Annotated in this window: 106 protein-coding genes, 1 pseudogene and 1 riboswitch (2 of these 108 only partly in view); of the genes and pseudogenes, 26 read left to right on the top strand and 81 right to left on the bottom strand. The window is 47.2% G+C overall.

The genetic code is table 11. The features are described from left to right. The 3 genes from RJP21_RS17970 to RJP21_RS17980 form a co-directional block, all read right to left on the bottom strand. A protein-coding gene (locus RJP21_RS17970; protein ID WP_310860496.1) for a response regulator crosses the window boundary here: on the bottom strand, positions 1-773 show its start. It extends 826 nt beyond the left edge of the window; only the first 773 of its 1,599 coding nucleotides appear in the window; its start codon is at positions 771-773; the stop codon falls past the left edge of the window. Next, positions 770-2,599: a sensor histidine kinase gene (locus tag RJP21_RS17975; protein WP_310860497.1), complete on the bottom strand. Its 1,830-nt coding sequence runs from the start codon at positions 2,597-2,599 to the stop codon at positions 770-772. The genes RJP21_RS17970 and RJP21_RS17975 overlap by 4 nt, the downstream gene beginning before the upstream one ends. An 845-nt stretch (positions 2,600-3,444) precedes the next feature. After that, positions 3,445-3,777, bottom strand: coding sequence for an iron-sulfur cluster biosynthesis family protein (locus RJP21_RS17980; protein WP_310860498.1), 333 nt, complete (start codon positions 3,775-3,777; stop codon positions 3,445-3,447). A gap of 336 nt (positions 3,778-4,113) precedes the next feature. Between RJP21_RS17980 and RJP21_RS17985 the strand changes: the two genes are divergently transcribed. Together RJP21_RS17985 and map are read left to right on the top strand one after the other, a co-directional pair. After that, a complete protein-coding gene (locus RJP21_RS17985; protein WP_160041747.1) occupies positions 4,114-4,716 on the top strand; it encodes a TetR/AcrR family transcriptional regulator in 603 nt (200 codons plus the stop codon). 4 nt (positions 4,717-4,720) lie between these two features. Beyond that, positions 4,721-5,467 (top strand): type I methionyl aminopeptidase, encoded by a 747-nt coding sequence (gene map / locus RJP21_RS17990; RefSeq protein WP_310860499.1) that lies wholly within the window; start codon positions 4,721-4,723, stop codon positions 5,465-5,467. A gap of 273 nt (positions 5,468-5,740) precedes the next feature. Here the strand turns inward: map and RJP21_RS17995 are convergent, their stop codons facing one another. From RJP21_RS17995 to RJP21_RS18020, 6 genes are all read right to left on the bottom strand, one after another. After that, entirely contained in the window at positions 5,741-6,244 is a 504-nt protein-coding gene (locus RJP21_RS17995; RefSeq protein WP_310860500.1) for a DUF3600 domain-containing protein, read from the bottom strand. Next, the gene (locus RJP21_RS18000) at positions 6,234-6,797 is read right to left on the bottom strand and encodes a sigma-70 family RNA polymerase sigma factor (protein ID WP_310860501.1); all 564 of its coding nucleotides are present in this window, start codon (positions 6,795-6,797) and stop codon (positions 6,234-6,236) included. The genes RJP21_RS17995 and RJP21_RS18000 overlap by 11 nt, the downstream gene beginning before the upstream one ends. Before the next feature lie 352 nt (positions 6,798-7,149). After that, a complete protein-coding gene (locus tag RJP21_RS18005; protein WP_310860502.1) occupies positions 7,150-7,785 on the bottom strand; it encodes a TVP38/TMEM64 family protein in 636 nt (211 codons plus the stop codon). 280 nt (positions 7,786-8,065) lie between these two features. Beyond that, positions 8,066-9,943 carry a M56 family metallopeptidase gene (locus RJP21_RS18010; protein WP_310860503.1) on the bottom strand — a complete coding sequence of 626 codons (1,878 nt, stop codon included), beginning with the start codon at positions 9,941-9,943 and terminating at the stop codon, positions 8,066-8,068. A gap of 3 nt (positions 9,944-9,946) precedes the next feature. Next, positions 9,947-10,354 (bottom strand): BlaI/MecI/CopY family transcriptional regulator, encoded by a 408-nt coding sequence (locus RJP21_RS18015; RefSeq protein WP_310860504.1) that lies wholly within the window; start codon positions 10,352-10,354, stop codon positions 9,947-9,949. 147 nt (positions 10,355-10,501) lie between these two features. Continuing rightward, a complete protein-coding gene (locus RJP21_RS18020) occupies positions 10,502-11,239 on the bottom strand; it encodes a hypothetical protein (RefSeq protein WP_310860505.1) in 738 nt (245 codons plus the stop codon). Between the two features lie 575 nt (positions 11,240-11,814). Here RJP21_RS18020 and RJP21_RS18025 point away from each other — a divergent pair. Next, on the top strand, positions 11,815-12,627 hold the full coding sequence (locus RJP21_RS18025; RefSeq protein WP_310860506.1) for a class I SAM-dependent methyltransferase: 813 nt from the start codon (positions 11,815-11,817) through the stop codon (positions 12,625-12,627). Between the two features lie 227 nt (positions 12,628-12,854). Here RJP21_RS18025 and RJP21_RS18030 read toward each other — a convergent pair whose 3' ends face one another. The 21 genes from RJP21_RS18030 to RJP21_RS18125 form a co-directional block, all read right to left on the bottom strand. Further along, on the bottom strand, positions 12,855-13,826 hold the full coding sequence (locus tag RJP21_RS18030; RefSeq protein WP_310860507.1) for an alpha/beta hydrolase fold domain-containing protein: 972 nt from the start codon (positions 13,824-13,826) through the stop codon (positions 12,855-12,857). A 333-nt stretch (positions 13,827-14,159) separates the two neighbouring features. Next, complete coding sequence (locus RJP21_RS18035; RefSeq protein ID WP_310860508.1) at positions 14,160-14,444, bottom strand: CD3324 family protein; 285 nt, start codon at positions 14,442-14,444, stop codon at positions 14,160-14,162. A 62-nt stretch (positions 14,445-14,506) separates the two neighbouring features. Beyond that, complete coding sequence (locus RJP21_RS18040) at positions 14,507-14,959, bottom strand: hypothetical protein (protein WP_310860509.1); 453 nt, start codon at positions 14,957-14,959, stop codon at positions 14,507-14,509. A gap of 115 nt (positions 14,960-15,074) precedes the next feature. Continuing rightward, positions 15,075-15,161 carry a hypothetical protein gene (locus RJP21_RS31300; RefSeq protein ID WP_397386241.1) on the bottom strand — a complete coding sequence of 29 codons (87 nt, stop codon included), beginning with the start codon at positions 15,159-15,161 and terminating at the stop codon, positions 15,075-15,077. 253 nt (positions 15,162-15,414) lie between these two features. Beyond that, entirely contained in the window at positions 15,415-16,200 is a 786-nt protein-coding gene (locus RJP21_RS18045; RefSeq protein WP_310860510.1) for a nucleotidyltransferase domain-containing protein, read from the bottom strand. A gap of 344 nt (positions 16,201-16,544) precedes the next feature. Next, positions 16,545-17,813, bottom strand: a complete 1,269-nt coding sequence (locus tag RJP21_RS18050) for a cytosine deaminase (RefSeq protein WP_310860511.1) — start codon at positions 17,811-17,813, stop codon at positions 16,545-16,547. Continuing rightward, a complete protein-coding gene (gene codB, locus RJP21_RS18055) occupies positions 17,782-19,062 on the bottom strand; it encodes a cytosine permease (protein ID WP_310860512.1) in 1,281 nt (426 codons plus the stop codon). Before codB ends, RJP21_RS18050 begins: the two co-directional genes overlap by 32 nt. A gap of 512 nt (positions 19,063-19,574) precedes the next feature. Beyond that, the gene (locus RJP21_RS18060; RefSeq protein ID WP_160041719.1) at positions 19,575-19,961 is read right to left on the bottom strand and encodes a cupredoxin domain-containing protein; all 387 of its coding nucleotides are present in this window, start codon (positions 19,959-19,961) and stop codon (positions 19,575-19,577) included. 58 nt (positions 19,962-20,019) lie between these two features. After that, positions 20,020-20,214 carry a twin-arginine translocase TatA/TatE family subunit gene (locus RJP21_RS18065; protein ID WP_310860513.1) on the bottom strand — a complete coding sequence of 65 codons (195 nt, stop codon included), beginning with the start codon at positions 20,212-20,214 and terminating at the stop codon, positions 20,020-20,022. Positions 20,215-20,276: 62 nt separating this feature from the next. Next, on the bottom strand, positions 20,277-21,956 hold the full coding sequence (locus RJP21_RS18070; protein ID WP_310860621.1) for a GMC family oxidoreductase: 1,680 nt from the start codon (positions 21,954-21,956) through the stop codon (positions 20,277-20,279). A gap of 67 nt (positions 21,957-22,023) precedes the next feature. Continuing rightward, positions 22,024-22,809, bottom strand: a complete 786-nt coding sequence (locus tag RJP21_RS18075) for a gluconate 2-dehydrogenase subunit 3 family protein (RefSeq protein ID WP_310860514.1) — start codon at positions 22,807-22,809, stop codon at positions 22,024-22,026. Positions 22,810-23,294: 485 nt separating this feature from the next. After that, the gene (locus RJP21_RS18080) at positions 23,295-24,338 is read right to left on the bottom strand and encodes a hypothetical protein (RefSeq protein WP_310860515.1); all 1,044 of its coding nucleotides are present in this window, start codon (positions 24,336-24,338) and stop codon (positions 23,295-23,297) included. Next, a complete protein-coding gene (locus tag RJP21_RS18085) occupies positions 24,298-25,953 on the bottom strand; it encodes a glycoside hydrolase family 3 protein (RefSeq protein ID WP_310860516.1) in 1,656 nt (551 codons plus the stop codon). Before RJP21_RS18085 ends, RJP21_RS18080 begins: the two co-directional genes overlap by 41 nt. A gap of 20 nt (positions 25,954-25,973) precedes the next feature. Beyond that, positions 25,974-26,999 (bottom strand): zinc-dependent alcohol dehydrogenase, encoded by a 1,026-nt coding sequence (locus RJP21_RS18090; RefSeq protein ID WP_310860517.1) that lies wholly within the window; start codon positions 26,997-26,999, stop codon positions 25,974-25,976. 141 nt (positions 27,000-27,140) lie between these two features. After that, positions 27,141-27,944 carry an ABC transporter permease gene (locus RJP21_RS18095; protein ID WP_310860518.1) on the bottom strand — a complete coding sequence of 268 codons (804 nt, stop codon included), beginning with the start codon at positions 27,942-27,944 and terminating at the stop codon, positions 27,141-27,143. Positions 27,945-27,956: 12 nt separating this feature from the next. Further along, positions 27,957-28,766 carry an ABC transporter permease gene (locus tag RJP21_RS18100; protein ID WP_310860519.1) on the bottom strand — a complete coding sequence of 270 codons (810 nt, stop codon included), beginning with the start codon at positions 28,764-28,766 and terminating at the stop codon, positions 27,957-27,959. Next, on the bottom strand, positions 28,763-29,746 hold the full coding sequence (locus RJP21_RS18105; protein WP_310860520.1) for an ABC transporter ATP-binding protein: 984 nt from the start codon (positions 29,744-29,746) through the stop codon (positions 28,763-28,765). Before RJP21_RS18105 ends, RJP21_RS18100 begins: the two co-directional genes overlap by 4 nt. Before the next feature lie 60 nt (positions 29,747-29,806). Continuing rightward, on the bottom strand, positions 29,807-30,982 hold the full coding sequence (locus tag RJP21_RS18110; protein ID WP_310860521.1) for a radical SAM protein: 1,176 nt from the start codon (positions 30,980-30,982) through the stop codon (positions 29,807-29,809). Beyond that, positions 30,954-32,060: a hypothetical protein gene (locus RJP21_RS18115; RefSeq protein ID WP_310860522.1), complete on the bottom strand. Its 1,107-nt coding sequence runs from the start codon at positions 32,058-32,060 to the stop codon at positions 30,954-30,956. Before RJP21_RS18115 ends, RJP21_RS18110 begins: the two co-directional genes overlap by 29 nt. A gap of 24 nt (positions 32,061-32,084) precedes the next feature. Beyond that, a complete protein-coding gene (locus RJP21_RS18120) occupies positions 32,085-33,494 on the bottom strand; it encodes a hypothetical protein (RefSeq protein WP_310860523.1) in 1,410 nt (469 codons plus the stop codon). Continuing rightward, entirely contained in the window at positions 33,481-33,756 is a 276-nt protein-coding gene (locus RJP21_RS18125; protein WP_310860524.1) for an acyl carrier protein, read from the bottom strand. The genes RJP21_RS18120 and RJP21_RS18125 overlap by 14 nt, the downstream gene beginning before the upstream one ends. A gap of 348 nt (positions 33,757-34,104) precedes the next feature. Between RJP21_RS18125 and RJP21_RS18130 the strand changes: the two genes are divergently transcribed. Continuing rightward, positions 34,105-35,724 (top strand): GMC family oxidoreductase, encoded by a 1,620-nt coding sequence (locus tag RJP21_RS18130; RefSeq protein ID WP_310860525.1) that lies wholly within the window; start codon positions 34,105-34,107, stop codon positions 35,722-35,724. An 87-nt stretch (positions 35,725-35,811) separates the two neighbouring features. Here the strand turns inward: RJP21_RS18130 and RJP21_RS18135 are convergent, their stop codons facing one another. Beyond that, positions 35,812-36,732 carry a cation diffusion facilitator family transporter gene (locus RJP21_RS18135; RefSeq protein ID WP_310860526.1) on the bottom strand — a complete coding sequence of 307 codons (921 nt, stop codon included), beginning with the start codon at positions 36,730-36,732 and terminating at the stop codon, positions 35,812-35,814. A 306-nt stretch (positions 36,733-37,038) separates the two neighbouring features. On the opposite strand from RJP21_RS18135, the gene RJP21_RS18140 reads away from it, so the two are divergent. After that, positions 37,039-37,164, top strand: a complete 126-nt coding sequence (locus RJP21_RS18140; protein WP_310860527.1) for a YjcZ family sporulation protein — start codon at positions 37,039-37,041, stop codon at positions 37,162-37,164. Positions 37,165-37,499: 335 nt separating this feature from the next. After that, positions 37,500-37,976 carry a DinB family protein gene (locus RJP21_RS18145; RefSeq protein WP_310860528.1) on the top strand — a complete coding sequence of 159 codons (477 nt, stop codon included), beginning with the start codon at positions 37,500-37,502 and terminating at the stop codon, positions 37,974-37,976. 125 nt (positions 37,977-38,101) lie between these two features. Here the strand turns inward: RJP21_RS18145 and RJP21_RS18150 are convergent, their stop codons facing one another. From RJP21_RS18150 to RJP21_RS18160, 3 genes are all read right to left on the bottom strand, one after another. Next, positions 38,102-38,557, bottom strand: coding sequence for a GNAT family N-acetyltransferase (locus RJP21_RS18150; protein ID WP_310860529.1), 456 nt, complete (start codon positions 38,555-38,557; stop codon positions 38,102-38,104). 234 nt (positions 38,558-38,791) lie between these two features. Beyond that, positions 38,792-39,196, bottom strand: coding sequence for a hypothetical protein (locus tag RJP21_RS18155; protein WP_310860530.1), 405 nt, complete (start codon positions 39,194-39,196; stop codon positions 38,792-38,794). A gap of 512 nt (positions 39,197-39,708) precedes the next feature. Beyond that, a complete protein-coding gene (locus tag RJP21_RS18160) occupies positions 39,709-40,122 on the bottom strand; it encodes a nuclear transport factor 2-like protein (RefSeq protein ID WP_310860531.1) in 414 nt (137 codons plus the stop codon). A gap of 377 nt (positions 40,123-40,499) precedes the next feature. Between RJP21_RS18160 and RJP21_RS18165 the strand changes: the two genes are divergently transcribed. Together RJP21_RS18165 and RJP21_RS18170 are read left to right on the top strand one after the other, a co-directional pair. Then, on the top strand, positions 40,500-41,291 hold the full coding sequence (locus RJP21_RS18165) for a hypothetical protein (protein WP_310860532.1): 792 nt from the start codon (positions 40,500-40,502) through the stop codon (positions 41,289-41,291). Between the two features lie 4 nt (positions 41,292-41,295). After that, positions 41,296-41,751 (top strand): hypothetical protein, encoded by a 456-nt coding sequence (locus RJP21_RS18170; protein WP_310860533.1) that lies wholly within the window; start codon positions 41,296-41,298, stop codon positions 41,749-41,751. Positions 41,752-41,809: 58 nt separating this feature from the next. Here the strand turns inward: RJP21_RS18170 and RJP21_RS18175 are convergent, their stop codons facing one another. Both RJP21_RS18175 and RJP21_RS18180 read right to left on the bottom strand, forming a co-directional pair. Then, positions 41,810-42,433 carry a GDSL-type esterase/lipase family protein gene (locus RJP21_RS18175; RefSeq protein ID WP_310860534.1) on the bottom strand — a complete coding sequence of 208 codons (624 nt, stop codon included), beginning with the start codon at positions 42,431-42,433 and terminating at the stop codon, positions 41,810-41,812. 128 nt (positions 42,434-42,561) lie between these two features. Continuing rightward, positions 42,562-43,416, bottom strand: a complete 855-nt coding sequence (locus tag RJP21_RS18180) for a helix-turn-helix transcriptional regulator (protein ID WP_310860535.1) — start codon at positions 43,414-43,416, stop codon at positions 42,562-42,564. Positions 43,417-43,942: 526 nt separating this feature from the next. Between RJP21_RS18180 and RJP21_RS18185 the strand changes: the two genes are divergently transcribed. Beyond that, positions 43,943-46,102: a catalase gene (locus RJP21_RS18185; RefSeq protein WP_310860536.1), complete on the top strand. Its 2,160-nt coding sequence runs from the start codon at positions 43,943-43,945 to the stop codon at positions 46,100-46,102. Positions 46,103-46,139: 37 nt separating this feature from the next. On the opposite strand, the gene RJP21_RS18190 is transcribed toward RJP21_RS18185, so the two are convergent. From RJP21_RS18190 to RJP21_RS18200, 3 genes are all read right to left on the bottom strand, one after another. Next, entirely contained in the window at positions 46,140-47,375 is a 1,236-nt protein-coding gene (locus tag RJP21_RS18190) for an RNA polymerase sigma factor (protein ID WP_310860537.1), read from the bottom strand. 290 nt (positions 47,376-47,665) lie between these two features. Beyond that, entirely contained in the window at positions 47,666-48,133 is a 468-nt protein-coding gene (locus tag RJP21_RS18195) for a GyrI-like domain-containing protein (protein ID WP_310860538.1), read from the bottom strand. 275 nt (positions 48,134-48,408) lie between these two features. Further along, positions 48,409-48,912, bottom strand: coding sequence for a DinB family protein (locus RJP21_RS18200; RefSeq protein WP_310860539.1), 504 nt, complete (start codon positions 48,910-48,912; stop codon positions 48,409-48,411). A 581-nt stretch (positions 48,913-49,493) separates the two neighbouring features. Between RJP21_RS18200 and RJP21_RS18205 the strand changes: the two genes are divergently transcribed. After that, positions 49,494-51,023 carry an alkaline phosphatase family protein gene (locus RJP21_RS18205; RefSeq protein ID WP_310860540.1) on the top strand — a complete coding sequence of 510 codons (1,530 nt, stop codon included), beginning with the start codon at positions 49,494-49,496 and terminating at the stop codon, positions 51,021-51,023. Positions 51,024-51,153: 130 nt separating this feature from the next. On the opposite strand, the gene RJP21_RS18210 is transcribed toward RJP21_RS18205, so the two are convergent. Beyond that, a complete protein-coding gene (locus tag RJP21_RS18210) occupies positions 51,154-52,008 on the bottom strand; it encodes a stalk domain-containing protein (protein ID WP_310860541.1) in 855 nt (284 codons plus the stop codon). A gap of 482 nt (positions 52,009-52,490) precedes the next feature. On the opposite strand from RJP21_RS18210, the gene RJP21_RS18215 reads away from it, so the two are divergent. Further along, on the top strand, positions 52,491-53,285 hold the full coding sequence (locus RJP21_RS18215) for an SDR family NAD(P)-dependent oxidoreductase (protein ID WP_310860542.1): 795 nt from the start codon (positions 52,491-52,493) through the stop codon (positions 53,283-53,285). A gap of 270 nt (positions 53,286-53,555) precedes the next feature. Here RJP21_RS18215 and RJP21_RS18220 read toward each other — a convergent pair whose 3' ends face one another. From RJP21_RS18220 to RJP21_RS18275, 12 genes are all read right to left on the bottom strand, one after another. After that, complete coding sequence (locus RJP21_RS18220; RefSeq protein ID WP_310860543.1) at positions 53,556-54,152, bottom strand: TetR/AcrR family transcriptional regulator; 597 nt, start codon at positions 54,150-54,152, stop codon at positions 53,556-53,558. A 435-nt stretch (positions 54,153-54,587) separates the two neighbouring features. Then, on the bottom strand, positions 54,588-55,556 hold the full coding sequence (locus RJP21_RS18225; RefSeq protein ID WP_310860544.1) for a glycoside hydrolase family 43 protein: 969 nt from the start codon (positions 55,554-55,556) through the stop codon (positions 54,588-54,590). A gap of 10 nt (positions 55,557-55,566) precedes the next feature. Continuing rightward, positions 55,567-57,330: a glycoside hydrolase family 2 protein gene (locus RJP21_RS18230; RefSeq protein WP_310860545.1), complete on the bottom strand. Its 1,764-nt coding sequence runs from the start codon at positions 57,328-57,330 to the stop codon at positions 55,567-55,569. 62 nt (positions 57,331-57,392) lie between these two features. Next, positions 57,393-59,834 (bottom strand): family 43 glycosylhydrolase, encoded by a 2,442-nt coding sequence (locus RJP21_RS18235; RefSeq protein ID WP_310860546.1) that lies wholly within the window; start codon positions 59,832-59,834, stop codon positions 57,393-57,395. Between the two features lie 3 nt (positions 59,835-59,837). Continuing rightward, the gene (locus RJP21_RS18240; protein WP_310860547.1) at positions 59,838-60,677 is read right to left on the bottom strand and encodes a carbohydrate ABC transporter permease; all 840 of its coding nucleotides are present in this window, start codon (positions 60,675-60,677) and stop codon (positions 59,838-59,840) included. 30 nt (positions 60,678-60,707) lie between these two features. Continuing rightward, complete coding sequence (locus RJP21_RS18245) at positions 60,708-61,601, bottom strand: carbohydrate ABC transporter permease (RefSeq protein ID WP_160041656.1); 894 nt, start codon at positions 61,599-61,601, stop codon at positions 60,708-60,710. A 97-nt stretch (positions 61,602-61,698) separates the two neighbouring features. Then, entirely contained in the window at positions 61,699-63,084 is a 1,386-nt protein-coding gene (locus RJP21_RS18250) for an ABC transporter substrate-binding protein (RefSeq protein WP_310860548.1), read from the bottom strand. A 324-nt stretch (positions 63,085-63,408) separates the two neighbouring features. Continuing rightward, positions 63,409-64,332, bottom strand: a complete 924-nt coding sequence (locus RJP21_RS18255; RefSeq protein ID WP_310860549.1) for an ArsR/SmtB family transcription factor — start codon at positions 64,330-64,332, stop codon at positions 63,409-63,411. A gap of 233 nt (positions 64,333-64,565) precedes the next feature. Continuing rightward, entirely contained in the window at positions 64,566-66,083 is a 1,518-nt protein-coding gene (locus RJP21_RS18260; RefSeq protein ID WP_310860550.1) for an S-layer homology domain-containing protein, read from the bottom strand. Positions 66,084-66,171: 88 nt separating this feature from the next. After that, a riboswitch (cyclic di-GMP riboswitch) is annotated at positions 66,172-66,262 on the bottom strand. A gap of 486 nt (positions 66,263-66,748) precedes the next feature. Beyond that, complete coding sequence (locus RJP21_RS18265; protein ID WP_310860551.1) at positions 66,749-67,846, bottom strand: GerAB/ArcD/ProY family transporter; 1,098 nt, start codon at positions 67,844-67,846, stop codon at positions 66,749-66,751. A 235-nt stretch (positions 67,847-68,081) separates the two neighbouring features. Then, entirely contained in the window at positions 68,082-69,296 is a 1,215-nt protein-coding gene (locus tag RJP21_RS18270) for a Ger(x)C family spore germination protein (RefSeq protein WP_310860552.1), read from the bottom strand. Positions 69,297-69,302: 6 nt separating this feature from the next. After that, a complete protein-coding gene (locus RJP21_RS18275) occupies positions 69,303-70,844 on the bottom strand; it encodes a spore germination protein (protein ID WP_310860553.1) in 1,542 nt (513 codons plus the stop codon). Between the two features lie 216 nt (positions 70,845-71,060). On the opposite strand from RJP21_RS18275, the gene RJP21_RS18280 reads away from it, so the two are divergent. Continuing rightward, positions 71,061-71,318, top strand: coding sequence for an MDR/zinc-dependent alcohol dehydrogenase-like family protein (locus tag RJP21_RS18280; protein WP_310860554.1), 258 nt, complete (start codon positions 71,061-71,063; stop codon positions 71,316-71,318). Between the two features lie 494 nt (positions 71,319-71,812). Beyond that, a complete protein-coding gene (locus tag RJP21_RS18285) occupies positions 71,813-72,106 on the top strand; it encodes a MarR family winged helix-turn-helix transcriptional regulator (RefSeq protein WP_310860555.1) in 294 nt (97 codons plus the stop codon). A gap of 210 nt (positions 72,107-72,316) precedes the next feature. On the opposite strand, the gene RJP21_RS18290 is transcribed toward RJP21_RS18285, so the two are convergent. After that, positions 72,317-73,039, bottom strand: coding sequence for a DUF4386 domain-containing protein (locus RJP21_RS18290; protein WP_310860556.1), 723 nt, complete (start codon positions 73,037-73,039; stop codon positions 72,317-72,319). Positions 73,040-73,136: 97 nt separating this feature from the next. Between RJP21_RS18290 and RJP21_RS18295 the strand changes: the two genes are divergently transcribed. After that, positions 73,137-74,006, top strand: coding sequence for a helix-turn-helix transcriptional regulator (locus RJP21_RS18295; RefSeq protein ID WP_310860557.1), 870 nt, complete (start codon positions 73,137-73,139; stop codon positions 74,004-74,006). 211 nt (positions 74,007-74,217) lie between these two features. Here RJP21_RS18295 and RJP21_RS18300 read toward each other — a convergent pair whose 3' ends face one another. Continuing rightward, on the bottom strand, positions 74,218-74,853 hold the full coding sequence (locus RJP21_RS18300; RefSeq protein WP_310860558.1) for a Vat family streptogramin A O-acetyltransferase: 636 nt from the start codon (positions 74,851-74,853) through the stop codon (positions 74,218-74,220). Between the two features lie 1,058 nt (positions 74,854-75,911). Between RJP21_RS18300 and RJP21_RS18305 the strand changes: the two genes are divergently transcribed. Both RJP21_RS18305 and RJP21_RS18310 read left to right on the top strand, forming a co-directional pair. After that, positions 75,912-77,258 (top strand): glycoside hydrolase family 64 protein, encoded by a 1,347-nt coding sequence (locus RJP21_RS18305; RefSeq protein ID WP_310860559.1) that lies wholly within the window; start codon positions 75,912-75,914, stop codon positions 77,256-77,258. 279 nt (positions 77,259-77,537) lie between these two features. Then, a complete protein-coding gene (locus tag RJP21_RS18310; RefSeq protein WP_310860560.1) occupies positions 77,538-78,425 on the top strand; it encodes a diguanylate cyclase domain-containing protein in 888 nt (295 codons plus the stop codon). A 78-nt stretch (positions 78,426-78,503) separates the two neighbouring features. Here the strand turns inward: RJP21_RS18310 and ppsA are convergent. Together ppsA and RJP21_RS31305 are read right to left on the bottom strand one after the other, a co-directional pair. Then, positions 78,504-81,076, bottom strand: a pseudogene (gene ppsA, locus RJP21_RS18315) (phosphoenolpyruvate synthase). Between the two features lie 132 nt (positions 81,077-81,208). Continuing rightward, positions 81,209-81,655: a DinB family protein gene (locus RJP21_RS31305; RefSeq protein WP_397386238.1), complete on the bottom strand. Its 447-nt coding sequence runs from the start codon at positions 81,653-81,655 to the stop codon at positions 81,209-81,211. Between RJP21_RS31305 and RJP21_RS18325 the strand changes: the two genes are divergently transcribed. Then, positions 81,542-82,288 (top strand): EcsC family protein, encoded by a 747-nt coding sequence (locus RJP21_RS18325; RefSeq protein ID WP_310860561.1) that lies wholly within the window; start codon positions 81,542-81,544, stop codon positions 82,286-82,288. The genes RJP21_RS31305 and RJP21_RS18325 overlap by 114 nt on opposite strands. A 243-nt stretch (positions 82,289-82,531) precedes the next feature. On the opposite strand, the gene RJP21_RS18330 is transcribed toward RJP21_RS18325, so the two are convergent. Then, on the bottom strand, positions 82,532-83,398 hold the full coding sequence (locus RJP21_RS18330) for a helix-turn-helix transcriptional regulator (RefSeq protein ID WP_310860562.1): 867 nt from the start codon (positions 83,396-83,398) through the stop codon (positions 82,532-82,534). A gap of 187 nt (positions 83,399-83,585) precedes the next feature. On the opposite strand from RJP21_RS18330, the gene RJP21_RS18335 reads away from it, so the two are divergent. Next, entirely contained in the window at positions 83,586-84,617 is a 1,032-nt protein-coding gene (locus tag RJP21_RS18335; protein WP_310860563.1) for an NADH:flavin oxidoreductase/NADH oxidase, read from the top strand. A 430-nt stretch (positions 84,618-85,047) separates the two neighbouring features. Here RJP21_RS18335 and RJP21_RS18340 read toward each other — a convergent pair whose 3' ends face one another. After that, a complete protein-coding gene (locus RJP21_RS18340) occupies positions 85,048-85,938 on the bottom strand; it encodes a TetR/AcrR family transcriptional regulator (protein ID WP_310860564.1) in 891 nt (296 codons plus the stop codon). A gap of 147 nt (positions 85,939-86,085) precedes the next feature. On the opposite strand from RJP21_RS18340, the gene RJP21_RS18345 reads away from it, so the two are divergent. Beyond that, positions 86,086-86,676 carry an isochorismatase family protein gene (locus RJP21_RS18345; RefSeq protein WP_310860565.1) on the top strand — a complete coding sequence of 197 codons (591 nt, stop codon included), beginning with the start codon at positions 86,086-86,088 and terminating at the stop codon, positions 86,674-86,676. A 172-nt stretch (positions 86,677-86,848) separates the two neighbouring features. Here the strand turns inward: RJP21_RS18345 and RJP21_RS18350 are convergent, their stop codons facing one another. The 5 genes from RJP21_RS18350 to RJP21_RS18370 all read right to left on the bottom strand — a co-directional run bounded on the left by RJP21_RS18350 (position 86,849) and on the right by RJP21_RS18370 (position 91,161). Continuing rightward, positions 86,849-87,610: a glucosaminidase domain-containing protein gene (locus tag RJP21_RS18350; protein WP_310860566.1), complete on the bottom strand. Its 762-nt coding sequence runs from the start codon at positions 87,608-87,610 to the stop codon at positions 86,849-86,851. A 654-nt stretch (positions 87,611-88,264) separates the two neighbouring features. Then, complete coding sequence (locus RJP21_RS18355; protein ID WP_310860567.1) at positions 88,265-88,747, bottom strand: DinB family protein; 483 nt, start codon at positions 88,745-88,747, stop codon at positions 88,265-88,267. Between the two features lie 44 nt (positions 88,748-88,791). Further along, positions 88,792-89,361 carry a YdeI/OmpD-associated family protein gene (locus RJP21_RS18360; RefSeq protein ID WP_310860622.1) on the bottom strand — a complete coding sequence of 190 codons (570 nt, stop codon included), beginning with the start codon at positions 89,359-89,361 and terminating at the stop codon, positions 88,792-88,794. A gap of 77 nt (positions 89,362-89,438) precedes the next feature. Next, on the bottom strand, positions 89,439-90,620 hold the full coding sequence (locus RJP21_RS18365; RefSeq protein ID WP_310860568.1) for an MFS transporter: 1,182 nt from the start codon (positions 90,618-90,620) through the stop codon (positions 89,439-89,441). Positions 90,621-90,696: 76 nt separating this feature from the next. Further along, positions 90,697-91,161: a VOC family protein gene (locus RJP21_RS18370; RefSeq protein WP_310860569.1), complete on the bottom strand. Its 465-nt coding sequence runs from the start codon at positions 91,159-91,161 to the stop codon at positions 90,697-90,699. Between the two features lie 100 nt (positions 91,162-91,261). On the opposite strand from RJP21_RS18370, the gene RJP21_RS18375 reads away from it, so the two are divergent. After that, positions 91,262-92,173, top strand: coding sequence for a helix-turn-helix transcriptional regulator (locus tag RJP21_RS18375; protein WP_310860570.1), 912 nt, complete (start codon positions 91,262-91,264; stop codon positions 92,171-92,173). A 155-nt stretch (positions 92,174-92,328) separates the two neighbouring features. On the opposite strand, the gene RJP21_RS18380 is transcribed toward RJP21_RS18375, so the two are convergent. From RJP21_RS18380 to RJP21_RS18395, 4 genes are all read right to left on the bottom strand, one after another. Continuing rightward, positions 92,329-92,751 carry a DUF1259 domain-containing protein gene (locus tag RJP21_RS18380; protein WP_310860571.1) on the bottom strand — a complete coding sequence of 141 codons (423 nt, stop codon included), beginning with the start codon at positions 92,749-92,751 and terminating at the stop codon, positions 92,329-92,331. 51 nt (positions 92,752-92,802) lie between these two features. Continuing rightward, positions 92,803-93,222 carry a DUF1259 domain-containing protein gene (locus tag RJP21_RS18385; RefSeq protein WP_160043919.1) on the bottom strand — a complete coding sequence of 140 codons (420 nt, stop codon included), beginning with the start codon at positions 93,220-93,222 and terminating at the stop codon, positions 92,803-92,805. Between the two features lie 261 nt (positions 93,223-93,483). Further along, positions 93,484-94,869 (bottom strand): amino acid permease, encoded by a 1,386-nt coding sequence (locus RJP21_RS18390; protein ID WP_310860572.1) that lies wholly within the window; start codon positions 94,867-94,869, stop codon positions 93,484-93,486. A gap of 186 nt (positions 94,870-95,055) precedes the next feature. Further along, positions 95,056-96,018 carry a helix-turn-helix transcriptional regulator gene (locus RJP21_RS18395; RefSeq protein ID WP_310860573.1) on the bottom strand — a complete coding sequence of 321 codons (963 nt, stop codon included), beginning with the start codon at positions 96,016-96,018 and terminating at the stop codon, positions 95,056-95,058. Between the two features lie 112 nt (positions 96,019-96,130). Here RJP21_RS18395 and RJP21_RS18400 point away from each other — a divergent pair, with 112 nt between their 5' ends. Beyond that, entirely contained in the window at positions 96,131-96,610 is a 480-nt protein-coding gene (locus RJP21_RS18400; RefSeq protein ID WP_310860574.1) for a GyrI-like domain-containing protein, read from the top strand. Positions 96,611-96,724: 114 nt separating this feature from the next. On the opposite strand, the gene yeiL is transcribed toward RJP21_RS18400, so the two are convergent. Further along, positions 96,725-97,396: a transcriptional regulator YeiL gene (gene yeiL / locus RJP21_RS18405; RefSeq protein ID WP_310860575.1), complete on the bottom strand. Its 672-nt coding sequence runs from the start codon at positions 97,394-97,396 to the stop codon at positions 96,725-96,727. 80 nt (positions 97,397-97,476) lie between these two features. Here yeiL and RJP21_RS18410 point away from each other — a divergent pair, with 80 nt between their 5' ends. Beyond that, complete coding sequence (locus RJP21_RS18410) at positions 97,477-98,655, top strand: MFS transporter (protein WP_310860576.1); 1,179 nt, start codon at positions 97,477-97,479, stop codon at positions 98,653-98,655. Positions 98,656-98,820: 165 nt separating this feature from the next. Here RJP21_RS18410 and RJP21_RS18415 read toward each other — a convergent pair whose 3' ends face one another. From RJP21_RS18415 to RJP21_RS18430, 4 genes are all read right to left on the bottom strand, one after another. Next, a complete protein-coding gene (locus RJP21_RS18415) occupies positions 98,821-99,465 on the bottom strand; it encodes a flavin reductase family protein (protein WP_310860577.1) in 645 nt (214 codons plus the stop codon). Between the two features lie 359 nt (positions 99,466-99,824). Continuing rightward, complete coding sequence (locus tag RJP21_RS18420; RefSeq protein ID WP_310860578.1) at positions 99,825-99,965, bottom strand: hypothetical protein; 141 nt, start codon at positions 99,963-99,965, stop codon at positions 99,825-99,827. A 250-nt stretch (positions 99,966-100,215) separates the two neighbouring features. Beyond that, positions 100,216-100,977, bottom strand: coding sequence for an SDR family oxidoreductase (locus RJP21_RS18425; protein WP_310860579.1), 762 nt, complete (start codon positions 100,975-100,977; stop codon positions 100,216-100,218). A 1-nt stretch (position 100,978) separates the two neighbouring features. Next, positions 100,979-101,389 carry a MerR family transcriptional regulator gene (locus tag RJP21_RS18430; protein WP_310860580.1) on the bottom strand — a complete coding sequence of 137 codons (411 nt, stop codon included), beginning with the start codon at positions 101,387-101,389 and terminating at the stop codon, positions 100,979-100,981. A gap of 183 nt (positions 101,390-101,572) precedes the next feature. Between RJP21_RS18430 and RJP21_RS18435 the strand changes: the two genes are divergently transcribed. Continuing rightward, complete coding sequence (locus RJP21_RS18435) at positions 101,573-102,067, top strand: DinB family protein (RefSeq protein WP_310860581.1); 495 nt, start codon at positions 101,573-101,575, stop codon at positions 102,065-102,067. Between the two features lie 143 nt (positions 102,068-102,210). On the opposite strand, the gene RJP21_RS18440 is transcribed toward RJP21_RS18435, so the two are convergent. The 8 genes from RJP21_RS18440 to RJP21_RS18475 all read right to left on the bottom strand — a co-directional run bounded on the left by RJP21_RS18440 (position 102,211) and on the right by RJP21_RS18475 (position 112,543). Then, positions 102,211-104,721 carry a hypothetical protein gene (locus RJP21_RS18440; RefSeq protein ID WP_310860582.1) on the bottom strand — a complete coding sequence of 837 codons (2,511 nt, stop codon included), beginning with the start codon at positions 104,719-104,721 and terminating at the stop codon, positions 102,211-102,213. Between the two features lie 178 nt (positions 104,722-104,899). Further along, entirely contained in the window at positions 104,900-106,261 is a 1,362-nt protein-coding gene (locus RJP21_RS18445; RefSeq protein ID WP_310860583.1) for an ABC transporter substrate-binding protein, read from the bottom strand. Between the two features lie 7 nt (positions 106,262-106,268). Continuing rightward, positions 106,269-107,387 carry an efflux RND transporter periplasmic adaptor subunit gene (locus tag RJP21_RS18450; RefSeq protein WP_310860584.1) on the bottom strand — a complete coding sequence of 373 codons (1,119 nt, stop codon included), beginning with the start codon at positions 107,385-107,387 and terminating at the stop codon, positions 106,269-106,271. 185 nt (positions 107,388-107,572) lie between these two features. Beyond that, the gene (locus RJP21_RS18455; protein WP_397386242.1) at positions 107,573-108,409 is read right to left on the bottom strand and encodes a carbohydrate ABC transporter permease; all 837 of its coding nucleotides are present in this window, start codon (positions 108,407-108,409) and stop codon (positions 107,573-107,575) included. A gap of 60 nt (positions 108,410-108,469) precedes the next feature. Continuing rightward, a complete protein-coding gene (locus tag RJP21_RS18460) occupies positions 108,470-109,336 on the bottom strand; it encodes a carbohydrate ABC transporter permease (protein ID WP_310860586.1) in 867 nt (288 codons plus the stop codon). Positions 109,337-109,633: 297 nt separating this feature from the next. Continuing rightward, complete coding sequence (locus tag RJP21_RS18465; RefSeq protein ID WP_310860587.1) at positions 109,634-110,419, bottom strand: hypothetical protein; 786 nt, start codon at positions 110,417-110,419, stop codon at positions 109,634-109,636. Beyond that, the gene (locus RJP21_RS18470) at positions 110,416-111,852 is read right to left on the bottom strand and encodes a sensor histidine kinase (RefSeq protein ID WP_310860588.1); all 1,437 of its coding nucleotides are present in this window, start codon (positions 111,850-111,852) and stop codon (positions 110,416-110,418) included. The genes RJP21_RS18465 and RJP21_RS18470 overlap by 4 nt, the downstream gene beginning before the upstream one ends. A 4-nt stretch (positions 111,853-111,856) precedes the next feature. Then, on the bottom strand, positions 111,857-112,543 hold the full coding sequence (locus RJP21_RS18475) for a response regulator transcription factor (RefSeq protein WP_310860589.1): 687 nt from the start codon (positions 112,541-112,543) through the stop codon (positions 111,857-111,859). A gap of 453 nt (positions 112,544-112,996) precedes the next feature. On the opposite strand from RJP21_RS18475, the gene RJP21_RS18480 reads away from it, so the two are divergent. Together RJP21_RS18480 and RJP21_RS18485 are read left to right on the top strand one after the other, a co-directional pair. Then, positions 112,997-113,608 carry a TetR/AcrR family transcriptional regulator gene (locus RJP21_RS18480; RefSeq protein ID WP_310860590.1) on the top strand — a complete coding sequence of 204 codons (612 nt, stop codon included), beginning with the start codon at positions 112,997-112,999 and terminating at the stop codon, positions 113,606-113,608. Beyond that, positions 113,605-114,885 carry an MFS transporter gene (locus tag RJP21_RS18485; RefSeq protein WP_310860591.1) on the top strand — a complete coding sequence of 427 codons (1,281 nt, stop codon included), beginning with the start codon at positions 113,605-113,607 and terminating at the stop codon, positions 114,883-114,885. Before RJP21_RS18480 ends, RJP21_RS18485 begins: the two co-directional genes overlap by 4 nt. Before the next feature lie 9 nt (positions 114,886-114,894). On the opposite strand, the gene RJP21_RS18490 is transcribed toward RJP21_RS18485, so the two are convergent. Further along, positions 114,895-115,113 carry a hypothetical protein gene (locus tag RJP21_RS18490; RefSeq protein WP_310860592.1) on the bottom strand — a complete coding sequence of 73 codons (219 nt, stop codon included), beginning with the start codon at positions 115,111-115,113 and terminating at the stop codon, positions 114,895-114,897. A 55-nt stretch (positions 115,114-115,168) separates the two neighbouring features. On the opposite strand from RJP21_RS18490, the gene RJP21_RS18495 reads away from it, so the two are divergent. Next, a protein-coding gene (locus RJP21_RS18495) for a serine hydrolase domain-containing protein (RefSeq protein ID WP_310860593.1) crosses the window boundary here: on the top strand, positions 115,169-115,343 show its 5' portion. 1,001 nt of this gene lie beyond the right edge of the window; 175 of the gene's 1,176 nt are visible here — the first part of the coding sequence; it begins with the start codon at positions 115,169-115,171; its stop codon lies beyond the right edge, outside the window.

Genomic DNA, 115,343 nt, shown 5'->3' on the forward strand with positions numbered 1-115,343 from the left:
CGATCGACAATCGTGTTGACCGTGAGCAGTTCCCGGTTCTCGTCTTCTCCGGCTGGTGCATGGAAGAGGATGACTGTGCGTTCATTTGTGTCCATGGCAATCCACGCTGAAACGGAACTTAAAAGTTCTGTTGCGAGTCTGTTCAGAGAGAACATCAGCCTTCTCCGATCCCGATCACCGGGGCCGGCTTCCCTTGCCGTCGGATCATCCATGTCCAGAACGACAACGGTGTACTTCCAGTCATGACCCAGTTCGATCCCCAGATCCCGACCGATCTCCAGCACTTGCTGCGGGTCGTATTTGCCGCTTATCCAATGCTGTATAAACATCTCTTTCATATATGGCAAATGCTGCTCCCACCGCTCCTCCAGCCTTATCTGATGGTTGAGCCGCTCCAGCTCCAACCGCAGCTGGTCCGAGGCTTCCAGCACCGCCTTTACAATCTCGTCCTCGCCCGCAGGCTTGAGCAAATATTTCACGACACCATGTTCCAGCGCAATCTGCGCATATTCGAAATTGTCATGACCGCTCAAAATAATAAGCTTGACCATGGCATCCCTGCGCTGGATTTCACGGATCAAGGCAATACCGTCCATCTCGGGCATTTGAATGTCCATCAGCACGATGTCCGGCTTCCGGTGTTCGAACAACTCAAGGGCGAGCAACCCGTTCTCAGCCAGCCCCACCACCTCGATTCCATGCTCTTCCCAAACAATATTGTAAGCAAGGCTGTTCCGCAGCCGGTCCTCGTCTTCCGCGATCAATAAGTTCAATTGGTCTTCACCCCTTGTTGTACTGTAGTCATCGTCGTATTCGGCTTATATTCGTCCTGACACCGATCCAGCGGCAGTATGAGGGCAGCTGTAGTACCGGAGCCTTGTCTGCTCTCAATCGTCATTTCTGCGCCGGATCCATACCAGATGCGGATACGTGAATGCACATTCCGCAATCCATAGAGGTCCTTCGCTCCGTGCTCCAAATAAGAGAAAGGACCGGATTCAGATGCGGATAGCCGTTCCAGTTCGTCGCGGATATAATGAAGCCGTTCCTCCGGGATCCCTTTGCCGTTGTCGCGAACCTCAAGGACGAGATTATCGCCTTGGAGGTAGCTTGCAACGATAAGCTCCCCTTCGCGGCAACCTTCCAGTCCATGTACAATCGCATTCTCCACCAGCGGCTGGAGCACCAGCTTCAGCAGCGGGATTTGCCGCGTCTCCTCCTGAAGCTCATAGCGGACCGTGAACGAATCCATAAATCGAAGCTGCTGGACCCGGATATAGTAATGAAGATGGGTAACGGTCTCTTCGACGGTGAACGTTTCCTTTCCCTTACCTAGACTTAGCCGAAAGAAGCTGGAGAGATTGAGGACCATTTCCGTGATTTCTTCGGCATCGTAATTTTTGGCTGTCCAATAGATCGAATCCAGCGTGTTATAGAGGAAATGGGGATTGATCTGCGACTGCAGAAATTTCAGCTCTGTATGAGCGAATCTAAGCTTCTGCTCATAATAGTTTTTGATCAAATCCTGCTGCTCCTCGACCATTCGGTTGAAGGAATGCGTCAAATATCCGAGTTCGTCATCTCGATCCTCCTTCAGCCGTATGCTGAAATTGCCGCTTCCGACCGACTTCATCCCTCTCATCAGCCGCTGGATCGGCGAGGCTATTCCGCTGTAAACACCCCATGAAATAAGAACCGCCAGCAGCACGCTCACACCGATAATGATGTACGTAAAAAATCTCGTCACGTTCGTTTCCTTATAAAGCTCCGCCTTCGGCTGAACGAGCACGAGCGACCATTTGGAGTAACGGGAAGTGACCCGAACCATGAACTCTCCGGGCTCGGCAGCGGATACGCTCGTTAGCTCCTTGGCTTGATCCCCCGTGCTGGTCACCAGTTTGCCTTCATCGGTGTACAGATCGATCCGGGCGCTGGACGAAGGAAGCAGCGATCGGATTAAATCAAGCAGACGGGTCTTGTTCAAGCTGATCAGAAGGAGATTGGGCTCACGATCCGGATTGTTCAGGTCCATGGTACGCACGAGCGAGACGCTGCCTGTTCCTGTTACGGAACCGAGGGTCTGTCCTTCGGGAAAGGGATAATCCGGCGTCATGTAGACGATACCGGTCCCTTTGGTCTCGGCTATTTCGTTCAGTTCCCGACGCTGCTGCGCGTCCTCGATCCGCTTTCCTCCCTGGGTTGTCGACAGCAGCATATGCGAAGGGGCATGGAATAGAGAAACATGGGATATCAAATGGTTGACCGAGGTCAGCCCGGACAACTGTTTCAACAGATCGGCAAAATTGACATACGACTGCGCATTAAGTGTCGGTCCAACGTCATTGATCAGCCTTAGCATCCGGTCGTCAGTGGACACGATGGTGGATAGCTCCTCCACGCTTTGCAGCGATAGATCAATATAGTCCATCGATGAGGTTAGCGCCCCTCTTGTCCGTTCCTCCGCCTGCTTGAGGAGAATAGCCTGGGACCGGAAATTGACATAAAGACTTACGATGACGAGCGGCAGTAATAGAAGCAGGAAATAAATCGTCAGCCGCATTTGAATCTTTCGCGTATATTGACGATACAGCCAAGCCAATTACCATTCACCTCCCTTTCATCTTTGTACTGCTGAACCCATCCTCTGACTACAGGTGCAATATGATCCCCCCTTCTTGCCCGGCGGACCGGTCCTCGGCAATACCATTAGTCACCATCTGCGCTAAAATGGGATGCCGCTCTCATCGTATCCGCTATTCACGCTGTCTTTCTGGACAGGAGCCGCCTAACATCTTCGTTTTCATACAAACGATCTCCTCCATGTCAGCGTTCTTTCGACGGCGTCCTGCGGTTGACTCATGCATTTCTTTGTTCTCTCCGCCATTTCGTGCTTATTCACTCGAAATACATATGCAAAAAATCGCCCCTTGTAAATTGGAAACGACCAATCTACCATTTAAAGGAGCGATTTCCTTTGTACATGCCTATACCATGGACCAAGTCTATCTGCCCACGGATTTGGAAGACGATTTTCCATACAATTTCTCATTCGATTCGTGAATGCGCATTATATCGACTAGATAATGTCTTGATCTGAAAATCCTTATATCATTCCCGGCGTAATCGGTTCAAAACCGCCGCATATTTACAGAGTATGTAGCAACATTTCTGGCAAGTTGTTCTATTCTTGGGTCTTTCATGATATCCCTCCAGGAGTTGAATAATATATTTTATTAGACACATCAGACGGTTAAAAAGCCACATGAAGTTAGGGAAATAGATTCAAAAAGGAGCTCCCCTAAGAGGGAGCCCCGATAAAATCATTACCCTCAGGGGCTTGATCCGGATGTGTAATTGATCACACATGTCAACATCGGTTAACCATATATGTTCTTGTCATTTTCGGCTAACGATACATATGTTCTTGTCCTCCCCTTTATTGCGCTACGTATTAGCGATGTCCCTGACGTCTTTGATTCTGACATTGGTACTGTACAATGCCGAATCGCTGGTTACCTTGAACGAAGGGTATGCCCGGTCCGCCTCCAGCTTCAACACTTTGTCGAACAAGCTTTCCTGCTGCTTGTCGACCAGAAAAGTAAATGTTTTTACGGTAATCTTAATGTCGGTTTCAAGGGGGTGCTCAATGATCTCAATGGCCAATACCCCGTTGCACCCGCAATTTTCGGTATCATAAAAAAGCTTAAAAAAACCGGGACGTCCCGCCAAACTTTTTGCTAGTCTTTCTTCCGTGTAAGGATCAATTAATATGATCATATTCCGGCCTCCCACTTGCGTCGTCTTCTTTTGATACAGCAGTTACAACGCTGTTTTTGCAAACAATAATATTATTATACTTTATGCTCATGCTGTAGTTGCTTCAACCCCTTTTCACTTCTGCAATCTTCCCGACTCTTTACCTTTGCTGGATAAAATGAACTATGGGCCGAATTGGCGTTATAACATGAAGTTTCAATGCAAAGCTTTAGTTCAATCCATATGATTAATGCTGTATCCGAAAAAATAGGCGGATCGATGTGCTTGATCCTTACTCCCCAATGATGTATAGTGTTTTACATCGACATTACCGCAGGTCAAAAAAAAGGAGGAGCCATGTCACCACGTACCAAAGAACAGAATGACGCGATCCGGGAGTTGCGGATGAACCAAATTATGAAAGCGGCGGCGGAAGTATATTTGGAGAAGGGCATTCATTTGGAAATACGCGATGTTGCGGTCAAGGCAGAGCTCGGCTACGGAACCGTGTACCATTATTACAAAAATAAGCACATGCTTCTGGAAGATTTATTGTGGGATGCCCTGGATCGAGCGGAATCGGCAGTCCTGCCCGTTCTAACGGGAGACGGCAGCAGTTTGCAAAAAGCCGAGTCGTTCTCCAGACTGCTTCTGCAGAAGTGCATCCAGGATCCTTCCGTATTTATTTTGCTTAAAGCGGTTGCGGATAATTTTCATCACTTCCCGGGAAACCGGTTTATCAAGCTGTCTGACCATTTTCAGGAACGGATCTATTTACCGTTTGTGGAAATGATTCGTGAAGGAATCCGATCCAAATCACCAGAGAAAACAGCTAACCTGATATTTGGCTCGCTTGTTGGCTGCACTGCATTGAACATTCACCACAATATGCAAAGCGATATGGATGTGGAAGGCATCGTCGATATGATCTTTTCAGGCATACAGGCAAAGGAGAGATAATGGAATGATTACATTGAAATCAAAAGCCGAAATTGAGGAAATGAGAAAAGCCGGCCGAATTGTCGCTGCTTTTCACCAAGCCATCGCAGGCATGATTCGGCCGGGTATCACGACGTTCGATATCGAGTCGTTTGCGGTGCGGTTCCTGAAGGAGAATGGCGCCAAGGCGTATACGATCGGCTACAACGGATATCCGTATGCGACATGTGCGTCCGTCAACGACGTTATCGCGCATGGTTTTCCGAACCGGGAGCCGCTTAAGGAAGGCGACATCGTCACGATCGATATCGTCGCGGAGGCGGATGGCTGGGTCGGCGATTCAGCTTGGAGTTATGCGGTCGGCGAGGTGTCGGAAGAAGCCCGTAAGTTGATGCGGGTAGCGAAGGAATGTTTGGATCTTGGTATCGAAAAAGCTGTCGTCGGAAACCGGATCGGCGATGTGATGCACGCGGTTCAAACCCATGCCGAGCGAAACGGATTTTCGGTGGTGCGCGATCTGCTTGGTCATGGCGTCGGAAGGGAGATGCACGAGGAACCTAATTATCCTCACGTCGGGACTCCGGGCAAAGGGTTCCGCTTGAAGGAAGGGATGGTTCTTACGATCGAGCCGATGATCAATGCCGGAAAAGCGTCCATGACGGTTGATGCCGACGGATGGACCGCCAGAACCGCCGACGGCTCGCTTTCCGCACAGTACGAGCATACGATCGCGATTACTGCGGATGGCCCGATTATATTGACCGCACAATAGAATTCAATCCGTTTATTGGTTCAAATTTCATTTCGAGCGGTGATTTCCTCTTCCGGATTTCAGGCAAAAGAATCGGCCGCTGTTCGCGGTTTTAAATACAATAAGGCTGCCGATTGATTATTGCTGACGGCAGCCTTGCGTATTTTACGTGCAGCGGACTTTGTTTAATGATTTGTTGGCTCTTCATAATACCATGTTGAAATCACGTTTGTGTATCCAAGCCTTTCGCTGCATGAAAATGATTTACATCGAGCGGGTCCCTGCTTCATTTTCTTACGGCTTGCCGGTTCCGTTAATCTTATCGAAGAATGGGGCCAGCTTAGAGACGAGCTGCTCAAACCGCTGCTGTTCTTCTTTGGTCAGCTTTTCCTCATGTTTGATTCCTTTTTCATCGGTCATCTTCAGCTTTAATTGCGCCATCTGCTTGAACAGCTCCATAAACTCCTTGAATTCGTTTTCCGTAAGCTTGCCTTTTGCTGTTTGAAGCATTCCCTCGATTTCTTGATAACTTTCCTGTGAACCGTCGTGCTGTTCAATGGTTTTAACGGAACCGAATATTTCATCGGCTAGATAGGAAGCAGCAAATGCGGCGGACGGAATCAGGATTGCTGCTGCGGCAATACCTGCAAGCAATCGTTTTTTCATTGGGGATCTACCTCTCTTTTCGTTCGCATAGTGTTGATAGGACTGCCTTACACGTCCATACAAATCGGGCGGGCAGCGCATCGAATCTGCCACCTGGCGAAGCTCTTCACGCAATTCCTTGTCAATGGACATACGCGTCTCCTCCCGTTATTTCGATTCGCTTCCGGAGTTCTTTCAGTGCCAGATGATGCCTGGATTTCACTGTGCCAACGGGGATCTGCAGAATGTCTGCGATTTCTTCCAGAGTATAGTCGTGAAAATAGCGCAGGATGACGACCACACGTAGTTTGTACGACAACTGGCGGACAAGGCTGAACAGCTCATGCTGCATTTCGGACTGCAGGACGGCTTGGTCCGTCCAGTCGGACTGTTCGCATGTCATTTGGCGGTTTCGTTCAAAGAGACGAATTCGCCGCCAGGCCTTTCTTTTCCAATCCTGGACAAGGCGGACCGTGATCCCGTGCAACCAAAACCGGAACGGCCGGTTCGGGTCGTACTTGTGAAACGACCGCCACATGCGCATGTAAACTTCATTCACGATATCCTCAATGTCCTGTTTGTTGTAGACGAGAAAAGCAACCGTCCGATAGACGTCTTGGTGAGTCGCCTGATACACTAGCTGAAAGGCCGACTCGTCGCCGAGCGTCGCTTTTTCAAGCCACGGAAGTAACTCTTTATCATTCATGGGGGCCCCTCCTGAACGTGTTACAACCTTTAATTCGCTCCCGTGGGGAAAAAGGTTCAGTAAAAGAATAAACTATTTGAAGATATTCGCCGTTTAAGGCATTTTCTTTAGGTATATCACCAAAATCATGCCCCGGAAGCATGCCGGACCTGAAATTCCCCGTTGCTTGCAAAAGACTTCGTCTTATTATTTATAAAGCGAAATCAGGCACCCGATTTGGGTGCCCTCATTTGAATTTCATAATTAAAAACATATATCCATTACGGTTAAGCGCTATAGAACAAATCCCCGGCCGAACGGCCAGGGGACGCAACGTTCCATAATTTATTATCTAACCCGTTCTATCCCCGCCTTATTTCATGGTGTCCGCGGGCTCGGGTGTCACAGCCGCCATGGACGTAAAATATGCCTGCAACCTCCGGTTCAACCATAGGGAAGCCGCAATAAACAACGCCACTCCGATAAACTTGACGGGCTGGTGGATAAAATCGGACAGATGCGTTCCGATATAGGAAACGCAGAATACCATGACTCCTTTGCCTAGAGCTACGGCTGCCGCAAAGGAAGCCGTCGGCATTCGCGTTAATCCCGCGGCCATGTTAATGACGACGAACGGTCCGATCGGGAGCATGCTGAGGAGAAAAACGTAGCTGAACCCGTTCCTCTGCGCCCACGACATGGCCTTCCGGACTTTGGGCTTGGCAGCCCAGCGCCGAATAAAGCGTGTATCCGACGCTTTGCGAATCAGCCAAAACGTAAGCAAACTGCCCGTTACGAGGCCGATCCACGAATATAAAAAACCCAGCCACAATCCATAGATGGCGGCATTAGCGCCAACGATCACGATGGTAGGAAGCGGCGGAACGAAGGATTTCAAAAAAGTTAACATTATGCCGGGCAGCGGTCCCAGCGAGCGGAAACGCTCCAAAAAGAGTTCGATGTTTTGCTCCGTAAAATACTCCGTGATGCTGATCTCAGCGCCAAACATAGAATGTGATTCCCCCTATAACTTCAAGTGATTTCATTATACTACAAGATCACTTGTTTCCGGGCATGTCTGTACAAGTAGGCCAATGACGTTGCCTGCTTGATCACGAACCTGAGCCGTTATTTTCATTCACCTGAATATCGGACGTGTTGTAGTATCTCCCCAAGCATTTTTTGTTCCATTTCGTGGCATTTTAGGTGCCGGCAACAACAAAGAACCCATGCCATCCTGTGTAAACAGGACGACATGGGTCGATGCATAAAACGGATCGCTTGACGCGTTATTTTTTTACCGCAGCTTTCAGAATTTCAATTTTCTTATTACGAGGGATATCCGAAGTGGCAGAGACCCCGTATTCGTAATTGCCGCCGTCATACCAGAATACGGATTTTGGATAGATATGCTCAGGGAGCGTATCGTTAAAGAAACCTTCCTTTTTGCTTCCCTCCCGATCTTTTGTATACTTTGAGAAAGTCAGCGTGTCTTTTCCGTTCGTATACTTGAGACGGATATCCGCCGCTTCCTTCCACTCTATTTTCTTCGCATAGATAGGTTTGCCGCTTTTTTTGCCTTCAGCCTTTACTTCATCAACGAATTTCCCTTTTGTTGGACCTTCGATGGTCGCTGACAAGAATTTATACCCCTCCGGCAAGTTGGCAGGCTGCTTCAGGATCGAACCCTCCAATGTGGAAGCTCTTTTCAAGTAGTCCTCGTAACTAGAGAATTCTTCTATCCCTCCCCAATAACTGAGATCGAGTCCGCTATTAAGATCCTTATATTTATGATACAGAACGTACATATCACCTGTCTCTTTGCTCAGTTCCTTCACTCGATTCGTCTCATCTTCGATATACTTCTTTTCCTCTGGAGTTAAAGCCTTGGCTGCCGCTTCAACTTTTTTTTGAATTTTTTCCAGTTCGTTCTTATAGAGCTCGCGGTCTATGTTTCCCTCGGGATAAATAATATCATTCTCTTTGTCCACGGCAACTTTTGAATTCTGCTGCAATTGCATAGAAGCCTTTTGCGGTGCGCTTTCTTCGCCGCTTTCCTTCGCGTTGACCAATGTCACGCTGCCAAGCGCGAGAATCATCCCCATACCCAGAATGGACAAGCGGTAGGATTTTTTATTAAAATGTTGGATCATCATAAGTCTCCTTTTCATTTCTTTATGTGTGGCGGACAAGCCGGCAAGACCCGGTTGGTAATGACTGACCGACAAATGCTCCAACACATGAATAATCGTTTGCCCGTATGCATTTTTTTGCTGCGGCCTCATCCGGTCCAAGGCGCATGCATCGCAGGCAATCTCCTGATCCTGCCTTGCTCTATGTATAGCGAACCATAGGAGTGGATTAAACCAGTGGAGAATCAAGATCATGTGCATCATCCAGTTCATTGCCACATCCCGCCGCCGAATATGCGCAAATTCATGCGCCAAAATCAATTGAAGCTGATCCTTTTGCAACGTAACGAGCAGGCTTGGCGAAATCACGACAGCAGGTTTAAGAAAACCGACTACGGCTGGTCCGGGAATCCGTTCCGATGCGACAAACCGCACTTTGCGCTTTATGCCAAATAGATGCTTCGTTTCTTGAAAGATTGCCGATAAAAAAGGAGTATCGATGGTTCGCCCTGCGCGCAAGGCTTGTTTCAATCGGTTCTGGTCAAATACCGTTTTCGCCGAAAGGAATAACACGCCCGCAAGCCATACCGCAAACAGCATATGGATGAAGCTCATATTTTTGATCTCACTCCACCAAAAACCGCTTTTCTGCACGCTCCCCGGTTCATTGGATGAGGCAGGCACGGCGGCTCCATTTGATTCCGGGCTTAAGGTCCGATTCCTTTGAACCGCCGCCTCCCCTGCGATCCCCGCATTCATAAATGCCGTGGGATCCTGGGCCTTCTGATGAAATCCGGGCGATATGGCCTCCAAAGACAAAACATTGTATAAGCTAAGCGAAGATTCCGGCGCCCAAGGAAGCAGCAGACGGATCGCTACAGGTAACCAAATCAAATATTTCCATCTTGCTTCAAGCTTGTTTTTGAATAGAAATTGCACGATCAGGACAAGTAGAACCAAAATGCCGGCCATAAATGATCCGCGAATCACCCAGCCAAAAACGGACAATAAATTCGCTTGCAATGTTGGACTCATCAGTTATCTCTCTTTTCCCGGTTCGCCGTCGCTACGGTTTTCGTCAAATAAAGCCTTCAGATCCTCGACTTCCTGTGCATTCAGCTTTCTATCCTTTAATAAGTTGGCCAGCATCGGTTTTAATGCCCCGCCATACAGCTTTTTCATAAAGGATGTGGTTTCGGACAACAAAAATTCCTGCTCGCTGATGATGGGATAATACAGCAGGGTGCGCTTTGAACCCTCTTCCAGCTTTGCCCCCGCTGCTTCCTTCTGCACTAATCGGTTCAAGAGCGTCCGCGTCGTATTCGGGCTCCAGCCCATTTTGTCTGTTAGTTGCTTTACAACTTCACTGGAAGGGCAATCAGGATTTGCCCATAACACCCGCATAATTTCCAGTTCTGCATCCGTAACCGATGGTATTTGTTTCATGCATGTAACCTCCAAAGTTCATTCGCCTTGACTACATACGTAGTATAGTTCATACTACATTTGTAGTTTGGTGATGTCAACATTTATATAGAGATAAGATTCCCTATTTTTGTTACATGCACAAATCCGCGCCGCTTCCCAAACATATTATTTTTTTACCGCAGCCTTCAGCATCGCGATTTTCTTTTCTCTAGGGATATCCGAAGTGGCAGAGACCCCGTATTCGTATTTGCCGCCATCATACCAGAAAACGGATTTTGGATAGATGTTCGCAGGAAGCGTATCGTTAAAGAACCCTTGCTTTTTGCTTCCCTCCGGATCTTTTGTATACTTTGAGAAAGTTAACGTGCTCTTTCCGTTCGTATACTTGAGACGGATATCCGCCGCTTCCTTCCACTCTATTTTCTTTGCATAGATGGGTTTGCCGCTTTTTTTGCCTTCGGCCTTTACTTCATCAACGAATTTCCCTTTTGTTGGACCTTCGATGGTCGCTGACAAGAACTTGTATCCGGCTGGCAGGTTTGCAGGCTGCTTCAGGATCGAACCCTCCAATGTGGAAGCTCTTTTCAAGTAGGCTTCGTAAGAAGAGAACTCTTCCACCAGTCCCCAATAGCTAAGTGAAAGTCCGCTATTTAATTGAGGATATTTATGATATAGGACATACGATTCGCCTGGCTTTTTGGATAGCTCCTTTATTCTGTTGATCTCCTCTTCGATAAACTTTTTGTCCTTTTCAGGTATAGATTTGGTCGCCTCGGCTGTTTTTTTAGCAGCTTCTTTCTGAGCTTCCTTATAAGATTTCGCTTCCGCCGCAAAGCTCGCTGAGGAACCCAGCAGTAATACACTGCTTAATGTTACGATTGCTGCTTTTGTTGCTACATTCATTATGTAATGCTCCTTTCCTGGGATTGTTTAGTAAACTACAATTGTAGTTGACATTAATTTATACTACAGTTGTAGTTGAAAGGTGTCAACCCTTTTTTTATAAAATACATCTTGCTATACCGACAGTTTGTTTTTCAGTGGATGATTAAACCTCTAACAACCGCGGGTTTAAGCGTTCATGTTGGAGATTTTCACTTATTTCATAGCCGTTTCATTCATTTCGTACCGATGAGCTGCAGCAACTCAAAAAAGGCTTTTCTTGCTATTTAAGATTCCCCTTTCGGTTCTAAAGCCTTAAAGAAAATGTCAACAGCCACTAATCAGTTCGGTTGCATACAGTTTGATATCAAAGTGTTAGAGTATATATCAAGTGCGGGTACCATTGCCACACGAAAGGTTGTTCATGCTTGCGAGAAATAGACATCTTTTGGATAATTTTGGGTGGAATTGTTCATAAACAAATGGTACATTATTTGGGGATCATTAGTTCGTGTTCAATATGTGTTATTGGGATAACGCGCAGGTCCGGATATACGTTTAGGCTCATATTTTTTAAATTTGGGGAGGGCATCGGCATGGACAAAAATTCGGTTTATAGAACAAACATTATAGGTGCCGGCGAGGTTGGCAGCGCCATCTCGGTCGACATGGATACAAATTCAATACATAAAACAAACAGCATCTTTTGGGACACGAAAGGAAATGAAATCTTGGGAGCAACCTCGCTTCCTAACTATGGAGCATTTGTCTCAGAAGAAAAATGCCGACTTTTTGGCGATGTCTCAGGGAAAAAGATGTTGGAGATCGGCTGTGGAACCGGTCATTCCTTGCAATATCAGGGGGAACGCAATGCATCTGAATTATGGGCTCTGGATATATCCGAAAAACAGATCGAAAAAGCAAAGCAACATTTGACGGCATGCGGCCTTTCGGCAACCTTTATCTGCTCTCCCATGGAAGAAGAATGCGGCATACCGATGGATTATTTCGATTTTGTTTATTCGGTTTATGCCATAGGCTGGACCACCGACCTTGAGGGTACGTTTTGCCGAATCGCTTCCTACCTGAAAAAAGACGGCGTATTTATTTTCAGTTGGTCTCACCCTATACACAAATGTGTTGCTGCAGAAAATAATATGCTTGTTTTTAAAAAATGTTATTTCGATGAATCCTGGTATTCGGTTTCTCTTGATGAAGGTACGCTAACATTATCGGACCGTAAACTATCAACTTATATAAATGCCTTGGCAAAAGCGGGATTTGTCATTGAACAGCTGATTGAGGAATCGGATGATGAAATGATGCAATCGCGGTACGATAACAGCGATTTTGCTAAAAAAGCAAAGATGCTGCCTGTCACTTTTGTAATCAAGGCAAGAAAACTATAGTATCCGATGGTTCCTCTTTATGCGTTCAGATCTTGCACCCTCAAATATGCGGCGTTCCTGATTGAAAATCCTGTCCGTAGCAGTGGCGCCAATTCGAGAACACGGATATACGTACTTATGGTCCCGTCAGAATGAAGGTATTATTATCGCCCTGCTGAGCGTTTGCTGGGAATGCTTCTCCTACTCCCTACCTGAACGCTCAGCCGCCGGGCAAGATTTAAAGTGAATCACAGTAACTCTAGGGCTTTCAGTAAGGCGTACTCACTTGATTTGGCGCCTTCTAGAGAAAAATGCGCATTCGGAAACATGGGAGCCAAATGGTGGTAGCCAGGGAATACATGCAATTCAACCAAGACACCGTCAAAAGCCAGTTGTTTTGCAAACATTAAAGCTTCATCTATGAACAAATCAATGCTGCCTATGCTTATATAAGTGGGAGGTAAACCGGCTAGCGATTTTGCACGTGCAGGCACGTAATACTCGCTTGTCCCCTCTTGACCGGGCTCATGCCCTAATACCGATTTCCAGCCGAAATAATTGCTTCCCTTTGTCCAAACAAACTCGCCGGCATACGGATGTTCTGGCGAAATACTCGTCCGGTCATCGAGCATAGGGCTGCGCAGTCGCAGATGGTGGATGTTGAATTCCTTCTGATCGCGAATGTATAGGGCTAGACCGGCTGCTAATCCGGCGCCTGCGCTGCTGCCTGCAACGGCAACTTTTTGTGTATCGATCGCCAATTCCCCGGCATGTTCAATGCACCATTTCAGGCCCGAATAACAATCCTGCAATTGACTTGGCTGAATATGTTCCGGTGCCAGGCGATAGTACACAGATACGCAGCAAAAACCATGTTGCGCAGCCAGTGCCGCATTTCCTTGACGATCACCGACCGGACTGCCCATAACCATTCCCCCACCGTGAATGGAATAATACAAAGGCATTTGATCATATTTGGGCTCACGGGGTTTAATGATTTCTATGCGGATATCGGGACCGCCAAAATAACTTGGCACCGCCCTTTCTTCAAACGTGACGGGAAACAGCTGCGTGATATCGGTTTGCGGTAACATTTTTGCTGAGTTTTCCCGGGATTCCATTAGCGTGCTTTCGGTAAGATCGCTTGTCGGAAATAAATCAATCGCACGGATAATCTCCTGGTCGACCAAATGTCTGCTCCTGCTTTGTTGTTCGTTCATCGTTAGTGATTCCTCGCTTTCTTGTTCATTCCATCTATTGCTGCTCTCTCCGAATTCGAATGAGGATGGGTTCAGCATTCCCTTCTGGGATCGAATTTAAAAGGTGCATCTTTCTCCCGCGTCACCGGTTCCTCTGTCGTCCTAGATATATTCTAAAGAGCACATGAAGCGATTGAAATGTAAACAATAACTTAGAATTGTATTCGACATAAAAAACATCTATCGACGTCATTCAAGGAAGACAGACCGCGTTTAGGGGGAGTTTATCTTACGAGATTAAGGAGGATTTGCCGCAGAAGTTTATACTAAAAAACACCGATGAAGAAACCTTCATCAGTGCCGTTCGCTACTTTTATTTTCCGAATAAACAATTTTCTTAATGGTTTCAATGGAGAGAAAATAGTCTTTAGCAAGCTGCTCAATACTGTTATTACTCTTAAAATCGTGTCTAATAGCGGCATTTCGGCGATCTAACCACTGTCTTCCGCCACTTAAACTTCCCCAATGTTTATATTCCTTCTTCTGTTTAGGAATGTAAATGGTCTCTCCCTGGACATACTTTTGGATTTCTCTAATAAGCTTTTCGGGTAATATTTTTTTTGCATTCGTATATTTCAATTCGCTTCACTCCTTATTTTGGAAATAAGGTGCAAAGCCAAATATTGAAAAAATGTTAAGCGTTAGTAATCATTTCGCCCCATGCAAAGTAACGCTTCTCCAATATTGGCTTCGCATGAGTGAAAGAAGTCACAGACAATCTCAAGAGATTCTCCATCAGTAAAGCACCCCCTTATTTTCTTTCTTTGCCAGTATACCATATTCAATGAATTCGGCCTGTAACCACTGACTGATTTACTAAAGAGTAATTCAGTCCTTTGGAGCAATGCGAATCCATTGCTGCCACAATTCCTGCCCAATAGCTTAAGGAGCAGCTGCCACGGTGGCAAACTGCTCCTGGTTGACTTTGAACTAATGTTTTCTGTCAGAACAATGATTTTTAAGAAGCTTGACATTACATTCTGACATTGCGCAGTGACGTACCCCTTATAATTCACTGAGCCGTTAAAGTTCAAATTAGCTTCATAACGCATTCGGATTGCGGGTAAGGCAATCAAATCCAGAACATGTTCCATTGGAACCCTCCTGCATTCGCTTGTCTCATCAGAAATAGTAACGCTCCATCCACATCATTACAAACAAAATCGAAGCATGGCCCTCGTAGGCACATCCGTTTCACCGTCATACCGCTTATGGAATATTCGAAACAACACTAATTAATTGGCTGACCGTGGTGTCTATTCCGCTTTCCTCTTTAATTTCACGGATCACGCCCATCAACAGGTTTTCTTCAACTTCTGTTGTCCCACCGGGATATTCCCAACCATCGTCGTGGGCTTATGCCGCCTGCCGATACAATATGCGTCGGGAACGCCATTTCACGACTTCCTAATCTGACTTTTATATATTTATTCACTTGCTTCGCGACTTTTCCGCTTTAATGAAAAGGATGACATGTTCTACTGGTTCAGGCTTTGTCTTCGGTTTTTGACAATAACATACATCGTTAAAAAAAACCGCAGCTGCGCGGTTATTTAGAAGAGTAAACAGACTCCAAGTAATCCATTGAAACTTGCTCCGCTTCACTTTTAAATTCGAGATTCCCTGAATGCTGACGAAGTCGTTGATAAAGATGAATGGTCTTTTTTAAAGCGTGGTAACAACTTTCTGTACTGTATTCTGGGATCGTTTCTTTAAGTTCATCAAGTTCTTCGCCCTCATATTCTTCGAGTTTTCGTACCCCTCTTGGAAGTTCGCCGTTCTTCATATGCAGCAATGGCCCAAGTACCGTGTTACGCATAAAGGTAAGGTGATCGATCAACTCGAACAATTCTCCCCTTCCAAGTTTTAACGCACCATAGTGAATCCATATCCAAAATCGATCCTCGATCCACTGTGGATCAGGGGAAGGAAAGTTCGGAGCTGTTTTTTGAAATAAATGACTAACTTCCTCTCCCCTTTCCCAAAGGATTATAGGATTCTCTACCCGTTGTTCAAGTTCCTGAATGGTAACAAATTTTATATCAACGTGTAGCAGCGGTTGTCCATACAAGCATATCAGAAGCCTCGGTTCTCCTACATGTTCGCCTGTAAAGGCAGATAATAAATGTCCTAATTTTTCTGCAAATTGCATACGGTTTTCCATGATCTCTTCTTTGTAGCAAGCATCGTAAACGACAATAAAATCTAAGTCACTGTATTCATCCATACTACCTGTTATCAGGGATCCTCCTGCAAGAAGTCCAAGTAAACGATCGTCTTGACTAAGTTTTTCTTTTGCTTGGATAATAAAATCTTCATGCATTTGTAAAAGCATTGACAACACTCCTCAAATGATATCCCATAAAAGGGTATTACGCCATCATATCATGATCCCATCTAATATTCAAAAGTAGAATAAATACGACATCCGGCGGTTCCCTAAAAGAGCGTTTGCCTTGAGCTCGCGGTCACTAAGAAGTTGGAATACAAAAAAGCCGCAACAATGCGGCTTTTAAGCGTTTATGTCCTTGTCGTTTCAGGAAAAAGATTCTCCAAAATCCCCTCATTTTGTGTACAGAAAGATTTTCTTTCCATAACGAGCTCTTGTTGCCCTGTTCTCCATGAGTGGATTTTGGCTAATGTGCGGGATCTGCTTGTTGCATCGAATGCTTCATTCGATTATTTATTGAAATTGACCTTCTCCGGACCGCCCTCAAGAATGATCGATGTGTCGCGCGGTTTCGTTTCCGCGATTTTGCGGCCGCCTCTGAACGAATAAAGCACGGCAGCCTGTTTGCGTATTGCTTCATATTCGTTCTCTGCTTCAAGAATGATGAAGTTGGCGGGCTTGCCTTCTTCAATCCCGTACACATCCTCGATATGCAACGTTCTTGCGCTATTTTTCGTAATGAGATCGATCGAATTCACGATTTGATCGTAACCGAGCAGCTGCGAAGCATGGATGCCCATCTGCAGCACCTGAAGCATGTTGCCCGTGCCTAGCGGATACCATGGATCAAAGATGTCATCGTGACCGAAGCACACATTAAGACCGGCTTCCTGCAGTTCTTTGACGCGAGTCAGCCCTCTTCTTTTCGGATACGTGTCGAAGCGTCCTTGCAGATGGATGTTAACCAGAGGATTGGAGACAAAATTGAGGTCAGCCATCTTCAGCAATCTAAACAATTTGTACGTATAAGCATCATTGTACGACCCCATCGCCGTCGTGTGGCTTGCCGTCGTACGGGAGCCGAGCCCGCGTTCATAGGCTTCTTTGGCGACGACTTCCACGAAACGGGATTGCTCGTCATCGATTTCGTCGCAATGAATGTCGATGAGACGGTCGTATTTTTCGGCGAGATCAAACGCAACCTTCATCGAATCGACGCCGTATTCCCTCGTGAATTCGAAGTGCGGTATGCCGCCGACCACGTCAACGCCCATTTTCAGCGACTCTTCCAGCAATTCCGCGCCGTTCGGGTAGGAATGAATGCCTTCCTGCGGAAAAGCGACAAGCTGGATGTCGATGTATGGTGCCATTTCTTCTTTCACTTCAAGCATCGCTTTAACTGCCGTCAAGCTTGGATCCGTGACGTCCACATGCGTCCGTACATGCTGGATGCCTTGCGCGATCTGCCACTTGAGTGCCGTTTTGGAGCGCGTTTTGACGTCTTCGTGCGTCAGGAATGCCTTGCGTTCCGACCAACGCTGGATGCCTTCGAAGAGCGTTCCGCTCAAATTCCATTCCGGCTCTCCCGCCGTTAACGTCGTGTCCAGATGAATATGAGGTTCAATGAACGGCGGCAGTACAAGCGAACCGTTGACGTCAAGGACTTCCTCGTTTGCATCCGCTACCTGTGACTGCGTGATTAGACCAAACTTCCCGTCTTTTACGACAATATTCCATAAACCTTCTTTACCCCGCAATTTTGCGTTCTGAATAATCATTATTTGTTTTCCCCTTTTCTTTGGATTCTTTGGCAGGAATGATGAGCATGAATACGATGTAAGCCACCGCCGTACCGATCAGTGCGTTTAATGGCGTTACTCCCGGAGCCAACTGGGCGAAAGCCACGCCGATGGCCCAAGCCGCCATCGCTACCCAGTTTACCTTCTTAAAAGTCATCTCGGCAAACGGTTTATAGTTTCTACGCTTCACAAAGAAGTAGTCCGCGATGAGGATGGCCCCGATCGACGGTATCGCCGCGCCCAGCACGTTCAGGAAACCGACGAAATTGTTGTACATCCACATGGCGAATACGGTACCCACGATACCATTCACTATGACGAAAAACTTTTTCGAAACTTTAGTGATATTGGCGAAGCCCAACCCGGAAGCATAAAGGGCATTATCGTTGGTCGTCCAGATATTCAGCCCCAGAACGATGATCGCGGGAATGATCAGACCTTGCAGGAACATGACCTCCGAGATATCCGCCAGGTTATAAGCCATTGCGCCGACCGCACCGAACAGGAACATGAGCGAGTTACCCAGGAAAAACGATATGACCGTTGCGGTAACCGCCTGCCGGGACGTCTGGGAAAACCGGGCGAAATCGGGCGTTAGCGTTCCGCCGCTAATGAATGATCCAATACAGATGGTCAACGCTGCCGCAACGGTTAACGACTGTGACGGCGTGTAATCGAGCAATCCTTGCAGACCGCCCAAAGAACTTGTTCCTTCAAACATGGAATATCCGCCGAGAATGGCAATGGCCGGAACCGCTACATAGCCCAGAATGACGAGCGACTTCATGCCGAAAATGGCTGATGCCGTCATGGCGAGACCAAACAAGAAGATCAGCAGGTACACGTTCCAATCCATCGCTCTCGCGACCGGAACCGCGAACATGGCCACGCCGACGCCAAACCATCCGACCTGCGTGAAGCCGAGCAGGAACGAAGGTAAGTACGAGCCTTTCTCACCAAACGCATATTTTGCCAGCAAATGCGTTGAAAGGCCTGTTTTGGCAGCGATATGTGCCAGCGCCCCCGTATAGATGCCGAGTACTAAATTGCCCGCAAGCACAATACCAATGAACTCCATGAACGTCAAGCTGACTCCCAGCGTCCCTCCTGCCAGCATGCTTGCCGAGAAGAACGTGAACGCCAACATGACGGAGAACGTCTTCATAAAACTGTTTCTCTGCGTTTTTGGCACCTCTTGCCACGAAAACTCTTGATCTTGTTTGCTCATCAGAATACCTCCAGGTTAAAGTGTCCTGGCACCAAAAAAAAGCAGAAAAAAGAGGCTACTCGTCAAGTCTCAAACTGACAAGTAGCCTCTTTTCACATCATAACCCGCGCGAAGACGCAGAGCATCCCCTTACGAAATGCACTGATTCCCGCGTGATTACAAACATCCGCTGCCCTTGCCAGCCTCTCTGGACTGATTTAAAGGTACCAGTATTCAATTACATACTATTATTTTGGAAAAGCCTATCGTTGTCAATGTAATTATTATCCAATGGTTATAATCCTATTTAAGAGATTCATGAAAAATAGATAATCTGTTGCAATTGCTTTTCCAGATATATTGAAACCTTGCCGTCTTCACAAAGTTGGCTCGAAATTTATCAATTTTATATATGCAAAAAACGCGCCGCCTGCGCGAACCTTTACGGTCCGGCTGGTCGGCGCTTTCTTTAAAAATTGCCTCCCGCTGTCAACCAGGCGACAATCCCCCCCGGTTTCAACCGCTATACTTACTTATTCAACAATCAAGGTTCCCTTCATATCGCTGTGGCCCGCTCCGCACATGACGGAGCAGTGGAATTCATGCTTACCGGCCTGATCGGCGGTAAATTCGGCCGAGCCCGGCTGCTGCAAATCCACGTTAAAATCGGGAATCGCCAAGCCGTGGTTTCCATCTTTGTTCTCCAGCGTAATTTTGACTTTTTCGCCTTTTTTGACTTTGATCTCGGAAGGCTCGAACTTAAAGTTTGACGCCGTCACCTTGATTTCCTTTACGCCGTCCGATCCGCCCGAAGACGAGGACTCGTCCGACGAGCTGCTGCCGCTTCCGCCTTTGCTTCCGCAGGCGCTCAGCACCAAAACCAGCAGCAGTGTAAGTCCCATCATCATCCATTTTTTCATGTCAAATCCCTCCAGTTGAAATAGTTAAGTCGCCGTCGTCGACGTTAAACCAACCATTCTAGTAATTTTCCCGGCGTTGCTCCGCATCTTGCTTCTCTTCGTCCTCTTCCGTCAGCTGATGAGCGGAGCTGCGGAATTCGCGAAGCGTCGTTCCCACCGCCCTGCCGAGCTGCGGCAGCTTGGACGGCCCGAACAGCAGCAGGGCGAGCAGCACGAGCAGCAGCAGCCCCGGTATTCCGATTGTTGAAAGCATGGCCGATCCCTCCTTTTCTGAAGTTGTAAGATCATCGGATAGGTCCGGAAGCGCTGGCCCGTTCAGACAAGCATGCCTCCCTGTTTCAAATATTTCTGGATCCCTTCCGCCGCCCTGTAGGCCAGCGCGCCGACGGTGTCGGTCGGATTGTATCCGCTGTTGTGCGGGAACGCCGAAGCACCCACCACAAACACGTTTTCCGCTTCCCACATCTGGAGGTAGCTGTTCACAGCCGACGTTTCCGGGTCCGAGCCCATAATGACGCCGCCGGTATTGTGGGTGGATTGGTAAGGAACGATATTATACGAGTCCAGCTTGTCTTTGATCTCTACATGGGAAGGACCCATTTCCTTCATGACCTCGCCCGCCTTGCCGGCCAGAAACTTCGTCAGCTCGCGGTCTTGGTCCTCGAAATCAAACGTAATCCGCAGCAGCGGCTTACCGTAAATGTCTTTATAGGTCGGATCGAGATCCAGGTAATGGTGCCTCCAGGGCAGGCTGGCACCCTGCGTCGCTACGGTCAGCACCCGATTCGCATACTTCAGCGTGGTCTCCTTCCACTTCTTGCCCCAGGTCGGGGTGCCCTGAGGCGCCGGATTATTTTCGATCGGTCGCAGGCCGTTCTGGCTGATGCGGATGCCCGCCCCGTGCAGAAATTTCAAATCTGTATGGTCGAAATTGTCCCCGTTGAAGTCGTCGAACTCCATGCCGAGCGCCCCGGCACCCATGAACGTGCTGAATTCTTCATCATCGTAAAAGCCGACCGCGTGCCCGGAATTGACCTGGTACGCATAATTCCGCCCGATGGTTCCCCGGCCGGTTTTCCGGTCATAAGGCGTCCCGAGCTTGGAGTTCAGCAGCAGACGCACATTATTCAGCACAAAGCTGCCGAGTATGACCACGTCCGCCGGCTGGGTCACCTCTTCCCCGGTTACCGTGTTGATGTACACCACGCCGGTCGCTTTTTTGCCGTCATGCAGAATTTCCGTCACGTTCGAAAAGGTGCGCACCTCAAGTTTGCCGGTGGCCATCGCCGTCGGGATGACGGTCACGACAGGATCCGCCTTGGCGCCGTACTCGCAGCCGAACCGCTCGCAATAACCGCAGTACTGGCAGGCTGCCCGGGAGACGCCGTCCGGATTTTTGTAGTTCTCGCTCAGATTCGCCGAAGGGATCATGTACGGATGGTATCCGAGCTTCTTCGACGCCTCTTCGAACCTTTGCAGGATCGGCGTTTTCTTCATCGGCGGCGTCGGAAACGGATTGGAGCGTTTGCCAAGCATCGGGTTCGCTTCCGAGTCCCCCGAAATGCCGGCCATCTGCTCAAACTTGTCGTAGTACGGTTCAATTTCGTCATACGTGATTCCCCAGTCCTGCAGCTGCATGCCCTCGGGAATTTTGCCTTTTCCATACCGCTCCACCGTCTTGCTGTAAATCTCAAAGTCATACGGCAGGAAACGGTGCGTCTGTCCGTTCCAGTGCGTTCCGGCACCGCCGAGTCCGTCTCCCAGCAAAAAGGAGCCGTAGCTGCGCATGGGCAGCGCCCTGATGGACTCCGTATTCCGGAACGTAATCGTTTCCTTGGATAGATCCTGCATCAGTTCAAAACGCCGCGCGTACCGCAGCTCGTCATGATCCATAAAATAATCTGCCGTGCTCCGGCTTTTTCCGCGTTCCAGTCCGACGACCTGGATGCCCGCTTTGGTCAGCTCGGCCGCAATAATGCCGCCGACCCAGCCCATTCCAACAATAACCACTGGTACTTTAGGTAATTTGGCCACGTCTGATGTCCCCTTATATCTGTGAAATTTATTCGCTCATGTGAGCCTGCAGGCTTTTCGGCTGGATTTTGACCAGCCCTTCCTTCGTAATCTGCTGGGCATAGCTCATCTGGTTCCCCGGAAATTTCCGCATCTTCCACCCGTCCATATTCCGGTTGCCGCCATAAAGCGGATCCGCGTAGACTCCCTCGATCGTCAAATTTCTCAGCATATTGAAGAAACTGCTGCTCGTTACCCCGCGCATCGGGAATTTGTCGCCTTTTTCCATGGCGGTCAGCACTTCATCCTGCTGCTGGGCCTCAAGCTCCGCAAACGCCTTTTGATACTTTTGCTGGCAGTAGCTCTTCAGCCCTTCCAGGCCCAGCGTGAACATCTCGTTGCGTTTCAGGCGGGACTGTTCTCCCTGCGTTGCCTGGGCCTGGACGAAAGGACCCATCATATAGTCCCGCGCGTTATACCCCCATGGGCCTGCGAGCTGATGATCAATAAAGAAGGCCACGCCCAGCGCCTTGGCTCCGGGACCGTTCTCATCTTCGGGATAAATCCGTTCGACCGCCGCTTCGGTCATTTTAAACTGCTCCTGATTAAAGAACATCAGCGCATCCTGCAGCGAAGCCTCCGGCTTGCTGCTGGCCGGCGCCGGCGCGGGTGCATGTTTTTTTTCCAGACTGTCCGTCAGGACCCCACCGAACACGCTGCCGACGACCAGACCGCCCAGCGTCATGCCTGATGCTTTCAAAAATTTCCGCCGGGATTCATCCGGTTCTTTTGACCGGGCCGGCTTTCTGCTATTCCCCAATTTTAGTCCTGGCAAGATGATCCCTCCGATTATGAATATTGTGGATACAATAATAAACACCACTGCGAATGAGTTACCCAGAATTACTCTGTTTCAAACGGCAGCATCTGACATCAGGCTTCATATTGAACCATCTCACTAGCAGGACCGCCGGCGCTTTCGGAAGCCGCGCCCAGCTCTCCGTTAAGGACCGATGCCCGCCCTATATACATCAAAAATTTTGAATAAAGCGCGTTGCCACTTGCTTTTTTTGAACAACAAAAATGAGAGCCCGAGGTTTCTTATTGGAGGGCAGTGTTCCTGGTACTGACAGCAACATATATCGTTAAAATACAAAAAGCCGCAATGATGCGGCTTTTAAGCGTGTACGTTCATGTTGTCTCTTAAATTGGAATAGTATTACATCCTAGCAACAAATCTCAAACTGTGAGCCCTCGTAGCAAACCCGACCTTCCGATATGTAGCCCATCCGGTGTCGAAGGTCCTCCCCGTGTCTTTATTCAGCCTTCGAGCAGTTTAATCAGTTTTTGCAGTAGAACAGGCTCTTCATCGCGGAATTCGTCGAACCGAAGCCTCAGCCGTTCGAACACATCTTTATCTTCGCGGATTTCATGACGAATGTACTGGTCCCTCAGCTTCATCGCCCTTTTGGTTATATCCTTGTAGCCATCTACAAGCTCTTCGTCGTACGGGATGATGCCCTGATCCACCAAATATCCGATCCGCTCGCTCATCATTTTTTTATGCTCCCAGAGCACATGAAGGTGCCTCACATCGTTGCGGCTACCCAGTCGGGAATCGTTGTTCTCTACGGCATCATAGTACATTTGCAAATAATCGTATACCTTGATTCCGAAAGCTTCCTCGTTGTCGGGATTGTAATTGATCCGGTTTAAATGGGTTTCCCCGTTAATGTAATCGCGCAGCTGGTCGATCGCGGCCGTTTTGTCGAAAGGATAAGGGGAATGCGGTTCGTATTTGTAAAAATACGTATGATGATCGGCTGTGAGATTCTCTCTCAGAAGCTGCCTCATGGACTGGACGGCATCCTGGAACTCCTCGAACGGAATATGCAAATTGCGGTATACTCCCGTACGGTCGAACATGGAAGCATAGAAGACCCTTTCGTTCCAGTCGAAGCCATATAGAAAAAGGTGATGAGGGAATGGCCCTTTCTGATAGGCGGCCGCCGGCGATAGCTTGGACTCATCCAAAAACACGACGCAATAGTAGCCGCTGCGGATTTGATCCGCGAAAAATTTTGGCCAGGCGCCCAATGCCAAATTCTCCATAATCGCATAATTGACGGAGCAGGTGAGGAGAAACGGGTTGTTGAAATTCAGTTCGTTGGGTTTGCCCCGGAAAAAATCGAGAAAGCATTGCCTGCCGTCCTCCAGAAACTTTTTGGTGCAGGATAACTGAATAAAATTGCTGTAGTACCAAGGAATGGTTTCTTCATGGGCGCTGGTGATCGAAAGCGTGTAGGCCCACCGCAAAAATCCTTTAAGTGGCGGATTCAACACCGGAAGCTGGATGGCGTTCACTAGAATACCTCCCTTCCGTCGAGTGATCGGGAATCGTGACCGGCAGTATTCCGGCAGGCGCTGCCATGCCCATTAGGACACGGGATAGGGCCTGCAGAGTCTGGGGATGATGTTCGTAACAGGCCAGAAAGCCCTGAGCCTTCGGGAATGCCGCCAGATCGACGGGATTCCGCAAGGAGACCGGTATGATTTTGCCCCCTAACGCCAATAGTTTGTGAACCAAAGCTGGCTGCCCGGGATTAGAAGCTGCGTGAAAAACGCCTACGATGATCTGCCCATACTCTTTCGCTTCGGAAACCAAGGTGGTAATCTCATCCGGATTCGGACTGGTCCCGTACACATGCTCGGTTAATTTTGCCGTGATAAAAGGACGCAGACGGTTGCCGAGGGTGTCATCATATAACGGCTCGTCCTCGGATTTGCAGGCGGCTGTCATTTGCGGCCAGAGCACGAGCGTGTCGACTTCGGGAGACAACCGGCAAAAATCTGGTACACGATTGACGGCGGTGATGCTTTTTTCGCGAAGCCGCTCAATCGTCCGAAGCGTCTGCGGATTTTCCAGCAAGGCCCGCGCCTCTTCCCAATTACGCTTCTGCAGCTTGATACGACGCTCCTTGAGGCGAAGGATACGCTCCACGGAAGCATCGATCCGCTCTTCCGAAAGGCGCCCGTTTGCCACAGCATGTTCCAGGGCAGCCACCGCCTCCAGCTGGCTTTCGTACGTATGGCTGACGAGAAGAAGGTCAGCCCCGGCCAGAACGGCCCGGACGACCGCTTCCCCCACGCCGATTCCCTGCGTGACGGCGTTCATCTCCATGCAGTCTGTTACGATCATCCCATCGAAACCCAGCTCTTCCCGCAGCAGACTCGTCAGAATTTCCCGGGAGAGCGTGGCCGGAACGGATTCTCCGCCGGTGAGCAGCGGAATCCCGACATGGGCCGTCATGACGGCTTCCGCCCCGAGCTGCGCGGCCTGCCGGAACGGCACGAATTCCACGGTCCGCAAGCGCTCAAGGGTATGCCTTACGACCGGCAGCTCCGCGTGGGAATCCGTCTCCGTGTCGCCGTGCCCGGGAAAATGCTTGATGACGGATATGATTCCTCCATCCTGAAAGCCGAGCATGGCCGCGATCCCCAGCTCTGCAACAAGTTCGGCATCGTCTCCGAACGAGCGGACGTCAATGATCGGATTTCGCGGATTGACGTTGATGTCGACCACCGGCGCGAAATTCATATTGATGCCCAGCGTCTTCAGTTCCTCCGCCGTTCCCTTGGCGGCTTCGTAGAGCAGCACGGGATCGCGTGCCGCTCCCAAGGCCATCGCCGCGGGCAGCTGCGCAATCCCCTGCCTTACCCGGACGACCATCCCCCCCTCCTGATCCGTTCCGATCCAGAGCGGTATGCCCGTCGCAGCCATGGCCAACCGCTGGAGTTCCTGCGTTAATGCAAACGCCTGCCGAGGGTTGTCCAGATTACGGGAAAACAACACGATTCCCCCGATGAAATGGTTTTGCAACAGGTCGCTGATATTTGCATCGGGCATACAGTCTTCGAAGCCGGCCATCACCAATTGGCCGATTTTCTCCTTTAACGTAAGCTCGTTACACGCTCTCATTTGGTTTCCCCCTCCAGCCGTTACAATTGCGTCCAATCAAACAGAACTCCTAAGAAATCGGACTTGCGCCCGGCCAGCCGCGAATAGACCGATATGGCTTCGAGCGGGCTTGCTACTTCGGTAATGAGACTTGCGACGTCCAGTTTCCCCCGGCGGATCGATTCGAATATGAATTCGTTCATGTCCGCTTCGGTCCAGCCTTTAAAACCCATCATCATCCGGCCGTGAATCCCTAGTATGCTGACCGAATTAAAGACTACTTTCGGCCCGATCGTCTGCTTGGAAGGTTCCGTCGAATCACCCAACAGGATTACTTTGCCCAAGTCCCGGGTCAACTGCGTACAGTAGGGCAGTACGGCGTAAGAACCCGTCACGTCATAGATCGTGTCCAGCATTCTGCCGCCGGTAAGTTCTTCTACCGGTCCTAATGCTTCAGCCACCGGAAGATTCAGCAGATCGGTCGCCCCGTTTCTGCGGGCATGGGCCATGCGGGAGCTTTCCGGTGCAATCGCGATAATCTGGCGAGCACCGCCCGCATTCAAATACTGGATCACAAGCTGGCCGATAAGACCAAGCCCAACGACGCCCACTCTTTCTCCGAATGCAGGTTCGGCTCGCAGGACCCCCAGCAGGGCAACCTTCGCAATCTGCGTAAAGACAGCCTCTTCGTCACGGATCGAATCAGGGATAACCGCCGCTTCCTTGGCATCCGCGAGGAAGTACTGGCGGTGTCCGGCCGGACAGATGATCCTGTCGCCGGCTTTTATTCCCTCCACCCCGCTTCCGGTCTCCAACACTTGCGCGGCCATGGAATATCCCGGATAGAATGGGTACCGAACCCAAGACGACCAGACCGTCCCTTCGTCGAAACGTCCCTTTAGACAAGCCAATTCCGTTCCCGTGCTGATCAGTGACTTTTTGGCCGCGCATAAAATTTGTCCCGGTCCCGGCTCGGGCACCCTTTCCTCGATAAGTTCGATCCGATCCGGCCCCTGAAATACGCAATTTAACGATATGCGGCTTACGGTTGTCGCAATGTTTGGCATGCGTTAGCACTTCCTTTTCTAAAATGTAGAATAGAAACCCTGTACATTTCATTGCCGGGAGCTTCCCGCAGACACAGGCAAACAGCAGCCTGGACAGGTTTCCCCAACATACAGCCGCGATGCCTATTACAATATGCCGTCTTAACTGCTCGCGCTGCTGTATCCCTTCACGGCCTGCTTCCAGAGCAGCCGTACGGCTGCGAAAAACAGAAGCGAACCGGCCAGCGCCAGTCCTACATGGAGCCAGCTGAGTTGTCCAATCAGAAACATCGGCCCGAAATTGGTAATAAGGAACAGAGGAATGATAAAGGTTCCTATCCGTCGGACCCAAGCCGGGTAAATAGCCATGGGAAAATTGTTGGCGTCCCAGACGGAATGGGCGATATCCGACACAGAACCCGTCTGGACGAACCAGAATGAAAGCAGTGCCGGAATAATCATCAGGCAATACGTGATAACAACGGAGACAAACAACAGCAGGGCAAACCCTGCGAGCTGCAGAAACGCCAGCGGAATATCCATGGCATGCCAGCCGATACCGACCATGACGAAACCGACCAGAATGTCGGGGATCGGCAGCGCCAGATCGACGTAACGCAAGGAAGCCATGAACTGTAGGGAGACCGGCTTCGTCAGCATTAAATCAAGCGAGCCGTCTTTGATGTACTCAGGAATTTTCATGAAATTTGTCAAAAACAGGCCTACATAAATCCCGGTCACCACGGTGTGCATGCCTATAAATAAAAGCAGCCCTTCCGGCGGTATGCCGTCGACGTGAAGATCGGTGCGGAACACGACGAGAACATATAACAGTTTGGCAAGCAAATAGACGGATTCGACCAGCAGGCTCATCATAAAGTTGCCCCGAAACTCCATCTGGGCGATGAGGCAATTTTTGATGAATATGCCGTACAGGCGCATGTATTTCCTCGCGATTTTAAACATTCGTAACGTCCGCTACCCCCCAACCGCCGAGTATTTCTTCAGAGAGACGCGCCACGTCAGACGCGAGAGCCAGAAGAACAGCAAAATCCACCCGCATTGAGTGAGTAGCCCCTGATACATCGCTGCCCCTTCCATTTTGCCGCTGAGGACGTTGACCGGAAAATAAATCGTATACGGGAACGGGGTGTACTGAAGCGCCTTCACAACCGATTGCCCGAAAATCTCCAACGGAAACATGCCTCCGCTTAAAATATTGATAAGCAGACTTGTAATTACGAAAAAATACGAGATTTCATGCAGATAAAACGCGCTTGCGCAGATGCAGTAGACGATCAGGAAGTTGAGCAGAAGCGCCCCACACAGCGTGACGGCGAACAAGGCCAAACGTAAGACCTGGACATCGAGCACATCCATGGCGGACGCCAGCCATATAATCGCGGTCAGCAGAAGAGCCGTGATGCCATAGTAAATCGCCTTCTGGCCGAAAAAGGACACCAACCGATAACCGAAGTAACTTACCGGCTTGATCAAATATTTGTTAAGCCCGCCATTTTTAATATCGTCGGCGATCTGGTGCTCGAACTGGGTAGCGATCAGCTTGGACACCAACCCCGCCAAGATCGTATACAAAATAATTTGACCGTACGAATACGAAAACAATGCCGTCTCGCCGGAATGCCGGTACACCGCCGTCCAGATGAAATATTGGACAAGAATCGGAAAAGCGGCCCCAAGTAGGCCGAGAAAGAAATGAAACCGGTATTCCATCGACTGCTGGACGCCCATCGAAAAAACAGCCATGTACAATTTGCGTCTGTTCATCCGGCGGATTCCTTTTGGTAGAGCATGGAAATGCTCTCCTCGATCGGCACGTCCTCTATCGTCCAGTCAACGATTGGAAACGAGTCGAGCACGGCGCGCGACACTTCCTTCAAGCGGTGCCTAGGCAGTTTGAGAACAGCGTTATAGCCGTCTGTGCTGACAATGATCCCGAATTTGGCCAACCGCTGCTCGGCTACGGGTTCGGCGAACTGCAGCTTTACAATTTTCTGCTCGCCCATAAGATCGTTGATTTTGTGAAGCTCCCCGTCATACAGCAGACTTCCTTCGTTAATGACGATCGTCCGCTTACACAGGTCCTCCACATCCTTCATGTAGTGGCTCGTAAGCAGGATCGTGGCGCCGAACTGCTCATTGTAGTATTTCAGAAACTCCCTGACCTTCTGCTGCGAGGGGAAATCGAGGCCGATCGTCGGCTCATCGAGATACAGCAGCCGGGGCCTGTGGATAAGCGCGGCGATCAGCTCCATTTTCATCCGTTCTCCCAGGGAAAGCCGGCGCACCTGCACGTCCAGAAGCTCCTGCACATCGAGCATTTCCGACAGTTCGGCAAGACTCCGGCGGTAGAGATCATCGTCCACGTCATAAATACATTTGTTCAAATAAATCGACTCGCTGGCGGGAAGGTCCCACCAAAGCTGGTTTTTCTGGCCCATCACTATGGAGAAAAGCCGTTTGAATTCGTTCTTTCGCTCCCAAGGCACATAACCGAGTACATTCGCCTCCCCGCTTGTGGGATACAGAATGCCCGACAGCATTTTGAGCGTCGTGGTTTTCCCCGCTCCGTTGGGACCGAGAAATCCCACGCACTCCCCGGGGCCGATGTCGAAGGAAACGGATTTAACCGCTTCCTTCACCAGCGACTTGCGGGCGAATAAATTTTTGAGAGAATTTTTAAGCCCGGCTTGTTTCCGGTAATACACGAATGATTTGCGTAGTTGACGCACACGGATGTAGTCCATTACTGCCCCTCCTGAACCATTGCCTGTATTGCCTGATTGGGCGGCATAAAGTATAAACGCTTAAATTCCATTGTTATAAAGAAGCACGCATTTGGAGCAAATCGGCATCAAACCACAGGCCAGAACCTCGCGCTGTTTGCGGAGATCGTCCCCGTGAAAAATATCGGCCATGCTATCTTCGTACAAATTGCCGACACTGAATTCCGGAAAAAATTTGCATGGATTCACTTTACCGTCCGGCATGACGTCGATGCGGTTTGAGATCGACAAGCATTTCGTCCGGTTCATGGCCGGCTTTTCGCTGCCCCGGATAAACCCTTCCACCTCTTCAGGCTCCAGTGCGGGCTGATAGCGGATGCGTATATTCCACACGCGGGAATTGACTCGTTTAAGTTCTTCGATCAGCGTATCGAAATGGTCCGGTGAAATGTGAAACGTGAAGGAGTGCCAGCTGTTCTTGTGGTTGTCCGCAAAGCGGGAGGCAAGATGCGGGAAATGGGCATCGAAGTAAGCGTCCATTTTTTCCGCCGTATTGGAAGGGATGTACCAAGGAAAGCAGAAGTAGACGGAATCTACGCCCATCTCTTCGAAAAATTCCATAAAGCTGTAAAGCTGGCCGACCATCTGGTCGTTTACCGTCAGAGCGACGGACACTTTGCCTTTGTACAGGCCCTGTTTTTGCAGATCCAGCAGCAGCTGTATGGAATGAATCACTTTTTTGAACGTGCCTTTGCCCCGGATCGCGTCGTTCTCTTTCTCGAAACCTTCCAGGCTGACCAGCATGACCAGATTTTCCGACATTTTCAGAATGGAATCCAGCTTTTGCTCAATAAGAATCGCATTCGTACAAATGGTCGTGTACCGATCTTCTTTGGCCAGCAGCTCCGCCAGTTCATCGAATTTGGAGTAGAACAGCGGCTCCCCGCCCCACAGGAACACACGTGATTTGCGTTCTCTCGTTTCGGCCAGAAGTTTCTCCACGACGGGTATTTCGATTTCATCCTTCTTCGCTTCTTTGGCAAAGCCATGATGGAAGCCGTCCGGATTCCATTCGAAGCAGTGCTTGCAGCGCAGGTTGCAGCCGTTGTTGAGCTTGATCCCGATTTCGTAAGGCACGGGGGCCGCATAAGTCGGATCTTCCCGCCGCTTTCTTCCCGTTTCCGCCAGCGGAACCAGGGTTCTTTTCATATTGCGGAACGTTAGTTGGTCAAACGTAACTGCTGTTTTCGGCTGCATACATATTCCTCCCAAAATGGTTGATTTTTAATCGCTGCTCCAGCAAACGACTATAAATCCCCTCCAGATGATGTTCCGAAAAATCCCGGGCTTTCCATTCCGCAAACCGGATGCCGAAACCGCAGGATTCCCAATAGGTTGAATTATGAAGCTCGTGATCGCCGAACGGCTCCAGCATGATAAAAGGGACTCCGAACGCCAGCGATTCGTTTAAGGTTGCTCCTCCCGGTTTGCTGATGACCGCTGCGCAATTGCGCAGCAGGTCGGTGTAAACGGAGTAATCCCCGAGCGGGTACTCCCGGAGAACGCCGTCCTCACGGACATAACGGATCATCGGCGGAAACGTGTGCTTCCCCTGCGTGTCCCGGATCCATGGCTCCCAGGAGGCGTCCGTTCCAAAGTAACGCGTAACCCCGTCGTCCTCCTCCACCTCGGAAGGATCGTAGACGATCACATCGAGCTTGCGACCAAGCGCGCGAAGTTCGCGGATCGTCTCGGCGTAAGTGCCGATTCCCCAGCCGCCGCCATGGATCATAATGCGTCCGGCGCGCTGCCCGTAAGGCAGCGGCTCCGCTTCGTCCGAAGCGATGTAATTGTCCGGGGACAGCTTCGAAGGCTCGTAGAACCAGACGTTGTCATAGCCGGGATACAACTGCTTGTGTACCTTATAAGAGGGTGTATCCGATGCATCCAGCCGGATCAGCTTGATATCCAGGGGCCTGCCGGCAGCAGCCTTGTAGCGCTCCAGGATCGGCAGCCAGAAGCCGGTAAATACCCCGAAACGGTACGCACCAGCCCGCATCCAAGCGTCAAGAAGCCTCCCGACCGCATCGTCGTTCAGGGAAGGTCCAACGGGCTTGGCCAGCTTATGCCCCATACGGGCAACGGAGAAATCGGCATGGAATGCTTTTTTGGTGGACCGGATCTTGCGCCGGATTTCTTCGTGATACAAATTCTCCAGAACGTGAACGTCCGTTCCGACTCCTTTGCCTTGCAGGTATGTGTGCAAATGCATTGCCGGAATGTATGCGCCGAACGAATTTCCCGACGCCAGTAAGGTAACCGGAGATGAATTCATGCGAGAGCCCCCCGAGTTCCAGATTTAGTTGTACACTTTAACGGACAAGTCGGCGAGCACCTGCCGCAATCTTTCGAGCAGTTCGCCGCGGTGTCCGTCGTCACGTCCCACCACCGATACATACAACCGTCCCTTCGGCATGCCTCGTTTGTGCAACGTTCCCTCAGCGATCCGGCGGCGGGTCAGTATCTCGTTCACCATGACGGTATTCGATGAGAGAGGGACGATTCCGTACTCCCCGGGTGCTGTCAACAGAAGACCGGATGCGCGCAATGCGTGCAGCAGTCTCCCAATCGTGAAGTCGCCTTCCGGAAGACCGAGGGACAAAAACGTAAGCCATCCGGTAAGGCCATACATTTCCCAGCATTTATCGAGATAAGCGTTAATGAGGCCCATGGACTTGCGGGCGTTAATCTCCACAATGGATGCGACTTCCCCGTCTTTCAGCACCATGGAGTCGAAGCAGGCGAAGCCGTGGTAGCTGTCCTCCGCCAGCAGCCGGAGCGCTTTCTCTATCACGGTGAAATAGCCGGCGTTCTCAAGCAGGCGGATCAAAGCTTCATCCGCTTGAATAGACCCGCCGTAATTTTGCTGGCGATTCACCATCCGCTGAACGGAGATGAATTCCGTCTCGCCGTTCTCCCGGATGAACCAGTGGGAACTGAAGTCGGTCTCTTTCATCAGCAAGGGCTCAAGCAGAAATTGAGAACGCAGTCCGCTTCCCTCCTGTTTATGCAGGTGCTCTACTATCCTCCGCTGAATGGCTTCACTGTCGATGAGCAGATTGCCCTTGCCCGAGACACCGAAGGGATCTTTCAGCAGATATGGGCCCCGCTTCAGAAGAGCATGTCCGATCGTCTTTATTTCCGCTGCGCTGTTCGCCTCTGTGCCGTAGCACTTCTCTCCAATGCTGGATAGGAGCCGGTTGGAGTACAGCTTTGAGTTAACGCGTACAACTGTCTCAAGGTCCGGCAAAGGTCTAAACGGCCCGGCGGCCTGCAGGTAAGCTAGCGTATCTGCCGTAATGGCGTACGGGGACAGAATCTTCGTGGCATGGGTGGATACCGCTTCATCCGGTGACGGCGTTTTCCGTACATGATCGGCCGCAAGCCTGAACATGCACTGCTTGAAAACATCCGGTTCTGGTAAAGGCTCCTTCTCGTCGTTCAAATCATAGTGATAGCGTGTTCGAAAAGAAAAGCCAAGCCCATCCAGGTACTCGTGCAGCGCTGGATCGATGTTGCAACGGCTGTAGAGGACATCGTCCGGCCCGCAGAACGGGAAAAGCAGCTCGTCCATACACAGGACAATCGACTCCCGATCCTTATCGGGCATCGAGGGCAACCGGGCCAGATCCGGATCTCTCCAACGCGTTTCGGGGTCGAAGGTACCCATAACGGTTTTCGGAATCGCACCGGCTTCATTGCTTGGCATCTTCGTATATTGGCTGGCCTTGCGGCTGGCAGCTTTTCAAAAAAGTAATAAAAGCGTCGATGGACCGGAGATGTTCGTAATCGAATTGGTCATAGTCGATGGTCACGTTCAACTGATCCTCGACCTGAAGCATAAACTGGATCATTTGCAGAGAATCGAGGCCGATATCGTTGTTCAGATCCATTTCGGGGGACAGGGATTGGCGGAGTTCAGGCTGGTCTTCTTTGATAGCGCACAAAATGTCTACAATTTTATCGTACATGACTACACTCCTTTAAAGGGGTAATGTATGAAGTACAACCGTATCCTTGCGCTTGCAAATTCCACTCAAAAAAACTGCTTTGTTATCTCCCTCCCTTTTCCATTAGTTACATTTATTATCTTTCGTATGTTAAATTCTGTCAATCAAAATCGCAGTCATAGGAGCACCGGCTCTGATGCGGCTGGGAATGTACATCCAACAATGCGCAGCTGATCTATCCCTATTTTGGGTTGGAGCAAATATCCGCATATTTCACCGTTCGGTACACTGGTCTCATGCAGAAAGAAATAGGCACCTTTTTCAGATCTACATAATATCCTGCATTAGTTTACTAAAGGGAGAGCCTGAATGAAAAAGAACTTAACTTATGATTACATTGTGGTGGGCACAGGTCCGGCGGGTTCCGTTATCGCGAAGACGCTTACCGACGACAAACGAACCTCCGTTCTTGTCTTGGAAGCGGGGGGAAATCATGACAAAGATAAACCGATCAAGGATTCCACTTTTGCACCGGAACTTGAAGAAAGCTTTTCCCCAAATTATTTTTGGCAAGGTGAAGGTGTTCCTCTGGACGGCCTGGATGGCCGCACATTCGAGTGGACTACGGGACGTCTCTCAGGAGGCGGATCCTCTATAAATGGAGAGCAATATGTGCGTCCGACAACAGCTGTACTCGAAAAATGGGAACGGCTGCTTGGCCCCCTATGGTCACCTGAAAAAGCCATACGGCGTTTCAAACAATTGGAGAATTTCAATGGATCAACGACAAATCGGGCTGCGCACGGTTATAAAGGAAGAATAGATATCAGGCAAGCGCCCGAAAATCCAACATCGATGGCTCAAAAACTGGCAACGGCCATCGAGCGTGCTTCAGGGCATCCGATAATTCTTGACTATAATGATCCTGATACCCCTATTGGACCGTTCACACGTTGGCAATTGTACCAACAACCCGATGGCCGAAGGGAAAGCTCGTCGACCGCATTTTTGTCTTCGGATATCATGACGCCTTCAGGCGTAGGGGTTCATAATCGTAAACTAACCGTATTGTTCAGGACAACGGCTCTTCGTATTCTCTTTTCCGGCAAACGTGCCATTGGAGTTGAATTTTTGAAGGATGGTAAATGCTCTCGTGCATATTCCCGTAAAAAGGTGATCATATCGGCAGGAATCAACAGTCCGCAGATCTTGATGCTGTCCGGGATCGGATCCGCTAAAATGTTAAAAAAGGCAGGTATCCCCGTCGTTTTTAATAATCCAAACGTAGGACAGCGATTAAAAAACCACACTTTAAACTTCGCTGTATTTTCCGTCAATTCAAATGATCGCCCCCTCCCTGCCCAAGATCCAAACGCACTGTATACAGGGGGGGCTTTTTTGCCGGATCCATCCGGTAAAGATCCAGAAGAGCGGGCCGTTCAACTGCTTGGCATCGGAGCGGATGAACAATTGACAATAGCGATTCTGTACTTGCGCCCCAAGAGCAAAGGGAATATCCGCCTACAAAGCAAAGATCCGCTTAATATAGTATTGGCAGACGAAGGATTTCTTTCGGATCCGGACGACATGGATGCCGTAAAAAGGATCTATCGAACGTATATCAAAAATATTTCTCTCGAGCTATCGCGATTAGACCCCTCTTATCAGCTCCTCTCGCCTACGTTTGATGTGATTGACGATGATGAAAAACTCGAAGAATTCATTAAAGAAAATTTTGATCATAATCATCATCAGCAAGGGTTTCTGCGAATGGCTCCTTTGTCAAAAGGGGGAGTCGTTGATTCCAGGGGAAATGTACACGGGGTCAAGAATTTGATCGTTGCAGATGCCTCCATAATCCCGTTTACAGTGGATGGAAACACCTCTTCGGCTGCATATCTTGTCGGCTATACAATCGCGAAGCAATTATGTAAAAAAACAACCCGCAATAAAAAACAGCGAACACGAACAGAATGGGTAGAAGAGTAAAATGAAAAGGGGCTATCCAGCCCCTCCAGCCCCTTTTAAATTCTCCCTCATTGTCAAAATCCCTTACTAACAAAGAAGAATTTTCGTCTATTCATTTGACTCCTTAAATTCACTTCTATCGCCTTCATACCATGGATTTAAATGAACCAAAACCTCTTCCACGTCAGAATGCTGCTCCATAATGGTCTGTTTAATTTTCCGGGATATGTCATGCCCTTCTTGGACGCTAAGTTCTGCCGGAACGCCGACTCTGACATCTACGATGATATAATGTCCGTGGTCCCTGCCCCGGATTCTGTCAAGGCGTTTTACTTCCGGTATTTGGTGAATCAGCTCAACGAGCTCATCTATTTTATCCGGATCGATATTTTTCTCCATCAATACATCTACCGATGATTTCCCCATGTGAAAAGCCAACTTGAAAACAAGAATAGCTACAATAATTCCTGCAACGGGATCTCCGTAGGAAAGAATTCCGATATGATAATGATCGCCAACCATGGCCAATCCGATCCCTACAACTGCAGCAATGGATGCATACACGTCTGCCAGATGATCATAAGCAGTTGCAATCAAGCCGTTACTTTTTAATCTCTTCCCGATCGACATGGTATAGAGATATAAAATTTGTTTTAAAATCAGTGAAAACACGGCTGCAAAGAGGGCAATAACCGTAGCTTTATGCGGCGGTTCAAAAAGGATCGCTACGGAATGGAAGGCCATGTAAATAGCTGCCAGCGCCAAAATAATCGCTACGATTCCCGCTCCTACTACTTCCGCCTTCCCGTGACCATAGGGATGATCATCATCGGGAGGCATTTTAGAGACACGCATAGAGCTGAGCGCAGCTCCAGTAGCAACGACATCCCCTGCATTGTGTACTCCGTCCGCGACCAATACCGGGCTGCCGAATACCATACCTACTGCGAGTTTGATTGCAGTTAATGCAACATTACTTATAAAACTGAGCCAAATCGCAATAGACGATTGTCTATTTTCGTTAACCAATGCTTCATTTCTCCCTAAACCGTATTTAATCATCATTTGACTTGTCATATGTTTGCACGAAATAACGATCAGAATCTAATAGTAGCTTATAACCTTTGTGTGGGTCTAGAGAAACAGTTTTTGTCTTTATCTAAAAAATATGATAAATCATAAAATGTTGGATAAGCGAAAATTTAGTTTACATAATTATATTGATGTTAATCAATGTGCTGTAATGCGAATTGTAATTATTTACCGTTTTGCCCTTACTCCATTCGAAGAAATCCATATGATACATTGTATTTTATTTCAAGGAGGTAGCATGAAATGAGTGAAGTCGTAGGGGGAGTTGGCGTCGGCTACGGTTATGGAGGATTATGGGGAGGAAATATCGGAGTTATTTTGGTTTTATTCATACTGCTGGTTATCATTACAAGATCTTTTGTATGGTAAACCATTGCAACTTTAAAAACCCTGCAAACGCTGCAGGGTCTATTCGACTTTTTCAATCTTTTCGGGAAAGGCTCTTCATATACTCTCTTAGGACAGGCGCCGTTTTGCGTACGACATGAGCGCTTCCGCCGCGATTTTGGACATCCTCGATCATCATGGCCATCATCAATTCGGCTCCCGCCGCATCATAAGCAACGAATCAACCGTGGAAATAATCTGATAAAATTATCATGATTGATATATCTGCTTTTAAAAACATGAACCAGGATATTTGCCTAAAAACGAGAATATCTTATTTCTAATAGGCGGTTTACTAATAAAGGAGGGGGATTGAATTGGAGGATATCATTAAGGAGTATGCCTCTGGCTACGAAATGCTTCGGGATGCCATCGAAGGATTGTCTGAAGAGGAGTTTCGTTACAAGCCCGCACCGGACAAATGGAGCATTCACCAAATTCTCATTCATGTGACGGATTCAGAGATCTCATCCACAGCTCGGCTAAAAAAAGTCTTGGCGGAAGATGAGCCGGCTCTTATTTCATTTGATCAGGATGCATGGGCGAATAACTTGGGGTATGATTTATTGGACCGCGAACAGTACCTGCTTCTGTTCAAAATGCTGCGTTCCAGTATGCAAACCATTCTAAGCAATCTGACTAGTGAACAATGCGAGCGAGTCGGGGTGTATCCAGATCAAGAGCGGTACACATTTAAGCAATTGTTGGTCTATCGCGTCGAACATGTCCGCGGCCACCTTGCTCAAATTGAAAGGGTTAAGAAGGCTTATCAAGAGAATCAATTAACCAAATAAACTTAACTTCCTTAATCATTTTTGCCCGGCGACAAGGACATTCACTAACGTAAGCCCCTTGGGGATGAGAAAAGGACATGCTACGTCATCGATGACTGGAGCATGTCCTCTTTAGTTCCGATCACTTACAGCTCTTTAGTCATAAAGGTGCTGTAAGGATCAAGGATATAGTCCGCAAAAGGCCCGCACTCTTTGAATCCGAAAGCCTGATACAGCCGTCTCGCCGGCTGGAACGATTCCATTGAGCCGGTTTCCAGGCTTAACCGCCGATACCCCCGGTTTCGCGCCTCTTCAATGATGTGAGCCAAAATGGATCTGGCTACACCCTTTCGCAAATGGGCGGATGCGGTCCGCATCGATTTGATCTCGCCGTGACCGGAATCCAGCTCCTTGAGCGCCCCGCAGCCAAGCAGCTCTCCCTGCTCCCACGCACTCCAGAACGTCACGTCCGGCTGCCGGAGCCTGTCCAGATTGAGGGCGTGCACGCTCTCGGGCGGCGACTTCTCTGCCATGCCCTGCAAATGCTCCCGGATCAATCCGGCAATTTCAGGCCCTGTTAAATCATCCACTATAATTTCCATACCGTTCACCCCGCCGACAGATTTTTTTCATATGTGTGCTGTGATCATTGTACTGCCGAACCTGCCCGAACAAAAGACAATTATCCGGGAAACGCTCCGCTTTTTATTGAGGGTGACACGATATCACCTGCGGTTGGCGTGTGCTTTCTATCCAAAAAACCTCCAATCCCTTTCTAGCATTGGATTGAAGGTTTTCGCGATTTTTTAACCAACGTTACCCGTTGTGGTCGGATCTTATTCCTCCTCTCTTTCGCAAATCACTTCAGTAAATAAATTCAATGGGAAAAGAGTTGGCACTCTTCGGCCCGGAGTCTGCATAAACTCGACAAAGTTTCGACCGACGCGAATTAAGATTCCCTTCAGTTCGCCGATATCTTCTGCGGTGGCCGTCAAGTCAAAAGGCTTCGTCCGTCTAACCCTTTCATGCAAAACGATATAGAAGGAGCTTTGCATTGCGACTACCGTTGAACCAACTTTAAAAGAGGACTTGGTCACATTGGAGAGCCTGCCTATCGTTTTTGTTAATCTCGGAAACCCGGGTTGGAACACCGTAACCGTCCTTCCCACAAGCGGCTGCAAGCGCTGAACCAATGTAATATTCTGTGGGGGCGGACAGCCATGAATATTTCTTTTCCGCATAACATCGCCTCCTTTTAATAACAGGTTGACTCTATCAGTGTATGCTTTCCATGAAATCATGCTTGGATGAAGCTACCTTAAGCAATTTTAAAAAAGCATTGGATCGACTAGCAAACTTTGGGTTTGATAAGAGACATCCTATTTTTGCCCCTCAGTTAAAGCAAAAGCAAACCTCCCCCCGCCCTAGAAAAAATTGCCTTCTCAATCTCGACCATCGCATCCGTGCCGCCCACGTCTACCATAATCCCGCCTCTGCGCCCAGCCGAAAGACGGCTTGCTTTGGCTTCTTCATCCTCGCCGCTCATGAAGAGTGTGGCATTCGCCGCGCCGATCACGGGTCGAGCATTCGTTCGCTTTGTGGATCTCGTGAACCAAAAGTCACCCGAGGCGACTCCAGGTTAACCCCGTGAAACGAAAAACATCATTTTCAGTTCTAAAATTGGCAGGCCATAGTTCCAAAAAGAAAAACCGCCTCGTGGAAGGCGGCTGATTTAGCAATCGTTTCTCGTTTGCTATTTTGAAATGTCAATGATATAAGAAGTAATTTCCTTGATTTTTGTTTTGTTTAAACTGCTATTGAAACGATAAATATTACAGAAAGCGTAGCTAATATTATTTTCGAGGTTCAGGATGCCATTTAAAGAACCGGAATATCCGTGCGTTATTATATTGCTGATAACTAACTCCGTTGGCTTTTTGTCAATCAGTTTTTCAAGCATTCTTAGAACTTGATCCTTGCCTTGTAATGTATCGCTACCGATAAAATTCCATTGGATATCTTCAATGATGTTCTCCATGATCAAGCCAATATCGTTGCAAACAAAAGCAACATTAAACGCTCTAAGCAATTCTTTTTTCGGTGCGTTCCCGCAATCTTCTGCACAAATAATTTTCACTTGTTCGTATCGAATATTATCCTCTGACATGCTCACGATCTCCCTTCCTTCAAAAGCGATCATCTTCAAACCATAACTTTACATAACAATTTTCTTATTCGACATCGTGTTTTCATATTCCTTGTTGTCTGAGGAACGAACTCACGCCGGATATTTGTCTGTCTGTTGTCTTAGCACTATAACCGGCATATCAGGGGTTTATTATCATCTCAATCATCCAATAATACGTATAAGGTAATCATAGTGCGGGGTAAAAACGGGAAGCGGTCGATTTATATGTCCATGTTTTCGGTTTTTTATTGCTGAACGCGGTATCTTTTTTTAGTCTCCAAAAATCTGGGCAAAATCGGGATTTACGCTACTTCCATATACGACTTTTAAATGGACATTCATGGAGGGAAACCTTTTTGGACAATTACAGAAATATCGAAAACAAGTTCCGCCGATACAAGGCCCATATTTCCATTGCCGGTACCACCCAAATTCATATCCGCAATCCGTATTTCATTGCTTGGTGGTCTGCAGCCTTCCCAGGTTTTGGTCACCTCCTGTTAAGCAAATATTTACGCGGACTCTCCTTGTTTATTTGGGAAGTGATTGTAAATTGCAACGCAAAGATCAATTTGGCCATGGTATATTCGTTTTGCGGAAATATTGAGGAAGCGAAAAAGGTGCTGGATCCAAGGTGGATGCTTATGTATATTCCAGTGTATCTGTTTGGCATTTGGGACAGTTACCGGACCTCGGTCGATATGAACAAAGTTTATTTGCTCGCGGAAAGGGAAAATGCGCCGTTTAACTCATTCTCCATCGGAGCGATGGAGATCAATTATTTGGACAAGCGAAAGCCCGCCATGTCGGTCATATGGTCCTTATTTATGCCGGGGCTTGGGCAGCTGCATATCCATCGCGTGCTTACCGCGTTTTTCGCGCTGGCTTGGACGATCGCATTTATATATTTCTCCAAGATGCTTTTGGCGGTCCATTACCTGTTTCTAGGTCAAATTGCAATGTCAACCGCCGTGCTCGACAAACAGTGGCTGCTGTTTATGCCTTCCATGTGGGGATTTGCAGTGTATGATTCGTATGTAAACACCGTAGAAAACAACAAGCTATTTGACTCCGAGCAAAAGGACTTCCTGATCAAACATTACCAAAACCCCTCATTTCAAGTGAAAAAGGGAAAAGTGGTGGTATAAAACAATGGTACAGATTTTTTCAACGTTTGAGCATTCCACCAATTTAGAAATAGCGATTACTGAGCTGGAGAAAAACGGAATTAAAAAAGAAAATATTTTTGCCGTACCTTTAACGAATCGCAAAACGGAGCGGCGATTGTTTGACAGCATTCATAACGCGGACGGCATTTCCTTGATTAGCACCGGAGCAACCCTTGGGACTGCGTTTGCCGTCATTGGAGCTAGTGTTGGTTTCAAACTGGCGTGGGGGCCTATATATTGCGGACTGATCGGTGCGATAAGCGGTTTTTTTCTTGGGGTTTGCATCGACATATTCTACTATAAGGTCATCAAAAAGAAGCAACGACAGTTACGCGGGAAAAATTCAGAGGTAATCCTCGTCATTGAGTGCGATGAAACCCAAGCGATACGGTGGAGGATATTTTGTGGCATCATTATGCATTCGGGACGGCACGAATAATTTAAGAATTAGATTTTGGAAGTCCAATCCTCCATTCTTCAACTTTAAGCAGAGTAACCTAAAGCAGCACCGAGCATGGGCAGCCGATCACAAGAAGTTTGTTCAGATAAGACAACCCCCAGGATGGAATATCCCCCAGGAAAACGCTGTGACTGAACGTTGCTTTGTAAGCCTCGTTCGAATCGGTGACCGCCGAACCGTGCGGCTGATGCAACAGATCCGTACACTCTGTCAAATAGTCCAGCAGAATTGGGTAGAACGCGTTCGTAAAATGAGAGCCGTCTTCATCGTATTGAATCTTGTGCTGCCGGAACATGGGGCCAAGGTCAATGTATTCTACTCCCTTCTCCCCCGCCATCTTCTGAAGAGTTTCATTGAATGCTTCAATCTGCGGGTTCATGAGCGCACCGACCGGCGACGCGTCATCTACCGGCGTAATCGAAAGTACGTAGACGCGCGCTTCCGGCAGCTGTTCCCTTATACGGTCGACCAGCCGGGAATATTGCTGTACGAGCGTCTTCTTCGCTTCCTTCGGCGGTTCCCAGATATTGTTGCCCCATGGATAGGAACACATGCGACGGCTTGCGGCTCGTGATCTCATCGACGTTGTCCAGCGTAGTTTGGACCGTTGCGCCCAATCCCCCATAACGTTCGCTTCCGGCAGCAGGTCATCGTTCGTCAATCCTCCGATAATGGAGTCGCTACGAACAAGCTGCTGCCAAACAATTCCTGGACGCTTCCGTCAGGCTCCCGCAGTCTAAAATCACGAGCCGAATGTTCACACAGGTTCCCTATGAAATATAACCCGCTTCATTCAAGCAGCCTATCTTTTTCCAATAGAGACAATAATCTCTCCTCTGTGCCTGAACCGGGTACCGGTACAAAAAAACACCAGTGCAGGTCCGGGTCGCTATCAATGACGGCCGCGGAATGGAGCATGAACTCCATTTCCTGCCCGTCCGGAAGACGAAATAATGCGGTTGTTACACGCTTTTGCCTGATTTCGTAGAGGTTCCAGAAATACTCAAAGTCCGCGCTTTCCCGTCTCAATCGTTCGAATCGTTCCGTATACAACGGGTTGTCTTTGCTACGGTCGAAGCTTGCCCGCAGAACCGCTGCTGCGTAGCGGGCGAAACTCTCCCAATTTACAAGCCGCCTACGGTAGTCCTCCTTAAAAAATATAACGTTCAACATGTATCTTTCGTTTTCCGGCATATTGCCGAAGTCGGCTATGATCAGTTCTGCGGCCCGGTTCCAGGCGATAACATCCGTACCTGCATCCGTGATGAATGAAGGATATTGCAGTTGATCGACGATTTTTTGCAAAATTCCGTGATCCGACCCCTCGCCGTTTGGAACGGCACCAGCGCTCGCCGGGTCTACATTTGCCAGATCGAACAGATGCTTCTGTTCATCTTCGTCAAGTTGCAGCGCGTTGCTGATATTTAACAGTACTTCCGGCGAAGGATTAACCTCTCTGCCTTGCTCCAGCCAGGTGTAGTAAGTCACGCTCATATTGGCTAGAAAAGAGACCTCTTCCCGTCGAAGCCCTGGAGTACGCCTTCGTCCTGGCAACGGCTGTATTCCCGCCTCTGAAGGCTGCAGCCGTTCCCGGCGCGATTTGATGAAATCGCCCAATGGAGATGAAGAAGGAGTTGTTTTCATGTATGTCACCTTCCTTGGATTCTTAAGTCGTCCGACACATGCAGAGAATGTACATCACTACTCTCAAAAGATCATGGTATTAAACAGCCGTTTAGAAACATTGTAACCCCAAAAACCTGTTGATTTCCATCTCAAGGCCCTTCTTCCATTCGAATTTCCGGAAAATTCATTACCTTAAGACCATCCCCATCATCCCCGACGTCATTCCGCAGAAATTTAACCAATATGGTTGGGATGATGGCAGCCATGTGCTTGCAGAAATCACTGTCAAAATCATGTCCATTCTTTGCAGCGGAATGATGTACAGGTCCGTGTTTTTATTGATTATTCTAATGAGGTATGGCGTCTTCGCTAGAGGCGAAAAAATTGGAAAAGCGGAAAACGGCTCTGCAGCACTCTTTTTACGAAAAAGCTCGCGCAAAGTCTCTTTCCTATTCCCGTTTAGGCGGATTTTTATCCGGGTAAATAAACATGTGTAAATACTCGGACATCGTATCGTCCGTAACCAACAGGAGGGGATTCATTGATGGACCGTAAGAAGGAGCAGCACCCACAGAAGGATATGAAGGACAGCCAGCTAGAGGAATTCCGTGTAAGCGATGCGGGCGAAGCAATGACTACCAACCAAGGCGTTCGAATTTCCGAGGACGAGCATTCGCTCAAAGCGGGCGAACGCGGGCCGACGTTAATGGAGGATTTTCATTTCCGGGAGAAGTTGACCCACTTTGACCATGAGCGCATTCCAGAGCGTGTGGTTCATGCCCGAGGCTTTGGAGCGCACGGTTATTTTCAGGTGTACAAGCCGATGACGAAGTACACGAAGGCTAAGTTTCTGCAGGACCCTTCGATAAAAACGCCGGTATTCGTGCGATTCTCCACCGTGGCCGGTTCGCGCGGCTCGGCCGATACCGTTCGGGATGCCCGGGGCTTTGCCACCAAGTTTTACACGGAGGACGGCAACTTCGACCTCGTAGGCAACAACATCCCGGTCTTTTTCATCCAGGATGCGCTGAAGTTTCCTGATTTGGTTCATGCGTTCAAGCCGGAGCCCCATAATGAAATCCCGCAGGCTTCCACTGCGCATGATACACATTGGGATTTTGTCTCCAGCAACACGGAATCGGCCCACATGATCATGTGGACGATGTCGGACAGGGCGATCCCGCGCAGCTACCGGATGATGGAAGGCTTCGGCGTACATACCTTTCGTTTTGTCAATGACAAGGGCGAAGCGCATTTCGTGAAATTCCATTGGAAACCGCTGCTGGGCGTGCATTCCCTGGTTTGGGACGAAGCGCAAAAAATCGCCGGCAAGGATCCCGACTTTCACCGCCGCGATCTGTGGGAAGCGATTGAAATGGGCAACTATCCCGAATATGAATTTGGCGTGCAAATCATCCGGGAGGATGAAGAGTTCAACTTCGATTTCGATATTCTCGACCCGACCAAAATTTGGCCGGAGGAGCTCATTCCTGTTCAACGCATCGGGAAAATGACCCTGAACCGCAACGTGGACAACGTGTTCGCAGAAACAGAGCAGGCGGCCTTCCACGTAGGCAACGTGGTGCCGGGAATCGATTTCTCCAATGATCCGCTGCTGCAGGGACGCTTGTTCTCTTATACCGATACGCAGCTGATCCGTCTGGGCGGACCGAACTTCCATGAGATTCCGATCAATCGGCCGGTGGCGGAGGTTCACAATAACCAGCGCGATGGTTACCATCGCACGACGATCAACCGGGGCCAAACCAGCTATCATAAAAACTCCCTTGGAAACAACGCCCCCCGCCCCGTTTCGGAGCAGGAAGGCGGATATGTTCACTATCAGGAAAAAGTGGATGGGCGCAAAGTCCAGGCACGCAGCGACAGCTTCAAGGACCACTACACCCAAGCCAAACTGTTCTGGAACAGCATGTCCGACGTGGAGAAGCAGCATATCATTAAGGCTTTCCGCTTCGAGGTGGGCAAGGTGAAAAGCAAAAGCGTACAGCAGCAGGTCGTCGATATGTTCGCCAACGTGGATCTGCTGCTGGCCGAAAAAATCGCCCTGGGCGTCGGCGTCAACCCGCCGAAGGCCGGAGAAGAAGCCACAGGGACGGCGACGGCAGGACGTGCCCAAACCCAGGCCTCACCGGCGCTGAGCCAGCTTCATACCGCCATGTCCCCGGCCACCCGCAAGGTGGCGGTGCTGGCCGCTGACGGGTTCGACGCGGACGAAATGAAGGCCGTGCTCGCCGCATTCTCTGAAGCAGGTGTCGTGCCGGAAGTCGTCAGCGAGAATCTGGGGATGATTGCCGGAACCGACGGCAGCCGGCTGGAGGCCGTGCATACCTTCCTTACGGCCGACTCCGTGCTGTTTGACGCCGTCTATGTAGCCGGCGGGGAGCAGAGCATCGATAAGCTGCTGGTTATCAAAGAAGCGGCCAATTTCGTGACGGAAGCCTACAACCACTTCAAAACCATTGGCGCTTCCGCGTCGGCCATCGAGCTGCTGTCGAGCTCGGGCATTCATTTGTCTGACGCTTCGGCATCTTCCGGCCACCTGACGTCTCCTGGCGAGGATACCGGACTGGTGATCCGCAAGGAGACGGAAGACGGCGGCGTCTTTGCCCGGCAGCTGGTCGACGCCATCGCCATGCACCGCCATTGGGGCCGGGAAATGCAGATGATTTCACCATTGAAGTGAATCTATTGAAAATGGATGAAGGATAGTCCGGCTTCGCTCATTGCGGGGCCGGGCTTCTTATATATTCGACCATTTTCATATGCAATTCAGACTCCGAACATTGGAAAATCTCATTAAAAGCATGAGGAGCTCGGATCAACTTGTTTAATGCATTTATTCCGTATTTCTCCACAACAAATTCCACGAACATATAGGAGAACTGAAATCCTTTCATCGTTTCGAAATCCCAGGTATCGTTATTTAATTCTTCAAAAGATGGGATCTCGAGATTACGGATGGCTTCTTCCGTAGAGCCTTTTATAAAGTCTTCGGTCATCTGTTTGGCTTCATATCCACCGATCCCCTGCCTTATCCATTTTGGCACATTCGGATTCATATCACTGATCAACCACATGGTGAACAAGTGGACCGTGCTTTTCAGGATGGATTGATACGTGTGCTCGGGTCCCGGGTTCAAGGGAGATACTATTTTAAGGATATGCCCATCATACGTGCCCATAAACCAATTGGGAGCATCAGCTTCTCCTACTGCCTGATGAAACGTTGGCAGATCGGGGTATATTTCAATAACTACTTTTTGTGACGGATCGTGATTATATTTTGACGAGACTCTTTCAACATGTTTGCTGAGTTCAACGAACAAGTCATGATGTACTTTCTTCAGACGATGATTCGTGCCCTCGTTGTTGCCCTTATTTACAATTGAAATCAAATCTTGAATAGACATGATGGTAATGTCCCCCCATTCTTTTAGTTCTTTCCTCAGTTTTTCCAAAGATCGGTACAATCTGTTCTTAACTGCACTCTCACGCATCTCTATGATCTTGGCGATTTCAGTCAGCGTGCAGTCCACAAAAAAGCGTAATGCAATAATTTCCTGGTCTACCTCATCTAATTGATTGAGCGCAGCTCCAATATCAATCCGAAAATCCACATAATTTGTAAATTCAAGGGAGATCGACTGTGATTCATAAGCCGTAAAATCAAATGGAGATTCTTTTTTTCTCGATATCCTCCTATATTCGTTTTTTACTGTATTCTGAGCGATGTTAAATATCCACGTGAATACATTAGAGCGGCCTTTAAAGTTGTGAATGTTTTCGACAGCTTTCAAAAAAACCTGCTGAGTCAAGTCATCTGCAACCATTGGGTTCAATTTTAACGAGAAGTACTTGCGGATTCTTGGACGATACAACTCATACGTGCTTTCAAAGCTGGTATTGCTCTCCTGTTTATCCGGATAAACAGGCTTTGTGTCTTGAGCTCTTGACATGGTGAGAACCTCCTCTTGATTTACAATGAATTAGACACCGGAGGGAGCCAAAAAGCCACGCCATTTGCAAAAAAATTATGATTACGATTAACAGCATGTGTGCCAAGCAAAAAAAGCCCGATTAAGATAACCTAAAGGGCCCACAGTACGTTCCATTCATTATTATCTATTTCAATTTTCATTGGGTTTCCTGCTCTTTAAAAATCAGTGGCGTCCATTCCGGATTTGATTTTATGTAATACAACGGATGAGCCGGTAAGAAACACATGCGTGTCGCATGAAGTAAGAAGTTATTTTTTCTTTACCGGTATCCAAATCTCCCCAGTAACATGCTCTCCAGTTCCATAGTACATTTCAAAACTAGGGCCTTCAATCTGCTCGTATTCAGATGTCGGAAACCACTCGGAATAGATTCGTTCCCATAGTTTTTTCAAATCGCATTTCGGCTCCGGGAAAATAGCCCATGTGAATGCCGGTACAGAAAGTTTTGTAAATCTCTCCGGTATTTTAAGTCCCCTTGGTAAATGATAACATATCATGTATTTGAAAGATTCCCCATTGTCATCATATAAGGCCGCATGCAATAGGGTGTCGCCAAAACGTCCCAATAATTCGTTCATTAGATCAACACTGCCGTCATCATCACATTTTTTACGGAACGCCGGAACTTCGGCAAATGCGGTCTGTCTGTCCGAGTTGATAAGGCCATAAACGCCAAACATCTCAAAAGGCCCTCTTTGCTCAATCCGATAATTCATTTCGACATCTCCTTTAATTGAAATATGAAAGGAGCCCCTCCTTTCAAGATCAATATTATCGAAGATAAAAAATGAATGCCGTGCATTTCCTGCACGAAAAAGTCAGCATGCCGAAGCTTTTCAAAATCATTACTCCGCCCCAGCTCCACGCTGGTTTAAACAATCGATGAAGGCATCGATTATGTCACTACGTTCTCAAATTCGGGAAAATGATACGCATACCATTCAGCGGCTGCTGAAATAATTGTCCGCAGGAAGAGTTAAGTACGCATACTTTAAATCTCCCAATTCAGATGCCCCTTGCGCATTTTTGCAATGTAAATGATTTGTCCCGTGTGACTAGGCAAGTGTCTAAATTGATGCAGAAGCATTTCCAGGGCGGTGGCTTGATGATCTAAGGCGCCATTAAGGTTTGAGTAATTTATGTATGGCTGCTCCAGCAATTTTTCAGGATTTGCTTTCATGATTTCAAGAACCTTAATGATGCAGTCGTATGATTTCTCTGAAAGTTCTAATATTTGTTCTTTCGATATTTGCAGACCGCGATCAAATTCTTTACTTCGATCCAGGTTATTTGGAGCACCAAAATATACGGTTTCAAACCATTCATATACCGCCCCTGAAATGTGTGCGACCAAATTAGCGATACTATTGCTTTCTGGCGTAGGCGACCATAAAATATCCTCTTCGGATAATTGCTCAATGACAATACGAGTCCACTTCTGATCTGCTTTGTATTTCCTCATCAGAAAGTCAATCACTACGGTTGAAGTATCCAAATTTATTCATGCTCCTCTTTACGGACATTTAATTAGGAAAAAATAGTACGAACCTTCCCCTCCTCCATCTTTATTTGTGGAACAGAATGCATTCGATATATTATTCTTCTTTATAGAACAAACACCTTCTTGGCTTTAACCTGTAATAAGTCATCCTAGAGCAAGTTAGATTTATTCAATTCAAAGTCTTATTTGATTTTCTCAGCCAACTCCAAAATAATTCCCTCTGCCCACGAACGTAGCATAATTATAATTTTATACATTTCGCTGTATCTTCCTTACAAACTACAGTTTCGATCGCATTCGCTGCATCGGCATAAGAACTTGAATGACAAGTGAAAAAAAGGTATCCCAAAGTTCCAATTTCGACTTTGAGGCACCCCTTTTTTCACTTCAAAAATCTTCACCATATATCCCGTCTTATAATTTGCTATTCATACCTTCCCTCCCTTCACTGGGTTTGAAAATAAATAAAACCCGCAGTGACGCACACTGTGGGTTCAGATGCCGAATATTTTGAATACTGAAAGCAAATAATGTGGCTGAAGAGAAAGCTGACAAAAGACTGGCAGGTGAAAAGGTTGCAGCAACAAAGCGATTTCATGTTGAACGGAGCAAGTCGAACTAAATCCGGTACCAATCCGGTTTTACCCAAAATAATCCTCATTGTTGTGGATACATTAATGAGTCAGTCGATTGATACGGGAATCGAACAAAATAAACTACCTACCTTACAGTTCTTGATTGAACACGGTCAATACTATAAGGATGTTGTTACCTCATTTCCGACGATGTCCGTGTCGATCGACAGCACCTTGCTCACGGGAACGTATCCGGATGAACATCGCGTACCGGGACTGCTCTGGTATTCTATGCATGACAAGAAACTCATTAACTATGGCAGCGGATTTTGGGAAATATACAGGAACGGAATCAATCAATTTTTAAATGATGTATTAATCCATCTGAACGGAAACCACTTGAATCCGCAAGTTCCGACCATTTTTGAAGAATTGGCCCGGATGGGATTAAAATCAGGGTCCATTAACGGATTGATCTACCGGGGAAGCTGCGATCACCAGCTGAATTTTCCTTTTTGGCTCCATATGCCTACCGTATTACCCAAGAATCTCAAGGTAAAAGGTCCGGATTTGTTGGCCTATGGCGCTTTCTCAAATCCGCTGAAAAACGTGAAAAATTTGCCGATAGGCCCCATCGGCAAATTTGGTATTAACAATGGATATTCCCTTGAAATGGTGACGCATCTCATTCAGAACGGGCAATTGCCTGATTTTCTTTATGTCTATTTTCCCGATCTCGACACCAGGATACATAAAAAAGGCCCTTCCGATTTGGACGGCGTCATTCGCACGGATAACCAATTGCATACTTTGTTGCAAGCGTTTGGTTCACGGGAACAGGCTTTGAAAAAAGCCGTGATCATCATTATGGGAGATAACGGAATGACCCATGTGCTTCCAAAAAATCAACAACCGGTGATTGATTTAGGCCAATCCTTGAAGGGATATCGCGTATTAAAGCAAGGTGGCGCCGTAACGGACCAAACCGAGATTATACTTGCCATAAATGACAGAATGGCTTATCTATATAAGCTAACCCCGCAATTTTCTTTCGAGCATATATCGGACGCTCTGAAAACTGACGAGAGAATCGATATTTTGGCGTGGAAAGATCATGGATGGATTCGTGTTGTTCGATCGGGATCATCTAAAGAATTCGCCTATCAATCCCAAGGAGATATGGTCGATCGTTATAAACAAACATGGACATTGGCCAAGGACCCGGAAGTGCTGGATTTACAAATCAATACCCAGGAGCGCACATTGGATTATGGACAATATCCCGATGTTTTACGGCGATTGTACTCAGCCTTACATTCGCATGACGGCGAATACATGGTAATCACCGCAAAACCGGGATATGAATTGAAGTATGGCAGTTCGCCGACACATAAAGGAGGCGCGGGACACGGTGGCATAAGTCAGGCGGAATCGCTCGTTCCTCTGATTATTTCCGGAACAGACCATAAGCCGGAGTCACTGCGGGTCGTCGATTTAAAATCATTTTTTCTTCAGCATTTTAAGGGTTGAGCTGCGAAACCATTGGCACTCAACCCTTCAGTGTAATTGATGTGTTATTCATCCGGCTAACAATATATTTCTTGTTCTCCGGTTGTCCAATAACATACATTGTCCGTTCGGGTAAAGAATCATTGCCGCGTTACCGAGCGGTTACCTCAAGTACGCTGCCGCTTCCGTCATCAATAACACGTAGATTCTGGTCGTCCATGAGTTGAATCGTACCGTCCGGCTTCAGGATTTCAAACTTCTCCGTTAACCCGTGAGCCGCGGATTTGCGAATCAGCCCTTGATTCTTGAATATCAACGTATACAGATCATAGTCTTTCGTCTTTCGATTAGTATATTCAACGGTTACAACAAGCAGATTTTTGGGAGTAAACTTGAAGTCGATAGTGAGATCATGCGTATTCACATCAATGTTCTTGATGCCTAACGGAATCGAATTCTTTTGACCCGTATAAACATTCGTAATTTCAATATCCCCAGTTGCTGCGCGTATTGTATAGTTGTATCCCATCACGCTTCCATAAAAGGTATCCTTATAGTTGCTGAGTCCCGTCACGGTTACTTTCCCCGTTTTCAAGTCTTGATTTGCCACTTCTCCGTCTAAAGCAGATGCAAGAAATTTGATCGGCACATACAGGTGGCTAATATACCATACAGGTTCTCTGCCCATGTCCACTTTTTGACCATTTACTTCGGCAATTTTGCTTCCCATGCGTACAACAACACGCTTGTTATAGCCGCTCAGAACCGCCGTGTTTTCACCTTCCATTTTCCAATTCAGACCGGCTCCGCTGCCCAGCGAAAAAAAGCTTCCGTAAGTCACTCCGTCCTTAAGCAGCGTCTGAATATGATTGATCCGGCCGTCTTTCCATTGCAATTCCAGCTCGACGTACTTGGAAGCCGCATCGGATTTCGGGGCTCCAAGAGGAAACAGCACTGACATCATAAATATAAAGGCAACGGCATATTTCCAAAGCTTTGTTTTCACAGTAAATCTCACCCACTAATTGTAAATTTTTATTACTATATTAGTAACGTCTGTATCTTAAAAAAGTTGCTATTTACATTTAGACTCTTTTACGTCGTACTTCTTCTGCATATTTTTCCTTTTTATGTAGAAACCAAAAAGTGCCTATGGAACGTTCAAGTATCTAAGGCACTTCAAAGTGCTTACTTTTCTATAACGCTCATATCTCTCATAATCATAATTACCGGCTGACTTTGACCCTTCTCTTTTATCGATGTCAATCGGTGCATCTAGTATGCCAAGCAAATTGCTATGGGGTATGATTCATTTTATAGTTGGTAATGATACTGTCAGCGTAAATTTACTTACGGAAGATCGCAGATCTGTTGCAATTTTTATTATGTTCTCAGGACCCATTCTTCCGCGCAAGTCATTTTATATTGGAGTCGGTCCGGATCCGGACAATTTTGACTCTTAGAAACACAAATTTGGGAGGGATATTCATGGATTTGCATTTAAAAGGAAAAACGGCACTGGTTACCGGGTCTACAGCAGGAATCGGAAAAGCAATCGCCATGTCGTTAGCGGCTGAAGGCGCCACTGTACTTATTAATGGACGTCGCGAAGAAAAAGTGAATCAGACGATGCAAGAAATTCAAGCAAAGTACCCTGACGCTGTCCTTCAACCCGTTGTCGCCGATCTGGGAACAGAGCAAGGATGCCGGGAGGTTATTGAGAAGTATGCTGACGTAGATATTCTTATTAACAACCTGGGAATTTTCGAGCCGAAAGAATATTTCGATATTCCTGATGAAGATTGGTTCAAGCTGTTTGAAGTCAACATCATGAGTGGTGTCAGGCTTACTCGCCGGTACCTAAAACAAATGATTCAGAAAAATGAAGGCAGAGTCATCTTTATCGCCAGCGAAGCAGCGATTATGCCATCTCTGGAAATGGCTCATTATAGCGCGACCAAAACGATGCAGCTTTCGCTCTCCCGCAGTTTAGCCGAGTTGACTAAGGGAACAAATGTGACTGTCAATACGGTTATGCCTGGTTCCACTTTAACAGAAGGCGTGGAAACGATGTTAAATAGCCTGTATCCTAATGAGAAATTGACCATCGAAGAAGCCGAAAAGCGATTTATGAAAGAGAACCGGCCGACCTCCATTATTCAAAGGCTTATTCGTCCGGAAGAAATTGCACACCTTGTCACCTTTTTAAGCAGTCCTCTCTCTTCTGCCATTAATGGCTCCGCGTTACGAATAGATGGGGGATTAGTACGTAGTGTGTTTTAATAAACAAATGTTAGCAGCTGTTCCCGTTCTTTTCCCCAATCTTTTGTAGCCCTGCTCTCAATTCGTGAAGCATATGCGGTTGCATAATGATCAATGATAACATTGATTATTATGCAACTGTTTTTTGCTTCAAACTATCATACATAAGCTTTTCCTAAAGATTTACTATTATGTACATTCCAACCGTAAATTGTTCTTTTAAGATTAGAAAGCTGGATATTAATATAAATCAATGATTTGTTTTGTTTGACGCTATACTGAAAATGCTTGTCATTCATCCTTAGCGCTTACGCAAAGCTCCCGAAGATGGCGGACGACGATCCGTTCAACGGTCTCGGGTAGGTAGAGCTCCGGGCGAAGCAATGCGAGAATCGTCAAGCCTTCAACGACCGCGGCCAGTCTAAAGGTTTCGAGTTCTATGTCTACCGATGAGTGAAGAAGCTCTGCCTTAGCAAGAAGATCGAGTACGGTTTTAGTCAGGTAGTGGAGTCCGTCCGTGAGTTCGTCTTTTTTAGCTTGCAACGACGGGCTCGTGAGGGAACGGATAGCGAATACCCACCAAACGCCAGCTGCAGTTCGTTTTTCCGTATCCATAGGGAGTAATTCTAAAAGCACTTCCAATGCAGCCTTCATCGGAATACGGCTTATCTCTAGCCCTTCTGCCTTAACGGTCAAATAATAATCCACGATAAACAGTAACAGCTCGTCCTGCGTTGAAAAATAATGCCTCAAAGCGCCAGGCGACACCCCTGCCGCAGCGGAGACGGCGCGGATCGACGCATGCTCGATCCCTTTTTCTTCAATAATCCTCCATGCCGATTCGGCGATCAGTTTTCTTTTTTGTTCGTGGTCCACAATTTTCGGCAACGGTAAACGCCCCTTGTTTTATTTTACACACTGCACTAAAATAAATAACACACTGTGTTATTTAGTTTTTTTTCAGTTATAACCCATTGCGGTTATCACGTCAATAGTAATGGAGCTTGTCGTGATCGACGGGAGGGGAATTTCGGTGAAGGACCCGTTCAAAGGATTTCGTTTGCATTCGATCTGTTATGGTTGCAAAAGAGAATTTGCTGTCTTCGAGGGCACTCAAGCCTACGACCACATAAAACGAAACCGTAAAGGAATACATTATTGCGAGGATTGCAAAAGCAGGATCGAGCTTGAAGCGCGACTGCAGCTCGGAAGACGACTGTTGACCGGAAAGGATTAGGTCCTTATCCTTGGTTTATAGCGTTGCACCCTTTAAACAAAGAAATACCCCGGCAAGCCGCTGGCTTACCGGGGTATGAACCCGAATTATTCCTCTCCCGCAGGCAAAGGAATACGAACCTCTGTAGATAGGGGAACTCCGAAATCCGGGGTTCCGTCTTCCTTCCAGCCAAACCGCTGGATCCGCATGCTTCGCGGCGTTCCGGATGAACGGTCCTGTTCGGACTCGGAGTAGGAATAGGCGTGATAAGCTATCCAATCTTCCGAGCCGTCCGGCGAAACGGTAAAGCTGTTATGTCCAGGGGCATATACCCCCTGTCCGGGATTTTTGGCGAACACGGGACCTTCATGCTTCGTCCATGCCGAGGCATCCAGCAGATCATCGGAATCCTGAATCGTGGCCATCCCCAGACAGTAGTCATCGGACCAAGTGGCGCTGGCGGAGAATATAAGAAAAATCCGCCCATTACGCCGCAAAAATACGGGACCCTCGTTAATCGCCATTCCGCCCTGCTTCTCCCATGGTTCCGTGGGGGCCGTAATCAGCACGTTCGGTCCGGTCAAGGTCCACGGATTGATCATACGCGCGGCATATATCGCTGATCCATAATCCGGGAAATGTCCATATCCGGCATAGAAGAAATACCATTGACCATGATGTTGCAGCACCGTTCCGTCGAGGCCTTGAAATTCCGTATTGACGGCCCCCTTAAAAATCCACGGATCCTGCATCGGGTCATCTCCCGAAAGTTGAAGAACGCATACTCTTCGTGTATCATCGCCGGCACCGTCGTCGGCTGTATAATAGATGTACCAGCATCCGTCGATAAAATGCAGCTCCGGCGCCCATAAACGATGCGAATACGGGCCGTTCGGCTCCGGAGTCCATATGGTTGTCGGCTCTGCATCAGCCAACCCCGTCAAAGTCCGGCTCCGCCAAAGGTCAATGCGGTCACGCAAGGTAACGCTCATATAATAAAACCCATCCGTATGCTTAATCACCCAGGGATCGGCCCCGCTGGCAAGCAGCGGGTTTTGGAAAGTTTGCGGTGACATGTTACTCCCCCTATTTGGACATGTTGATTTCACGGATGACCTCGAGCGGCACCTTCGGCTTGCGATCCTCTGTCAACAAACCGTTCATCTCTTGTTGAACATCCGTAATTTGCGTGTAGCAGTAGCCGACAATGTAGTCCGTCTCCTTAATCGCCTGATGAATGGCCCGGAACCGCGAAAGGAAAGCCTCTTCCGAGGACTCTTGCTTGCCGTAGCCCCATCCGGCTTCCGATTGGAAGGCGATGCCCCCGAATTCGCTGACGATAATCGGCTGTCCTTTGTAATGATAGCCGTCCGCGAACGCATACTTCCAATGATTAAAGGACTTGTCGTTATGAACGATTTCGTCTTTTGCGGCATAACGTTTCATAAATTCATCCCCGGATTCCACGTAATCATGCAGGGTTAAAATATCTGAAACCGTATGCTCCCAACCGTCATTGGTAATGACCGGTCTGTTCGGGTCGAAGGATTTCGTCAAATGATAGATCGATTCCGTGAATTTCTGTTGTTTTTTGTCTTTGAAAATCTGCATGATTCCCCAGGATTCATTGAACGGGACCCATGTAATAATACTCGGATGATTATACTGTTGACGAACAACCTCCATCCATTCGGAAGTGAATCTCTGGATCGCGTTATCGTTGAATTCGAAAGTAGCGGCCATCTCCGACCAAACCAAAAGTCCTTTCACGTCGCACCAGTACAGGAAACGCGAATCCTCCACTTTCATATGCTTGCGGACTCCGTTATACCCCATCTGCATGATTTTATCGATATCTTCCAGGATCGCTTCTTCCGACGGCGGCGTCAGATGACTCTCAGGCCAGTACCCCTGATCCAGCACAAGGCGCTGGTAGATCGGTACATTGTTGAGCAGTACTTTGTCCTTTTCGATGGATATTTTTCGCATTCCAAAATACGAATAAACGTGGTCGATTTTCTCTTCCCCTTGGTAAAGGACAAATTCCACATCATACAAGTTAGGGCGTTCCGGAGACCATAAATACTGCTTCCAGGGACCGTTGGCTTCATGGACCAAATCCACATCCAGTTGAAGCCATGGACGGTCGATGACAAGGCTAGCTTTTTTCATCTGCTTGCCTTTCAGACTGATGATCGTCTCCAGCCGAATTTCCTTGCCGGCCAAGCTCCCATCCACCTGATACTCGAAACGTACAGAGCGTGCGTCGACATCCGGCGTGATTTTCACCGCATCGAGATGAACGGGTTCAACGACTTCAAGCCATACGGTTTGCCATATACCTGTCGTCTGCACATAGAAACATTCAAAATTGTTCTCCACCCACCGTTGCTTGCCCCGGGGCTGCGTGGCGTCCATGGTGTCTTCCACTTTGACAGTTAGTTGATTGGTCGCGCCCACCGAGATATAGGAGGTGATATCGAAGGTGAATGCCGAATATCCGCCTTGATGACAACCTACATAAGTCCCGTTGATCCACACTTTGGCTACATAATCTACGGCCTGAAAGTGCAAAAGCACCCTTTTCCCGGCATATTCCCGGGGAACCTCAAGCGGACGGTGATACCAAACGTGGCTATGATGCTCCTCTCTTCCAATTCCGCTGGCCTTGGTTTCATACGTAAAAGGGACGTTGATCTTCAGATCGCTCTGGAAACCCTCTTGCCATTTCTCCTGCTCGCCTACATCGGCGTCATCAAACCTGAAGTTCCACGCTCCATTTAAATTAGTCCAGTTTTTTCTCACAAATTGGGGACGGGGGTAGTCCTTGATATACATTGCGGTTGCCATTAATCTCCTGCTCCTTTATTGCACTGTATTCTGTGCTTGTATTTATATAGTTATCATTTCGTCTATTTGATAGGCGTAACAGTGACCGGTGAAAATAACCAGCCCTGCGATGCCGTGCGTAATCCAACGCGCCCTGTCAAGAACGCATTCGGATCGGTCCAAGTTAACAAAGGCTTTTTCGAGTCGCCGATAAATACGCTGATAGCAGCACCTTCGAGCCTTACCCGGATGTTTACGGCCTTGTTGTTTTCAAGCTCCAGGAGCTCCGACGCCTTCTCTTCGTTCACATCGTAATTGATCCGGTTCAGCCTCACAAATCCATTATTAAAGGAAAGCTCATACCCCATAAAAGAATCGTTTACCTGATCCTTAAAATCGGATTCATTGGCTGTTCTGAATAACAAAGCAGCTTTCGAAGGCGCCTCGCCCGTGGGGGTCAATTGAAGGTTCACCTCGTAATCGCTCCAGTCCGAATCTCCGCCGAACAACTTGCCTTCCCGGGCTTCCGATTGAAGCGTTATTTGTTCGCCGCTCACATCCCAACTCCCGAATCGATCCGTGAATTCGACGGTTTGCCGGGTTGGCGCAGGGACTGTTTTATCGGCTTCGATGTACCGGATGGACACCTCCCCCTTCTCTTTCGACAGGGAAATCCATTGGGGCCCTTTGCCGAGATGGAACGAAGCCAACGGGATCTTTGACCATTCCGACTCATTCGAGAAGTCTTCTGCCTTTAACGGTATCTCTTTGCGCTTTCCTCCCGCATGAACGGTCAGCTTGCCTCCCGCGCTACCCTGTGCCACCATAGCGGAGATCAGATAAGTCCCTTCTTCCTTGACATAAACCGGAAAGGTCAACTCCGAGTCATTTTTCAGGAGGGTTACCGAGCAGCTTCCATCCGGCGCATCCCCGTCATTTACGGAAAATGTCCGGCCGTCGTCCTCGCCTCTTATGCCGTGAATGGCCTCCATCGTTCCCGGAAGGGGGTGAAGAACCTTATGATCGCTGCTGCCGCCCGCTTCGTTCGAAAAAGCCGTATAGCCCAAAGTCGGGTTCAGAGCCGTTGACCAGCGGTAACCGATCGCACCGGCGACTCCTTTCATTTGCTTATCGCTCAGCAGGAGCAGTCCATCCCAATAGACCAAAGTCCCTTCTTGATCCGATTCCGCCCGCAAGGTATGATGTTTGGTCAAATCCATTCCTTTGGGTAAATCCCCGGTTTGGACGACCCGTTCCTTTCCCTGCTCCACTTCAAATAGAGATAACGTTTTTGAATCCATATCCACCCGAATACCGCGGAAGCGGTCTGCATCTTGATAAGAAAACAGCGCCTCGAACGCACGAGAATCCGAAGCCTTCTGATCCTCCCGTTCGGAGATTACCGCATTAAACTCAGCCGTAAACTTGCTGTTGGTGCTGTCCTTGGTAATCCATGTTTCTTTGTTTTGCTGTGTTTCTTGATGTTCCCAATGATCTTCACCTGGTAACCCCGTCAAATAATCATAAAAGGCAGGCCGGGCGGGCGCTTGGACCGGCATCCCATGCGTCGGGCCGGCAACGGACATCTTATCTCCGTTAAAAAGCAGCCGATCCATGTTCATCATCCGAACCGGCGGACCTTCAGCCGACCTGCCGGCCAGATTGTGGTACACGATATAATAGGAGTCCATATCCGGCCCCATCACGGTTGAGCTGTGACCTAAGCCGTTAAAGTCATCTTTAGTCGAGATGAGGATCGGGTTGTTATCCGGTATCGTATAGATGCCATTTGGCGAGTCGTGAGCTACCGCATAATTGACGCGGTATCCGCGGCTAAACACATGGTTGCCTGTATAGGTTATAAAATAACGGCCTTGACGCTTGATGATCATCGACCCTTCGGTCCAATGCCCTAACGACGTATTCAGCTTGTCTTCGGGGCCCATCGTGTAAGGATCCTCCATAAGGCTTGCCATAATTCCACCCGGTGCAGCGTGCGTAAAATACCATTTTGCATCGTCATCAATAAACACGGATCCGTCGATGCTTAATCCCAAATTATCGGTTTCCACCTTGAACGGCCCCGTCGGACTGTCGCTTCTCAGCACATAATGCCCCTTGCCGCCGGGAGAAGTGTACATATAAAAGGATCCGTTCCAGTAAACGACCTCCGGCGCGTAGGCTCCCTCCGTCAGGGGATCTTCCGTTACCAGCCCCTCATATTTCCAATGGATAAGATCCTCTGAGCTCCACGCCTTGATTCCGACCCGCCAATCTTTCGTGCTGCAATACAAGTAATACTTCCCGTTGAATCTCAGTACATAGGGATCGCCTATGCCGTAGTCCTCCCACTCCTGATCCAGTTTCATCGGATTTTGGTAGGTTTGTTTCATTGCAATCTCTCCCCCGGATGTCTGCTCGTTCCCGTTGTTATTTTTTAAAACAAAGACCGTTGCCGCCACCGCAGCGACGGCCGTTGCCAGCGAAACCCCGATCAGCCCCCATACTTTGCCGTTTTGCTTCATGGGTTAGCCTTTGATGCCCGTAATGGCAAGAGATTCAATAAAGTACCGTTGCGCAAAGAAAAAGACGATAACGACCGGCAAAAGCGCTATGATCGAAGCGGCCATCAGCGACGGATAATTGGAGGTGGAGATATAATTGGATTGCATGCTTGCAATCAACACCTGAATGGTTTGCCGTTCCGGTGTGTGCAGATAAATAAGCGGTCCTAAGAAGTCGTTCCAAATTCCCATGAAGCCAAGCGCGGCCTGGGCTGCGATCGCGGGCTTCACGATGGGAAGCGCCACGGTCGTAAACGTACGGAAATACCCGCAACCGTCGATTTTTGCCGCATCAATGAGGTCGTTCGGAATGGAACCCTGCATAAATTGACGGAAGAAAAAGATCGTTACGATATTTCCGAACATGCCCGGAACAATTAACGGCAGCAGCGTATCAACCCATCCGAGTTCCGAGAACCCGATATATTGGGGAATCATGACGACAGAATAAGGGATCATCATCGTTCCCAACAGGGCAAGGAAAATGCCTTCTTTGAATGGAAAGTCAAACTTGGAAAACGAGTATGCCGCCATGGCCGCAACAAATAAACCGACGGACAATACGGACACGACGACGATAGCGCTATTCATAAAACCGTACAGCAGAGGCGCTTTGGACCATACATCCTCGTAATTCAGCCAGGTAATCGGATTCGGAATCCACTGAGGCGGAATATCAAAAACATGCTTTTGGTTCTTTAAGGACGTGGAAATCGTCCATGCCAGCGGGCCAAGCATAATAAATGAACCTGCGATCAGCACGATATAGACGATCAAATTGATCAAACGGCGTTGCTTTACCATACTTTTCAATCCTCCTATTCCTGCGTGAGCTTAATCCTGGTAGACCCAGCGCTTGGAGATGCGGAACTGGAAAAGGGTCAGGATAAAAATCAAAATCCCCAGAACCCATGCCACTGCACTTGCGTATCCCATATTGAAATACTTGAAGGCCTCCTGGAAAATGTAATATACAATCGTCGCCCCGCTGTACTCCGGTCCGCCGTCGGCCGCCAGAATGTACATTTGGCTAAAGGATTGGAAAGTACCGATAACCCCCATCACAACCACATAAAAATGAATCGGCGACAACAGCGGAAGGGTGATATGCTTAAATTGGTGCCAACGTGAAGCTCCATCCACCTGAGCCGCTTCGTAATAACTGGACGATATCCCCTGTAAACCGGCCAGATAGAGAACCATGTTTCCGCCGACTCCGCCCCAAAGTCCCATGATAATAAACGACGGTTTTACCCAGTTGGGATCGCCAAGCCAGTTAGGTCCTTGAATTCCGAAAACGTCCCAAATAAATTCATTGATAATCCCGTAGTCGTAATTGAGGAGCCATTGCCAGAGCAATGAAATTGCAATGATCGGTGAAATGACCGGAATGTAGTAAATGGTGCGAAAAATCGAGATCCCTTTTAGCTGCCGGTTCATCAGGATGGCCAGCACCAGGGAAATGATCATGCCAAGCGGAACCCCAAGAAGCAGGAAAACCGTGTTAAAAAGAGACTTGTAAAACTTCTCGTCCGCGAACATATACCGGAAATTTTCCACGCCCGTGAATTTGGCGGGCGTGAACATATCCCATGACATGAAGCTTAATCCGAACGAAGTGACCAGCGGCGTCAAGCTGAAAATCAGGAAGCCCAATATTGGCGGGGCAATAAACAGCAGAGACCATATGATTTCTTTACGCCGATATCCCGGGGTTTTGTTCTTCATTCACATTTTCCTCCCTATACTGCAAACGGAAAAAGCGAAAACGCCGCAAACCGAGCTCTCGTCGTTTTCGCTCCTCCGCCACAGCATTAGCAGTCCTTTACTTGTTGTTCTCGTCGTACAGCTTTTGCAGCTTAGGCTGCTCTGCTTTTACAAACTCCGCCGCCTTTTTTTGACCGGTCCATACCTGACTCGCATCCTGCCAGAACGTGTCCAGCCATTTGGTGTTCTTCGAGGATACTTCAATCGGCGGCCGGCCGTAATCTTCAATAATGTCGATGAATACCTGGCGTGATTTCGGCGCCTTATCCATGGCCATGAATTCGCCCTTCGCCATATCGATCAAGTTCGGTACGGCCTGCCCCAGAACATAGTTTTCTTTTTGGGAATCTCTGTCGAGACTCAGGTAAGAGGCAAGCGCGAATGAATCTTCCGGATATTTGGTGTTTTTCGAAACCACGAATCCAAGGGAGCCGAGCCACGTCGCCGTTTTTCCTGTGTTAGGGCTTGCCGGCCATGCCGCGATATCCCATTGGAACGGCAAATCCCAGAAACCCGGCTGGTCCCATGGCCCCATTGGGAACATCGCCACTTTGCCGGCAACGAAGCGGGTATAACCATTCTGCGCCTTCTCGTCATCCGGAGACGGGCTGACCTTGTGGACTAGACTCAAATCGGCCACGAACTGCATCGCTTCGGCAAACTCCGGCGTATCAATCGTAATTTTGCCCGTGGACGGATCAACCCAATCCCCGCCATTCGCCCATACCGCCGATTCAAGCGAATAGGCGGCCACGCCAAAGGTATCGATTTTTCCGCGTGCATTGGTCGTAGTCAATTTTTTGGCATCGGCGATCATCTGATCCCAAGTGTATTCGCCGGCTTTTGCGCTCGGATATGGCAATCCGGCCTTGTCGAACAGATCCTTGTTGTAGGCAAGCGCCCATGGACCCACGTCTTTCGGCAACCCGTACAAATCTCCGGCGCCCACAGTCGTACCGTCATACCGATAACGGTCAAGCCCTTGTTTCCAAACGTTATTCGTGTCCACCAACTCGCTGGATTTCAGATAGGATTCCAGGTTCAGCAGCACTCCGCTGGAGACAAGCTTGTTGAAGTGAGCTCCGCCGGCATAAAATACGTCCGGAGTTTTCTTGGCTGCAATCAAGGTATCGAGCTTCTGATAATATTCCGCAGGAGGAACGACGGTGTATTTCACCTTCTTATTCGGATATTTCTTCATATAAGATGCAATCAGTTTCTCAAAAACGGCTTTCTCGGAATCTCCGCCCCACCCCATAAATTCGATTTCAGATTTTGCATCTTTGTCAGGAGTGGCATCTGTTGCTTCTGTTTTATTTTGCGTTTTAGAATCTGCCGAGTTGTCTTCACTTTTGTTGTTGCCGGAGTTACAACCGGAGAGCACCAACACGAAGCTGAGTACCAAAGTTAACGAAAGACTAAACCATTTCCTTTTCCGAAACATAAACCCTCTTCCCCCTTTGATAAAATCGTCATAAACAAAATAATTGAAGAACATGTTGCATCTAAAAAGCTTACAGCGATATAGAATGAACTAAAGAAATGAAGGTTATAGGGCCACATCGGGTCCTTTTAACAGGAAGTTCAATTCAAACTTTAGTTCAATCTATATAAATTGTTTTATTTCAATTATTTCATTTATTAACAAGATAATAAGTAGAAAAACATGAATTGTCAACGCTTTCTTTCAATAATATTGGATTATTAAGCAAAAAAAGACCAGATTGCTTTGTTGTCACAAAACATCTGGAACTTAATAGGTATCGCTTTAGTTATACTCCATTCTCATTATAATTCCTTGCTCATAATCGCCGAACCCTCTGCCGAACAAGTTTATTCCGCCCTGGTGCTTCGCATCCGGTTTAATTCCGATCCTGAGCGTAATATACGGCTTTTCACCCAACCGGAGATCATGAAGCGAAATATCGGAGCATTTCTCCTTGTCGATCATACTCTTCGTCAGGTCAATCGACCAGATCTTCAGCAAACCGTGTTGCGTGCTGTTGTCATACCACCACGACGGGTTCAGCCTGCCTCGATGGTCGCCAAAATCCCCCGGCGATATCCACGAGCCAACCTCAACCTCGTTCACCCATACTGTAATTTCCGAAGGCCAATCATTATTATAGTTCGGAGCTTCCGAGCAAAGTTCCAGGGAGAATTCGAGCGTATGGATTTGCGCTCCCGCAGGCAGCTTTTTTGGGAAACGATATTCAATCCAACCTTTCCGAAACCAGATGATTTCAGCCGTCCTGCTCTCCGGAAGATAGAAATTGACGGGCTCATCCTCTTGAAATACCATGCCTGACGTGTTTGCCATGCCGCAAGTCGGCACAATGTCAAAGTTGCTGAAGTGTCCGATCGGCATTTCCATCTCTACGACTTTGGTTGTATTCGGATCGTAAGCACCCGGATTCAAAATGAGACGAACGTCGTCAAAATTCCGGCTGCACACTTTCATAGCCCCTCGAGTTGCCGGTTGAAGTTCTGTTACAATCAATTCGGCCTCTTCCAGTACTTTGACATTGTTGGCGGCAGTGGAAACGGGGATATCCAGCTTTTCGGCAATTTCAAGAATATTGAGATTGGGTTTGTCCAACAGCAATTTGATGATATTGACCCTTGTATGCGTGCCGAGTGCATGCGCTACCTTAACCAATCGTTCGGAATCATTTATGGAAACTTCAAGCAACGGGATGTCACCTTCCTGTGAATTGATTTATTTACAATATTATAAACAATAAATCACGTATATGTACAGAAATATTGTATTAAAACAATAAAAACATAATGACGCTTCAATTTACATCAATCCTCTAATCATAAACAGTAAATCGTATCCTAAAAAATTGAACTTCGACTCCTGCCCCCGTGATAAATGCTCAAAAAGCCGCATCGAGGCGGCTTTTTCCATGCAGTAAACCATTAATCGGGCAGAATAATGTTATGTTTTGAAAACAACTTCAGCAGGTCGTTCCATGTCATTAGGATGTCCCCGTTTTTGTAAGGCAGCTTTATGTCTTGCAATTCCGCGGGTTTGAGCTGTTCTTCGCGGCCATCTTCCTTGTAATACGTTATATCCCCGCTAAACTCTAACATGCCTAAGGCGGTGCCGTTCACGATCGACCCGGTAAATTTGACCTCTTTAAATTTGTAAAAAAGATCGTCTTTGTAACTCCATCTCCAGGTGGCGTACACGTTTGTCCCCAAGCTTGGCTCAGCATACTCTTTCACCCATATGCTTTTGTTTACTTTACCGTCGCCTTCAAACCCGCCGTCACCGCCCGGACGCTTGTTTGTGCCATCCATGTTTTCCGAGGATGTGAGAACGTTTTGCTTGTAGGTATAAAACTTCAATTCGCTTTGATCCTCTTGCCCGTTGGCAATAACCATCATGTCGGCATATTTTTTCGCATCCTTATTTACGGCAAACCAAAGATTTTCTATAGACTCCGCCGGTATCATAAAGACGCCGTTGATTTTTTTCATCGGGTTTTGCCCGTCGAGCGGAATCTCTTCGGACCCTAAAACCGGATTTTTCGGATTATTATGGATAAAGGAATCGACTTCGCCGCTTCTGAATGTATTCGTTTCGATTCCGTTTGTCGTCGTCACCCTGCCGTCGGCATTTTCTTGATAACTTATTCCAAATGCAGCGCATACTTCTTCAATCGGAAAATAGACGATTCCGTTCTGAACAACCGGCTTTGTTTTAAAAGCAATGGGTTTGTCATCCAGCTTTAATACGGGGATCATTGTATTTTGATTTTGAGTTTTTCCTGTTTCAATTGCGACCTTTTCATTTCCGAACGGAATGTCCGGCAGCTTGCTCGTGTCCGAACTTGTTGCCGGTCTTGCGTGCATTTCACCTGATCCGTGATCCGACAAGTTTTTGATAAACTGAACCGCCTCGGCACGCGTCAGCGTCTTGGAACCGTTAAAGCTGGTGATGGTCGGCTGACCGCCCTCGCCTTTGGCTAGCCCCTTGCCGTACATAAACCGGATGGCATCATCGCCTTCATAATTCATACCTTCCGCCGAGGCGATCAGCTCCGCCACACGGAGACGCGTAATCGGCTGGTTTTGTGCTTTGATGTCTGAAGAGCTTACGGGATAATTCAAGGATTCGGCAAGCATGTAATAAGGCTCTGCCCATCTGGGAGAACCGTTCTGGGCATCCGGTCTGTAGCTATGTATGAGCATGGACAAAAACTCGGCCTGCGTTACCGATTGATTCGGTTTGAACGTGCCGTCTTCATAGCCGCGTACGATGTTTTTGCTGAGCGCCCAAGCAACGCTGTCTGCCGACCAATGCGATTTCATGTCCGCAAAAGGGACCTTGGCCGTAAGACGATCCGCATGCAGCTCTGGCGCAAATAAACCGCCCATCCCTAAGGTTATCGCAGTCTGTACGGTTAACATCACTTTCAAAGATTTCTTCATTCGTTCATCCCTCTCTGCTACTCTTGATCGTTGTCGATCAACAAAAGAAAACCACCTTGTATAAGGAGGTTTGCTTAGGAGACATATGTAATGCAGGCTGGCAATCGGTATTCCATGAACGAAATCGACGACCCATGCCTTTGCGTCCCGGCTTTTCAACCGGTTTGCCCCAAAAGTCTGTATTCATTTGTTGATGAATCCATTTCATAATGGGTTATTAAACAAAAGCGGCATTATGAAAATGATTGGATATAAACAGTATATTCGATGTATTTTCAAAAGGAAATAATAAAACTTCTACCTTGAAGCAGCAGACCCAAAGGCTCAAAATGGGTTTACATGCTAAGTTGGCTGTATCATACTATTGTCCGCAATACCTTTACTCATAGCAATAATTGCATGAAGCACAAAAAGCTTAATGGAACAGTTGAAATTTTCTTACGCTGCCCCATTGAGTTTTTGTCATTTTCCTCAAAATTCCTGCTTGATGAGTTCCGGTTTTATATTGAGGACGACCCCCATCAAACCGGACACATCGATTCTTAGTTTAGACACACCGCCTCCCGCAGGATTTTAAGATGATGAGTTAAAGTGGATTTTGGCATTAAATCTTTAAAAACTGCACAGTTCTGCTCGCCGAATCATGTTGCGTTCTCATCAGCGCCCTATCCGCCTTTTGCCGCCTGCAGCTTGCTACGGATCCATGCTACCAGGAAGAGGAGCAGCCCGAACACAAGCAACGAGAAATCGAACCATATGTGACTCGTCGACAAATAACGTTCAAACTCGACGTCACTGGAAAGGCCCCATAAGCTCGCGATCAATGACAAAAGTCCAAGCGGCAAGGCGAGCGCCCGGTAATCCTTGAGTCCGCTCCATTCGGCAATGGCTGTCACGGCTGCGTAATGATAAGTGGACAATTCGATAAACGTGCCTGGCAGCCATACAGCTAACAGCAAGGCATCGATATGCTGAAAAAATTCACCGAGTCCGATATATCGGACGACTTCGATAAACGGATAGTTCAATGTACCGGCATACTCGCCAAAAAGAAAAACGGATACAAGCCCGGACGCTGCAAGTGTGAGCATTTCTCCAAACCAGGCAGCCATTACGAATAACGCTGCCCTTCGCTTACTCGACAATAACGGAAAAAACAATCCCAACAAAAGATACCCGGAGAACCAGGTGAATGGAACGATGGCTCCCTTAAGCGAAGGTACCGGACCTTTTCCCATGATCGGGAAAGCATTCGATACGGCCCATTCAGGGATCGTGAGAACGCTCAGTATTACGAACACAACGATGGTAACCGGAAGAAACAATTGCGCCAACCGGCCAAGCACCTCTACACCCCCTCTAACCGCATATGCTACAAGAAACATAATACCTCCCGAGATGACGAGGGGCGGGGTATTCTCCAAAAAGACGGAGGAAATGAAATCACTGTAAATTCGTAAAATAACGCTTGTCAGATAAGCGGCGTAAAATATGATGACAAATCCCGCCGCTTTTCCCAGTATTTTTCCAAAAATCCGCTTGCTGTACCCGATAATTGTTTCTTCCGGAAACATGCGGTTGAGCCGCAGCATGGCCAGCACGAAGAATATTCCGGCCAGATGCGACCAAATGGGCGACAACCATAAATCCCGACCCGCCGCCTCCCCAGCAATTTTGGGAATCAGCAGCAGACCGTCGTAGGCCATCAGGGAATATAGTAGAAGCGCCAATTGTCCTGAAGATATTTTCCCTTTTTCCACCATCTGCAAACACCTCATCAACTTAATAAGCCGGAAAATGGTCTGTAGAGCCACTCAATCAATCGGATTGGGCCTGGCATTTCCGGAAATAACACGACTAGCAGAGCGGATATCCAGCTAAAGACAGCGATGGCCACGAGTGTCCCGCGTTCACGGACGCTGCTTTTGTCCAGACGAGCCCACTCGAAACTTACGATAAGAGCTACGACTAGCGATATCCCCGCAACCTTCAGCCAAATCATGGTTTTGTAAGCTCCTTTTGCTGCTGTCCAAGGGGGGTGCTGTTCATACCGATGCGGCGTAAGTTCACGCCGGCCTCCACCCGGACTTCCATCCCAGGGTAGTAACTCTTCCAATGCGGCTCAAGCTTGCTCCATCCGCGGGGATTTTCGCGGTTGATCGCTTCCCCGAAAGCAAAAATATCAGCGTGCATGCGCTGAGCATCATGAACGGACTGTTTCACCATCTCCCGAATACGTTTTGCCACCGCCGCTTCTAGTAAGCGGGCATTTGCTGGATCGGCCATATTCAGACGTGATGTATTTTGGATCATACTCAGTTCCGAATCAACACGGATCATCATTTGCCACTCCCCTTTCTTCCGGGATGGAATCAAACGCGAATTGGAAGCGATGGTTATGAACGTCACCCGGGAGGGAGACCCGATCCCGAGGTCTACGGTTTGGACATCGTTTTTCAATTGATTCATCACCCACTTTGCAGCGAAAAACGAATTCCCCGTCATCGTTCCGACCATACGTCCCCGGTTAAAGACCGCATACCCCTTGATGTACGGCTCCCCACCTCCATCCCCTCCTTTTTGCGGGACATCAATGAAGGGCAGGATCGCTGCGTTGTCATTGGTGCTTAAACGCTGAACAAGCCGACTTATCGTCAACGGCTTATGAAAAACGCGCGCGGCTTCACCCTTCAGAAAGTCCGCTTTCGTCTGCTCCAACAAAAAAGGCGATTCGAAAAATTCCCGGACTTTTCCGTGAGTGACAAAGGGCATAACCCGCAGGCGGATTTCATTGTCCCGCACCAGGTAATCCAGTTGTTCTCGGAACCCGTCCCTTGCAAGCGATTCCCCGACAACCAGCACTTGAAGCTGCCCCCAATAAATCGTGCGCGGCAGCTTGAATTGCAGCCGCCCCTGCGCATCTGCCACCGTATCGCCGACGGCGTAGCGTATTATCGTTTTTCCGTCCCCTTTCTTTTGGTCCCCGCTTGGAGGCTTCCCGCTTTGCTTCTGTTCCGGCGCGACGATCTCCAAGATCAGTTCAATGTCTCCGTCCTCCGTCCGATCAAAACCCGCGCTCATAACGATGGCCAAGCTGTTCACTTCGTCGCTGTCCCAGCAGCCTGTCAAAGTCAGGATGGCCGCTCCCGCCACTAAAGGCAGCAGCCGCTTGCCCAGTTGAACCATGACAGCTATCGGTTTACTTTTTCGCATATCGTTTCAATGTTCGCCCCCTTTCCCCGGATTCGGCCGCTGTCCCGGTACGAGGCGCCGGCGGTTGCTTTTTGCCGAATATCTCGGGCGCATGATCATTTTCCACCAAGGGGTTCGAACTACCGAATCCTTCATATCGCTCGCCACAAACGGCGCGATCGGGGACATGTATGGCACGCCGAAAGAGCGCAGCGTGCATAAATGAACCGCTATGGCAATCAGCCCATACATGACGCCAAGAATCCCGAGCAGCCCTCCGGCCAAAACAAGCAAGAGACGCAGCAGGCGAACCGAGAACTCCAGCGAATAATGCGGGGCCGTAAATCCGGCGATGCCCGTAAAGGCGATGATGATCACGATCGGTGCCGATACGAGACCGGCGGATACCGCCGCCTCGCCTACAACGAGCGCGCCGACAATTGTTACCGCAGAACCAATTTGCCGCGGAAGACGAAGCCCCGCTTCCCGCAACACCTCAAATGCAAGCTGCATTATTAACACTTCCACGATGGTTGGAAACGGGATCTCCTCCCGCGAGGAAGCAATGCTCATCAGGAGTTTGTTCGGAATCATCTCTTGATGGAAAGTCAGAAGCGCAACGTACACCGACGGAAGCGTTAGGGAAATAAACAGTGAAAAGTAGCGAAGAATCCGCAGCAAACTGGAATATAACGAGCGATTGTAATAGTCGTCCACCGCCTGCAGCAGCGTTACGAACGTTACGGGAACGATCAGCACGTCAGGCGTACCGTCGACTAGGATGACGATGCGGCCTTCGATCAATCCGGCCGCGGCGATATCAACCCGTTCCGTAAACTGATGTTGAGGGAACGGCGAGTAGGGATCATCCTCCATAAATTCTTCAATATATCCGGTTTCCAAAAGGCTGTCCATATCAATACGTTTCAGGCGGTTTTCCACCTCCTGAATTAGATCCGGCTTTGCAATGCCCTCCATATAAGCGATATAAATCTCGGTTTCCGTATATCGGCCAAGCCGGAACGATTTTAATTTCAGCTTGACGCTTTGGACCTTTCGCCGCAGGAGCGACAAATTGGTCGAAATCGATTCGGTAAACCCTTCACGCGGCCCCCGCAACGACGTCTCGGTCTGCGGTTCTTCCACCGAGCGTTTATCCCATTTGGCGATCTTCAGCAGCAGTCCCCGGTTGCAATCCTCCAGCAGCAGCAAAGGATAACCTTTAATCAACTGTCTCACGCATTCATGGGCATCAGTGTGCTCCTCAATCGATCCGACGGGCAAAATCCTGTTTTTTAGCGTTGAAAAATCTAGGGGTTCCGAATCGGTCATCATCATAAGCGGCTTCAGAACGTTGTTGTCGATCTCCAGTCTGTCCGACATGTCTGGAATGTAAACGAGTTGTGCCTCAAGCTCCTTGCCTACTCGGAAGGAGCGAAACACTACATCGTCGGCCTCGCCCAAAATGTTTTTCAGCGATTCGACGTTCCGCTCAAGCGATGGAACTAGCGCCGTATGGGATGAAGAATTTGCATCGGTTGTTTTTGAGAATGAAGACCGTTTATTCATAACGGATCACCTAGCCTATTCTGTGAAGTCCATTTCTCATGATTGACATCTGTTTTCTCTTCCTGTTATTTTTACCAAAAATAACATTTTCATTTCTTTATTCGCTCATCGGGCAATTTCATTTTCCATTAAATAGCGTGCATTTTGCACATAATTGCGTTATGTTATTTTATTTGCAAAATGCACATTATTTTAAATGAAAGAAGGGGATTGTCGATGAAGGCAGTAATTGTAAAGGAAAAGGGTTCAATCCCCGTATTTGGTCATTTGGATTCGCCGGTCGCAAAAAGCGGGCAAGTTTTGATTAACGTTTCGGCAGCAGCCTTAAGTCGATTTAGTAAATACCGCTCAATGAGTATGCATTACTCATCAGAATTTAACTTCCCGATCGTAGCCGGTGCTGACGGTGTTGGTACTTTGGAGGAGGGGTCTCGCGTATACTTTGCGCTGCCTGTTCACCATATGGTAGTTTAGCTGAACAAACAATGGTAAATGAAAAGTTGATTGTTCGTTTACCCGATGGTATCGATGATGTAACAGCCGCTGCGATCGCCAATCCAGCCATGTCTTCATGGCTGCATTAATGTTTCGGTCCCGTTTCAAATCGGGCCATACTGTTTTGATCAACGGCGCCACCGGAGCATCCGGCAGCTTGGCAGTTCAGATTGCCAGACACTTGGGAGCAGAGAAGATCATTGTGACTGGACGCAACGAATCGAAGTTGCAGGCACTTGAAGCTGATAAAGCCATTGCATTTGAATAGCAGCTGCGGGGAAGATAACAATCTCCACATAGGAGTTTGCTCTAGAAGATTTCGAAGCTGCTTGGCATGCGCCAGTGACGCCCCGTCCCGTAGTAAAGGTGAGATAATACATGGAAAATGAAAGTTTAAAGCGCTAATTGATTTAGTTTCTATTATCAATCGGCCGGATCGCGATAAGAAAATAATTGCCAAGGCCGGCGTTCATTTGGAAGCCGCAGCCTTTCGTGTTTTGGTTGGTATCGGGCATCTCCAGACGACCAGTGTTGGTGATTTGGCCGCTATGTTAGGGAAAAATTACTCGAGCGTTAGTCGACAAATTGACAAGTTAGAAAAAGCCGGATTGGTTCATACCTATCCATCAAGTGAAGATTCTCGGATTCGTTTGTCAGAATTGACAATATACGGGGAGGAACTCATTTCAATGATTAACCATACCCGTCAGCGTATCATGCGTGAAGCATTGGAGGATTGGACACCGGAGGAAAAAACAAATGTCTGATTCGTTGAACAAGTTCGACTGACTGCGGAATAAGAAGAAAAAAGGACAGCCCCGGTAAGCCGGAACTGTCCTAAAACTGCGCATCGTCATTTCTGCGCAGTTTCATGTTTTTTTATAAAACGGGTATTATGAAATTCTCTTAAGGGTTTAAAACTTGCATCAAACGATAAAGCATCCGATCATCTTGACGGTCAAAAACCTTCCGCGCGATTATTTTGCTATAGACGAAGAAGCTGCTTTCATTCTCAATTTGGCAAGGGTCTCCCCATGAAATCCCTTCGCAATGAGCCAGACTGCCAAGCTCATCTCGTAAACGCCTACAGGCAGCGCCATCAGTCCTTTTACCGCCGAATAGGGTCCGATGATCCCGAACATTTGCAGCAAACCTGCTATAAAAACCATTACCGCCGTTACCATTCCGAAGATCGCGAGCGGTTTAGGCACATAGCCCGTTCGATAAAGCAAATAACTATACAAACTTGTATTGACGCCCAACATGAGATTTGGACCCAACATCGCCGTCCAGCGGTAAATCGCTTGCAGCAGCAGCCCCATTGGCTCAACATTGGTTTTACTGGCGAAGTCAGCCGTATCATTATACGAACTTAGTTGTAACAAACCCAATATACTTACGAGACCAATCGCAATAAAAACGGCTTCCATAAATCGAAAACAAAGGTACCCTAATGCAAGATGCTCATTCCAATGCCGAACGTAGGGAAACAGCATCACTGCTGTACCAACAGCCGTCACCACAAGCAAAAGGTCATTGCATACGCCGATTAAGATCTTCGTTTCCGATCCGTTTGCCACGGCCGTCTGCCATGATTCAGACAAAACCGGCCCATACAAAACAACCGCTATAATGGATGTCACTGCAGCAAGGATATAAAAAATTCCCAGTATTATGGCATTTCTTCGGTCCTGCTTCATCTTTTTTTCCTCCTAAGGATCATAATGTTATTGCTGATGGACGTATTGAACACTTAGAATAATAATGACCTGCAAACACTTGGTATCCGGAGGTATTATGGACCATAACCAAATCGTCGAACGTGCCTTGATCCATATCGAGGACCATTTACAGCAGCCCTTAACCGTGGAATCCGTCGCCAATGCCTTTAACATGTCCAAATACTATTTTCATCGGCTGTTCTCCGCTATGGTGGGCTGTTCGTTAAACCAATACATCCTTTCCAGAAGATTGAACGCATCCTTAGCCTTAATTCAAATCCAAAACAGTTCTCTAACCGATATTGCTTATCATCTGGGCTTCGGGACGCAAGCCTCCTTCACTCGTGCTTTCAAACGACAATACGGAGTTGCTCCAAGCACTTTAAAAACAGGAATGGCAGCCATTTCTCCGGTCCCCATACCTACAGTCGTGAATAGACCTGTAAAAAACATTAACGGCGATATCGTCACGGATTTCACCCTGACCGACTTCAAAGAAACCCGAATCAGCGGGATCGCATTTGAAGTGGATTTAGCCCATGATGATTATAAGGAGAAGATCCGTGCACATTCGGAAATGCTGCTGAGTCAGATTGATGAGACCATACATGGCCCCTGTTATGTCATCTATTCAAACTGTCAGCCGGATTCACCTCGGTTTAAGGTTCTATTCGGAATCCCAAGCAGCATTGAAATTGATAAACCTTATTATTTCACGGTTGATGTGCCACGGATTTTTTGTGCCAGATTCAACTATTCCGGCGATCTGCTTGACATTGGGGATGTACTGAAAAGCGACTATGCCAGATTTTTGAAGATTTCCAGGCAAGAAACGGCAGAAACGGATATTGAACTCATTCAAGCTTTTGATGACGTCCACCAACTGGATTCGACCTACCATATCTATGCACCAATCAAGAAACTTCCTACCGATTCCGATGTGTAAGATCGCGGCCCGCCTTTCATTTTTGTCTGCTCCTTTCTGTTTCCGAATTTGATCATTACTTTCTTGCTAATAAAATAACATAACGGGTTTCGTCGGACTTTCCACATCTTGCTGTAATTCGGAACAAAAAAATGCACCTCTCCCGAGATGCATTCCGTGATAAATGCTCAAAAAAGCCGCAAATATGCGGCTTTTATAAATGATGTCCTTGCTATATAATTTCCTTGATTTTTGTCAGATCCCCGCTGCATAACGTTTCAAGATGATTAAAAATTTTACGGACAGGCCAATCCCACCATTGAATCGTAAGAAGAACATCGATAAGTTCGTCATCAAATCTTTTCTTAATGATTTTGCATGGATTCCCGCCTGCAATATGGTAAGGAGGAACATCCTTTACAACGACGGAATTGGCTGCAATAATGGCGCCATCGCCAATATGCACGCCGGGCATCACGGTAACATTTTGACCGATCCATACATCATTTCCAACTACGGTGTCCCCTTTAAGCGGTAAATCCGCCAATGTCGGAGTTGCTTTCTCCCAACCATGGCCCATAATGTTAAATGGATAGGTCGTGACGCTGCACATTCTATGGTTTGCACCGTTCATTACAAACTCAATACCCTTTGCAATTGCACAAAATTTTCCGATAATCAGCTTGTCCCCAATAAATTCATAGTGATGCGTGACATGCTCTTCAAACTTTTCGGCACCGTTTATGTCGTCATAATATGTATAGTCACCGACAATAATATTGGGGCGCGTTATAACGTTTTTAATATAGCATATACTTTTCATTGCCTCGTTCGGGTAGATTGCATTAGGATCAGGTCCATATTCCATCTAAAATCCCTCCTTCATGTTATATAACATATGTCGGACAATTGACGTGTCAAAAAGTATGCCTTGTCCGAATCCGATTCATCTCATGACTGAAGTCACGAGTGTTCTCGGCTAATCCATAAAAAGATTTCGATTATTTTATTATAGCTTGATTCTGTATCCAAAATAGGCTTTTTTTTGCTTTCCACCCTTCCCTTTGGGTATTCCTCAGAGTTCATTCCGAGATTTTTTGGAGCCGCCGTAATACTCCCCAACTAGAACAGGTCCGCACCATGACGGCATAGGGGACCTGTTCACGCTGTATTCCTTTAGAAACAGGTATACCATAAAATAATGGATGAAGGAAATCTTCCAAACGAATACGTCGGAAATACGAAACCCTGTGTAAAACCAAATGGGTTGGTAGAAGTGACATACATAAGGAAAACGTTAAAGGTACGAGTAACAATGAGCGTCCATCGGTTCTGACAGCCTGCAGCTAATGTGGTGACGCCTTGGGTCGGATACTGGGATACAAAGCTTTGCACTTGAGCCGGGGACTGCGCTAGCTGCTGAAACGCACCTAGCAATTGAGGCGGTGGCGGCGTAACGCCTGGAGGCAATCCCGCTCCCGGTACTCCTCCCGGCGCCGGAATTCCAGGCATGGGCACGCCACCTGGCACCGGAATTCCAGGCGTGGGGATACCTGGCGGAAAAGGCAAAAACGGACCGAGTGCTCTATGAGTATTCATGGATCTCTTCCTCCCTGATTAGGATCAATAAATATTGTTACGCTACAGTATGCTTAGGCGAATGCACATGTTCATCGAACCCATAAATAATGAGCGGGTAACCGATTATCAGATTGATAAGCACGGGCCGGATAATCCGAAATTATGAACCATATCCCGAAATTTCGATACTTACATATATGGCTGACTGGGTTTATAATCCCTTTGTAACCGCATTCATTTTATTTCAGACAACCAAATACCTCCGCCGGAACAAAGGGGTGATGCCATAACAAACCCAATTGCGAAGCTGATTTTATCCCCATTTTAAAGGAGGAAAATTTGAACATGCGAAAGGGAATGCCTTACCTGTTGATCCTGTCGTTGCTGCTGACCTTTTGTACCTTCTTCGGAACGAAAGCCCAAGCTGCGGACTATACGCGGGGAGTCGAATTATCCGGAAGCGTAGCCACCGTATGGTTCAAATCCGCCGTCAACACTAGTTGGGTCGATGTACATTATCAAGTGAACGGCGGCGTTCAGCAAAATTTCAGAATGGCTTACAACGCCGGCAAATCCCGATATGAACAGGCCATCTCCAACATTGCCGCAGGCTCCGTGATTACGTATTCATTCACTTACAATAACGGCAACACGGCCTACGACACCGAAGTCTTTACATACACCGCGGGTTCCACTCCACCTCCCTCTTCTTCCGGCTCTATTTATGACATTCTTCCATCCACGATTCCTTTGCCGCCAAACGGCGCCGTCTCGGTGAAGCTCATGAACGGGACCAATGGCGCATACACCGACCAGCAAATATACTGGGGCGTTATCGGCATTAATCCCGCCAACAATCAGTGGAGCTATTTGGACCTCAACGGCAATCTTCTCCCCATCTCGAGCGCCTTGAATGATGCGCCGGGTCATCTAACCAAAAACGGCAATAATTACGCCAATATTTACCATAAGATCAGCGACGCTTCCTGGGTCACCTTGCCAAAAATCACGGCAGGCCGGATGTTCCTTAGCGTCGGCACTCCGCTGTATATCAAAACCTATAACGATGGATTCGCCGGCCCCGATCTGAACAATCCGACCGACCCAAACCGCGACATCTATTTCGATTTCGTCGAATTCACGATCGACGCGGCTGGATATCACGGCAATACGACACGCGTCGATGCATTCGGTTTCCCAATCCAGCATCGACTGGTCAACAAATCCGGATCCTTCGATAAAACCACGGGTGAGCTTGAATCCGAAACCCGAAGCGGCCTCTTCGCCAAATTCCAAGCCGAAGTTCCTGCCGCATTCAAATCGCTGGCCACGATTCAAGCGCCTTATCGCATCGTCGCGCCAAGTCACGGTTCTTTCGCCCAGGGTGGCGCAAATGCCAACTATTTCGGCGGGTACGCTCCATACAGTACGCAGGATATTTTCCGGTGCGACGGCGCTTTAACGGATGCGGCCACTTGTGCAGCCATTAATCGTCATGTATATACGACTAACGACTGGAATAACGTATCGAATTACTATCAAGCCGCGCCGGCCAATTATTACGCAAAATTTTGGCATGATCACAGTATAAACCGCTTGGCCTACGGGTTTCCTTATGACGATGTCAACGGCCAATCCTCTTATCTTGAAGTAAGCGATCCGAAAGGCCTGATTGTTCGCATAGGCTGGTAAATCTTCTGACGCGGAGCACGGAAGATTCTCCACCCCTTCTGTATTTTTCAACGTTCGCCAAATGCTTTCTTATAAAAGAACCTTCCAGTCAAATGGGAGGTTCTTTCGCACATTTCATGAGCTAGCACGACCGTTAGCGCAACAACTGCCTGTAACGGCAAGTATTTAACGGAAATTTTCCGGTATTATATCTGGAAGTCTTGACTCTCCTGTTATGGTAAGGTTTATGCTTAACCTAAGGAATTCCTGCCGGAATAACTTGTGAAAGGGTGTCTTTGTTTGAAAATTGGAGAGTTCGCGGAATTAAATCATGTGACTACAAAAATGCTTCGACACTACGACGAGATCGGATTGCTTAAGCCAGCGGCAATTGATTCCGAAACAGGTTACCGATCCTATACATCAGAGCAATCTCATCTTTTGAATTGGATCATGATTCTGAAAAATCTGGAATTTTCCCTGAGAGAAATCAAGGAGCTCTTAAGCGGACCCATGGAAAGTACAAGCTTCGTTCACCAATTGATACGCAAACGCATCGAGATTACCGCTGCATTAAATGAACAAATCCAAAAGAAAATGGCTATTGATCGACTCATATCAATCATTGAGAAAGAAGGATTTGAAATGATGAAGGAAATCGATTTGCAACATATGGGATTTGCGGATGTGCATGAAATTAAAAAGAACATTCCCAATATGGAAATGTTTCTTGAAACGGCGGCCCATATCGTTGCTCTGTGTTCGGACGATGATTCGCTTTCGGTTTTTCGGTTTGACATCAGCCACTTCAAACAGATTAATGACGATTACGGCTTCGAGGTAGGAGACAACGTCATTGTCGCTTGCTATCAAATGATTGAATCCAACGTCAAAAAATACATAGATCATGCCACCATTGGCCGTGCGCATGGGGATGAATTCATTGTATTTGCCAAAGCCAGCAAGGACTTAACCACCCTAACCGCTCAAAATATCATCAACGATATGATATCTTTTGATTTTGCCTCCATCGATTGTCCGAAGCAAATGGGATGTTACATCGGAGGTCTCGTCGGCCAGTTCAAAAACAGCATCAATATTCGGAAAATAATCGAGGATACGATAGAAGTTATCGACCATGCAAGGCGAAGCGGCCCTAATTCGATCTCGATCGAATCATACCATTAACGGCAAGTTTTAGGGCCATCCTTTTGCGGGATGACCCTTTCTTTGACTCGTTATGCTCAACGATATCATATTTAGCTATTACAATATTTCAATGTATCCTTCTGTTCCATTCACGCGAATTCGCTGCCCGTCTTTGATCAGCTTGGTCGCATGATCCACCCCGACAACTGCAGGTAAGCCATATTCTCGCGCAGGCCGCCGACTTCCGTGACCAATCCTTTGATGGATACAAATAAAGGTGTCCAGCTTGGATCCGTAAAAGCGGTGACCAAGATATCTCCTTCCTCCAGATCGGCATCTTCCATGTTTAGGATGACACGCGCTCGTCCCTCGATCACTCCGGAAGAAACAGGCAGACCTAAAATCGCATCGGCCGGGAGATTTCCCCGTTTATACGCACCTGTAACGATTTCACCATCAGACGTCATGACACGCGGCGGGGTCAGTTTTTCATAGATTTTGTACTCGTCTTTGCGTTTGCCGGTGATCCGATCATCCAGTGTATTGGTGCGAACGGCTTCGTGAAGCTCTTCAAAGGTAAGGTAATATATATCTTCGATATCATGAATCACGCCTGCTTCTACGAGTCGTTCAGCTTCTTTCAGTATAGCCTGCTTATAAACGAAGTAACGGCAAATATAACCGTATTTGGGATACTCTCTATATCCGATGAAATTCCGGATGAGGTCGATCATGCGTTTGGTTTCTTTAGCCTTTAGATCGCCATCCGGCAATTGCTTCAATCGAACTAACAATTCTTGTTCTTTGGCCAAAGCTTCCTGACGCCCTTGCTCAAATCTCCTTTGGCTTTCTTGAGGCTCAAAGTTTTTGATGTTGCTCAGAATCAACGGGACAAGCGTAATCGGTTTTTCGCTCCAGCGGGGACGGGTAATGTCGATTTCTCCAGCGCATCGCATGCCGTATTTGTCCAGATAAGCATCGATCGCTTCTTTGGTTTCCTGCCCGCCTTCAAACTGAGCCAATTCATCCAAAAATCGATCATCTTTTGTATGCTGTAAATATGCAATCACTTCCGGATAAGGGCGAATCACATCCGCGACATCCAATAGCGCCAAGCCCATTTCCGAGGTGATATTGTTTGGCACTGATTGAGATAGCGTATCGGCTGCGTTTTTTTCGCCTAACCACTCGTACATGTGTTCATTGATCCATACTGAAGCATTCATCGCAGCCATAAACACAGCCGTACTTTGCGGATTAAATAAAATCCTCTTTAATTCCTGGATGTCTTCGAGGATGAAATCGAACAACTCCGCGCCGGATTTCGTTTGGATGTTTTGTTTTAAAGCTTGTATGGAGGCTTGACTCTGCTGGATCAAATCAGAAACGATCGTCGGATCGTTCTCGAAGGCTGCCGGCTTATCCGTATTAATTTTGGCGGGAATCGGTGCTGTTTGATCATTCGGTAACAATTTTATAAAATCTCTCTCGATGATGGTCTTGAGTGCGCCTATAATAAGCGGGTCGGATTCCAGGTTTTTTAATAAAGTTTCCCGGCCGGCAGTTGTAGCCAGCCCACGTGCAATATCAACAAACAACCTCCCGCCGGCTTTACGCATAGGTGCTGAAGTAATCAACAGGTAAAAGGACAATCCCAACGGTTTTATCGGATCCGTCATCATTTGTTGATGACCAACAGATAGATAGACGTGATTTTCTTGATCATCCGCTTCAGGAATCGGGTATAAAGTGGTGATTGGACGGCTCTGGACAATATAAAATGTATCATCAGCCAAACACCATTCGATGTCTTGCGGCTGGCCGAAATAAGCTTCGATCTGTCTTCCGATCCGTTCCAGTTGTAAAATTTGTTGGTCTGTCAGTGTCTGTGCCTTTTGCTGATCTGGATCGATTGGCCGGGTTTCGGTTCCGCCTTCTTTTCGTCCATAGATCGCCAATGTTTTGGCCGCTATCCTTTGGTCGACGATTTCCCCGTCTTGTACTTTGTAATGATCAGCGGATACCAAGCCGGAGACCAGCGCTTCCCCTAGTCCAAAACCGGCATCGATGGACAGCTGCTTCCGGTTTCCGCTTATTGGATCAGCGGTGAACAATATCCCCGAAGTCTGCGGAAATACCATCTTTTGAATGATGACGGATAAATAAGTGTGACGGTGATCATATCCATTTTGCATACGGTAGATAACAGCGCGATCCGTAAAAAGGGAAGCCCAACATTTGCTGATATGCTGCAGAATGGCATCGACGCCGATGATATTTAAATAAGTATCCTGCTGACCCGCAAAAGAGGCGTGCGGCAAATCTTCGGCAGTCGCACTCGAGCGCACGGCGTAAGCGTGCTCCTCACCGAACCGGGTGAGATAGCGAGTCACAGCCTCCACGACATCGGAAGGAATTTCTGCTTCCATAATGGCCTGCCTGATCTTCTTACTGATGTCACCAATTTGGTCTCGATCATCTGCGTTTAGCATGGTTAGTCGATGGAGCAAAGCATGATATGTTTCGTTTTGTCTGATGGCTTTTTGATATCCCGCTGTTGTAATACAAAATCCTTCGGGGACGTGTATTCCTTCAATCTTAGACAATTCCCCTAAATTCAACCCTTTTCCGCCAACGAGATAAAGCTGCGATTTTTCGATTTCCTGAAACCCAATAACCATGGAACTCATTCGACCATCTCCCTAACCATTAGATTGAGAAAAAAACATTTGACAAAAGTTTAACCGGCATGTTATACTTGAAATGTAAGATAAGATACTTATGTATTTATGACAAGAAACAGGCGTGATCTGATTATATCATCACGTCTTTTTTTGTGCAATAAGAAAGAATCTGGGGTTTTTGTCCAGGTTCTTTTTTGGTATTGACTGTCGTTCCGCGCTGGGGCCGTACACCCCAGGAACGGATATTCCGAGCAGCCTAAGATAGACCATTAACTGCCCCCCATGATGATACACGTGATTGAACATCAGCGTACGGGCCATGCCGATCCGGGGTGCTTCGAATGTCGGGGTCACGGCTAACCTCTTGGCGATGCTGGACTTTAGTTGAGGTCCGCCACCTGCTGGAGTCTGTTCCGCAACACGGAAATATTCGTTACAATATAGCCAGGTCTTTAAGGGAGCGATTTGATCATGAACTACGAACATAAAGTGCAAAGGGAAATTGCCGACTGGGAACAAAAAATGTTCAAACCGCCAGGGTGGCTGGAAAAAACATCGAAAACGATCGGCACTCGAATTAACCATTTGATTCCACCGAAGGTGCACCGCGTCATTACGACAACTATTCGATCGATTGTACGCACGGCACTGTTTGGTGCGGAATATACGCCCAGCCGTCGGGTGAATCATACTCTAGTACTGGAGTCTGCAGATCAAGAAGCAAAAGAGCTGTTTGCCCTATACCAAAAAATCGCCGTCGCCGAAGGCGCAGGAACGGGAGCAGGCGGCCTTGTGCTTAGCATGGCAGACTTTCCGGCGCTCATTGCGATCAAGATGAAATATTTGTTCGAGTTGGCGCATGTTTACGGTTATGACACCAAACATTTCTCTGAACGGTTATTCATTCTCAAGGTATTTCAAATGACGTTTTCGGGGCCGGAAACCCGTGCCAGGTTACTCGATACCATCAAGCATTGGCATATTGAGAAAGAAAAATGGCTCACCGACGCCGAATACAATCGCAATATGGACTGGGAGACATTTCAGATCGAGTATCGCGACGCCATCGACTTCCGAAAAATACTGCAGATGGTGCCGGGGATCGGCGCGATCGCAGGGGCATGGGCGAATTACACCATTCTTGAGGAGCTGCGCGAATCCGCCACGAACGCTTACCGCCTGCGCAGATTGCACGATGATTTCGAGATTATGGGCTAATCCCTCTCTGTGGTTGCTAAATAAAACCCACTTTTTCCGGACGTGCTACTTCCCCCATTTCATGAACAACCATTTATGGTTGCTCACCCATAATAACAAAAAGCAGCCGATATGAATGATTCGGCTGCCCTCATGGACTTATTGAGTTCTCCATTTGTTAAATTTCGATAGAAGTTGTAGGGAGCGCCCTCCTGTGCAACCTCTTTTCAGCTTCCTGCTATTGAACAAGCCGGTAAAGTTTCTTCAAATCGTTACTGTTTGTTTGGACTTTGATTCTTCCGCCAGTGTGGCCAGGCGTTCGACCGAGCCGTCCTGCAAATCAGGCGTAAATACGTTCAGGAACTGACAGGAGCTGTCGTGGACTGGGAAGAGATGCGTCGACAAGTTGAGCAGGCCTGCCCTAGGATGCACAATGACGCGGGGGAGCTGGCTTATGCATCCTACCTCGTAATTCCCCCATCTTGCCGCGAACTCTGCACTGCCTTCCGACATCTCTTCAATAAATTCGGTATACCAGGGATCCTCTATATGTCGGGTATACATGGCTCGGAAATGGCCGAGCAGTGATCCGGCAAGATCTTCCCAGCCGATGAACATCGTCCGGTAAGACGGCAGCATATACATACGCCAGATCATATTGCACTCGCGGCTGTCAGCCGTCCCGAAAGAGCCGAAGACGGAAGAAGCCAGCGGGTTCCAGGCAAGCACATTCATTTTACTGTCAGAAATATATGCCGGACACGACGGCATCTGGTCCAACAAATACTTTAGCGAATCCGATACAATCGGTTGGTCACTGTCCTGGTTACTGGCGGTTCGAGGCGGTCTGGCAAGCAGATACAGATGTTTACGTTCGTCTCCGTTCAGACGCAATACGCGGGCTAAGCTGTCAAGCACCTCATCGGAAACATTAATGTCCCTGCCTTGTTCAAGCGAGGTATACCATGGCAGGGAGATTCCGGCGAGCGCCGCGACTTCTTCCCGCCGCAGCCCCTTTGTTCTCCGCCGGGTAAAATCAGCGTGCTGCAAGCCTGCACTCTGCGGCGTAAGACGCAGCCTGCGGGAACGCAAAAATTGGCCGATCTCCTGTCGCTTTTGTTCATCATTCATGTCGGTGTTCCTCCTCTCAGGCTGATACTGTCAATAGTAGTTCCGTCAGTTATAGGGGTGATGCTGTTATTAGCAGGGATATGATTACAAACGGAGTTATTTTTCAAGTTGTAAAGCCGCGGTAAGATGAAACCATGTTCAGTTACGCTTCATTTCGACTAACAATTCTAAACAGGTGGTGTTGAATTTGGACCAGCGTTTGTTTTCCTCTTATCAAGTTAAGGGACTGCAGCTTAAGAATCGCATTGTGATGGCACCCATGCTCCAAAACTCCGTTATCACTAAGGATGGCAAGCCGGGTGAGTGGCATTATGTCCATTACCTCAGTCGGGCCATCGGAGGTGCCGGCCTGATCATGATGGAAATGACGGATGTGGAACCGGATGGCCGCATTTCGGATGATGACTTGGGACTGTGGTCCGACGAGCATATCCCGTACTTCGCAAAAATCATCGATGGGGTTCATTCCCATGGTGCAAAAATTGGGATTCAAATCGCACACGCCGGCCGCAAAGCTGAAGATGCGGGAGTACCGGTCGCCCCTTCGGCGATTGCGTTCCCGGGCTCTCGTTACCGGAAGCCTCGTGTCCTTACAAAGGACGAAATCGAACGGACGGTGCAGCTCTTCGCCGATGCGGCACGGCGCGCCGTCCAAGCAGGTGTGGACACGATCGAACTTCATGGGGCTCACGGGTATTTGATTCATCAGTTTCAATCCCCGCTAACGAACATGCGGGACGATGAATACGGAAAAGATCTGGCTCGATTCGGCGTTCAGGTTATACAGGCCGTGAAAAAAGAGATGCCGGCGGATATGCCGCTATTCTTCCGGATTTCGGCCGTCGAATATGCGGACAACGGCTACGACATCGATCACGCGATACGTCTGTGCGAAGCTTACCGGGATGCAGGCGTGGACGTATTTCATGTCAGCTCGGGCGGAGAGGGTCCGCCGGGGCAAAGAAAGCCCGGTAACTATCCCGGCTATCAGGTGCCATTCGCCCGAAGCATCAAAGAAGCCCTAAACGTCCCCGTCGTTGCGGTGGGAATGCTGGAGGATCCGTCGCTGGCCGACGCCGTCATTGGTAACGGGGATGCCGATCTCGTGGCGATCGCCCGCGGCATGCTGCGAGATCCCTACTGGGCGACACATGCAGCGATCGCTTTAAAGCAAGGGCAGACCAACATTCCGAAGCAATACGAGCGGGCGTATCTGTAATCGGATGAGCACGGTTATGGTACGATCTCGGCAGAGCTCCATTTTATTGTAAAGCCGCGATTTAGTACCGTATGAGAAAAATAATAGCATTTAAAAAAGTACTGTGGGGGCCGGAATTTTTTCCAAAGGCTTCTGACGCAAGCGTATCATTTCGACTATATTTTGACAACGATTAAAAGTCGGTATCCCAATCATTTATTTTAAATCCATTCACCCACGTGAATGGCATCATCTTGAGTTCTGTTTTGCATTTATAGATAAAATCAAAAACCCAGCCTGATGAGGCTGGGTTCAGTCATTCATAATACTGCAGATAAAGTTTCCAATACGCCGCCCACAAATTGTGTGCTTTCTTCGGGAGACTCCCATTTCCGTGGGCATGTTTTTGACAGCGCTTCTGCGGTGGTGTGTTATCAGCACTGCCTCCCCCTTACTCCCGCTCCTCCAAGGTTATTTGCTTCAGCTGAATGACCGTACTCCGCAGCTCCCGCTCTTGTTCCAAGTAGGCGCAAAGCGCCTGAATGAGCGACCTCTTAGGCTCCGCCTTCAAGATCTCCTCCCCCAACAACTGGATAATCTCTTGAAGTTCCTTCCGTCGAGCGCTCCCGCTCGGCCACGTGTTAATCTGCGCAACGATTCTGCCGAGTAATTCCTCGATAATTTGTTCTTTTTCACTAGTCCAGTTATTTGAACCTGCGTGAATGAATGTGTCAAAAGCGCTACGCCCAAGCAGTCCCTTCGAACCTGAGCTGGACATATGCTCGACTAATGCGTCCAGTATGCCGACGATAAACCTGGCGGTGTCCTCAATCGACAACAACTTCTCTTCGTAAATGATGCGCTGCAGATAGTCCTTCAGGATCGCGCGGTATATAAAGATCAGATCCCAAAGAAACGAATTGATCCGTTCGCCGTAGACTTCAAGCAGCCAATACTTATGCCACTCCATCATGCGTGCGCGAACATGGTTCCTCAGCGATCGGAAGGTCGCGTATTGCGTAATGGGAAGATCAATGAATTCGACCATAATATGCCTGTATTCAATAAAATATTGAAAGCGAAATGCGATTTGATCAACGAACTTTTCCTTGGAACTTTTTGATTCGTTATTTTTCAAGAACTCGGCTTGTTCAAAATAAACCGTCTGGCACTCATCGAAAACGGCGCACAATAAGTCTTCTTTGGAAGGGAAATGCTTGTACACCGAACCCTTTGCAATGGAACAGTCCTGGGCGATTTCCTGAATCGAGGTCGCCAGGTAACCTTTTTCTTTAAACATCTTGGAAGCCGAATGAATGATATCCTGCTTGGTTACGCTCATCCTTACGCATCCTTCCCCTCTTGACAACTTTAAACTCATAGTACAAAATTATGAACATAGAGTCAATTGACCTTTAGTTCAAAATATAGAATCGCAGGTCACATCATAAGAGCTTTGCTCGATTTCATTATGGGAGAGTGATTTATTTTGGAAGAGCTTTTGTATGAATTTCCTAAAACGGCATTAATCGTCGTCGACTTGCAAAAATGGCTTGGAGCCCAATATGCTCCACACTCGGCAGAAGAAGTTGTCAGCCGCGCTTCCACCCTAGTTCAAGCATTCCGTCAGGCAGGTGCTTTCGTAGGGCTTGTTCGCGTATCCACGAAAGACTTCAAAGATATGCCGCGTCCGGTATTAGATCAGGCCCCTCCTCCCTTAAACCTGGAGCCTGGATGGGATGAGATTGTTCCCGAGATCGGAGTCACCGATACCGATCATGTCATTACGAAACGCCAATGGGGAGCATTTTACGGAACGGACTTGGATCTACAGTTACGCAGACGGGGTATCACGACAATCGTCCTTTGCGGCATTGCTTCTGGTATTGGTGTTGATACCACGGCACGCGAAGCTTTTGCCCATGGGTATCAAGTGGTTTTTGCTATTGACGCGATGACCGGCTTCACCAAATCGGAACATGATCATGTAAGTAAAGTCATCTTTCCGCGTATTGGCAGAGTCCGTACGACCGAGGATATTCTCGCATGTGCCGCGCTTCAATCGGAGACGTCTGTATAATGAGAGGTACATGCTTTTGATTCATACGGAAGGTCAAATTGACCATAGTACCATGTTCTTGTCCTTTACTGCATAGGATTTAAGTTTTTGTCCTCAGTTTCGGACAGGAACTTGGTTCATATAACGAAATAAGCCGCAAAAATAGCTACTTTTAACATGTAACGATGTTTCCTTATATTTTCTTATAGTCGCTATTCATGATCCCTTTCACGAGCCTCGGCCATTCCGGATTTGCGGGGCAATATTTTTTCGCGACTTTCTCTACGGTGGTATAACCCTTATTCACGTAGTTCTTCGAGATAAGTTGGCCGAATTTCTCCACGCAATCTTCCTTCGATTTAAAATAGAACGCTTTATTGTTCGAACCTCCTGTCGCGTTCAGTCCGAACAAATTGTTCTTCCTCGTCGCAAGCTTGCTTCTCCCATTGCCGCTCTCGAGCTTCATGACCGCAATCGTGAAATAGGCATTAATATCGTACTTTTCTTCGATTTCGAGCACCGCTTCTTCGAGACCATGTCCCGCAAGCCCCGTTCCGCGAAGCAATTCCTTAATGTGCTGTGCCTCCAATCCCGAATCCGAACGAATCGATGACGACGGTGCCGAAGGTTTGGCAGCGGTTCGCTTCGCAGCAGACTTGGCCGAAGTTTTCGGAATCGTTTGAGCAGGGCGTTTCGTCGTAATCACGGGATCGGGTAACAGCGATGACGTCTGCCCTTCCATTTTTTTCGCATAACCGCTATGTACGTATCCACCATCCTTAAGCTTAAGCCATCCATTTCCCGTCACACCGACGATTTGCAGCTTGTCGCCTTGCTCTTGCACCGCGAGAATCCGGGATTTCGCAGTCGGCCCGCTTCGAACATTCAGATAGGATGCAGTCACTTTATACGTGTGCGGTTGTTCCGTCCCGGATAAGTTCACGGATTTTCGCATATGCAATTTTTCAGAACGCAAAGCCTCGGCCTGCATGGTTCGAGAGGATGAAAGGGTTTGCGGAACCGTGGGAGAAAAAACAGGGGACAACTCGTTTGAGGAAGTAACGAGCGAACTCGATTTTTGAACAAACGTCGCCAATCTATCGGGTTTCTGCCCATCAGCGACCAGACTCGGTAAAAAATCCATACCGGTGGTAAGTAACACACTAAGACAAATCACATATACGAACAATTTTTGCTTGAATATTTTACGCATGAACACACCTCTTCCCAGTAAAGTGATGAAGTTCCTCGTAACGATAAAGGTTTGAATTGTACTCCACTCCATAAACGGAGTGTGTCCGGCTGATTGTGCTTCCTCGAATTTTCTTTTCCAACTTTCGTCCGGACCTTGCGCCGAGTATCCCGTTTTTTTTAAGATCTATTTTGTCCTACAATATGTAACAAAACTGAAACTTATTCATCACGGTCTTTAAGATGCGTTTCAACCGGCACTCCGTTCCTCGTAGAGATCTTTGTGCTCACTTAACTTGAATCATCCTGAACCCTCCTCAAACCTCGCAAGAAAAAAAAGAACAGGACCCTTTGGCCTGCTCCATGAATCAATAGATAAGATTGTCAAAACGTTTTATTTTTCATTCATAATATGTAGTCACTGAATTTCGAACAACCCTCTGCCAATCAAATTGGCGGTCACCGGTTTTCTTCCGATCTCCCTTGCCCATATGGACAATTGACCGATGTGATGAATCTCGTGGGCGATTAAGTGCCGCATCACTTCCCCGTATTTATGGAGTTCCCGTTCCCCTGAATCGGTGATGTCGATCATAATTCGGTCTTCCAGGCTGTCGTTCCAAGCATAGACGAATGGGGCGAGCTCCGCGTGGCAAGAGGCGGAAAAAGCTTTTACTTGCTGCACACTAGCCACTTCCTCAAACGGAGGGATATGAATCGCTTTTTCTTGTATACCACCGCATATCCATCCGTATTCAACGGCAACCATGTGATACAGCGTGGGAAGGATAGAACCTATGCCGCCGGTGCGTTTTTTAATCAGCTCTTCCTCGCTCACCGAATCGCACCAGTCGAACCACTCGTTCCGAACTTGCCAGTTATACTCGAATAGCTTCAACATTTTTGCAGCCTCCCGTGAAGGTTTTAAAAACGGCTTTAGCTCATTTAATCATTTAAAAGGCGACCGTGATCGTTCCATTGACCATACATTTTGTTTTCTTTCGTGTTCGTTATGAATTTGTCTAATCTGCTCTTAAATAACTCCGGTTGATTTTTAATGCTTTGGATCGTGTCGATCCGAACTCTTTTATAAAGATCCGGAAACGCCAAGAAATTCTCATATACTTGCTTATCTTCTTTTAACCTTTGCTCTATCTCCTTATCTATTTTAACAGAATTTAGATCCATATCAGGAAGAACCTTTCTTCCCTCGTCTCTCATCAACCCCAACTTTTCAAGTCGGCGGACACGTTCTTTATTTAATTCCGTCCATGAACTTTTTTTACTTCTGGGAGACAGTCTCTGCGCCAGATCCGTTTCCGAAATTTTCTTTTTGACTCCATCGATCCAACCAAAACACAACGCTTCCTCGACCGCGTCCAAATAATACAGCATATCCGGGGTAGGCTTCATACGAACCAAGACCCAGCAGAACTTTTCAATCTGGCCATTTTCCTGCAGCCAACCCCTCAAGTCTTCTCTCGATCGTACTGGAATTAAATTTTCGATTTCCATCATTAAAATCCATGCTCCTTTCTAGATGAATTTCATTCCCCATATTAGCCAGCCTGATTATTTTGGTTATTGCCTCTCTAACGTTCGTTTATGTTTGCTTTCTCGACCGTTGATTTGGTAATTGCTATTTTTATCATGATCAGCAGAAAGGCAATCATCAAAAGCATTATACCGCTCCAGATAAGCCGATGCGCGTCCAGCTGAGAAATAAACCAGCCGCCGATCAATGTCCCTACCGTAATGCCGACATTCGAAAAGGAAACAAATAAACTGTTCCCGAATTCGGGAGCTTCTTTCGCATCCGTCATCAACAAGCCTTGACTTAGAATAAGCCCCCCGGAATGCACGGCTCCCCATACCAATACGATGACCGCCATCGGCAAAAAGTAAGAACCGAAATAATAAGCGCACAAGTAAATGACCGCATATACGAGAGGAAACAAGATGACCGTTTTTGTCATGCTTTTGTTCAGAAAGAACCCGAACAAAAAGTTCCCGACAATCATGGTGACGCCAAAGACCATCAACATGACGCTAATCCATGTGCCGTTCATATGGGTGACTTCTCCAAGATATTCGGCAAAGTAGCTATACACAGAACTCATGGCTGTAAAGATCGTCACGACGATCAAGATCGTTAACCACAATTGGGGTTTGCGCAATATGCCGAGCTGCTTGCCGAAAGACATTCTTTCCTTAACAGGCATCGAAGGAAGCCAGAGAAGTATGCCTATAAAAGCAATCACGCTCACAACAGCTCCAAACAGGAATGCAGCTCCGAGTGAAATTTTTGCGGCAAGATAGGATGTAATCGGCACACCAAAAGCAAATCCGGCGGTTACTCCGGCCAATACTTGGGTGACCGCTTTGCCGCTCCTTTCGGGAGAAACAAGGCTGGCGCCTGTCGCGATCGCAATCGAGAAAAAGATAGGATGGAAAAAAGCAGGAACAATCCGGAAAGCCAGCATCACTTCGAACTTGGTAGTATAGGCATACACAATATTAGAGACGGCAAACATAAGGATAGCGGCCAGTAAAATCGCTTTTCGATTGACGCCGGAAGCGAGTAACGTCAGGAATGGACCTGAAATGGCGACAATAAAAGCAAATACGCTTACAAGGTACCCGGCTTGTGAAGACGTTATTCCAAATTTTTGAGCGACTTGGGGAAGAACGCCGATCATGCCCATTTCGGTTGTAATGATGCCAAAGATACCTATAGCCAGAAAAAAGATAAGCGAAGAATGAATGTTTTTCATAAATAGCGCCTCCATGAGTTTGCGTCATACGAATAAAAAAATGGCCTTCAGTTGCAAGACCATTTTTGAGAGTGAGTTACAGTTTGTTAGAGATGACGTTATCAAGAAACTTGTCTGCGTCACCATTAAACTTCCAGGAGACTCCGTACTTATCAACCAACATTCCAAAGCACGAAGACCAAGGCGTATTTGATAACGGCATGATCACATAACCGCCTTCAGACAAATTGGAAAAGTAATTTTCCAGCGCCTGTTTATCATCATTAACGATACTAATCAGTATATTGTTGCCTTTAACCAACTCGCCCGTTACACTCTTCATCGACGGCAAAATATCCGACATCATGATTTTCCCGCCTGCAAATTCGATTGAAGACTCCATGATCATGTTTAGTTCGCTTTCCGGCAACGGGTAATTTGGATCTTGCGGGAAATCCTTAAATTTAACCTTTTTTACTTCAATCGCGTTTAAAGCCTCCGCATAAAATTCAATCGCTTGTTCTGCATTCCCATCAAAGTTTAAATAAACAATCGCTGGCATAAAGTAAAACCTCCTTCTTGGTATAAATGTAGTATAATGAACAAAAGGTGACAGCTGTATGTCACCGTTTATAAATAAGTGCAAAAAAGAAGGAGAACCTATGGAAAAGGTTGAGAGATTAATATCCATCATCATGATCTTGCTGAAAAAGGATGTTGTTTCAACCAAAGAATTCGCACAATTGTTTAACGTTTCCAAAAGAACGATTCTTCGTGACATGGAAACGCTGAGTTTATCCAACATCCCCATCTATGCTGTCAACGGAGTTAACGGCGGCTACGGTATTATGGATGAATACAAGGTTGATAAACGCCTTTTGAGCAGCGCCGACCTGGAGAATATATTAACTGCGCTCGGCGGATTGGAACAAATTCTCATCAGCGAAGAAGTTGAAGTGACGATAAAAAAAATAGAAGCCATGGTTAGCCCATTGACTCCGAAAGGTTCGATCCGATTGTCGTTTTATGATTGGGAAGGCCGGACTGAAATTCGTCAAACCTTGAAGAAGTGTCAAGAAGCAATATTAGCAAGAAGGTTCATTTCATTTGATTATATCGATAAAAATGGCGTAATTACGAACAGAATGGTCGAGCCGTATCAGCTTCATTTTAGCGAAACGAGTTGGTATCTAAAAGGTTTCTGTTTGCATCGTATGAGATACAGAACGTTTAAATTGTCCCGGATGGATCATCTTCATTTGGATGAAAAAACATTCAGCCTTAGAGATGATTCGTTAGTACAAGAGCAAGATGCGAGTTATCAACCGGAGCTGGTCGCTGTAAAAGCGTTGATTTCGCCCAACATAAAAGATCATTTCATTGAAAGATACGGCCGTAAGAGTATCGAGAACTGCAATTCCGAATTTTTCCTGGCAACGATCCATGTGCCTCAAAACAGCATTGGATTTCAATTTTTAGCGGGTTTCGGTACAAATTTAAAAATCGTAGAGCCGAGAACATATGTTGAAGACTTTCGAAATTATTTAAATCAAATGATGGAAAAGTACATCTAAAAGCCGGCATTTAAAAATCCCCTTACAGCACCAGGTATTATTTCGCCTCGTACCATAAGAGGAGCTTAACACGGATTGAAGCAGTCTAGTCCTAATTCATGATCCAGGGTATTCCAAAGAAGCTGCCATCGACGCGGGATATAATACGATCCCTACTACCCTAAGAAAGCGATGGAACGTTTTACTTTCTTTGCAAAAGCAATGGGGTTGTCGATCGATTCCCAGTGAATGTACATTAGACGAGGTTCCTCAAACAGCCAGTGATTATGAACGGCGGTTACTTTAATGCCGTTTTTACGGAGGTTTGTCAGCAATTGATTTACCTGGTTTTGAAAAAGAGCCGTTTCCCCTAAGCAGAGCGCGCGTCCCGAACTGTCCAATGATTCAAACGAGAACAGTTGATAACGGATCAATGGGGATGTCGAACGTCTTCCTAAAACAGACGCTCTTATCTTTCTATTTCTGGTAACAAAACAAACCGGACCTTTTGTAATGGAATGCTCTGTTCCACCTAATATAGCTGAAAATTCATTACATATTTTTCTAAAGCGGGCACTTGCTTTCACTGGTTGAGACATGCAGTATCATCCTTTCATTAAATGATCGATACACCTTCAATTCGGGCCGCATTAACCTAAGAACGCTATGGATTCTTTGGTTCTTTTTGCAAACACAATAGGATTCATCTTGGCTTCCCAGTGCATGTACATCAACCGTGGGTTTTCGTTCAGCCAGTGATTGTGGACCGCAGTCACTTTTATCCCGCGTTTACGGAGATTCGACATCAATCGATTGACCTGATTTTGGTGTACGGCAGTCTCACCCAAACAAAGCGCGCGTCCCGACTTATCCAGAGATTCAAACGAAAACATTTGCATTTGAACCAATGGGGATCGCGTTCTTCTTCCCAAGATGGTTTCTCTGAGGTTCGTCATCCGCGTGACAAAACAAACCGGACCTTGATCGACTTCCGATTCGCCTCCTAATATTTTTCCAAATTGAGTACAAAGCTTTTGGAATTGCGGGCTTACTTTCACTTGTTTCGCCATATGAATCCTCCCTTTCATCATGCTCGGTTCATTCTATGACGAAAGATATGAAAGGACTTGGATGGCTGTTCGTATTTTAAAAACTAATTGCAAGATGGCCTAGGCGGAATGAGCTCTTAAACAATACGATTTTTTTATAAAACATAGGGCGACAAGGAGCCTCTTTCTTCTGATCCGAATATTTGAAAATAAAAAACATCCCATTTCTCCGGCGAGAGTGGGATGTTTATAGTTTATTCTACCGGACGTTTGCCGCCCGATTCATCTGCTGCGATGTTCGGAAGTTGTTTGATCGCTTATGGGAACCGCCTTGCCGACCCTAAAAGCGTAATAGCTAATCACAACGATGCCTAAGAAAACGATGCCGATCAAAAGGGAGATGCGCGTCTCATCGTTTAACCACATTCCAACCAGGACCATCAGCAAAAAGGCGATGGTTACATAGTTGGTCAGCGGGGCAAAAGGCATTTTGAACGGATGATTTGCGTCTCCTTTGACTTTTCTGAATTTGATCTGACTGATTAGAATGACAAACCACGGTACCATACCGGGAAGTACGCTGGCGCTGTACACGTGCACAAACAAGTTTTTCGGTGCGATGTAGCTTAAGATTACGCCAATGCCCAATCCTACGAGTACGCCAATCGTTCCCAGCAGAGGCACGCCGTTACGGGACAATTTCGTAAATACCTTCGGCGCCTGTCCATTGACTCCTAATGTATAAAGCATGCGTCCTGCGCTATATATCCCGCTGTTACAACCTGACATGGCAGAGGTGATGACGACAAAGTTGATGAGCCCCGCCGCTGCCGTGATGCCGATTTTCGCAAACGTTGCAACGAACGGGCTGCCGACGGCTTGCAATTGATTCCAAGGGTAAACCGTTACGATCACAAAAATCGCGCCAATGTAAAAGATCAAAATCCGCCAAATAATGCTTTGCGTAGCGCTCATTAACGTTTTTTGCGGGTTCTTTGCCTCTCCTGCTGTAATTCCGATGAGTTCAACGCCTTGGTAGGCCCCGGCCACCAGCGCGAGGGCAAAGAAAAAGCCAGACCATCCACCGGTGAAAAAGCCTCCATGCTGCCACAGGTTGGAAAATCCGACCGGAGCCCCTCCGTTGCCGATCCCGAAGAAAATAAGGCCAACCCCAGCAACAATCATCAATATGATGGTGACGATTTTAATCATCGCAAACCAAAACTCAAATTCGCCAAATAATTTCACGGAAAATAGATTGGCTGCCCCGAGAATCACCATGGCGACGATTCCTGGAATCCAAGCCGGCAAATCCGGAAACCAATATTTCATGTACGTCCCAACGGCAATGATCTCCGACATCCCGACAATCACCCATTGAAACCAGTTGCTCCAAGCCGTCATATACCCTGCCAATGGATGAATGTACTTATGGCCAAAGGTTGCAAATGATCCCGTGCTCGGCTCTACGTACTGCATTTCCCCCATGGCGCGCATAATAAAAAAGATAAAAATCCCTACAATGGCATACGCAAGCATCACCGATGGACCCGTCCATTGGATCGTGCTTGCAGAGCCCATAAATAACCCGACACCGATGGTGCCGCCCAAAGCAATCATCTGAATATGACGAGCTCTGAGCCCTCTCTTTAATTCGTTGTTTTTCATGCAGTTTCCCCCTCTGCTGCTCTCTTCGCTGTTCATTGGATAAGTCGCAATTGATTACTTTTTTGGTTTTGTAAGCGCTACTCTAATTGTATTATCTTGTACGCATGAAAACAATCCTCTTCATTTGGAAAACATTCAAGGAGCATCCGGGTAAATTCAAAACGATTTGGGTTTCACCCGCACGGCTTAAGGGCGGAATATGCATAGCCTATCTTGTATACCTTTTAAGACTTCTTCCGGCACTTCCCTAGCCTTGACATCCTCGCCGAGAAAAAGCAGCCAATTTGTTATTTCGGTCAATTCTTCGGAGTGATTCACATTAATAAAAGTCTTTAGAACAGCTGTCGTTTGGTAAGGATTCGTATAGGAAATGGAAACTTTTATAGGATGGTATTTTTTGAATTGGGCAATCGCCTTTGGACCAAGTTCAAGGACAAGATTAGTGACTTCATCTTTCATACTTAGTATTTCTAGAATCTTTTTTTTGCTTAATCTATGTTTCACTGGGTATGGTTTGACATCGGTGAGATTGTCGACAGGAAAAATCCGTCTCCGCTCTTCCTCCAAGTCAAAGCCTTCAATATGCCATAAGCTTTTTTCGCGATAAAGATGCAAAAGATAAATGGAATAGGACTTGACTACCTTCTCTTCTTCGATCGTAATCAATAAATAGCTGTCCACAAGAAGGATTTGGATCAGTTTTTCCAACATGGGATGGGGCAGGTCCGACAAATCAAGCAGGTCGGGATTATTCGGGTTGGTCCCTTCAAACAGCAAAATTTGATTTAAAAGAACAAGGTCATCCTGCTGGTTTTCCGAGATGAGGCCCAGCAATTTTTCAGCCAAAGACTGGCGGCTTTTTAGATAAGGGAGCTGCTGGTTTCTTGTGGCCATAAAAGCAATAAAAAGAGCCTTGATTTCAGTATCGGTAAAACGCACCGTGGGCAGGACGGAGTTGTTCATCACAAAATACCCCCCATCCCTCCCCACTTCTGCGACAAGCGGCATCCCCATGGCTTCAATTTCTCTAATATCCCTAACCGCTGTCGAACGCGAAATGTTAAATTCCCGCATAATTTCAGAAATGGTAAAGTGGGCGCGGTTGTTGATATACCGCATGATGATATTAATCCGTTCAACTTTTTTCATCGGAACCCCCTAAACAGTATCATTTTTTGACATGATTAAAAGCTATTATAAACCCATCAAGTGAAAAGACAAATCATTTGATAAATTCAAAAAAAAAAGGAAGGTTTTGAATATGGCAAATTTTACGCTTGAGGAAAAAGACAGCTTTACCGTTTTGGGCATTGGAACGGAGCTTAAAAGCCATTACACGGACTATGCCGGCATAAACAAGGAAAAAGCAGACTTTTGGTCGGCCGTCGAACAAGACGGAAGACTGGACACTTTAAAATCCATCGCCGCAAATGAATACATTTTTGCCGTGAACGAAGCGGTGAATAACAAAATGATGTATTATGCCGGCGTCATGACGGAGGCACCGCTACCCGAAGCATCAAGAATCATTCAATTCCCGAAGGGAGAATACCTCGTGGTTAAAGGAGAAGCGAAGACTTCCGAAGAGTTGAGTAACACGCTTGCCGGCATTGCCTTTGGCCAAGTGCTGCCGGAAGCAAAGGATTTTGCCTATGTCGGCGGGCCAAATGCAACGGTTGAGATGGGTCAGCGAAACGGCGACGTCGTTGGCGAAATGTGGATTCCTGTTGTTAGAAAATAAAGAAATACTGCGGTTACGAACGAACAGCACCTCTCCATCCAATTTGAGGGTGCTGTTCCTTTTTTTCAACGGATTTCGCATGGAACTTTCTGAATTGTTAGCTGCTCGCTCTCGTTATTCATTCGTTAACATGCCTGCAAGTTTATTCAGCGCGTTGGGCTGCAGAATGCGATAGTGACGCCCATCCTTTTGCAAATATCCCTTATCGCAAAACTGCGCAAGTACATATAGCAAATGGCGATAGGTGACGCCTAAAAAATCACAGACGGTGACGTGCTTCTCCTTATACATCTCTCCATCGGCCGTTTGCAAAATAAAGTCCGCAAGCCGGTTTTCAAGCGGGAAAGAGCGGCTTTGCGCATACTTTGCAGCCATTTGCGTCGATTTGATGCTTAAAAACTTGGCAAGTTCGCGCAGAAACTTCGCGTCCTCCAGCATTTTTGTGCGGCAAGCATGAAAAGGGATCGCAATACAAACGGTTTCGGTAGAAGTTTGAATCCCTTTGGAATAATAAGTCTGATTTAATAATTCCATTTCCCCGATATAATCCTTCGGCTGGACGAAGTTTAATAAGGAAACCTTTCCGTTATGATGCGTCACATAAATTTTCGCTTTACCTTCGATGACGTAAAACAAAAAATCCGGCCGCTTGCCTTCCTGAATAATCCATTCACCGCGTTCATATTTATGCACTTCCATAAACTCTTCGATCGGAAAGGAAAATAAATGCCCAATCGAAGCTTCCTCCAAATAACGCTGCCTTTTCTCGCTTCTGTAAATTTCCATAACCCACTCCAAAAGATGAGATATCTCATATTATTGTACGACTCTCCATGATAAGATGCAAAACATTGGAGGGAATAAAAATGAATTCGCAACGTTGGATGAGCAGACAGTTTTTTAGTTTCTTTATCACTTGGGGGATTTTCCTCCCCTTTTGGACGGGATGGATGATTCATACCAAAGGAATTTCGGTTTCGCAAGCCAGTTTGATCATGAGTTTGGGATTGGTGGCGCGAGGCCTTTCTACCTTATTCATTTTTCCGTTTTTATCAGGCAAATTCAGCAGCAAAACTTTGCGGACCGGGATGTCCATCGGCACCCTGATCGCCATATTATGTTATATTCCGGCGAATTCTTTTGCCGGCTTGCTTGCAGCCACGTTGCTGCTGCATTTGTTTTATCCGGCTTTGATGCCTGCATTGGATAGCGCGGCCGGCATCCTGGTACAAAACAAGCAATTAAAACACTACGGGAAAAGCCGCTCCTGGGGTTCCATCGGCTTTGTCGTTTCCGGCATGATTTTAACCGTATTTACGGGAGCGCTGGGAGATCAGGTGATTTTATGGGCGCTGCTGCTTGGCATGTTGGTGCTCGTTTGTCTTAATTTCATGCGTGCCCCCGTTATTTTAAGCGAAAAACCGCCGGCAAATCGAAGCAAAAAACTCGGCATGCTGCAATTGTTTCGCGTTAAACACTTCGGCATCGTGCTTATGATCGTCATATTGCTGCAAGCGGCGCACGCTTCTTATTACAACTACGGGTATATTTATTTGCAGGAAATCCATGCACCCAAATATTTGATCGGCGTCATCATTAACATTGCCGTCATCGCGGAAATCATCTTTTTTCTGATTGCAGACCGGAGCTTTCAACGATTTTCGGTTGGATCCTTGTTGGCGTTTGCGGCGCTTGGTTCAACCTTGCGTTGGATACTCGTCTTTGCCTTTCCGAACGTGGTCGTCTTCTGTATCTCGCAAGCGTTGCATGCCTGCTCTTTTGCGATGGGGCATTATGCCTTTATGAAATATTTGTTTAAAAATATGCCTCCTACGCAAATTCCGAATGCTCAAGGAATGTATTCCGCACTAGCACTGAGCTGGAGCACGGCGGTCTTTACGATTTTCGGCGGTTATTTGTACGAAATCGAGCCAAGATACGCTTTTATCGGGATGATTGTTTGTACTATTCCTTCAATGCTGCTTGCCCTCGTTTACCGGAAATTAGACCAACAAGCGGGTGAACAAATGGAGACAAACAAGTGATCAACAAAAAGGAAAAGCAGCGCAATAAACAAGCATGCCACCCGCCCTAATTTTTAAATGCAGGACGTAAATAACCACCATCAAGGGTATAAAAGGATCTTAAACCAAAAAAGTCGGCTCGTTAATAAACGAATCCGGCTTTTTTGATTTTGATGCAGCTCCATCTTAGCTCAAGGCTCGCGAACCTTCCTCGCGGGATGGCGGACCGAATACCGGTACCAATCTGGAGGGATGCAGTTTACCGCTTAATCCGAAATATTCACAGAAGTTCATAATCAGCGGGTTCCATTTTTCAGGATCAATGTAATTCTGCTCCCCCGTCATTAACAGCTTTTCATCAATATGCACTCTGGTGACGGCTACCTCGATCGAGACCAGACTGCTGGGTTCACCGAAATCATGTACTTTAATGAGTGAGGCCTCTAACTGAACGGGACATTCCGCCACGCGGGGTGCTTTGACCAAATCGGAAGGCTCCGGGGTGAGTCCGGCCGTGCCGAACTTATCGGATTCGTAGCTGTATCCCCGCTGCATTTTGGTCTCGGGCACAGGATTTGCGCCGGTAAGCAAAGCAAGTTTGTCTACGGCGCCAACAAGATCCGCCGATGGAAGATTCAAGACGCACTCTTGCTCACGGATAAGATTTTGCACCGTTTTCGATTTGCGGCTCATTCCGAGCATGCAAGACTGGTTTAACCACCATGCGGAGGACATGGGTGCTAAATTAGCGGAACCGTCTTCGTTTAATGTGCTTATAAGAACGACAGGAGTACCAAAGTAAAGAATTTTAGGCTCTATAACTTTATGCATTTCAAACGACGCTCCTTCTCTTGAAATGATTTCTTATGGTTCATCATGCGAGATCGGCAACCCGTTGTTGTCTTCAAGAGTATAACACGCATATTTATGCCTGATTGGCTTTCGCGAATATGATCGCAAGATAAAGATATTGTGGAGGACCCATTCTTGACGAAATGAAAATCGGGCTAGGCATATTCCGCCTAACCCTTGTGCTACCCCTTCTTGAAATCACGCCATGTGCTTTAGAATTTTATGTAGGTCGAGTTTATGATAAGGCTGGTGATCATGATGCAAAAAGAAACGACTGCCGTTTAATGGGGCCGTTTCTTTACGGGATTTCTCTAAGCAGGAAAAGTTAAGCTCTTTACTCAGCAGCTTTTTCCGCCGTTTTTACCAGGGTTCATCGGTTTATTCCCATTGTCTTCTGTCAGCTTTTCACCGAATTGATCCAGCCGTCCCGGCGAAGAGGCAGGTCCGTCGTTTTTCGGCTTGTTGTTTCTTCCAGTCATTTGACGTTCACCCCCTTACATAACTTGTGCGCCTGACCTTGTTTTCATACCCTGGCGCTGAATCCAGATATCAACAATTCTTCTGTGCGGGAGATCACGAATAACGAACCGGACGCCGTATTTGATTATAGTTACGTGCAGGGTGCGAAAGCACTTTCAAGCAATCAATCGAATCAAGGTTGAAGAACTGCGAAAAAAAACTCGCCGACAAAGCAGCGAGCTTGCTTTTTTACATTTGGGACGTCAGAAGTTATTCGATCGTGCTTTTTGTGGCGTTATACATATTTTCTACATATTGGTCGATTTCGTCGCGTGACATGCGTAAACGGTTCGCGGAAGAACCATATCCAATTTCCTTTTGCCCCTCCTCTAATCCTTTGAAAATTCCATCGGTGAAGGCATCCAATGGTTCTCCCTGGACATGCAACCCCGCTCCGCCTAAATCCGTATTCACTGCCGGAGGAGCGACCTCAATGACTTCTACAGACGTTTCGGAAAGTTGGTGTCTTAGGCTCATTGTAAATGAATGAAGCGCCGCTTTGGATGCCGAGTATATCGGAGCAATCGCAAACGGCGTAAAAGCCAACCCGGATGTGACGTTAATGATCGTCGCCTCTTCTTTTGTAGCAAAAAATGGAGCGAACAGCATAACGAGATGGAAAGGCGCTTCAATGTTGGTTGTGATTTCTTTTCGAAAATAACTCCAATTCCGCTTCGCATCTGATTTTAATACATTAAATCGTTGTTGGATGCCTGCGTTGTTAACCAGCACATTCACTTCCGGATAGTTTGCCGTTACCCAGTCAAACAAAGCTACACGTTCGGATTCAATATCCAGATCACAGACACGCGTAATAAGGTTGGGGAATTTTTCTTTCGCTTCTTGGAGTACATGTTCGCGCCGGCCGCAAATAATGACTTTATTCCCGGCCTTGATAAAGCGCTCGGCAAAAGCCAGCCCGATTCCGGAACCGCCTCCGGTAATGAGAATCGTGTTTCCCGAAAGTTTCATACTAACTCCTCTTTTCGATTATTTTTTCAGTTTGTCTTGCTTCTTTCCTTTTCTCGATACGTTTGATGTAGCGTGTGATTTTAACGTCAATTCCTTTTAAGGCTTCTTGCATTAACGACATTTCAGCTTGTACCGCTTGTTTGTGATTTTTCAACATTTCAAGCCGGAGTTCGGTGGTGTCATCGCCTTCCACGACCCAATCCACATACTGCTTGATATCATTTATTGACATGTGCGTGTTTTTTAAATAAATGATGATCTCGAGGAGCGTCATTTGGTCTTCTGAAAACAACCGCCTCCCCGCGTCATCACGCTCGATTAATGGCAGCAGACCTTTTTTTTCATAATAACGTAACGTTGATTCCGGAATATTGAATTTAGCTGAAGCTTCGCTAATGGAACAATATTTCATCTGGAGGCCTCCATTTTTTTCTTAACGTGTCGACAGGAATATGATACGACTTAAACCATGGTTTAAGTCAACAGAAAAAGAATAAATCTCTTAATCCGTGAAGTTTGCATTTTAAGCAAATAAAGCCTTTTCAGTCAATTAGGTTTATAGTATGCTTGCCTTATAACGAAGGGGAGGGAATCTATGGTGAAACAACTGATCTTCGGAGATGCCAAACATGAGCTCGCCACTACGCGCCGCGTATTGGAGCGCCTGCCTGATGAACACATGAACTGGAAACCGCACGACAAGTCGATGACTTTGGGCGGGTTGGCGACGCACCTGATCAATCTGCTGAACTGGCAAGTCGCAATTTTTCTTTCCGCGGAATTAGATCTTTCGACCGTGCCGTCTCGGCGGGAGGCTTTGGAAAGACGCGAAGACGTGCTGGAGGAGTTCGACGCGAACGTCGTCAAGCTTGAAAAGCTGTTAGATGAATGCGACGAAAATGCACTCGGCGAGGAATGGACTTTGCGACATGGCGACCATATCATCCTCCGCCAACCGCGGGCACTCGCGCTTCGCACTTTCGGAATAAGCCACATGGTTCACCACCGGGCGCAGCTTGGGGTTTATTATCGGCTTCTTGATATTCCGGTGCCGGGGATGTATGGTCCCTCCGCCGACGAGCAAAACTAGCGGATTGGTTGCGCAGAACACTCGCAGGGCAAAAGGCGAATATGCCAATATGCCGCCTTTTAGGTAAATAAAACAGGGGCCACTTTTTCAAGACAGAGATCTGCTTGAAGAAGTGGCCCCTACCGATAGATCAAAGTACCCTATCACTCTTGATTTGCGTCGTTTGGCGCTTTTACGTAAGTTATGGGATAAGCTTGGCTCCCCAGTAAAATTCTTCGGTTTTGGAACTCATCGTACAGGTTTATTCGAACGGTCCCACCATATATTTTGCGGAGTTTGTTATTGAAGGACATTTCGTAAGATTTACCATTACCAATCGTCCAATCCGTCCCAAGAACCAAAGTTTTTTCCATGGATTCTCCATAAGGGTCAATGAGTTCCAACACAAGCTTATGCTCGTAAGTACCTGTTTCGTATTCTTCGTTCTTGGATAAGTTATAATGGATAACTGTATCCAGCGTATCCTTCCCTTCAGTAGCCGTACTAACCGCATTTACAATCGACAGGTTGTAAGGGAAAAGATCCAAGCTGTTTAGAATCGATGGCTTGATTGGGGTAACGTTAAGGGATAGCCCAACCATATTGATATATCCTGTTGATGTATCGCCAACATCCGTCAGTTTACCTTCGGTTACGCCCTCGCCAAGATAAAGCTTAAGCTCTGAAGCATTCACGTTCTGCGGAAGTTTGCTCCAAACGGTTACCAAACTTTTGCCCTCCGGACCTGTTGAATTGGACGATTGATTCACCTTAGCTTCATAGTATTGATTGTCAGGCGTTTTGTAATAGGCAACAAGCTGTGCCGGTTTCGATTGCCGGGATTCTTTGTTCACCATTTCCAACTCCGTGTATATTACATTCGATCCGCTGTCGCCATAAACGGTTGTCCGTCGTTCGCGAACTTCTGCTTTTTTGCCTGGGATATCAATATGGAAGGAACCGCCCGCATCCACGTTGTTCATCACATTGTTGAGGTCATTCGTATTCAATGAGATGAACGTCGTGACTTCATCTCCTGAAATCTCCTGCAGGATGATCCTTAATTGGTTAAAGTTATAGGAAAAAGGAACGCCTGCAAGCACGTACATCTCCGCCGATTCATTCGGAGCGAGAGCCGTAAATCCATTTGCAGCCACGATCTGGGCTGTGCCGCTGAGGTCGCTCATTCCCGCTTTGACCAAAGCTTTGAGTTTGGGCATCTGAACGGCATGGGACGATGTATTGCGAATGCTGATTTTAGCTGCAATTTGATCGCCATCTTGCCATGGCATCCGCTGGAAGGAGTCGAGCTTGACCGCAAATGTCCCGTGACTGTTTTCAAACAAGTTTTCTATTCCCATTTTGCCGCCATTTTCCATGGAATAGGGGATCATGTAACGTGCTATCGGGAAAATGACTTTATCGGGCGCCGGTGGCTCGCTTACTTGCAGCTGCAGCTTGTCTTGGTTCACCTTTAACGGCACGTCCGCGCTGAAATCAATGATTTTCTCTTCCAGAGGCTTTAAGGTTAAGTTGGCAAGCGCCTTTGCATCCACCGGAATGCTGTAACCTTCGGCGGCCTTGACGACGAGTTCGTAAGCGGGCAGCGTTACAGATTTATTGCCGAGATTTTTCATTCGAAACTTCAAACTCCATTTCGCGAAATCATTCTCCGGATAAACAGAGGCGCTCTTGAGCTGCGTCTCTACTGTATTATTGGCAATGAGTATTTTCTTGACGGCATAATTGGGTACCGCTGAATCTAGTACGGTGACGGTTGGAAGACTAAAGGATTGAATCGGCAAATTCACTTTCAAAGTTGGGTCTTCCTGCGCTAATTGCAGTATCATATTTTTTGTTTTCAAGTAGGAAGGAACCTCTGCCAGATAATAGATCATTTTTTTCTCCTGCGGCTGCACTGCGTAATTGCTGCTGGCATCATCCAGTTTGAGATCAAATACCGAGCCGCCGGAAGACTTCAGGTATGCTTTATAACCGGGATCACTTAGCACTTTTGTACCCGAATTCGCAAAACTGATGCCTGCCTTCAAATATACTTTTCCGTTCATTTGAATCTGTTGCAGACTTTCCGCTTTCGCAGTTACAGGTAGATCATTTATCATCATTTTCCGGCTTTGTCCTTCAGGAACGACAGTTGAATAATGAGTTGGAATGGTAAAAACGCCCAGCCTTTTTTGATAATTGGCGCTGCTGAAGTCGAAGCTGTATACAGATACTTTTACTCCGTTTACTTTGGCGGCCTTGCCGATGTTGACATAATAAGTTACGGTTTGGCTGCTCTTGGCGGGAACTGTTTTTATGGCTGCATCCCTCGTGATAGGTTTTCCTTGCACAACCGTACCACCCGGTGTAGTTACTTTGGAAAAATAATCGATGAGAGCGACATTGCCCGCGGTATCATTGTTATAGCTAAGTGTATAGATTAGGATGTTTCCGCTCGGCTGCGCGAACATGTCGATATTCGTCAACTTGACGCTGACATGGCTCTTCAAAGCTATGGATCCGAGGCTTTCCAGCGTGAATACAGCTGCCGCCGTTGATTTGTTATTGGATGGAACACTTGCCTGTGCTGTATGCGCTCCAGGTGCAATCGTTTGACTTATTATCGCTGAGCTGAGCAAAACTGCAGCACAGTTCCTTATTGGCTTGAGCATAACTTGCCCTCCCTGTTGAACCTGTTTATCGACAATCTTTTCTCAGAAGACAAACCGTGTGTAACGCAAATTGTTTCGAAAGATGTGGAATGTTAAGCCTTTGAAATTTATCTTTCATGTTACTTTTAGAAAAAAGCAGCGCACGAAGGTGGGCCGCTTCTTTTCGTTTCCGTTTTTCCTATTCGTTTAAATAGGTTGTTACTCGGTTCTGGATCAACTTCGCGACTTCTTCTGCGGACTTCTGCCCATTAAAAAAGGTTGCGGACTCTTCGCCTATAATCGGAATGACTCTGCTATCCACTTTCACATATCGATACGCACTATGAACGAATTGTTTGAACTCCGTAAATGCATCGTCCGATATCTTGGCTTTTTTACCGTCCGGTAGCTTATAGGTTCCGCTTTTCACTTTTTCCTGAAGCTCTTTTATTTTTTTGTCGTTCACAGATGCAAGCAGGGAAAAGCCTTCTCGATCTTGCAGCGATTGCGCCTCGTCGGATAATAAGAAGGAAATGAACTTCCACGCTTCGTCTTTCACCGGAGAATTGGCCGGGATCGCAAATTCGGTTAAGGGAAAAATCCGCGTTCCTTCGGATTGCCCCGTATGCGGCTTTTGCAGCAGTACCGGATTTTCGAAGGATGAATATAAGACGTCGATCAAGTCTCCCGGCGACAATAAAGAAGCGGAAGAAAACAACTGATGACCCATTTCAGCTTGATCTGCGGTCATGACCTTTTCTTCGTACATGTTTCGGATCTGCTGCATCAGTTCCACGAATTCGGGAGAGTCGAACTTTGCTTTTTTCGTCTCGCCATCGACGAACTGCGCGTAATTTTCTACAACCATTTCCTCGAGTGTCATATCCGGCGGGTAATTCGCCAAGGCATAAAGTTGTTTGCTGCCGCTCTTCCTTGCTTGTTGAATAAGCTGCTTCGAGATCTCCTCAAAGTTATTCCAACTCCAGCTCTTATCGTCGATCTTTACCGTGGAGTTCTTCAACACGTTCCCATCACCTACGAATGCTGCTATCCCGAAACCGGCAGGGATCGTATACATACCGCCTTTTGATTTCAAAGACTCTAATACTTTCATTTGTACATCGTTCTTATCCAGCGTTTGATCCTGATCCATTAAATCTTTCATGTCGAGAAGCATCTTCTTGCTCACATATTCTTCCACAGGCAATCCGCTTATTTCGATGATATCCGCGCCTTTCCCTGATAACAGGGCCGTATTCGTCGTTTTTACGTATTTTTCATACTCGCCCTTGCCCCATTGTTCGCCTGCGTTCTTATAGGATTTGATCTGCAGGTCGATATCCGGGTACTTCTCTTCAAACTTCTTTTTTAAGATCTCGTAGAATGGGCTCGATTCTTGCAGAGATAACGTAATAACGGTCTTTCCTTCTTTGGTGGTCTGTTTCTCTTTCCCGCTGCTTCCGGAACTGCATGCAGTTGTTGTTATCATTAAAGCGCCTACTATCATCATCAAAAACCACTTCTTCATCGTATAACCTCCTATTGTTTCTTCTTCCTTCAATGCTTGACTATTGCAACCGAATACGGTTGCCGTCTTGTAAAGGCTCGCTGCTTTCTAAAATAATCTGGTCGTCCTCGAAAATATTTTCGGATTGAATCATCGTTACCGCTTCATTCGTCTCACTGGAGGCAATCCGGACTTTGCGAGCAACAAAGACATTGCCGAATGCCCCCGGCTGTTCTTCGACTTTGAAGATATACGTTCCCTCACGGTCCTGATGGATCGCTTTATTGGAAACAAGGAATCCCTCATGGAGTGAGCGTCTCTCGAGTTTAATCGATGCCTGCTCGCCTCCTTTCAATTTTGAGTCAACAACCTTGATGCGAAGCGTCTTCTGAGGGATCGCCGCACTCTTCTCCGCCTCTTCAGCAGCTGAGCTGCCTTGAAGCGGCTCTGCATTCGCGATTTCCGCAATCGTTCCGCTCAATACCCTTGCTTGTTGACCCTGGGCTGTATCCACTTCGACCTCGATCTTCTCCCCTACCTTTATCCCTAAGCTGGACAAAAGCTTGGCATCGACAGGAATATTCATCCGGTAACCCAGGCTGCCGTTCGATACAGTCACATCCGGGTCTCCCGCCGAGGTGAACCCTTCAATCGCATTTAGTTTTGTAACAATCCCATCGAACGGAGCGGTCAGCTGCTTTTGGCTGGTTAGAAGATCTTTCATCCCATTAATTTTTTGTTCATACAATGCGATTTCAAGCTTTCCCTTTTCAATGTCCCGCTTTGCATTTCGAAGTTTCAGCTCGTCCTCCTCCATCGCCGAGAGGATGTACTGATCTTGAGTGTTCTGCTGCTCGATTTTTAATTTTTCCAGGTTTGTGATTTCAGCATTTAACTCCTGCTCCGCCGCCTTGCTGTCATAGAGGATTAGCTTTTGCCCCTTTTTGACGAAATCTCCTTCTTTGACGAGAATCTTTTGAACCTTCCAGCCGGCAGGGTTCGACAGTTTCACTTCGTCCAGCGGTTGAAGGATATCGCTGCCCCCGATCTTAAAAGTAAGGCTTCCTCTGGTCGGCTTTTCCGTCCCTACTTTCGGCAGGGTGAGCGACCGCAGCGTATTGCTGAACAAGGTAAAAAACAGAAGCACCCCCACAAAAAGAATAAATGCGATTTGAATCATGCGTTTGCGTCTTCGGTCGGACGGCTCTTTTCCTAACTCCATATCCGTCTTTCTCCTCCTAAAACCTTTCTGCAGGAAAGATTGCATCGTAAGCGCTGGCTAAAATACCCAAAAGAAAGCTGCCACGTAGGCTCTTGGCTTCGTTAAAGCCTGACTTCCATTGAAAACATTCAGCTTCGCGTTCATTAACCTTTGATGCCTGACAATTGAATACCCTCAATGAAATACGATTCCGCATATAGGAACAACAGCACCATCGGAGCCATATAAAGCATGGATGCCGCAAAAGCAATTCCTCGATCCCCGTCGGTGACTCTGGATAAAAAAACCGACAGCGGTTGCTTGAACGGGTCGTCCAGAAAAATAAGCGGCTGCTCGACCATATTCCAGTAATCGACGAACAATAAAATAATGAGCGCCGCCAGTCCCGGTTTGATCATCGGGACGATGATTTTGAAAAATATCCGCAAATGTCCGGCTCCGTCTATTTTAGCCGCTTCGATATAAGCATAAGGAATATCCAGCATGAACTGCCTAAGCATAAATACGCCGAATGCCGCGAAAATGCCGGGCCATATAATGGCACTCGGACTATTCAGCATCCCAAGCTGATCCGCCATGATATAGTTCGGAACCAGCGTGACCTGAAACGGCATGAGCATGGTTATAACATAGATTAGAAACAAAGGATCCCTGCCGCGGAATTTCAGCTTGGAGAACGCGTATGCTGCGAGCGCCGCCACAAAAGTCTGTCCGGCAATGATCGGCACAACCATTCCTACGGAGTTCCAAAACATCGTCAAATATTTCGGGTTGTCCACGAGCACCTTGCCATACTGCTCCAAAGATACTTTGTCCGGCAACAATTTCAAATTGACGAATGGCATTGTTTTCCCGGCTGCAGCCACATCATTCTTCTGCCCTATGGCTCCATAATTGATTTCTATTTCCTTTTCTGTCGTCAGCGAATTGACGAATGTGACCCCAATCGGAAGCAGCAATAGGATGGCAATAACGCTCATGACGAACGTTAATGAAATTTTTCGCAAAACTTTGGCAATCGGCACGTTTTCTCTCACCTCCTATTCCATGTATTGCCGATGCCTGCGTTCAAGCATGAATAGTCCCATGACAATCAGCAGAATGCAGCCGAACATTAAGGTCGCCGCAGCAGTCAACTTCTGAATGTCGAGTGACATGAACATGTTGTTCATATAGTGCTGCATCATGTAGATGCTGTCATGCGGATAATCCCCTGCGATCAGATACGTTTCCCGGAATACTTTAAACGAATTGATGATCGACATGATGACGACAAAGAACATCGTGGAGGTTAGATATACCAACGTGATGCTTCTAAACTGCCGTAAACGCCCTGCCCCCTCGATTTGGGCGGTTTCGTAATAGTCTTTCGGAATTTGCTGCAGTCCGGCCAAAAATAAAATCACGTTGTAGCCGATGTTTTTCCATAAATACACGACGATGACGACAATTCGGGCCGAATCCGTCTTCATCCAATCCACGCGAGCTCCCCCGAAATGGCTCAGCCAGGCGTTCAGAGAACCGTTCCAATCGAACAGGATCTGCCAGATCATAACGATCGAAGCCACGGGTACGACCAGCGGCAGCACATAGGCGGTCCGCAGCCATCTTCGAAGATATGCACTTTGGTTCAAAAGCATTGCCAGGCCCAGCGAGAGTGCAAGCATAAGCGGAACGCTAACCGCACTGAAATAAAACGTGTTGGATGCCGCCTTACGGAAGGAACCGCTCGCAAGCAGTTCGCGGTAATTGTCGAATCCAACAAAATGCCCACCCACCGTACTGTCCATAAAGGAATAAAATACTCCCATGACAAACGGGATCAGGTAAAAAACGGAAAATCCGACGCCACTAGGCACAAGGAACATCATGGCTGCCGAAGCATCTTTGCGGAGCCATCTCTTCATCGTTGTCTTCATCCTTTCATGACCTGCTGCTAAAGGTGTACGGATTAACTTATCTACATTCGATATTTCATCTCAGCAGCACAAAGCTATCTTATGGCACGCATATATTGGAAGTCGGGTCGAGTTGTGATGAAATTGTAAAAATTGGCCTGCAGAATGATATTCAATTCAATAATGACATACAAAAAAAAGGCCGATCATCAGACCCAGCCTCATTGATCTCCCCATTTTGGGGATCATGTATTTCTTTTTCTCACTCGCGCTGTGGAATCCAGCTTTGCCTATGAACCGCTAATGTCAATTGTTGTAGAACCACATTTCGCTCAAGTTATCCTTGTCGAACCCAATGAACTCTCCCGCATTGGTATCCATCACAAGTCTGAGCTCGCCGACATCGGGTTCCTTGCTTCGATAATACAATTCTTGTGTAGTCCCATACGAGTATTGGTAGTCCAACTGATACGCGGATGCTGCTGTACCTTCGATCTGTTCAAGATACTTCTCGGCCTTCCGGACCATTTCTTCGCCCGAGAGTCCTTTGGGAATAACTTTTGAAATATCGCTGCCCGTTGCATCATTAAAATATTCCGCACCACGCTGCATGATGCTTTCCACTTTACCGTCCTTGGGGTTCATGAGCACCTCGAATCCACTCTGATCGGTTTTGCCCTGAAAACTGACAAATGTAAGGCCATCTGTAAGCTGAGTGATCCTCTTCCCGATTCTTTTTAAAGCTTTCTTTTCCCGTTCTCCAGCTGCTTTAAAGTTTTCATAGTTTTTATAGTTCCCTTTCTTCATAGCTAATAGGTTCTCCAGCTCTTTCTGAGACATGGAATAGATTCCGATTTTCACCTGATCCGAAGTCAGCTTCAGATGATAATATTTATTAACCGCATTAATACTTAATCTTGTTACTGTTTCTTGCGACAGCATGCCGTTATATTCCGCCAATTTGGCATCAGAATCATTGGCGATATGTTTTACCATGACGGTGTCTTTCTCGATCGCCTGATAGAAGCCGTCGCACCCGCTTAGAACGCAGATCGTACATAGATATGCGGCAATTAGAAACGACCGTTTCATTCCGGCTCGCCCCCCCCTTTATATTGAAGCGGGAACCTAACACGCACGGTGGTTCCCTCTCCCAGCTGGCTCTCCACTTCTAACCTGGCACCGTGCAATTCTGCGATGCTTTGACAGATGGAAAGTCCCAGCCCGGCACCATGCTGACTTTTGGTTCTAGCTTTGTCTACCATATAAAACGGCTCAAACAGGTTTGCCAGATGCTCCTCAGGAATACCGATCCCGTGGTCAATAACTTCAAGCGTATAGCCCCCTTGCCCTGCCTGTGATTGCAGCGTGATCGTTCCCGCTTCGGTTGATGCTTTCATCGCGTTGTCCACGAGGTTGTAGATCAGGACTTTGATTAAGTCGGGATCCATCCGCACATCTCCATCCACGCAACGGGTAATGAGCCGGAGATGCTTATCCGCGGCTTTTATTTGCAAGGAAGCCTCCGCCTCCCGGATCACATTCTTCATGTTGACCGTTCTTAGTTCTGTATGGCCTTGCCTGAGCAGAATCAGATCCATCAATTTAAATGAAAGGTGCTCGAGTCTCTTTGCTTCGGAATAGATGACATTCAGACCATCCAACAGTGTTTCCTCTCCCACCTTCGTCATTCTTAAAAAATTCGCATAACCGATAATCGAAGTGAGCGGTGTTTTCAGCTCATGCGTAATGCTCTGGATAAAGCGCTCTTTCTCATTGTTGTTTCTTTCGAGCTCATTGATTTTCTCTTCGACGACTTCAGCCATCTCATTGAAGTTCGCACCCAGCATGCCGATCTCATCACGTGATTTCAACTTAACGCGTTCCGAGAATCTGCCTTGCGCAATAACCTTCGCCATACGGATCATCCGGTCAATTGGCTTTGTCAGCCCTTTACTGATCAGGAACATGACGAGTGCATACAGAATAATAGCACTTGCATCCACCTTGAAGAAAAAGCTGTATTGATTCATGCGCTCATCATAAAGAGGCGTCACGTCTTTAATATAGGTGAACACGTAATATTTGCCGTTAATGGGCGCGAGATTTGAGGTAAACAGCAGTGTCCTTTTGCCGATATCACGAAGAATATACCGAATTTCATCAGCGGTCAGTCGAATCAGTTCCTTACGGCTCTGGGGCATTGTAAAATTCGTATTGCTGTACACGATCCGGCTGCCTTCCGTGATCTGGATGTAGACGTTCTGTTCTTGGTTCTTATTCACAAATCCTGTCGCAATATTCGTGAGTACCGTCTTCTCATAATCGATACTGTCATACAAGTTCAGAATGGGAATAACTCCATTTACACTGGAATGAATGCTCATATTTTCACTTAAGGCATTGCCTATTTCCTGCTGCAGCATTTGGTTGTGATTGCGTTCTATGACCATTATCGAGGCGATGTTGAAGATTACGACAAACGTGAGAATGGAAAATAAACAAATCTTCTGCCAAAATTTCATAGCCCTAATCCTCTAAACGGTAGCCGATCTTATAGACCGTATGAATGTTGTCCTGCAGATGAAGCTTTTTGCGCAGCGCTTTGACATGCGTGTCAATGGTTCGGGTCTCACCGAAATAATCGAACCCCCACACTTTATCCAGAATCTGCTCTCTGGAGAGCGCAATATTTTTGTTCTTCAGTAAAACGACGAGCAGATCATATTCCTTAGGTGTCAACTCCACCTTTTCCCCGCTTACGGTGACTTCCCGCTTATCCAGGTTGACTTTGATCCCTTTAAAATGAATGAGTTGCTCTTCTTTCCCGTACCTGCGCATCACGGTTTCAATACGAGCCAACAGCTCAATCGCATCGAACGGCTTGACCATGTAATCGTCCGCTCCCAGTTTTAGGCCGTTGACCTTGTCAAACACCGCATTCTTGGCAGTCAGAAAAATAACCGGTATTCCCAGCGGACGAATCCGATCCATCAATTGAAACCCATCCATCCCGGGAATCATCACGTCCATTATAATTAGATCAAACTGTCTGGCGGAGGAGCCGCTTCCCTGGTTCTGTCTATTCTGAACGGCTTCGAGCGCCGCCAGTCCGTCATAAACCTGGACCGTTTCGTAGTTTACGATATTCAAATTCATCTTGATAATATTTGAAATATGTATGTCATCCTCTACGATTAAAATCTGCTTGTTCACTCGGATTCCAATGCCACCTTTCCCTGTAATAACTGCCTTGCTGTACTTTGGGTATCAGGGCGCTACAATTCATACCCATCCTGACTTTCTAAAAATATGTTGAAACGGATTACGGATCTAATCCTATCACGGCAGGCTATGCAAAAAAAGGCTTATCATATTTTATTTGTCCCTCTCTCCAATAGAAAGAATAATAGAGAGAGATAAAGACAAAATATAAGTGAACTGTAGAATTCTAATTTTTTTCTTAATATTTCCTAAAGCCGGACAAAGGGAAGTCGGCACCAAGAAAAAGTGGATGGCTTAAATCGTTGTTTACGCCGTAATTTCTTATTGCAAAATGAATCGCGTGTCATTATGATCAAAGTGACATGCAATTCATTTTGCGGAAACGAAAAGGCGGTGGCGCGATTGTCCCCTAAACTAACGGATCGACGTAAAGAAGGAAGAAGCTTGCAAATACTCGAAGCGGCCAAGCGAGTTTTCATCGAGAAAGGATACGGGGTAGCTACGCTCAAGGATATTGTTGAAGAAACCGGAATGAGCCGGGGATGGATTTACTTGTATTTTCAGAGCAAAGATGAAATCTTTGAGGCACTGCTGGATCTTCAGGACATGCAGCATGAACGCTATGTGGAAGAACTCATCAAATCGTCCTCGTCCATATGGGAAGTGGTGATTACGCTCTTAACACAGCAGTTTCAGGAGCTCTACAATCCCTCTAACGCTGGATTAATGCCTGCATTCTACGAGTATTTCCTCATCGGATGGAGAGATGAGCAGCGCCGTGCACTTCTTATGAAGCGCTATGAAAAGGGTGTAGCCCAATTTGCCAAGCTGCTTCAGATGGGTGTCGATCGCGGTGAGTTTTCACCTGATATGAGCATTATGGATATCGCAAGACTTGCGGCATCTTATCAGGAAGGCATTATGACCCATTCCATCACCGTCGGTACCGAGATGGCGAACACCCGAATGCAATTTAATTCCATGGTGGAATATTTGAAAAGCCTCCTCTGTTCGAAATGGGTTCGCGAGTCAGATCAACAGGAGGAGATGGAATGAAGGCGCTTTTTCGCAACCCTACGTTCTCCAAGTTGTTTTTTGCAACATTTGCATCCCAGCTAGGAACGGTTGTAGGAAACATGGCATTCGCCTATTATTTGGTAGACAGGTACAGTGAAAAACCGTCGTTAGCTACAACGGCAGAGCTTATGTACTCACTGCCGACCTTAGCCTTGTTCTGGATTGTCGGCGTCATCGCAGACCGGTTCGATCGCAAACGGATCGCCGCCTATAGTGACTGGTTTCGGGCAGGGTTGACCTTGCTGTTGCTGCTTTTTGTTCATTATGACTTTCTTCTCCTCTGTTTTCTGGTGTTGTTTTTGCGCAGTTCGATATCCAAATTTTTCGGTCCCGCCGAAATGGGGCTATTGCAAGGGAGCATCGATCAGGATCAATATATTCAGGCCTCCGGTTTGAATCAAATGATCACGGGTGTTTTTATGCTATTTGGCATGAGCTTAGGAGCCGCTTCTTATCATTTCATCGGAATTGAAGGGGCTATCGTTGTTGATGGGCTCAGTTTCTTATTATCCGGTCTGCTTCTTTCCTGGGGGGAGTTTCCTGAATATGCGCGTACTCCAAACGGAAAAAACCGCATTCGCGAATTGCGTTTTTCCGTCATCCTGAAAGATTTTTGGCATGGTCTTCGATATGTTACGGGTAATCGGCTGCTTCTTATGCTTATTAGCGGTTTTCTGTTCTTCGGCATCGTAAACGGCGTCTTCGCCGTCCTCCCCATATTTGCTATGAAATATAAGCTTAGTCCCGATCAATACGTCGTTCATTCTTCACTTATTACCGTCTTCCTGGGCATCGGCTTTCTTGTCGGGACCTTGCTTGGTCCGCACCTGATCCGTCGCTTCACGAGAGCGCCGATCCTAATAGTCGGCCTGTTTATATCCAGCCTGCTTATTGGGGGACTGGGCTGGGCCGAACGAGTTGAAGTCTATTTCGTACTTGTATTGGTAGCGGGTGTAGCCATTGCTCCCATAAATATCGCCCTTGGCAGCTGGATGCCGGAGCTCGTTCCCCCGCAAAATATGGGGCGTGTCAACTCATTGATCGAGCCGGTCATGATGCTTGGCCACTCCCTAGCCTTGGGGGGAATTGCTTTAGCTTTTCCGGCATGGATATCCGTCACATGGTTGCACTATATACTGGCCATTTGTACCGTAGGTGTAAGCTGTTTCTATTTAACCGTTCTCCCTCCCCTGATCCGCAAAAACATGGCTCGTGCAATGGATGGGCCTACAACCGCTAAGGAGGAAATCTTCTAAAAAAAACGGTCAGATCATCAAAAATAACGGGCGGGCATATTCCATAACATCGCCTCTTGCTGTTTTGAGCGCCCGATCAGTCGCTTTACTTTCGCTTAACAACAAATAAACCATACCTGGCTTTCTGGCGTCAGTTCCCTTTTTCTCGGTAGTCCATTGAAGTTCAAAGAATCGGATAATAATTTCTATACAATCGGTTCGAAAGCGCTTAATATTTGTATAGTGCATGGTTAACATCCCCATTCATTGAAGAGAACTTATTCGGAAGGAGCCCATAAGAAACATGCTGGAGCCAAGCATAACCAACCAATTGAAAAAAAAGCTGAAAGCAAGTATCGACAACGGGGATATCGCAGGCGCGAACTTTATGGTAATCAAGGACGGCGACGAAGTTTTTTACCATGAGGACGGATTGGCCGACATCGAATCGGGACGTCCGATAGCAAGAGATTCTATTT

It is taken from the genome of Paenibacillus sp. VCA1 (assembly GCF_031583795.1).
Lineage (GTDB): Bacteria > Bacillota > Bacilli > Paenibacillales > Paenibacillaceae > Paenibacillus_AQ > Paenibacillus_AQ albilobatus.

Bases quoted from the DNA above. Each gene is read 5' to 3' on its own strand.
- RJP21_RS17980 (WP_310860498.1), bottom strand. From the start codon at position 3,777: ATGATCATATTAATTGATCCTTACACGGAAGAAAGACTAGCAAAAAGT.
- RJP21_RS17985 (WP_160041747.1), top strand. From the start codon at position 4,114: ATGTCACCACGTACCAAAGAACAGAATGACGCGATCCGGGAGTTGCGG.
- map (WP_310860499.1), top strand. From the start codon at position 4,721: ATGATTACATTGAAATCAAAAGCCGAAATTGAGGAAATGAGAAAAGCC.
- RJP21_RS17995 (WP_310860500.1), bottom strand. From the start codon at position 6,244: ATGTCCATTGACAAGGAATTGCGTGAAGAGCTTCGCCAGGTGGCAGAT.
- RJP21_RS18000 (WP_310860501.1), bottom strand. From the start codon at position 6,797: ATGAATGATAAAGAGTTACTTCCGTGGCTTGAAAAAGCGACGCTCGGC.
- RJP21_RS18005 (WP_310860502.1), bottom strand. From the start codon at position 7,785: ATGTTTGGCGCTGAGATCAGCATCACGGAGTATTTTACGGAGCAAAAC.
- RJP21_RS18010 (WP_310860503.1), bottom strand. From the start codon at position 9,943: ATGAGTCCAACATTGCAAGCGAATTTATTGTCCGTTTTTGGCTGGGTG.
- RJP21_RS18015 (WP_310860504.1), bottom strand. From the start codon at position 10,354: ATGAAACAAATACCATCGGTTACGGATGCAGAACTGGAAATTATGCGG.
- RJP21_RS18020 (WP_310860505.1), bottom strand. From the start codon at position 11,239: ATGAATGTAGCAACAAAAGCAGCAATCGTAACATTAAGCAGTGTATTA.
- RJP21_RS18025 (WP_310860506.1), top strand. From the start codon at position 11,815: ATGGACAAAAATTCGGTTTATAGAACAAACATTATAGGTGCCGGCGAG.
- RJP21_RS18030 (WP_310860507.1), bottom strand. From the start codon at position 13,826: ATGAACGAACAACAAAGCAGGAGCAGACATTTGGTCGACCAGGAGATT.
- RJP21_RS18040 (WP_310860509.1), bottom strand. From the start codon at position 14,959: ATGGAACATGTTCTGGATTTGATTGCCTTACCCGCAATCCGAATGCGT.
- RJP21_RS31300 (WP_397386241.1), bottom strand. From the start codon at position 15,161: ATGGGCGTGATCCGTGAAATTAAAGAGGAAAGCGGAATAGACACCACG.
- RJP21_RS18045 (WP_310860510.1), bottom strand. From the start codon at position 16,200: ATGCTTTTACAAATGCATGAAGATTTTATTATCCAAGCAAAAGAAAAA.
- RJP21_RS18050 (WP_310860511.1), bottom strand. From the start codon at position 17,813: ATGATTATTCAGAACGCAAAATTGCGGGGTAAAGAAGGTTTATGGAAT.
- codB (WP_310860512.1), bottom strand. From the start codon at position 19,062: ATGAGCAAACAAGATCAAGAGTTTTCGTGGCAAGAGGTGCCAAAAACG.
- RJP21_RS18060 (WP_160041719.1), bottom strand. From the start codon at position 19,961: ATGAAAAAATGGATGATGATGGGACTTACACTGCTGCTGGTTTTGGTG.
- RJP21_RS18065 (WP_310860513.1), bottom strand. From the start codon at position 20,214: ATGCTTTCAACAATCGGAATACCGGGGCTGCTGCTGCTCGTGCTGCTC.
- RJP21_RS18070 (WP_310860621.1), bottom strand. From the start codon at position 21,956: ATGGGCTGGGTCGGCGGCATTATTGCGGCCGAGCTGACCAAAGCGGGC.
- RJP21_RS18085 (WP_310860516.1), bottom strand. From the start codon at position 25,953: ATGAGAGCGTGTAACGAGCTTACGTTAAAGGAGAAAATCGGCCAATTG.
- RJP21_RS18090 (WP_310860517.1), bottom strand. From the start codon at position 26,999: ATGCCAAACATTGCGACAACCGTAAGCCGCATATCGTTAAATTGCGTA.
- RJP21_RS18095 (WP_310860518.1), bottom strand. From the start codon at position 27,944: ATGTTTAAAATCGCGAGGAAATACATGCGCCTGTACGGCATATTCATC.
- RJP21_RS18100 (WP_310860519.1), bottom strand. From the start codon at position 28,766: ATGAACAGACGCAAATTGTACATGGCTGTTTTTTCGATGGGCGTCCAG.
- RJP21_RS18105 (WP_310860520.1), bottom strand. From the start codon at position 29,746: ATGGACTACATCCGTGTGCGTCAACTACGCAAATCATTCGTGTATTAC.
- RJP21_RS18110 (WP_310860521.1), bottom strand. From the start codon at position 30,982: ATGCAGCCGAAAACAGCAGTTACGTTTGACCAACTAACGTTCCGCAAT.
- RJP21_RS18115 (WP_310860522.1), bottom strand. From the start codon at position 32,060: ATGAATTCATCTCCGGTTACCTTACTGGCGTCGGGAAATTCGTTCGGC.
- RJP21_RS18120 (WP_310860523.1), bottom strand. From the start codon at position 33,494: ATGCCAAGCAATGAAGCCGGTGCGATTCCGAAAACCGTTATGGGTACC.
- RJP21_RS18125 (WP_310860524.1), bottom strand. From the start codon at position 33,756: ATGTACGATAAAATTGTAGACATTTTGTGCGCTATCAAAGAAGACCAG.
- RJP21_RS18130 (WP_310860525.1), top strand. From the start codon at position 34,105: ATGAAAAAGAACTTAACTTATGATTACATTGTGGTGGGCACAGGTCCG.
- RJP21_RS18140 (WP_310860527.1), top strand. From the start codon at position 37,039: ATGAGTGAAGTCGTAGGGGGAGTTGGCGTCGGCTACGGTTATGGAGGA.
- RJP21_RS18150 (WP_310860529.1), bottom strand. From the start codon at position 38,557: ATGGAAATTATAGTGGATGATTTAACAGGGCCTGAAATTGCCGGATTG.
- RJP21_RS18155 (WP_310860530.1), bottom strand. From the start codon at position 39,196: ATGCGGAAAAGAAATATTCATGGCTGTCCGCCCCCACAGAATATTACA.
- RJP21_RS18160 (WP_310860531.1), bottom strand. From the start codon at position 40,122: ATGTCAGAGGATAATATTCGATACGAACAAGTGAAAATTATTTGTGCA.
- RJP21_RS18170 (WP_310860533.1), top strand. From the start codon at position 41,296: ATGGTACAGATTTTTTCAACGTTTGAGCATTCCACCAATTTAGAAATA.
- RJP21_RS18180 (WP_310860535.1), bottom strand. From the start codon at position 43,416: ATGAAAACAACTCCTTCTTCATCTCCATTGGGCGATTTCATCAAATCG.
- RJP21_RS18185 (WP_310860536.1), top strand. From the start codon at position 43,943: ATGGACCGTAAGAAGGAGCAGCACCCACAGAAGGATATGAAGGACAGC.
- RJP21_RS18190 (WP_310860537.1), bottom strand. From the start codon at position 47,375: ATGTCAAGAGCTCAAGACACAAAGCCTGTTTATCCGGATAAACAGGAG.
- RJP21_RS18195 (WP_310860538.1), bottom strand. From the start codon at position 48,133: ATGAATTATCGGATTGAGCAAAGAGGGCCTTTTGAGATGTTTGGCGTT.
- RJP21_RS18215 (WP_310860542.1), top strand. From the start codon at position 52,491: ATGGATTTGCATTTAAAAGGAAAAACGGCACTGGTTACCGGGTCTACA.
- RJP21_RS18225 (WP_310860544.1), bottom strand. From the start codon at position 55,556: ATGTCACCGCAAACTTTCCAAAACCCGCTGCTTGCCAGCGGGGCCGAT.
- RJP21_RS18230 (WP_310860545.1), bottom strand. From the start codon at position 57,330: ATGGCAACCGCAATGTATATCAAGGACTACCCCCGTCCCCAATTTGTG.
- RJP21_RS18235 (WP_310860546.1), bottom strand. From the start codon at position 59,834: ATGAAGCAAAACGGCAAAGTATGGGGGCTGATCGGGGTTTCGCTGGCA.
- RJP21_RS18240 (WP_310860547.1), bottom strand. From the start codon at position 60,677: ATGGTAAAGCAACGCCGTTTGATCAATTTGATCGTCTATATCGTGCTG.
- RJP21_RS18245 (WP_160041656.1), bottom strand. From the start codon at position 61,601: ATGAAGAACAAAACCCCGGGATATCGGCGTAAAGAAATCATATGGTCT.
- RJP21_RS18250 (WP_310860548.1), bottom strand. From the start codon at position 63,084: ATGTTTCGGAAAAGGAAATGGTTTAGTCTTTCGTTAACTTTGGTACTC.
- RJP21_RS18260 (WP_310860550.1), bottom strand. From the start codon at position 66,083: ATGAAGAAATCTTTGAAAGTGATGTTAACCGTACAGACTGCGATAACC.
- RJP21_RS18265 (WP_310860551.1), bottom strand. From the start codon at position 67,846: ATGGTGGAAAAAGGGAAAATATCTTCAGGACAATTGGCGCTTCTACTA.
- RJP21_RS18270 (WP_310860552.1), bottom strand. From the start codon at position 69,296: ATGCGAAAAAGTAAACCGATAGCTGTCATGGTTCAACTGGGCAAGCGG.
- RJP21_RS18275 (WP_310860553.1), bottom strand. From the start codon at position 70,844: ATGAATAAACGGTCTTCATTCTCAAAAACAACCGATGCAAATTCTTCA.
- RJP21_RS18280 (WP_310860554.1), top strand. From the start codon at position 71,061: ATGAAGGCAGTAATTGTAAAGGAAAAGGGTTCAATCCCCGTATTTGGT.
- RJP21_RS18290 (WP_310860556.1), bottom strand. From the start codon at position 73,039: ATGAAGCAGGACCGAAGAAATGCCATAATACTGGGAATTTTTTATATC.
- RJP21_RS18295 (WP_310860557.1), top strand. From the start codon at position 73,137: ATGGACCATAACCAAATCGTCGAACGTGCCTTGATCCATATCGAGGAC.
- RJP21_RS18300 (WP_310860558.1), bottom strand. From the start codon at position 74,853: ATGGAATATGGACCTGATCCTAATGCAATCTACCCGAACGAGGCAATG.
- RJP21_RS18305 (WP_310860559.1), top strand. From the start codon at position 75,912: ATGCGAAAGGGAATGCCTTACCTGTTGATCCTGTCGTTGCTGCTGACC.
- RJP21_RS18325 (WP_310860561.1), top strand. From the start codon at position 81,542: ATGAACTACGAACATAAAGTGCAAAGGGAAATTGCCGACTGGGAACAA.
- RJP21_RS31305 (WP_397386238.1), bottom strand. From the start codon at position 81,655: ATGGTTAATTCGAGTGCCGATCGTTTTCGATGTTTTTTCCAGCCACCC.
- RJP21_RS18330 (WP_310860562.1), bottom strand. From the start codon at position 83,398: ATGAATGATGAACAAAAGCGACAGGAGATCGGCCAATTTTTGCGTTCC.
- RJP21_RS18340 (WP_310860564.1), bottom strand. From the start codon at position 85,938: ATGAGCGTAACCAAGCAGGATATCATTCATTCGGCTTCCAAGATGTTT.
- RJP21_RS18350 (WP_310860566.1), bottom strand. From the start codon at position 87,610: ATGCGAAAATCCGTGAACTTATCCGGGACGGAACAACCGCACACGTAT.
- RJP21_RS18355 (WP_310860567.1), bottom strand. From the start codon at position 88,747: ATGTTGAAGCTATTCGAGTATAACTGGCAAGTTCGGAACGAGTGGTTC.
- RJP21_RS18360 (WP_310860622.1), bottom strand. From the start codon at position 89,361: ATGGAAATCGAAAATTTAATTCCAGTACGATCGAGAGAAGACTTGAGG.
- RJP21_RS18365 (WP_310860568.1), bottom strand. From the start codon at position 90,620: ATGAAAAACATTCATTCTTCGCTTATCTTTTTTCTGGCTATAGGTATC.
- RJP21_RS18370 (WP_310860569.1), bottom strand. From the start codon at position 91,161: ATGCCAGCGATTGTTTATTTAAACTTTGATGGGAATGCAGAACAAGCG.
- RJP21_RS18375 (WP_310860570.1), top strand. From the start codon at position 91,262: ATGGAAAAGGTTGAGAGATTAATATCCATCATCATGATCTTGCTGAAA.
- RJP21_RS18380 (WP_310860571.1), bottom strand. From the start codon at position 92,751: ATGTCTCAACCAGTGAAAGCAAGTGCCCGCTTTAGAAAAATATGTAAT.
- RJP21_RS18385 (WP_160043919.1), bottom strand. From the start codon at position 93,222: ATGGCGAAACAAGTGAAAGTAAGCCCGCAATTCCAAAAGCTTTGTACT.
- RJP21_RS18390 (WP_310860572.1), bottom strand. From the start codon at position 94,869: ATGAAAAACAACGAATTAAAGAGAGGGCTCAGAGCTCGTCATATTCAG.
- RJP21_RS18395 (WP_310860573.1), bottom strand. From the start codon at position 96,018: ATGAAAAAAGTTGAACGGATTAATATCATCATGCGGTATATCAACAAC.
- RJP21_RS18400 (WP_310860574.1), top strand. From the start codon at position 96,131: ATGGCAAATTTTACGCTTGAGGAAAAAGACAGCTTTACCGTTTTGGGC.
- yeiL (WP_310860575.1), bottom strand. From the start codon at position 97,396: ATGGAAATTTACAGAAGCGAGAAAAGGCAGCGTTATTTGGAGGAAGCT.
- RJP21_RS18410 (WP_310860576.1), top strand. From the start codon at position 97,477: ATGAATTCGCAACGTTGGATGAGCAGACAGTTTTTTAGTTTCTTTATC.
- RJP21_RS18415 (WP_310860577.1), bottom strand. From the start codon at position 99,465: ATGCATAAAGTTATAGAGCCTAAAATTCTTTACTTTGGTACTCCTGTC.
- RJP21_RS18420 (WP_310860578.1), bottom strand. From the start codon at position 99,965: ATGACTGGAAGAAACAACAAGCCGAAAAACGACGGACCTGCCTCTTCG.
- RJP21_RS18425 (WP_310860579.1), bottom strand. From the start codon at position 100,977: ATGAAACTTTCGGGAAACACGATTCTCATTACCGGAGGCGGTTCCGGA.
- RJP21_RS18430 (WP_310860580.1), bottom strand. From the start codon at position 101,389: ATGAAATATTGTTCCATTAGCGAAGCTTCAGCTAAATTCAATATTCCG.
- RJP21_RS18435 (WP_310860581.1), top strand. From the start codon at position 101,573: ATGGTGAAACAACTGATCTTCGGAGATGCCAAACATGAGCTCGCCACT.
- RJP21_RS18440 (WP_310860582.1), bottom strand. From the start codon at position 104,721: ATGCTCAAGCCAATAAGGAACTGTGCTGCAGTTTTGCTCAGCTCAGCG.
- RJP21_RS18450 (WP_310860584.1), bottom strand. From the start codon at position 107,387: ATGATTCAAATCGCATTTATTCTTTTTGTGGGGGTGCTTCTGTTTTTT.
- RJP21_RS18455 (WP_397386242.1), bottom strand. From the start codon at position 108,409: ATGAGCGTTATTGCCATCCTATTGCTGCTTCCGATTGGGGTCACATTC.
- RJP21_RS18460 (WP_310860586.1), bottom strand. From the start codon at position 109,336: ATGAAGAGATGGCTCCGCAAAGATGCTTCGGCAGCCATGATGTTCCTT.
- RJP21_RS18465 (WP_310860587.1), bottom strand. From the start codon at position 110,419: ATGAAACGGTCGTTTCTAATTGCCGCATATCTATGTACGATCTGCGTT.
- RJP21_RS18470 (WP_310860588.1), bottom strand. From the start codon at position 111,852: ATGAAATTTTGGCAGAAGATTTGTTTATTTTCCATTCTCACGTTTGTC.
- RJP21_RS18485 (WP_310860591.1), top strand. From the start codon at position 113,605: ATGAAGGCGCTTTTTCGCAACCCTACGTTCTCCAAGTTGTTTTTTGCA.
- RJP21_RS18490 (WP_310860592.1), bottom strand. From the start codon at position 115,113: ATGCACTATACAAATATTAAGCGCTTTCGAACCGATTGTATAGAAATT.